This window comes from Mesorhizobium sp. P2_F5 (genome assembly GCF_056403715.1).
In genome coordinates, this window is sequence record NZ_JBFUEY010000027.1 from 1 (window position 1) to 104,081 (window position 104,081).

The 104,081-nt window shown below is 63.3% G+C and carries 90 protein-coding genes and 5 pseudogenes; 61 read left to right on the forward strand and 34 right to left on the reverse strand.

What is annotated here, in order from left to right; genetic code table 11:
* Window positions 1-166: 166 nt before the first annotated feature.
* From AC1DYO_RS27585 to glcF, 3 genes are all read left to right on the forward strand, one after another.
* The gene (locus AC1DYO_RS27585) at window positions 167-1,663 is read left to right on the forward strand and encodes an FAD-linked oxidase C-terminal domain-containing protein (protein ID WP_477267569.1); all 1,497 of its coding nucleotides are present in this window, start codon (window positions 167-169) and stop codon (window positions 1,661-1,663) included.
* A 238-nt stretch (window positions 1,664-1,901) separates the two neighbouring features.
* Window positions 1,902-3,113, forward strand: coding sequence for an FAD-binding protein (locus AC1DYO_RS27590; protein WP_477267570.1), 1,212 nt, complete (start codon window positions 1,902-1,904; stop codon window positions 3,111-3,113).
* 3 nt (window positions 3,114-3,116) lie between these two features.
* Window positions 3,117-4,442 carry a glycolate oxidase subunit GlcF gene (gene glcF, locus AC1DYO_RS27595; RefSeq protein WP_477267571.1) on the forward strand — a complete coding sequence of 442 codons (1,326 nt, stop codon included), beginning with the start codon at window positions 3,117-3,119 and terminating at the stop codon, window positions 4,440-4,442.
* Window positions 4,443-4,642: 200 nt separating this feature from the next.
* Here glcF and AC1DYO_RS27600 read toward each other — a convergent pair whose 3' ends face one another.
* Window positions 4,643-5,563: a bifunctional 5,10-methylenetetrahydrofolate dehydrogenase/5,10-methenyltetrahydrofolate cyclohydrolase gene (locus tag AC1DYO_RS27600; protein ID WP_477267572.1), complete on the reverse strand. Its 921-nt coding sequence runs from the start codon at window positions 5,561-5,563 to the stop codon at window positions 4,643-4,645.
* Between the two features lie 164 nt (window positions 5,564-5,727).
* Window positions 5,728-6,414: pseudogene (locus AC1DYO_RS27605) on the reverse strand (L,D-transpeptidase); the annotation flags it as partial.
* A 211-nt stretch (window positions 6,415-6,625) separates the two neighbouring features.
* On the opposite strand from AC1DYO_RS27605, the gene AC1DYO_RS27610 reads away from it, so the two are divergent.
* The gene (locus tag AC1DYO_RS27610) at window positions 6,626-7,264 is read left to right on the forward strand and encodes a DNA-3-methyladenine glycosylase I (RefSeq protein ID WP_477267573.1); all 639 of its coding nucleotides are present in this window, start codon (window positions 6,626-6,628) and stop codon (window positions 7,262-7,264) included.
* Window positions 7,265-7,389: 125 nt separating this feature from the next.
* Here AC1DYO_RS27610 and AC1DYO_RS27615 read toward each other — a convergent pair whose 3' ends face one another.
* Window positions 7,390-7,635: a hypothetical protein gene (locus AC1DYO_RS27615; protein ID WP_477267574.1), complete on the reverse strand. Its 246-nt coding sequence runs from the start codon at window positions 7,633-7,635 to the stop codon at window positions 7,390-7,392.
* Between the two features lie 472 nt (window positions 7,636-8,107).
* Between AC1DYO_RS27615 and hisS the strand changes: the two genes are divergently transcribed.
* From hisS to AC1DYO_RS27645, 6 genes are all read left to right on the forward strand, one after another.
* Window positions 8,108-9,607, forward strand: a complete 1,500-nt coding sequence (gene hisS, locus AC1DYO_RS27620; RefSeq protein WP_477267575.1) for a histidine--tRNA ligase — start codon at window positions 8,108-8,110, stop codon at window positions 9,605-9,607.
* A gap of 246 nt (window positions 9,608-9,853) precedes the next feature.
* Window positions 9,854-10,972, forward strand: a complete 1,119-nt coding sequence (locus AC1DYO_RS27625; protein ID WP_477267576.1) for an ATP phosphoribosyltransferase regulatory subunit — start codon at window positions 9,854-9,856, stop codon at window positions 10,970-10,972.
* The gene (hisG, locus tag AC1DYO_RS27630) at window positions 10,969-11,670 is read left to right on the forward strand and encodes an ATP phosphoribosyltransferase (RefSeq protein ID WP_477267577.1); all 702 of its coding nucleotides are present in this window, start codon (window positions 10,969-10,971) and stop codon (window positions 11,668-11,670) included. Before AC1DYO_RS27625 ends, hisG begins: the two co-directional genes overlap by 4 nt.
* 225 nt (window positions 11,671-11,895) lie before the next feature.
* On the forward strand, window positions 11,896-13,665 hold the full coding sequence (locus tag AC1DYO_RS27635) for an AMP-binding protein (protein WP_477267578.1): 1,770 nt from the start codon (window positions 11,896-11,898) through the stop codon (window positions 13,663-13,665).
* Window positions 13,666-13,766: 101 nt separating this feature from the next.
* On the forward strand, window positions 13,767-14,870 hold the full coding sequence (locus tag AC1DYO_RS27640) for a calcium:cation antiporter (protein ID WP_477267579.1): 1,104 nt from the start codon (window positions 13,767-13,769) through the stop codon (window positions 14,868-14,870).
* Between the two features lie 261 nt (window positions 14,871-15,131).
* Window positions 15,132-16,355 (forward strand): flavin-containing monooxygenase, encoded by a 1,224-nt coding sequence (locus AC1DYO_RS27645; protein WP_477267643.1) that lies wholly within the window; start codon window positions 15,132-15,134, stop codon window positions 16,353-16,355.
* Between the two features lie 28 nt (window positions 16,356-16,383).
* On the opposite strand, the gene AC1DYO_RS27650 is transcribed toward AC1DYO_RS27645, so the two are convergent.
* Both AC1DYO_RS27650 and AC1DYO_RS27655 read right to left on the reverse strand, forming a co-directional pair.
* Window positions 16,384-17,028, reverse strand: coding sequence for a glutathione S-transferase family protein (locus tag AC1DYO_RS27650; RefSeq protein ID WP_477267580.1), 645 nt, complete (start codon window positions 17,026-17,028; stop codon window positions 16,384-16,386).
* A gap of 151 nt (window positions 17,029-17,179) precedes the next feature.
* On the reverse strand, window positions 17,180-18,088 hold the full coding sequence (locus AC1DYO_RS27655) for a hydrogen peroxide-inducible genes activator (RefSeq protein ID WP_477267581.1): 909 nt from the start codon (window positions 18,086-18,088) through the stop codon (window positions 17,180-17,182).
* Between the two features lie 140 nt (window positions 18,089-18,228).
* Between AC1DYO_RS27655 and katG the strand changes: the two genes are divergently transcribed.
* A complete protein-coding gene (gene katG / locus AC1DYO_RS27660; RefSeq protein WP_477267582.1) occupies window positions 18,229-20,430 on the forward strand; it encodes a catalase/peroxidase HPI in 2,202 nt (733 codons plus the stop codon).
* An 18-nt stretch (window positions 20,431-20,448) separates the two neighbouring features.
* Here the strand turns inward: katG and AC1DYO_RS27665 are convergent.
* Window positions 20,449-21,048, reverse strand: a pseudogene (locus AC1DYO_RS27665) (aquaporin); the annotation flags it as partial.
* Between the two features lie 319 nt (window positions 21,049-21,367).
* On the opposite strand from AC1DYO_RS27665, the gene AC1DYO_RS27670 reads away from it, so the two are divergent.
* The 3 genes from AC1DYO_RS27670 to AC1DYO_RS27680 all read left to right on the forward strand — a co-directional run bounded on the left by AC1DYO_RS27670 (window position 21,368) and on the right by AC1DYO_RS27680 (window position 23,898).
* Entirely contained in the window at window positions 21,368-22,657 is a 1,290-nt protein-coding gene (locus AC1DYO_RS27670) for an RsmB/NOP family class I SAM-dependent RNA methyltransferase (protein WP_477267583.1), read from the forward strand.
* A 142-nt stretch (window positions 22,658-22,799) separates the two neighbouring features.
* Entirely contained in the window at window positions 22,800-23,258 is a 459-nt protein-coding gene (locus tag AC1DYO_RS27675) for a PaaI family thioesterase (RefSeq protein WP_023686843.1), read from the forward strand.
* 4 nt (window positions 23,259-23,262) lie between these two features.
* Window positions 23,263-23,898 carry a 5'-methylthioadenosine/S-adenosylhomocysteine nucleosidase gene (locus AC1DYO_RS27680; protein WP_477267584.1) on the forward strand — a complete coding sequence of 212 codons (636 nt, stop codon included), beginning with the start codon at window positions 23,263-23,265 and terminating at the stop codon, window positions 23,896-23,898.
* 10 nt (window positions 23,899-23,908) lie between these two features.
* Here AC1DYO_RS27680 and AC1DYO_RS27685 read toward each other — a convergent pair whose 3' ends face one another.
* Window positions 23,909-24,226 (reverse strand): hypothetical protein, encoded by a 318-nt coding sequence (locus AC1DYO_RS27685; RefSeq protein ID WP_477267585.1) that lies wholly within the window; start codon window positions 24,224-24,226, stop codon window positions 23,909-23,911.
* An 84-nt stretch (window positions 24,227-24,310) separates the two neighbouring features.
* On the opposite strand from AC1DYO_RS27685, the gene AC1DYO_RS27690 reads away from it, so the two are divergent.
* The 5 genes and pseudogenes from AC1DYO_RS27690 (at window position 24,311) to AC1DYO_RS27710 (ending at window position 29,513) form a co-directional block, all read left to right on the forward strand.
* The gene (locus AC1DYO_RS27690; RefSeq protein WP_477267586.1) at window positions 24,311-24,793 is read left to right on the forward strand and encodes a MarR family winged helix-turn-helix transcriptional regulator; all 483 of its coding nucleotides are present in this window, start codon (window positions 24,311-24,313) and stop codon (window positions 24,791-24,793) included.
* Window positions 24,794-24,848: 55 nt separating this feature from the next.
* Entirely contained in the window at window positions 24,849-26,426 is a 1,578-nt protein-coding gene (guaA, locus tag AC1DYO_RS27695) for a glutamine-hydrolyzing GMP synthase (protein WP_477267587.1), read from the forward strand.
* Window positions 26,427-26,719: 293 nt separating this feature from the next.
* Window positions 26,720-26,974 (forward strand): annotated as a pseudogene (locus AC1DYO_RS27700) (Arm DNA-binding domain-containing protein); the annotation flags it as partial.
* Window positions 26,975-27,410: 436 nt separating this feature from the next.
* Complete coding sequence (locus AC1DYO_RS27705; RefSeq protein ID WP_477267588.1) at window positions 27,411-27,965, forward strand: heme NO-binding domain-containing protein; 555 nt, start codon at window positions 27,411-27,413, stop codon at window positions 27,963-27,965.
* Window positions 27,966-29,513, forward strand: coding sequence for a putative bifunctional diguanylate cyclase/phosphodiesterase (locus tag AC1DYO_RS27710; protein WP_477267589.1), 1,548 nt, complete (start codon window positions 27,966-27,968; stop codon window positions 29,511-29,513).
* A gap of 17 nt (window positions 29,514-29,530) precedes the next feature.
* On the opposite strand, the gene AC1DYO_RS27715 is transcribed toward AC1DYO_RS27710, so the two are convergent.
* Together AC1DYO_RS27715 and AC1DYO_RS27720 are read right to left on the reverse strand one after the other, a co-directional pair.
* A complete protein-coding gene (locus AC1DYO_RS27715) occupies window positions 29,531-30,130 on the reverse strand; it encodes an NADPH-dependent F420 reductase (RefSeq protein WP_477267590.1) in 600 nt (199 codons plus the stop codon).
* Window positions 30,131-30,171: 41 nt separating this feature from the next.
* Window positions 30,172-30,906 (reverse strand): SDR family NAD(P)-dependent oxidoreductase, encoded by a 735-nt coding sequence (locus tag AC1DYO_RS27720; RefSeq protein ID WP_477267591.1) that lies wholly within the window; start codon window positions 30,904-30,906, stop codon window positions 30,172-30,174.
* Between the two features lie 275 nt (window positions 30,907-31,181).
* On the opposite strand from AC1DYO_RS27720, the gene AC1DYO_RS27725 reads away from it, so the two are divergent.
* Entirely contained in the window at window positions 31,182-32,078 is an 897-nt protein-coding gene (locus tag AC1DYO_RS27725) for a LysR family transcriptional regulator (RefSeq protein WP_477267592.1), read from the forward strand.
* A 295-nt stretch (window positions 32,079-32,373) separates the two neighbouring features.
* Here the strand turns inward: AC1DYO_RS27725 and AC1DYO_RS27730 are convergent, their stop codons facing one another.
* From AC1DYO_RS27730 to AC1DYO_RS27750, 5 genes are read right to left on the reverse strand one after another with little or no spacing between them, the layout of a single operon-like run.
* Window positions 32,374-33,669 carry an NAD(P)/FAD-dependent oxidoreductase gene (locus AC1DYO_RS27730; RefSeq protein ID WP_477267593.1) on the reverse strand — a complete coding sequence of 432 codons (1,296 nt, stop codon included), beginning with the start codon at window positions 33,667-33,669 and terminating at the stop codon, window positions 32,374-32,376.
* On the reverse strand, window positions 33,666-34,646 hold the full coding sequence (locus AC1DYO_RS27735; RefSeq protein WP_477267644.1) for a branched-chain amino acid ABC transporter permease: 981 nt from the start codon (window positions 34,644-34,646) through the stop codon (window positions 33,666-33,668). The genes AC1DYO_RS27730 and AC1DYO_RS27735 overlap by 4 nt, the downstream gene beginning before the upstream one ends.
* The gene (locus tag AC1DYO_RS27740; protein ID WP_477267594.1) at window positions 34,643-35,551 is read right to left on the reverse strand and encodes a branched-chain amino acid ABC transporter permease; all 909 of its coding nucleotides are present in this window, start codon (window positions 35,549-35,551) and stop codon (window positions 34,643-34,645) included. The genes AC1DYO_RS27735 and AC1DYO_RS27740 overlap by 4 nt, the downstream gene beginning before the upstream one ends.
* Window positions 35,548-36,297: a branched-chain amino acid ABC transporter ATP-binding protein gene (locus AC1DYO_RS27745; RefSeq protein ID WP_477267595.1), complete on the reverse strand. Its 750-nt coding sequence runs from the start codon at window positions 36,295-36,297 to the stop codon at window positions 35,548-35,550. Before AC1DYO_RS27745 ends, AC1DYO_RS27740 begins: the two co-directional genes overlap by 4 nt.
* Window positions 36,294-37,091, reverse strand: coding sequence for an ABC transporter ATP-binding protein (locus AC1DYO_RS27750; protein ID WP_477267596.1), 798 nt, complete (start codon window positions 37,089-37,091; stop codon window positions 36,294-36,296). Before AC1DYO_RS27750 ends, AC1DYO_RS27745 begins: the two co-directional genes overlap by 4 nt.
* Before the next feature lie 126 nt (window positions 37,092-37,217).
* Between AC1DYO_RS27750 and AC1DYO_RS27755 the strand changes: the two genes are divergently transcribed.
* From AC1DYO_RS27755 to AC1DYO_RS27780, 6 genes and pseudogenes are all read left to right on the forward strand, one after another.
* A complete protein-coding gene (locus tag AC1DYO_RS27755) occupies window positions 37,218-37,952 on the forward strand; it encodes a GntR family transcriptional regulator (RefSeq protein WP_477267597.1) in 735 nt (244 codons plus the stop codon).
* Window positions 37,949-38,431 carry a DUF3830 family protein gene (locus AC1DYO_RS27760; RefSeq protein WP_477267598.1) on the forward strand — a complete coding sequence of 161 codons (483 nt, stop codon included), beginning with the start codon at window positions 37,949-37,951 and terminating at the stop codon, window positions 38,429-38,431. Before AC1DYO_RS27755 ends, AC1DYO_RS27760 begins: the two co-directional genes overlap by 4 nt.
* A complete protein-coding gene (locus AC1DYO_RS27765; protein WP_181060063.1) occupies window positions 38,432-38,785 on the forward strand; it encodes a TIGR04076 family protein in 354 nt (117 codons plus the stop codon).
* Window positions 38,782-39,828: pseudogene (locus AC1DYO_RS27770) on the forward strand (aldo/keto reductase); the annotation flags it as partial. The gene AC1DYO_RS27765 and the pseudogene AC1DYO_RS27770, both read left to right, overlap by 4 nt.
* 6 nt (window positions 39,829-39,834) lie before the next feature.
* Window positions 39,835-40,263 (forward strand): hypothetical protein, encoded by a 429-nt coding sequence (locus AC1DYO_RS27775; protein WP_477267645.1) that lies wholly within the window; start codon window positions 39,835-39,837, stop codon window positions 40,261-40,263.
* A gap of 49 nt (window positions 40,264-40,312) precedes the next feature.
* The gene (locus tag AC1DYO_RS27780) at window positions 40,313-41,572 is read left to right on the forward strand and encodes an ABC transporter substrate-binding protein (RefSeq protein ID WP_477267599.1); all 1,260 of its coding nucleotides are present in this window, start codon (window positions 40,313-40,315) and stop codon (window positions 41,570-41,572) included.
* A 209-nt stretch (window positions 41,573-41,781) separates the two neighbouring features.
* On the opposite strand, the gene AC1DYO_RS27785 is transcribed toward AC1DYO_RS27780, so the two are convergent.
* The 5 genes from AC1DYO_RS27785 to AC1DYO_RS27805 all read right to left on the reverse strand — a co-directional run bounded on the left by AC1DYO_RS27785 (window position 41,782) and on the right by AC1DYO_RS27805 (window position 48,703).
* Window positions 41,782-43,368 (reverse strand): indolepyruvate oxidoreductase subunit beta family protein, encoded by a 1,587-nt coding sequence (locus AC1DYO_RS27785; RefSeq protein WP_477267600.1) that lies wholly within the window; start codon window positions 43,366-43,368, stop codon window positions 41,782-41,784.
* Window positions 43,361-45,514 carry a thiamine pyrophosphate-dependent enzyme gene (locus AC1DYO_RS27790; protein WP_477267601.1) on the reverse strand — a complete coding sequence of 718 codons (2,154 nt, stop codon included), beginning with the start codon at window positions 45,512-45,514 and terminating at the stop codon, window positions 43,361-43,363. Before AC1DYO_RS27790 ends, AC1DYO_RS27785 begins: the two co-directional genes overlap by 8 nt.
* Before the next feature lie 44 nt (window positions 45,515-45,558).
* Window positions 45,559-46,041, reverse strand: a complete 483-nt coding sequence (locus AC1DYO_RS27795) for a MarR family transcriptional regulator (protein WP_112395825.1) — start codon at window positions 46,039-46,041, stop codon at window positions 45,559-45,561.
* The gene (locus tag AC1DYO_RS27800) at window positions 46,041-47,612 is read right to left on the reverse strand and encodes a phytoene desaturase family protein (protein WP_477267602.1); all 1,572 of its coding nucleotides are present in this window, start codon (window positions 47,610-47,612) and stop codon (window positions 46,041-46,043) included. Before AC1DYO_RS27800 ends, AC1DYO_RS27795 begins: the two co-directional genes overlap by 1 nt.
* Before the next feature lie 299 nt (window positions 47,613-47,911).
* On the reverse strand, window positions 47,912-48,703 hold the full coding sequence (locus AC1DYO_RS27805; protein WP_477267603.1) for a cyclase family protein: 792 nt from the start codon (window positions 48,701-48,703) through the stop codon (window positions 47,912-47,914).
* Window positions 48,704-48,822: 119 nt separating this feature from the next.
* On the opposite strand from AC1DYO_RS27805, the gene AC1DYO_RS27810 reads away from it, so the two are divergent.
* The 13 genes from AC1DYO_RS27810 to AC1DYO_RS27870 all read left to right on the forward strand — a co-directional run bounded on the left by AC1DYO_RS27810 (window position 48,823) and on the right by AC1DYO_RS27870 (window position 62,439).
* Window positions 48,823-50,397 (forward strand): phytoene desaturase family protein, encoded by a 1,575-nt coding sequence (locus AC1DYO_RS27810; protein ID WP_477267604.1) that lies wholly within the window; start codon window positions 48,823-48,825, stop codon window positions 50,395-50,397.
* A gap of 110 nt (window positions 50,398-50,507) precedes the next feature.
* Entirely contained in the window at window positions 50,508-52,037 is a 1,530-nt protein-coding gene (locus AC1DYO_RS27815; RefSeq protein WP_477267605.1) for an ABC transporter substrate-binding protein, read from the forward strand.
* An 87-nt stretch (window positions 52,038-52,124) separates the two neighbouring features.
* The gene (locus AC1DYO_RS27820; protein ID WP_477267606.1) at window positions 52,125-53,132 is read left to right on the forward strand and encodes an ABC transporter permease; all 1,008 of its coding nucleotides are present in this window, start codon (window positions 52,125-52,127) and stop codon (window positions 53,130-53,132) included.
* A complete protein-coding gene (locus tag AC1DYO_RS27825) occupies window positions 53,125-53,973 on the forward strand; it encodes an ABC transporter permease (RefSeq protein ID WP_477267607.1) in 849 nt (282 codons plus the stop codon). The genes AC1DYO_RS27820 and AC1DYO_RS27825 overlap by 8 nt, the downstream gene beginning before the upstream one ends.
* Window positions 53,970-54,848 (forward strand): ABC transporter ATP-binding protein, encoded by an 879-nt coding sequence (locus AC1DYO_RS27830; RefSeq protein ID WP_477267608.1) that lies wholly within the window; start codon window positions 53,970-53,972, stop codon window positions 54,846-54,848. The genes AC1DYO_RS27825 and AC1DYO_RS27830 overlap by 4 nt, the downstream gene beginning before the upstream one ends.
* On the forward strand, window positions 54,841-55,671 hold the full coding sequence (locus AC1DYO_RS27835) for an ATP-binding cassette domain-containing protein (RefSeq protein ID WP_477267609.1): 831 nt from the start codon (window positions 54,841-54,843) through the stop codon (window positions 55,669-55,671). Before AC1DYO_RS27830 ends, AC1DYO_RS27835 begins: the two co-directional genes overlap by 8 nt.
* Window positions 55,672-55,750: 79 nt before the next feature.
* Window positions 55,751-56,350, forward strand: coding sequence for a VOC family protein (locus tag AC1DYO_RS27840; RefSeq protein WP_477267610.1), 600 nt, complete (start codon window positions 55,751-55,753; stop codon window positions 56,348-56,350).
* 142 nt (window positions 56,351-56,492) lie between these two features.
* A complete protein-coding gene (locus AC1DYO_RS27845; protein WP_477267611.1) occupies window positions 56,493-58,787 on the forward strand; it encodes a bifunctional salicylyl-CoA 5-hydroxylase/oxidoreductase in 2,295 nt (764 codons plus the stop codon).
* On the forward strand, window positions 58,784-59,557 hold the full coding sequence (locus AC1DYO_RS27850) for an SDR family NAD(P)-dependent oxidoreductase (protein WP_477267612.1): 774 nt from the start codon (window positions 58,784-58,786) through the stop codon (window positions 59,555-59,557). The genes AC1DYO_RS27845 and AC1DYO_RS27850 overlap by 4 nt, the downstream gene beginning before the upstream one ends.
* The gene (locus AC1DYO_RS27855; protein ID WP_112395816.1) at window positions 59,551-60,021 is read left to right on the forward strand and encodes a MarR family winged helix-turn-helix transcriptional regulator; all 471 of its coding nucleotides are present in this window, start codon (window positions 59,551-59,553) and stop codon (window positions 60,019-60,021) included. The genes AC1DYO_RS27850 and AC1DYO_RS27855 overlap by 7 nt, the downstream gene beginning before the upstream one ends.
* Window positions 60,018-60,830, forward strand: coding sequence for an enoyl-CoA hydratase family protein (locus tag AC1DYO_RS27860; protein WP_477267613.1), 813 nt, complete (start codon window positions 60,018-60,020; stop codon window positions 60,828-60,830). The genes AC1DYO_RS27855 and AC1DYO_RS27860 overlap by 4 nt, the downstream gene beginning before the upstream one ends.
* Window positions 60,830-61,978: an acyl-CoA dehydrogenase family protein gene (locus AC1DYO_RS27865; protein WP_477267614.1), complete on the forward strand. Its 1,149-nt coding sequence runs from the start codon at window positions 60,830-60,832 to the stop codon at window positions 61,976-61,978. The genes AC1DYO_RS27860 and AC1DYO_RS27865 overlap by 1 nt, the downstream gene beginning before the upstream one ends.
* 65 nt (window positions 61,979-62,043) lie before the next feature.
* On the forward strand, window positions 62,044-62,439 hold the full coding sequence (locus AC1DYO_RS27870) for a RidA family protein (RefSeq protein WP_477267615.1): 396 nt from the start codon (window positions 62,044-62,046) through the stop codon (window positions 62,437-62,439).
* A 321-nt stretch (window positions 62,440-62,760) separates the two neighbouring features.
* Here the strand turns inward: AC1DYO_RS27870 and AC1DYO_RS27875 are convergent, their stop codons facing one another.
* Window positions 62,761-63,852 carry an LLM class flavin-dependent oxidoreductase gene (locus tag AC1DYO_RS27875; RefSeq protein WP_477267616.1) on the reverse strand — a complete coding sequence of 364 codons (1,092 nt, stop codon included), beginning with the start codon at window positions 63,850-63,852 and terminating at the stop codon, window positions 62,761-62,763.
* A gap of 124 nt (window positions 63,853-63,976) precedes the next feature.
* Between AC1DYO_RS27875 and AC1DYO_RS27880 the strand changes: the two genes are divergently transcribed.
* The 5 genes from AC1DYO_RS27880 (at window position 63,977) to AC1DYO_RS27900 (ending at window position 69,133) form a co-directional block, all read left to right on the forward strand.
* Window positions 63,977-64,768: an HpcH/HpaI aldolase family protein gene (locus AC1DYO_RS27880; RefSeq protein WP_477267617.1), complete on the forward strand. Its 792-nt coding sequence runs from the start codon at window positions 63,977-63,979 to the stop codon at window positions 64,766-64,768.
* A gap of 126 nt (window positions 64,769-64,894) precedes the next feature.
* Window positions 64,895-66,094 carry a pyridoxal phosphate-dependent aminotransferase gene (locus AC1DYO_RS27885; RefSeq protein ID WP_477267618.1) on the forward strand — a complete coding sequence of 400 codons (1,200 nt, stop codon included), beginning with the start codon at window positions 64,895-64,897 and terminating at the stop codon, window positions 66,092-66,094.
* A gap of 77 nt (window positions 66,095-66,171) precedes the next feature.
* Window positions 66,172-66,969: an ABC transporter substrate-binding protein gene (locus tag AC1DYO_RS27890; RefSeq protein ID WP_477267619.1), complete on the forward strand. Its 798-nt coding sequence runs from the start codon at window positions 66,172-66,174 to the stop codon at window positions 66,967-66,969.
* Between the two features lie 151 nt (window positions 66,970-67,120).
* Window positions 67,121-67,795, forward strand: a complete 675-nt coding sequence (locus AC1DYO_RS27895) for an amino acid ABC transporter permease (protein ID WP_477267620.1) — start codon at window positions 67,121-67,123, stop codon at window positions 67,793-67,795.
* Window positions 67,796-67,843: 48 nt separating this feature from the next.
* Entirely contained in the window at window positions 67,844-69,133 is a 1,290-nt protein-coding gene (locus AC1DYO_RS27900; protein ID WP_477267621.1) for a cysteine desulfurase-like protein, read from the forward strand.
* Between the two features lie 7 nt (window positions 69,134-69,140).
* Here the strand turns inward: AC1DYO_RS27900 and AC1DYO_RS27905 are convergent, their stop codons facing one another.
* Window positions 69,141-71,102, reverse strand: coding sequence for a 3-hydroxyacyl-CoA dehydrogenase NAD-binding domain-containing protein (locus AC1DYO_RS27905; protein ID WP_477267622.1), 1,962 nt, complete (start codon window positions 71,100-71,102; stop codon window positions 69,141-69,143).
* A 222-nt stretch (window positions 71,103-71,324) separates the two neighbouring features.
* Here AC1DYO_RS27905 and AC1DYO_RS27910 point away from each other — a divergent pair, with 222 nt between their 5' ends.
* The 8 genes and pseudogenes from AC1DYO_RS27910 to AC1DYO_RS27945 all read left to right on the forward strand — a co-directional run bounded on the left by AC1DYO_RS27910 (window position 71,325) and on the right by AC1DYO_RS27945 (window position 82,161).
* Window positions 71,325-71,927: an ANTAR domain-containing response regulator gene (locus AC1DYO_RS27910; RefSeq protein ID WP_181060025.1), complete on the forward strand. Its 603-nt coding sequence runs from the start codon at window positions 71,325-71,327 to the stop codon at window positions 71,925-71,927.
* Window positions 71,928-71,929: 2 nt separating this feature from the next.
* The gene (locus tag AC1DYO_RS27915) at window positions 71,930-73,168 is read left to right on the forward strand and encodes a CmpA/NrtA family ABC transporter substrate-binding protein (protein ID WP_477267646.1); all 1,239 of its coding nucleotides are present in this window, start codon (window positions 71,930-71,932) and stop codon (window positions 73,166-73,168) included.
* A 343-nt stretch (window positions 73,169-73,511) separates the two neighbouring features.
* The gene (locus tag AC1DYO_RS27920) at window positions 73,512-74,840 is read left to right on the forward strand and encodes a CmpA/NrtA family ABC transporter substrate-binding protein (RefSeq protein WP_477267623.1); all 1,329 of its coding nucleotides are present in this window, start codon (window positions 73,512-73,514) and stop codon (window positions 74,838-74,840) included.
* A gap of 138 nt (window positions 74,841-74,978) precedes the next feature.
* A complete protein-coding gene (gene ntrB / locus AC1DYO_RS27925) occupies window positions 74,979-75,875 on the forward strand; it encodes a nitrate ABC transporter permease (RefSeq protein ID WP_477267624.1) in 897 nt (298 codons plus the stop codon).
* A gap of 10 nt (window positions 75,876-75,885) precedes the next feature.
* Entirely contained in the window at window positions 75,886-76,683 is a 798-nt protein-coding gene (locus tag AC1DYO_RS27930; RefSeq protein ID WP_477267625.1) for an ABC transporter ATP-binding protein, read from the forward strand.
* A gap of 4 nt (window positions 76,684-76,687) precedes the next feature.
* Complete coding sequence (gene nirB, locus AC1DYO_RS27935) at window positions 76,688-79,138, forward strand: nitrite reductase large subunit NirB (protein WP_477267626.1); 2,451 nt, start codon at window positions 76,688-76,690, stop codon at window positions 79,136-79,138.
* Window positions 79,139-79,349: 211 nt separating this feature from the next.
* Window positions 79,350-79,679, forward strand: a complete 330-nt coding sequence (gene nirD, locus AC1DYO_RS27940) for a nitrite reductase small subunit NirD (protein WP_477267627.1) — start codon at window positions 79,350-79,352, stop codon at window positions 79,677-79,679.
* A 3-nt stretch (window positions 79,680-79,682) separates the two neighbouring features.
* Window positions 79,683-82,161, forward strand: a pseudogene (locus AC1DYO_RS27945) (nitrate reductase).
* A 36-nt stretch (window positions 82,162-82,197) separates the two neighbouring features.
* On the opposite strand, the gene AC1DYO_RS27950 reads toward AC1DYO_RS27945, so the two are convergent.
* From AC1DYO_RS27950 to AC1DYO_RS27965, 4 genes are read right to left on the reverse strand one after another with little or no spacing between them, the layout of a single operon-like run.
* Window positions 82,198-82,371, reverse strand: a complete 174-nt coding sequence (locus AC1DYO_RS27950) for a hypothetical protein (RefSeq protein ID WP_167434275.1) — start codon at window positions 82,369-82,371, stop codon at window positions 82,198-82,200.
* Window positions 82,372-82,403: 32 nt separating this feature from the next.
* On the reverse strand, window positions 82,404-83,531 hold the full coding sequence (locus AC1DYO_RS27955; RefSeq protein WP_477267628.1) for a WD40 repeat domain-containing protein: 1,128 nt from the start codon (window positions 83,529-83,531) through the stop codon (window positions 82,404-82,406).
* Window positions 83,532-83,544: 13 nt separating this feature from the next.
* On the reverse strand, window positions 83,545-83,868 hold the full coding sequence (locus tag AC1DYO_RS27960) for a hypothetical protein (RefSeq protein WP_477267629.1): 324 nt from the start codon (window positions 83,866-83,868) through the stop codon (window positions 83,545-83,547).
* The gene (locus tag AC1DYO_RS27965) at window positions 83,865-84,338 is read right to left on the reverse strand and encodes a hypothetical protein (RefSeq protein ID WP_477267630.1); all 474 of its coding nucleotides are present in this window, start codon (window positions 84,336-84,338) and stop codon (window positions 83,865-83,867) included. Before AC1DYO_RS27965 ends, AC1DYO_RS27960 begins: the two co-directional genes overlap by 4 nt.
* A gap of 553 nt (window positions 84,339-84,891) precedes the next feature.
* Between AC1DYO_RS27965 and AC1DYO_RS27970 the strand changes: the two genes are divergently transcribed.
* The 9 genes from AC1DYO_RS27970 (at window position 84,892) to AC1DYO_RS28010 (ending at window position 94,506) form a co-directional block, all read left to right on the forward strand.
* Complete coding sequence (locus tag AC1DYO_RS27970; RefSeq protein WP_210285037.1) at window positions 84,892-86,565, forward strand: aromatic/alkene/methane monooxygenase hydroxylase/oxygenase subunit alpha; 1,674 nt, start codon at window positions 84,892-84,894, stop codon at window positions 86,563-86,565.
* Between the two features lie 55 nt (window positions 86,566-86,620).
* On the forward strand, window positions 86,621-87,682 hold the full coding sequence (locus AC1DYO_RS27975; protein WP_477267631.1) for a 2Fe-2S iron-sulfur cluster-binding protein: 1,062 nt from the start codon (window positions 86,621-86,623) through the stop codon (window positions 87,680-87,682).
* Between the two features lie 48 nt (window positions 87,683-87,730).
* On the forward strand, window positions 87,731-88,789 hold the full coding sequence (locus AC1DYO_RS27980; RefSeq protein WP_477267632.1) for an aromatic/alkene monooxygenase hydroxylase subunit beta: 1,059 nt from the start codon (window positions 87,731-87,733) through the stop codon (window positions 88,787-88,789).
* Between the two features lie 17 nt (window positions 88,790-88,806).
* Window positions 88,807-89,178: an MmoB/DmpM family protein gene (locus tag AC1DYO_RS27985; protein ID WP_096455128.1), complete on the forward strand. Its 372-nt coding sequence runs from the start codon at window positions 88,807-88,809 to the stop codon at window positions 89,176-89,178.
* Window positions 89,179-89,249: 71 nt separating this feature from the next.
* Window positions 89,250-90,272 carry an amidohydrolase family protein gene (locus tag AC1DYO_RS27990; RefSeq protein ID WP_477267633.1) on the forward strand — a complete coding sequence of 341 codons (1,023 nt, stop codon included), beginning with the start codon at window positions 89,250-89,252 and terminating at the stop codon, window positions 90,270-90,272.
* 5 nt (window positions 90,273-90,277) lie between these two features.
* Complete coding sequence (locus AC1DYO_RS27995) at window positions 90,278-91,075, forward strand: iron-sulfur cluster assembly protein (RefSeq protein ID WP_477267634.1); 798 nt, start codon at window positions 90,278-90,280, stop codon at window positions 91,073-91,075.
* A 77-nt stretch (window positions 91,076-91,152) separates the two neighbouring features.
* Entirely contained in the window at window positions 91,153-92,784 is a 1,632-nt protein-coding gene (gene groEL / locus AC1DYO_RS28000; protein ID WP_477267635.1) for a chaperonin GroEL, read from the forward strand.
* Window positions 92,785-92,822: 38 nt separating this feature from the next.
* The gene (locus tag AC1DYO_RS28005; RefSeq protein WP_181060009.1) at window positions 92,823-93,866 is read left to right on the forward strand and encodes an NAD(P)-dependent alcohol dehydrogenase; all 1,044 of its coding nucleotides are present in this window, start codon (window positions 92,823-92,825) and stop codon (window positions 93,864-93,866) included.
* Window positions 93,867-94,008: 142 nt separating this feature from the next.
* Window positions 94,009-94,506: a DUF1097 domain-containing protein gene (locus AC1DYO_RS28010; protein ID WP_477267636.1), complete on the forward strand. Its 498-nt coding sequence runs from the start codon at window positions 94,009-94,011 to the stop codon at window positions 94,504-94,506.
* A 96-nt stretch (window positions 94,507-94,602) separates the two neighbouring features.
* Here the strand turns inward: AC1DYO_RS28010 and AC1DYO_RS28015 are convergent, their stop codons facing one another.
* The 9 genes from AC1DYO_RS28015 to AC1DYO_RS28055 form a co-directional block, all read right to left on the reverse strand.
* Window positions 94,603-96,675 (reverse strand): sigma-54-dependent Fis family transcriptional regulator, encoded by a 2,073-nt coding sequence (locus AC1DYO_RS28015; protein WP_477267637.1) that lies wholly within the window; start codon window positions 96,673-96,675, stop codon window positions 94,603-94,605.
* 86 nt (window positions 96,676-96,761) lie between these two features.
* On the reverse strand, window positions 96,762-97,283 hold the full coding sequence (locus AC1DYO_RS28020; protein WP_477267638.1) for a hypothetical protein: 522 nt from the start codon (window positions 97,281-97,283) through the stop codon (window positions 96,762-96,764).
* A 306-nt stretch (window positions 97,284-97,589) separates the two neighbouring features.
* A complete protein-coding gene (locus AC1DYO_RS28025) occupies window positions 97,590-98,339 on the reverse strand; it encodes a GGDEF domain-containing protein (protein WP_477267639.1) in 750 nt (249 codons plus the stop codon).
* Between the two features lie 166 nt (window positions 98,340-98,505).
* Window positions 98,506-99,183: a thermonuclease family protein gene (locus tag AC1DYO_RS28030; protein WP_477267647.1), complete on the reverse strand. Its 678-nt coding sequence runs from the start codon at window positions 99,181-99,183 to the stop codon at window positions 98,506-98,508.
* Between the two features lie 59 nt (window positions 99,184-99,242).
* Entirely contained in the window at window positions 99,243-100,442 is a 1,200-nt protein-coding gene (locus tag AC1DYO_RS28035) for an ABC transporter substrate-binding protein (RefSeq protein ID WP_477267640.1), read from the reverse strand.
* A gap of 98 nt (window positions 100,443-100,540) precedes the next feature.
* Window positions 100,541-101,281: a lytic transglycosylase domain-containing protein gene (locus tag AC1DYO_RS28040; protein WP_477267641.1), complete on the reverse strand. Its 741-nt coding sequence runs from the start codon at window positions 101,279-101,281 to the stop codon at window positions 100,541-100,543.
* A gap of 50 nt (window positions 101,282-101,331) precedes the next feature.
* A complete protein-coding gene (locus AC1DYO_RS28045) occupies window positions 101,332-101,700 on the reverse strand; it encodes a hypothetical protein (protein WP_142868946.1) in 369 nt (122 codons plus the stop codon).
* 72 nt (window positions 101,701-101,772) lie between these two features.
* On the reverse strand, window positions 101,773-103,134 hold the full coding sequence (locus tag AC1DYO_RS28050; protein WP_477267648.1) for a calcium-binding protein: 1,362 nt from the start codon (window positions 103,132-103,134) through the stop codon (window positions 101,773-101,775).
* A 97-nt stretch (window positions 103,135-103,231) separates the two neighbouring features.
* Window positions 103,232-104,081, reverse strand: an 850-nt coding sequence (locus tag AC1DYO_RS28055; protein WP_477267642.1) for an Ig-like domain-containing protein, incomplete at its 5' end; no start/stop codon positions are given.

Sequence of the window (104,081 nt, forward strand, 5' to 3'; positions counted from 1 at the left end):
CCCTCCGGCCGCTTCGCGGCCACCTCCCCCTCAAGGGGGGAGGGTAGGCCAGCGTCAGATTGCCGCTGCGGAAGGTTGGCAGTACGCTCTTTGCCCAACGCGGTGTTTGCAACACCCGAATGTAACTGGTAAAAGATTTTTACCAGTCAAGCAGAGGACGCGGCCCATGTCCGGCCTTGCCATGCCCAAGCCAGACGACGTCACGATGCGCCGGCGTAGCGAGATTGTCACCGACATGCGGATCATCGTGCCGGGCGAGGGTGTTGTCGACGCCACCAACGAAATGCGAGCCTTCGAAAGCGATGGCCTCACCGCCTACCGGCAATTGCCGCTGGTCGTGGTGCTGCCGGAAACGGTGGCGCAGGTGTCGCGGGTGCTGAAATACTGCAACGACCACAACATCCGCGTCGTGCCGCGCGGCTCCGGCACCTCGCTTTCCGGCGGTGCGCTGCCGCTCGAAGACGCGGTGCTGTTGGTCATGAGCCGCTTCAACCGCATCCTCGCGATCGACTATCCCGACCGCGTTGTCGTCGCCCAGCCCGGCGTCACCAATCTCGGCATCACCACTGCCGTCGAGCAGGAGGGCTTTTATTATGCGCCTGATCCATCCTCCCAGATCGCCTGCTCGATCGGCGGCAATGTCGCGGAAAATTCCGGCGGCGTGCACTGCCTGAAATACGGCCTGACCGCCAACAATGTGCTCGGCATCGAGATGGTGCTGATGAATGGCGAGGTGGTGCGCCTCGGCGGCAATCACCTCGACAGTGAAGGCTACGACCTGCTCGGTGTCATGACCGGCTCCGAAGGCCTGCTCGGCGTCGTCACCGAAGTCACAGTGCGCATCCTGAAGAAGCCGGAGACGGCACGCGCTTTGCTGATTGGCTTTCCGACCAGCGAGCAGGGCGGCCAGTGCGTCGCCGACATCATCGGCGCCGGCATCATTCCCGGCGGCATGGAGATGATGGACCGCCCGGCGATCCACGCCGCGGAGGATTTCGTCCATGCCGGCTACCCCCTCGATGTCGAGGCGCTGCTGATCGTCGAGCTCGACGGGCCGGGCGTCGAGGTCGATCACCTGATCGGTCTCGTCGAGGCGATCGCCTACAGGAACGGCTCCACCACCTGCCGCATCTCGCAGTCCGAACAGGAGCGGCTGAGCTTCTGGGCCGGCCGCAAGGCTGCCTTCCCGGCGGTCGGCCGCATCTCGCCCGACTATTACTGCATGGACGGCACCATCCCGCGCAAGGAACTGCCCAGGGTGCTGGCCGGCATGCGCGAACTGTCGGAGAAATATGGGCTCGGCGTCGCCAATGTCTTCCACGCCGGCGACGGCAATCTGCATCCGCTGATCCTCTACGACGCCAATGTGCCGGGCGAACTCGATAAGGCCGAAAGCTTCGGCGCCGACATATTGCGGCTCTGCGTCAAGGTCGGCGGCGTCTTGACCGGCGAGCACGGTGTTGGTGTCGAAAAGCGCGATTTGATGCCGGAGATGTTCAACCAGATCGACCTCGACCAGCAAATGCGCGTCAAATGCGCCTTCGACCCCAACCATCTGCTCAACCCGGGAAAAGTGTTTCCGCAATTGCGCCGCTGCGCCGAGCTTGGGCGTATGCATGTGCACCGTGGGCGGGTGGCCTTTCCGGACATTCCGAGGTTTTGATGGGAGCTCCGTTTCATACCTTAGCGATCCTTCGCGCCCCCCTCTGTCCTGCCGGACATCTCCCCCACAGGGGGGGAGATCAGCTATCATCGCGGCTTTCGCCAACCTTCGACATTGAAAGTGAGGCGCGGTCGCAGAAGCCGCCAATCTCCCCCCAAGTGGGGGAGATGTCCGGCAGGACAGAGGGGGGCGCGAAGGAACGCGACCTATCTGCACTCGCAAGAGGCGCGTCACGCCCTTGACCACCTTCACCCCCACCACATCAGCCGAGGTTCTCTCCACCGTCCAATGGGCTACGGCGGAGGAGTCGCCGCTGGAAACCATCGGCCACGGCTCCAAGCGCGGCATTGGCCGCCCGCAGCAGAGCGAGCACACGCTCGACCTGTCGAAGCTCACCGGTGTCACCCTCTACGAGCCGGCTGAACTGGTGCTGTCGGCGAAAGCCGGCACGCCGCTTTCCGAGATCGAAAGCCTGCTCGCCGAAAACGGCCAGCAGCTTGCCTTCGAGCCGATGGATTACGGTCCGCTGCTCGGCGGAGAGCTTGGCAAGGGCACTATCGGCGGCGTGCTTGCGGCGAACCTGTCCGGCCCGCGCCGGCTGAAGGCGGGTGCCGCGCGCGACCATATCCTCGGTATCAACGCCGTTGCCGGCCGCGGCGAGGCCTTCAAGTCCGGCGGCCGCGTGGTCAAGAATGTCACCGGCTACGACCTGTCGAAGCTGATGGCCAACAGCTGGGGAACGCTCGCCGTGTTCACCGACGTCACCTTCAAGGTGCTGCCGGCGGCCGAGACCGAAGTCACGCTAGCCGTGCGTGGCCTGCTCGACGATGCGGCGGCGGCCGCCATGGCGCTGGCGCTCGGCTCCAGCGCCGAAGTGTCGAGCGCTGCACATCTGCCCGAGCGCATCGCCGCGCGTGTCGCCGGCGGCGCGCTCGGCGCCGATGCCGCGACGCTGCTGCGCGTCGAAGGCTTTGGGCCATCGGTCGCCTACCGCATCGCCGCGCTGAAAACCCTTATGAAAAATGCCGGCCCGCTGCAGGAAATTTCGGGCGAAGCCTCGCATGCGCTCTGGCGCGACATCAGGGATTGCGCGCCCTTCGCCGACGGCAGCGAGAAGCCGGTTTGGCGCGTCTCCATGGCGCCGTCCCAGGCCCACCAGATGGTGCTGACGCTGCGCATGCAGATCGGCGTCAGCGCCTTTTACGACTGGCAGGGTGGGCTGGTCTGGCTGCGCATGGAGGAAGGCGACCCCGAGGCGGGCCTGCTGCGCGGGCTGATCCGAAAGCATGGCGGCGGCCACGCGACGCTGGTGCGCGCCGCCCCTGCCTATCGCGCCGCCGTGCCGGTGTTCGAGCCGCAGGCGCCGCATCTGGCGGCGCTGTCGGCGCGGCTCAAGGCAGAGTTCGATCCCAAGGCTATCCTCAATCCTGGCCGCATTGCCCAGAGCTAAATCATGCAAACCAATTTCTCCCTTGCCCAGCTTGCCGATCCCCATGTCGCGGAATCGGAGAAGATCCTGCGCAAATGCGTGCATTGCGGCTTCTGCACCGCCACCTGCCCGACCTATGTCACGCTCGGCAACGAGCTGGATTCGCCGCGCGGGCGCATTTACTTGATCAAGGACATGCTGGAGAACGGCCGTCCGGCCGACAAGGAGATCGTCACCCATATCGACCGCTGCCTGTCCTGCCTCGCCTGCATGACGACCTGTCCGTCGGGCGTCAATTACATGCATCTGGTCGACCATGCCCGCGCCCATATCGAGGAAACTTACAAACGGCCGCTGCTCGATCGGCTGACCCGCGCCATGCTGTCCCTGGTGCTGCCCTATCCCGCACGCTTTCGCGCCGCGCTGAAGCTGGCGAGACTGGGCAAGCCGTTCATTGGCCTGTTCGAAAAGGTCCCGGCCCTGAAGCCGCTCGGTGCGATGCTGAAGCTGGCGCCGGCCTCGATCCCGGCGGCCTCGCCGATGGCGTCTCCTGGCGTCCATGCCGGGCAGGGGACGAAAAGAGGCCGCGTCGCCATCCTCACCGGCTGCGCGCAATCGGTGCTCGATCCCGCCATCAACGAGACGACGATTGCGCTGCTGACCAGGCTTGGCGTCGAGGTCGTGGTGCCGCAGGGCGAAGCCTGCTGCGGCGCGCTGGTCCATCACATGGGTCGCGAAGCAGCAGCCCTTGCGTCCGCGAAGCAGAATGTCGATGCTTGGACGCGCGCCATCGACCAGGGTGGGCTCGACGCCATCGTCATCACCGCGTCCGGTTGCGGCACCACCATCAAGGATTACGGCTTCATGCTGCGCCTCGACCCGGCCTATGCCGACAAGGCTGCAAAGGTCTCGGCGCTGGCCAAGGACATTACCGAATATCTCTCAAGCCTCGACCTGCCGGAGCCAGTGCGCACGCCCGGCACCATCGTGGCCTACCACTCAGCCTGCTCGATGCAGCACGGCCAGAAGATCACCCGCCAGCCGAAGGAACTGCTCGCCAAAGCCGGCTTCATCGTGCGCGAACCGCGCGAGGGCCATCTGTGCTGCGGCTCCGCCGGCACCTACAACATCCTGCAGCCGGAGATTTCGGCCAAGCTGCGCGATCGCAAGGTGAAAAACATCGAGGCGACCGGCGCGCAGATCGTCGCCACCGGCAACATCGGCTGCATCACCCAGATCGCATCGGCCGCGAAGCTGCCGGTGGTGCACACGATCAAGCTGCTCGACTGGGCCTATGGCGGTCCGAAGCCGGAAGGGGTCTCCGAACCCGGTCTCGTTGCCGCGGAGTGACAAGACGGTCGTGGGCGCCAGCCCCCTCATCCGGCCGCTTCGCGGCCACCTTCTCCCCGCTGGGGAGAAGGGGTGGGCGCCGGCGTTGGAAATCTCCTCTCCCCTCGGGGGTCCGAAGGACGGGCGAGACACGAGGCTCGCCCCGGAATGGTCAGCCGAGCGAAGCGGAGGCTGGGTGAGGGGGCTGGCGCCACCCTATCTTACTCCGCCGCCAGCCTGTCCACCACGCCATAGGTCGCCTGGTAGCGCGCCCGCTGGCGGCTGAGCGCCACCATCGTGTTGCGTAAGAGGATCGCCACGGTGATTGGGCCGACGCCGCCCGGCACCGGCGTGATCCAGGACGCGACTTCCTTCACACTCTCGGTATCGACGTCGCCGACGATGCGGCTTTGCCCGTCAGGCCCGATCTCGGAATTAATGCCGATATCGATGACGGCCGCGCCCGGCTTCACCATATCGGCCTTGATCAGCCGCGGCTTGCCGACGGCGACGAACAGCGCGTCGGCGCGGCGTGCGTGCGCGGCCACCGAACGGGTCATGTGATGGCACACCGTCACCGTCGCGCCCTCGCTCATCAGCAGGAAGGCGATCGGCTTGCCGACGATTTCGGAATGGCCGACGACGACGACTTCCAGCCCCTTGAGGTCGAGGCCAGTTTCCTTCAGCAGTTCGACCGAGGCCGCCGCCGTGCAGGGCGCGAGATCGAGCTGATTGTAGACGATGTTGCCGATCGAGGCCGGATGCATGCCTTCGACATCCTTCAGCGGATGCACCGCCGCCTGCAGCGTCTTGATCGGGATATGCGCCGGCACCGGCCGCTGGATGATGATGCCGGTGACGCGTGGGTCGGCATTCAGCCCATGGATCGCGGCTTCCAACTCGCCGGCGGCTATATCGGCGGGGAACCGCCGCTCCTCGAAGGAGATGCCGGCAAGCGCGGCCTTGGCGCGCTGGTTGCGCACATAGACATCGACCGCATCGGTATCGCCGACGGTGATCGACACCAGCTTGGGTGGAAAACCCTCGGCGGTGGCGATCGCGGCATCCTCGCGCACGGCGGTGATGATGCGCTGGGCGACCGGGCCGCCCCGGAGATAGCGGCTGTCGTCTGGCTGAGACATGACTGGACCTTCGTAGGGAGTTTGGCCGCCCCTATAGAGCAATTCCAGGAAAAGTGTGAGCGGTTTTCCGTCCGGAATTGCGTCAGGATCAAGAGATAGGGGAAATGTGGCAAGGGCAGCGTGAAAGCGAACCGCCATCCCCCGGCGCGACGTTCTGGCGCAGCGTCTCGGCCTCGGCCGCAAAGAGAAAGGGCAGCGCGGTTTCCCGCCGTCCATGGCTGGTTGGTGCCGTGAATGCGGTATTCCGTCGTGCCGAGATAGAGCGCGCGGGCGCCGAGCGGGTTCTCTTCGCCGCCGGCCAGATAGGTCGGCAGATAGCGGCCCTTGGCGGCCTCGCGCCTGATCATCTCCGCCGGCGGGCGCCAGTCCGGCCAGACGCGCTTGTTGGTGATCTTGTGCGTGCCCGACCATTCGAAGCCCGGCTTGCCGGTGCCGACGCCATAGCGCCGCGCCTTGCCGTTGTTCTCGACCAGGAACAGGAAATTCTGCGTCGTATCGATGACGATCGTGCCCGGCTTCTGCGGGCCGTCATAGGCGACTTCCTGCGGCAAATAGAGCGGGTTGATCTGCGGCCGCATCACCATGCGCTTGGCCGGCGCCTGCACGGATGCGGTGCGCACCCGGTCCGGTCGCGCCGGCTGCGCATAGCGCAGGCGCGGCTGTTGGACCACCTGTCGGCTCTGCCGTACGATGCCGGGCGCGCGGCCAAGCTGCAGCACCCAGGGTGCCGAAAGGTCGGGGCTCACCATCACCGGTGGCCTGTCGGCATAGCGGTCGCCCGCGGCAGACGAGGTGGCGCCGGCGGCCAGAATGGCCACGGCGCCGAGCACGGAACGCAAAAAGATCTTCATCGGAACGCACCTTGATCGTCGAACGGACGGAGGCGGAACTTGCCCCCGGTTGCGCGATCCTTGGCGTGAAGCCACAACCGAAACATGAATCGGAATGCGTAAAATGCGGAACTGTCAGTAAACCTTTTGGTGTGGTTACCGCCGCGTTCAGGAATCTGGTAAAGCCGCGGTAAATGCAGCGCAAAGCGCATTAACAAACGGACTTTTGGTGATGGCACAAGAAAACACCGGCCTGCTCACGGGCTCCGACGGGATCACGCGATGCTTCTGGCACGGCAATCTGCCGGACTATCTGCACTACCACGACCATGAATGGGGCCGGCCGGTGGCCGACGACCGCAGGCTGTTCGAAAAGATCTGCCTCGAGGGCTTTCAGTCCGGCCTATCTTGGCTGACCATCCTGCGCAAGCGAGAGAACTTTCGCGAGGCTTTTGCCGGTTTCGACTTCGACAAGGTCGCCGCCTTCACCGATGAGGATGTCGAGCGCCTGCTCAGCAATGCCGGCATCATCCGCCACCGCGGCAAGATCGTCTCGACCATCAACAATGCCAAACGCGCGAGAGAGATGGCGGATGAATTCGGATCGCTGGCCGCCTGGTTTTGGAAATTCGAGCCGGGCAAGGAGGAGCGGCCCGAAATCGTCGATCTCGCCCATCTGCGCGCCAATCCCACGACAGCGGTCTCGACCAGGATCTCGAAGGAACTGAAGAAGCGCGGCTGGAGCTTTGTCGGCCCGACGACGGTCTATGCCTTCATGCAGGCAATGGGCTTGGTCAACGACCACCTCGAAGGCTGTGTGTGCCGGGAACAGGTGGAGGAGGACAGGAAGGCGTTCAAAAGGCCGAAGTAGCGCACTGTCCCCGACCTCCCCCTTGTGGGGAGGTCGCGCCGAAGGCGCGGGTGGGGGATCTTGGCGCCGCACCCCCACCCCGACGCTGCGCGTCGACCCTCCCCACAAGGGGGAGGGTAAGAAACTCAAGTCCCACTGGCGCCGGTCAGAAACAGCCCGGCGACAATCGCCGCCAGCGCCGCAAACGCCGGATAGATCACCAGCAGGCCGGTCATCAGCGCCTCGCGCATCGTCGAGCCCTTGTGCTCGTCGGCAGAGACCTCGAACGGCCCAGCCAGGCTCGCCGTCACTGGCGCACGGCTCTCGGCCGGCCGCAGCCGGACTTCATGCAAGCCGTCGTCTCTGGTATCGAATTTCTGTGCCGTGGTCATGACCCCAACCCCTTGTTTCGGCGCGCTTATCGGCTCCGATTGTGTCGGCACAATGCCGCGCCGATGGCGGAATTGTTTCCTTTTTGGTGCGGTTTGTTTCGGAGACGGATTCGCAGACGGGTATGCTTTGACCGTTTGCGCTGCCCCTCATTGCCCTGCCGGGCATTTCTCCCCGTATAGAGACGGGGAGAAAGATCGCTTGCGCGCATGGTTTCGCCAATCACCAGCGGAGCAGGAAGAGCACCGAGGACACGGCCAGCCACCTTCTCCCCGTCCCTATACGGGGAGAAGGTGCCGGCAGGCGGATGAGGGGCGGCGCGGCGTTGGCAAATATCGAACCGTTCCAGGCGACTTCGCGAGCGGGGTTGCAAACCCTTGCCGCACCAAGCTGCATCGGTTAGGACACGCGCGCTGTGTCGATAGGTAGTTCTACCGACGCACAAAGCACTACGAAACGCCGAGTACCCATCCCATGGCCGACAAATCGGAAAAGACGAAAGCGCGGCTGCCGCGCGGCTTTGCCGACCGCAGTGCGGAGGATATCCGCGCCGTCGAGAAGATGATGGCGACCATCCGCTCGGTCTATGAACTCTACGGCTTCGAGCCGGCCGACCAGCCGTTGATCGAATACACCGACGCGCTGGGCAAATTCCTGCCCGACCAGGACCGGCCGAACGAGGGCGTGTTCTCGTTCCAGGACGATGATGAGCAGTGGCTGTCGCTGCGCTACGATCTGACCGCGCCGACGGCGCGTTACGTCGCCGAGAATTTTGAGCGGTTGCCAAAGCCCTATCGCAGCTACCGCTCCGGCTGGGTGTTCCGCAACGAAAAGCCCGGCCCCGGCCGCTTCCGCCAGTTCATGCAGTTCGACGCCGACACGATCGGTACGCCGGGCGTCGCCGCCGACGCCGAGATGGCGATGATGATGGCCGACGTCATGGAAGCGCTCGGCATCAAGCGCGGCGACTACGTCATTCGCGTCAACAACCGCAAGGTGCTCGACGGCGTGCTGGAGGCGATCGGCCTTGGCGGCGATGAGAATGCCGGCCGCCGGTTGACGGTGCTGCGCGCCATCGACAAGCTGGACAAGCTCGGGCCGGAAGGCGTGAGATTGCTGCTTGGTCCGGGGCGCTGGGATGGCGGCAAGGAAGGCGAGGGTGACTTTGCCAAGGGTGCCGGACTGAACGAGGTGCAAGCCGAGGCCGTCCTTCTCGCGACAGCGAGGGAACAGGCCCGCCAGGATTCCAATGTCAGTGCGAACGCGATGTATCAGGAAGGCGTTGGCGAACTCTCGACCATTGAAGCCTTGGTCAGGGCGGCAGGGTACGGCGAAGATCGTATCGCCATGGACCGCTCGGTCGTGCGTGGTCTCGAATATTACACCGGCCCGGTCTTCGAGGCCGAGCTGCTCGCCGAGATCCCCAACGACGAAGGCCAGATCGTGCGCTTCGGCTCGGTCGGCGGCGGCGGCCGTTATGACGGGCTGGTCTCGCGCTTTCGCGGCGAACCGGTGCCGGCGACCGGCTTTTCCATCGGCGTCTCCCGCCTGATGACGGCGCTGAAGAACCTCGGCAAGCTGGACAGCACCGACGTGATCGCGCCGGTCGTCGTCCTGGTGATGGACAAGGACACGGAAAGCCTCGGCCGCTACCAGAAAATGGTGGCCGAGCTGCGCGCCGCCGGCATCCGTTCCGAAATGTATCTCGGCGGCGCCGGCATGAAGGCGCAGCTGAAATATTCCGACCGCCGCGGCAGCCCGGTCGCCATCATCCAGGGCGGCGACGAGCGCGCCAAGGGCGAGCTGCAGATCAAGGATCTGATCGAAGGCGCCCGCATGTCGGCCGAAATCACCGACAACGCCGAATGGCGCGCCGCGCGGCCGGCGCAGGTGACGGTGGCGGAGGGCGAGCTGGTCGCCGAGGTCAGGAAGATTTTGGCGGCGCAGGCCGAAGAGAGGGCGCGTGGCAAGTAGAGGTCGCGTTCTGTCGCGCCCCCCTCTGTCCTGCCGGACATCTCCCCCACAAGGGGGGAGATTGGCTGCTTCATCCGCGTCGCTTTTCTTGCAACGTGGACGATTGGCGAAGGCCGTCGCGATATCCGATCTCCCCCCTCGTGGGGGAGATGTCTGGCAGGACAGAGGGGGGCGCCGTGGAGCGCCGACCTCCTGTAGACCCGCTGGTTCCAAACCAGAGGGTTGTGCGACAAGGAGGTCAGCAAATTGACCTCCCGCCCCGCCATCGCATCCGAAATCACCAACCTCTTCGCCACCCGCAACACCCATGCGGTGGAAGTCGCCGTGCTGCAGCCGGCCGATCCGTTCCTCGACATGGCCGGCGAGGATTTGCGCCGCCGCATCTTTCTCACCGAAAGTGAGACCGGCAAGACACTGTGCCTGCGGCCCGAATTCACCATCCCCGTCTGCCTCGACCACATAGCCAGCCAGGCCGGCACGCCGCGCCGCTATTCCTATCTCGGCGAAGTGTTTCGCCAGCGCCGCGAGGGCGGCAACGAGTTTTTCCAGGCCGGCATCGAGGATCTCGGCGACCGCGATACCGCTGAGGCCGATGCTCGTTCGCTGGCCGATGCGCATGCGCTGCTTGAGCTGGTGTTGCCGGGCCAGACGCTGGCGATCACGCTCGGCGACCAGACCATCTTCGAGGCGGTGTTGGCCGCGCTCGGCCTGCCGCGTGGCTGGCGCATGCGGCTGGCCCGCGCCTTCGGCTCGGCGCCGATGTTGCAGGCGGCGCTCGCCGATCTTGCCAACCCACCGCGCAACGGCCAGCTTGACGGCGATGTCGCCGCCCTTGTGCTCGACGGCGATCTCGAGGCGCTGTCCGCCCACATTGCCGGCGGCATGGAAGAGGCCGGTCTGTCGGCATCGGGCGGACGCGCGCCGGCGGACATTGCGCGGCGGCTGATCGAGAATGCGGAACTGCGCAGCGTGCGGCTGTCGAACGAGGCGTTCGCCGCGCTGAAGGATTTTCTGGCCATCGACGTGCCGCTCGATGGTGCAAGTGCTGCGCTCGAAAGCTTCGCGGCCTCTGCCGGGCTGTCACTGGGCGCGGCACTCGAAAAATTTGCGGCCCGCGCCAAGGCGATCGAAACCCACGGCCTGCCCGTCGAAAAAGTCCGTTATGACGCCGCTTTCGGCCGTCCGCTCGATTACTACACCGGCATCGTCTTCGAGATCGCGGCGCAAGGCGGCGAGCGGCCGCTGGCCGGCGGCGGCCGTTATGACCGGCTGCTGACGCTGCTCGGCGCGAAAACGCCGATCCCCGGTGTCGGCTTCTCCGTCTGGCTCGACCGCATCGAAGCGTTGCGGGGAGAGCCCAAATGATCACGCTGGCAATCCCGTCGAAAGGCCGGCTCAAGGAGCAAGCGCTGGAGGTTCTGGCTAGAGCCGGTCTCGCCGTCAGCCTGCCCGGCGACGAGCGCCAGTACCGCGCCCGCATCGACGGCACTGAGGGCATCGAGGTGGCGTTCCTGTCGGCGTCCGAAATCGCCGGCGAGATCGGCCAAGGCTCGGTCGACCTCGGCATTACCGGCGAGGATCTGCTGCACGAAAACCTCGCCGACTGGGAAGCGCGCGCCGAAATCGTCGCCCGTCTCGGTTTCGGCCATGCCGATGTCGTGGTCGCGGTGCCCGGCATCTGGCTCGACGTCGACACCATGGCCGATCTCGACGATGTCGCCGCCGATTTCCGCCAGCGCCACGGCAGGCGGCTCAGGATCGCCACCAAATACTGGCGGCTGACGCAGCAATTCTTCTCGCAAAAGCACGGCATCCAGGTCTACCGCATCGTCGAGAGCCTCGGCGCTACCGAAGGCGCGCCGGCGGCGGGCCTTGCCGACGTCATCGTCGACATCACCACCACCGGCTCGACCCTGCGCGCCAACCATCTCAAGGTGCTGGCCGACGGCGTGGTGCTGAAGTCGCAGGCCTGCCTGGTGGCGTCGCGGAAAGATCGTGTGGTAGCGGATGAAGCCGTGCTGCGCGACATCGCCGTCAGGATGAGTGCCCTCCCTCCCCCTTGAGGGGAGGGTGGACAGCCGCCGAAGGCGGATGGACGGGTGGGGTCGCCACGGCAGTGCTCCCTCTCCTCAGTCAAAGCCAACAGGTCGAGGCAGTTGAGGCGACCCCACCCGCCTCGCTTCGCTCGGCACCCTCCCTCAAGGGGGAGGGGAACCCCAAGACCATCGACGGGATTTCCACCGCCCCATCAGGCTGATAGGCTCGCCACATCCCGGGAGGAGACGGCGATGGCGATCAATCTCGACGAACTCAAGAACGCCACCAATCTGCGCGGGCGCGGCGGCAAGGGCGCGACCTTCATCGCTCCGATCGACGGCCGGGCGCATGTCTCCGGCGAGCGCACCCCGCCGCTCCTCGACAAGACGATACCTGAGCTGTTTTCCGACACGGTCAGCAAATACGCTACGCAGGATGCTGCCGTCTTCGTCGGGCAGGACAAGCGCTTCACTTGGAGCGAGCTGTCGGACACGGTCGATACGCTGGCCGCCGGCTTCCTGGCGCTTGGCCTCGAAAAGGGCGACCGCGTCGGCATCTGGTCACCCAACCGCTGGGAATGGCTGGTGACGCAGTTCGCCACCGCCCGCATCGGCCTGATCCTGGTAAACATCAACCCGGCCTACCGGCTGACCGAGCTGGAATATGCCCTCAACAAGGTCGGCTGCAAGGCGCTTGTGACGGCCGCCAGTTTCAAGACCTCCGACTATCTCGGCATGATCGAGACGCTGGCGCCGGAGCTTGCCAAGGCCACCCCCGGCAAACTCAAGGCGCAGAAATTGCTGACGCTGAAGATCGTCATCCGCATGGGCGACGACAATTCTCCCGGCATGTTCAATTTCGCCGATGTGCTGTCGATGGCCGGCCGCGACGAGCATGACAGCCTCGACCGCATCTCCGAAGGGCTGAAGCCGGGCGAGGCCATCAACATCCAGTTCACCTCGGGCACGACCGGCGCGCCCAAGGGCGCGACGCTGACCCACACCAACATCGTCAACAACGGCAATTTCGTCACCGCGGCGATCAAGCTCACCGTTGACGACCGGCTCTGCATTCCGGTGCCGCTTTATCACTGTTTCGGCATGTCGATGGGCACGATGGGCTGCGTCTCCAAGGGCGCGACCATGGTCTTCCCAGGCGAGGGTTTTGATGCTGGCGCCACACTGAAAGCCGTGGCGCAGGAAGGCTGCACCGGCCTCTACGGCGTGCCGACCATGTTCGTCGCCATGCTCGACCACGCGGACTTTTCCACCTTCGACCTCTCCAGCCTGCGCACCGGCATCATGGCGGGATCGCCATGCCCGATCGAGGTGATGAAGAAGGTGGTGTCGCTGATGCATATGGAAGAGGTCACCATCGCCTATGGCATGACCGAAACCAGCCCGGTCTCGTTCCAGAGCAGCGTCGACGACCCGCTGGAAAAGCGCGTCTCCACCGTCGGCCGCATCCACCCGCATGTCGACGTCAAGGCCATCGACACCGAGGGCGTTACCGTCGCCGTCGGCGCGCCAGGCGAGCTGTGCACGCGCGGCTATTCCGTGATGAAGGGCTATTGGGACGACGCGGAGAAAACCCGCGAGGCGATCGACGCCGATGGCTGGATGCACACCGGCGACCTCGCCACCATCGACGCCGAGGGCTATTGCAACATTGTCGGCCGGGTAAAGGATATGGTCATTCGCGGCGGCGAGAACGTCTATCCCAGAGAGGTCGAGGAGTTCCTCTATCGCCATCCCAAGGTCAAGGAGGTGCAGGTGTTCGGCATTCCAGACGCCAAATATGGTGAGGAGCTGTGCGCCTGGATCGTACTGAAACCCAACCAGATCGCCACCGAGCAGGAGATCAAGAACTTCTGTGCCGGCCAGATCGCCCATTACAAAATCCCCCGCTACATCCGCTTCCGCACCGAATTGCCGATGACGGTGACGGGAAAACCGCAGAAGTTTTTGATGCGCGAAGCGATGGTGGAGGAACTGGGACTGGTGGTGCAGAAGACGGCTTGAGGGGCGGAACGCCGGGTGATGGGGATTGCCGGCTTCGCAATAATATTGGGGTGCTCCCCACAGGCTTTCCGCAAGGTTCGCAGAAATGCATGGGGGCTTGAATGGCTGGTTTCGTACGATCGGTGACTTCCTATGCGATGCCTTTGGCCGCCTTGGCAATGGCCTTCGCGGTCAGAGCCAGCGGGCTGTCGGTGGACGAAGGTTCGCAGAGCGTCAGGATCCTTATCGGAGCGCTTTCGACTGCGATCATGTTCATCACCATTTTCGTGGTGCTCGATCACGCCGAGGCGGTGGCCCACCGTGTGGGGGAGCCCTACGGCACATTGGTGCTGACTTTTGCCGTGACGGCAATCGAAGTGTCGATCATCGTTTCCATGATGCTGCATGGAGCGAATAACCCCACGCTTGCACGTGAGTCCGTCTTCTCGACGGTGATGATTGCTTCCACCGGCGTTGTCGGAATGTGTCTCACCTTTGGCGGCTGGCGCCATCGCAAGCAGGCAATTGTCCGGCAAGGGACCAGCGCATATCTGGCGGTTCTGGTCGCACTGACCGTCATGACACTTATCCTGCCGACCTACACGCGGACCACCGATCCCGGCACATTTTCGGCGGCTCAGCTTGGCCTTGTGAGCGTTCTTTCTGTGCTGCTCTATGCAAGTTTTGTGTTCGCGCAGACAGTCCGGCACCGGGACGATTTCATCGAAGGACTGGCACATGACGTTTCGGCGCGAACCGCCCCTCACAAAAGCATCTTGTCCAGCGCTCTGCTCCTGGTCATAGGACTGATCGGAATTGTCATGCTCGCCGAGCAGGTCGCCGCAAGTGTTGAAGATGCGCTCGTTGCCTATCAGGTGACCCAGGCTGACAGCATTGTGGGGGCAATGATCGCGGGTCTGGTTTTGATGCCGGAGGCAATTTCGGCGATTCGCGCTTCACTCAACAATGAGCTGCAGCGCGGCCTGAATGTCGCAATGGGTTCGGCTTGCGCCACGATTGGTTTGACAATACCGGCGGTCGCAGCAGCCAGCCTGCTGACGGGACGAGGCTTAACCCTGGGGCTCCCGGAGGCCGACGCAGTACTTTTGGTTTTAGCGTTTTTCATATGCGGCGTAAGTTTTAGTAACGAAAGGACGACGTTCTTGACCGGAATGGTCCATGTTGTTGTATTTTTTACTTATGTATTTCTGATATTTATACCTTGAAGCTTGGTGCGATCTGGCGATCAGAGGCAGGGATGAGGCGGCCGCCGGCTGGCAAACCGCGATAGGCAGCCGACAAGAGAACGCTTCCGCGAAGTAGGGATGGCCTCCATCCCTGGGACTGTCAGAAACAGGCTCCTTGCAGTACACTGCCCTGGTTCAAGGGCGGCACGAAATGCCTCGCCTCATCGCAAGGGTGAGCGCTCTCTTACGTCCGCTCCCCGCACAATATTATGTTCGAAGTGCATCTTTGTTGGGGGCACGGTGGGGGAAATACTTGATGCCGTTGTCATAGGCGCCGGTTCGGCCGGGCTCGGCGCGAGCTATTTTCTGAAACAACAGGGGCTCAAGCATTGCGTGCTTGAACGAAGCCGCGTCGGCGAGACATGGCGAACACAGCGATGGGATTCCTTCCTGTTGAATTCGCCCAACATACGCTCGATCCTGCCCGGCGATGCCTACGACGGGCCGGATCCTTGGGGTGCAATCACACACCACGAATTCGTCGCCTATCTGGAGAGCTACATCGAGCGGCACCGATTGCTCGTGAGAACCGGGAGTCCGGTGCAGAAGCTGACAAGAGACGATGGTCACTACCGGGTGACGACGCCGGATGGCGCTGTTCATGCGCGCAACGTGGTGATCGCGACTGGCAATCTGAATTGTCCGGTCCGCCCGCCCTGGTCCGCCGACCTGCCACCGTCACTTCGCCAGATCGATTCCTCCGCATATCGCAATGCGGCCGCACTTGACGACGGTGCGGTGCTGGTTGTCGGCAGCGGCCAATCGGGCGGCCAGATTGCCGAAGACCTGGTTCTGGCTGGGCGCTCCGTCTTTCTGGCGACATGCCGCAATGGCCGCTGGGTGCGACACTATCGCGGCGGCAGCATGCTCAACTGGCTGACCTTGAGTGGTCATCTCGATCTCCCGCGCCGGGAACTAATCCTGCCATCCGGCAAATTGCCACCGCGCCCGCTACTCGGCGCGGCGCACACCATCAGCCTGCAGTCGCTCAGCGCGCAGGGCGTCGTTCTGCTTGGTCGATTCTTGGGGATGGACAACGAGAGCTTCGTCTTCGGCGATGAGCTTGACGACCATATTCGCTTTGCCGACGAGGTCTCCGCAAATGCCAAGCGCCTGGTCGACCAGTATATCGAGCACACGGGCCTTAACGTGCCGCCAGCCGAGGATGACCCGGCCGAAACGGTTGAGCCGCGACTGCCGCGCCCACCCGTGCGCTCGATCGACCTCGCGGCCAGCAGGATCTCTTCGGTAATCTGGTCTACCGGCTTTACTGGCGATTTCGGATGGGTTCGGCTGCCCGGCGCGCTCGATGCGGCTGGTCAGCCCTTGCACGAGGATGGCATCGGCGTCGATCCCGGCATCTATTTCGCCGGCCTCGATTTCGCATCAACGCGGAAATCGGGCACGGTACCCGGCGTCGCCGAGGAGGCCGCCCGTCTGGTGGACCATCTCGCAAAGAGATGACCCGTGCCAGTTTCTCAATCCCTGGCCGTCATCGCCGCGCCAGCTCGGCTGCCCACTTCCTTGTGCTGTGACAGGTCTCCATGGCGCGCTGGTAGCCTTCGCGTGCAGTCGTGCGAGCGACATAGGCGCGTTCCACGTCGCCCAGGGTGAAGCAACCGGTTCTCTGGGCGAACTCCAGGGCATAGGTCACCGAAATGTCGGCCGCCGTGAATCGCTCACCTGCCATATAGGACGCGCGCGAGAGTTGCCGGGTCACCAGGCTCAGCCGGCTTTCGAAAACGTCCATTGCCTTGCGGGCGCCCCAATTGTCCCGCTCGTTCTCTGGCGCGAGATTGCGGCTGACAACGACGAAATACATGGAGGCGGCAAGGCCGGCTTCGCCGAGGTGCAGGAACTGCTGGTAGGGGGCGAACGCGGGATCGTGCGGGTCCGGCGCCAGCTGCGTCGGGCCGTAGCGAGCGATCAGATACTCCATGATCGCAATCGACTCGACCATATTGACTTCGCCGTCCTGGATCGCCGGGATGAACCCTGCGGGGTTGATCGCGAGATACTCCGGATCGTGGTCAACCCCCGCGATCAGGTCCACCGGCCGTAGCCGGTACGGCAACCCAATCTCCTCCAGCAGCCAGACGACCCGGAAGCCTCGGCCCTCGCCGAATACCGTGATCATCTCGCGCAATCCTCCCACGGCTGGCAACCGGCAATCAATCAAGGATTAGCCAAACCGATTGCACATTGCAAGCGGTAAGCTTGGTTATGGCTCTGCCAGGCGCGCCGACAAGTGGCTGCGCCACGTGGCGGGATGATCTATACTTTGGCTCTCACACCCCCAGCACCGCCCCACCCAGCCCCCGAATAATCTTGGCCAGCTCGACGCACTCATCATGCCGCACCTTGTTGCGGCGCCAGGCCAGGCAGATCGTACGTTGCGGCATCGGCTCCTGGAACGGCACGATTTTCAGGTCCGGCATGGCGCTGGCCGGCCTTGCCGCCATTTCTGGGATCAGCGTGACGCCGAGACCATGCGCCACCATTTGCAAGAGCGTCGTCAGGCTGGTGGCGCCGTAGCTTGCCATCGCCACCGGCCGCACGCTGCCGCACAGCGCGAGCGCCTGTTCGCGCAGGCAATGGCCTTCCTCCAAAAGCATCAGCCGCTCCAGCGCCGGGCTTTCCGGTGGCACCGGCGGCGAGGCGAAGGCCGGGTCGCCTGATGGTACGGCAAGGAAGAAGCGGTCGGCGAACAGTTCTTCGGTGACCAGGCCCGGCTGGTCGAGTGGCAAGGCGGCGATGAAGGCGTCGAGCCGTCCCGTTGCCGTGTCCTCGACCAGCGATGCCGTCACCGCTTCGCGCAGTTCGAGCTGCAGGAAAGGAAAATGCCGTTTCAGCTCCGGCAATACATGCGGCAACAGATAGGGCGCCACCGTCGGGATGATGCCCAGCCGGAAGCGGCCTTCCATCGCCGGGCGGCCTCGCCTGGCCGATGTCTCGACTTCGCTGATATCACGCAGGATGCGCTCGATGCGCGGCAGCAGGGCCAGCGCCTCCTCGGTCATCCGCACCGTCTTGCCGCCGCGTTCGAACAGCCGGCAGTTCAGCCTTTGCTCCATCTCGGCGATCTGTGTGGACAGCGCCGGCTGGCTGACGCCGGCCAGTTTAGCGGCGCGGCCGAAATGCAGCGTTTGCGCCAAAGCCTCGAAATATTGCATCTGCCGGACGGTGAGACCAATCATAAGAAAAACCTATCGCAACAAACAGGAAAGGCAATTTGTTTTTATCGAAGAGACGGCCTAGTCTGGAATTGTTCCAGAGTGGCGCGGCTCCCGGCCGGCCCGGAAAACCAACACAGAAAATCAGCAATTCGGAGGCTAAAATGGATGCGAACACCGACGACAACAGTGCCGGCAAATGCCCGGTCGCGCATGGAACCTCCGGCAGGACCAACCGCGACTGGTGGCCGAACCAGCTCGATATCAGCGTTCTCCATCAGCAGTCGAACCTTTCCGACCCGATGGGCGAGGCGTTCGACTATGCCGAGGAATTCAAAAGCCTCGACCTCGATGCTGTGATCAAGGACCTGCACAAGGTGATGACGGATTCGCAGGATTGGTGGCCGGCCGATTTCGGCCATTACGGCCCGCTGTTCATCCGCATGGCCTGGCACAGCGCCGGCACCTATCGCATCGGCGACGGCCGTGGTGGCGCCGGCGCCGGCCAGCAGCGTTTCGCGCCGCTGAACAGCTGGCCGGACAACGCCAATCTCGACAAGGCGCGCCGGCTGTTGTGGCCGATCAAGCAGAAGTATGGCCGCAAGATTTCCTGGGCCGATTTGTTGATCCTCACCGGCAACGTCGCGCTGGAATCGATGGGCTTCAAAACCTTCGGCTTCGCCGGCGGCCGCGCCGACGTCTGGGAGCCCGAACAGGACGTCAACTGGGGTTCGGAAACCAAGTGGCTCGACGACAAGCGCTATTCCGGCGACCGTGAGTTGCACGGCCATCTCGGCGCCGTGCAGATGGGCCTGATCTACGTCAATCCGGAAGGGCCGAACGGCAAGCCCGATCCGCTGGCATCGGCGCGTGATATCAGAGAGACCTTCGGCCGTATGGCCATGAACGACGAGGAAACCGTGGCGCTGATCGCCGGCGGCCACACCTTTGGCAAGACCCATGGCGCCGGCGATGCGGCCCTGGTCGGTGCCGAGCCGGAAGGCGCGGGCATCGAGGCACAGGGCCTCGGCTGGTCGAGCAAGCATGCATCAGGCATTGCCGGCGATGCGATCACATCCGGCCTCGAAGTCACATGGACGACGACGCCGACCAAGTGGAGCAACAGCTTCTTCGACAATCTGTTCAACTTCGAATGGGAGCTGACCAAGAGCCCGGCCGGCGCCCATCAGTGGACGCCAAAGGGCGGCTCCGGCGCGGTTACGGTGCCGGACGCGCACAATCCAGGCAAGCGTCATGCGCCGGCCATGCTCACCACCGACCTCGCGCTTCGCGCCGACCCGGCCTATGAGAAGATCTCGCGCCGCTTCCACCAGCATCCCGCTGAGTTCGCCGACGCCTTTGCCCGCGCCTGGTACAAGCTGACCCACCGCGACATGGGTCCGGTCGTTCGCTATCTCGGCCCGTTGGTGCCGAAGGAAGAGCTGATCTGGCAGGATCCGGTTCCGGCCGTCGACCACGAGCTGGTCAGCGAGCAGGATGTCGCATCGCTGAAGGCCAAGATCCTGGCCTCCGGCCTCACCGTTTCGCAGCTGGTCTCGACCGCCTGGGCCTCGGCCTCTACCTTCCGCAACTCCGACAAGCGCGGCGGCGCCAATGGCGCGCGCATCCGTCTGGCGCCGCAGAAGGACTGGGAGGTCAACCAGCCGGCCGAACTGGCCAAGGTGCTGGCGAAGCTCGAAGCCATCCAGAAGGAGTTCAACGCCGGCGGCAAGAAGGTTTCGCTGGCCGACCTCATCGTGCTCGGCGGCGTCGCCGCGGTCGAGAAGGCGGCGAAGGATGGCGGCAACGCAGTGAAGGTGCCGTTCACGCCAGGCCGCACCGACGCTTCGCAGGCGCAGACCGACGCTCATTCCTTCGCCGCGCTCGAGCCAAAAGTCGATGGTTTCCGCAATTATGTCGGCGGCAAGCTGCCGATGTCGGTCGAAGCGTTGCTAGTCGACCGCGCGCAACTGCTCAACCTGACGGCGCCGGAGATGTCGGTGCTGGTCGCCGGCCTGCGCGCGCTTGGCGCCAATGCCGGCGGCTCAAAGCATGGCGTGCTCACCGACAGGCCGGGCACGCTGACGAACGACTTCTTCGTCAACCTGCTCTCGATGGCGACCGTCTGGGATCCGGCCGCCGGATCCGAGCCGGGGTCGCATGAGGTCTACGAAGCGCGCGACCGCAAGACCAAGGCGGTCAAATGGACCGCCACCCGTGCCGACCTGATCTTCGGCTCGCATGCGCAGCTGCGGGCGCTGGCCGAGGTCTACGGCTCGGCGGATGCCGGGCCGAAATTCGTCGGCGATTTCATCAAGGCGTGGACCAAGGTGATGAACGCCGACCGTTTCGACATCGCCGCCTGATCGCAGTGCCTCCCAAGCAAAAAGGCGCGGGAGCGCGGCACCGCCGGTAAACAGCGCCGGGCCGATCGAACGCGCCGGATTGACCGAGGTGCCGGTGACCGGGATCATGGCGAAGTGCAGCCCCGCCAGGGTCAGGCCGATGACCAGCCCTGCGAACGCCGTCGAGTGCTTTTCAGCGGTGACGCCGAGGATGACGGTGACGAAGGTGAAGGTGCCGATCAGCTCCCACAGGAAGGCCGAACTCATCCCCCATTTCGCCACGTCCCAGCCATTGGCGCCGAAGCCGGTGGTGTGGCCGCCGGTCTGGCCGGAGACGATGATCCACAGCGCCAGAGAAGCGAGGATGGCGCCGATGATCTGCGCGATCCAGTAGGGGATGACATCCTTGGCCTGCATCCGGCCGGCAAGGAAAACGCCGAGTGTCACAGCCGGATTGAGATGCGCGCCCGAGATCGGGCCGACCGCATAGGCGGCCGCGATCAGGCCGATGCCGAACGCCAGGCCGATGGCTTCCTGGCCGAGCGGCAGGTCGGCCAGGAAGCCGCCCGTCGCCACCGACGCCGTGCCGATGAACACCAATAGAAATGTCCCTAGAACTTCCGCAAGATACGTTTTCATTGCCCTCTCCTCGTATCGATCCGCGGGTCCGCGTTTTCTGCGCCGCGAATCATGACGCAAAGAGTATTCCCAACGGAAAAGCTTGGAAAGCAGAGCGGTTACGCCACAAGCCATGCCTATACTCGCCAGTAGCGAACATTAGAAACCTTTCATCTATTGATCGATCTGTTGTTGCCGAACCAAAGACATTTGCTGGCCGGCGGATTCACCGGGCCCTTGGCCAGGATTGCCTCGTCGGATGGAAGCGGGGTTCAATCCCGCCGCGAAAGGCTCTAAGAGCAGGCCGGAAGATCACGTGCTCTTTTTGATGGAATGACGAATGCGACTGGGCGGACGGCTGGCGGCGGCCATCGAAGTGCTGGAAGACATCGGCCGGCGTCACCGGCCGGTGGCCGACGCGCTGAAGGATTGGGGCCTGTCGCATCGCTTCGCCGGCGGCGGCGACCGCGCCGCGATCGGCAACATCGTCTACGACGCGCTGCGCCACAAGCGCTCCGCCGGCTGGCTGCTGGGTGAAGACACGCCGCGCGCCATCGGCTTCGGCGCGCTGCTGCTCGAATGGCACCAGACGGCGCAGTCGCTCAACGATGCGCTCGACGGCGACAAGTTCGCGCCGCCGCTGCTCAGCGCCGCCGAACTTCAGGTGCTCGCAGACCACCGGCTGGCCGAGGCGCCGCCGGCGGTGCGGGCCGACATTCCCGACTGGTGCGAACCGCTTTTCGAAAGGGCCTTTGGTACAGGCTGGGTCGAGGAAGGTGCAGCGCTCGCGACCCGCCCGCCGCTCGATATCAGGGTCAACACGCTGCAGGCCAACCGTGACAAGGTGCTGGCGGAGCTCGCCGATACCGGTGCGAAACCGGCCCGGATCGCGCCGAACGGTATCCGCATCCCGCCGATCGATGGCGACGGCAGGCACCCGAACGTGCAGGCCGAGCCGGCCTTCCAGAAAGGCTGGTTCGAGGTCCAGGACGAAGGGTCGCAGATCGCTGCCGCCCTTGCCGGTGCGCAAGCCGGCATGCAGGTGCTCGACTTCTGCGCCGGCGCCGGCGGCAAGACGCTGGCGCTATCGGCGGCGATGGACAATAAAGGCCAGGTCTTCGCCCACGACGCGGAAAAGGCACGGCTGGCGCCGATCTTCGATCGCATCCGCCGTTCGGAAAACCGCAACGTCCAGATCGTCACCAAGCCCGCCGAACTGTCCCCACTCACCAATCACATGGACATCGTGCTCGTCGATGCGCCCTGCACCGGCAGCGGCACCTGGCGGCGCCGTCCCGACGCCAAATGGCGGCTGACGCAAAGACAGCTCGATGCCCGCAAGGGCGAGCAGTCGGCAATCCTCGATGCAGCAAAAGCCTATGTCAAACCCGGCGGCCTGCTGGTCTACATCACCTGTTCGGTGTTCGACGAGGAGAATGGCGAGCAGATCGCCGCCTTCAGCGAGCGCCACAAAGGCTTTGTCCCGGTCGATCATCGCGCTCTCTGGGACGTCCATTTCCCCGGCCATGCGGCCGCCGCTCGGATCGGCAAAAACGGCGACATCTCCCTGTCGCCGGCGCTCAGCGGCACCGATGGGTTCTACTTCTGCGCGCTGCGCCGGACGGCCTGAGCCTTGCCGCAAAATCGGCAGTCTTCAGCCGGCTCTTACCCCTTGATGGCAGGCAGCGCTGATTGCTGCAGTGCAGCAAAAGCATTTGCGTGGCGTTCGGGCCTCTGCAATAAGCTTTTGTAGATCAATCAGGGCGACAGCCATGGCAGCAAAGATCGTACCCGCTCCCGATTATGAGGATCGCGTCAGGGCGTCGTTCGCCCGCCAGCAGGCCATGGCGACGATCGGCGCCGAACTGACGCTGGTGACGCCTGGCATCATCGAGATCGAAATGCCTTATTCGGCCGCACTCACCCAGCAGCATGGTTTCCTGCACGCCGGCGTGATCTCGACGGCGCTGGACTCGGCCTGCGGCTATGCCGCGTTTTCGCTGATGCCGGAAAATTCCGGCGTGCTGACCATCGAGTTCAAGGTCAATCTGCTGGCGCCCGGCCGGGGCGAGCGCTTCCTGTTTCGTGGCTCGGTGACCAAGCCCGGCCGCACCATCATTGTCGCCGACGGTCAGGCCTATGCCTTTGCCGCCGATGGCGAGGCAAAGCTGATCGCCACCATGACCGGGACGATGATGACCGTGGTTGGGCGGGATGGCATTGCGGGCTGATACGATGGTCAAAGTTACGCGCATTGGCGGCAAGGACGTCCTCTTCGTCATGGCGGCGCAGGCCGAATACGGGCCGCATTTGCAAAAACTGTTCACCCCGCTGATGACGGGCGTCGGTCCGGTCGAGGCAGGCGTTCGCCTCGGCGCCGAACTGTCCTGGTTGAAGTCGCAGAAGACACTGCCGGATCTCGTCGTTTCGCTCGGCTCCGCCGGCAGCCGCACGCTCGAGCAGACGGAAATCTACCAGGCGGTCTCGGTCAGCTATCGCGACATCGACGCCTCGCCGCTGGGCTTCGAGAAAGGCGCGACGCCGTTTCTCGACCTGCCGGTGACCGTGCCGCTGCCGTTGCGGATTCCTGATATCAAGCAAGCCAGCCTGTCGACCGGTGGCGCCATCATCACGGGTGGCGCCTATGACGCTATCGCAGCCGACATGGTCGACATGGAGACCTTCGCCTGCCTGCGCGCCTGCCAGCTGTTCGATATCCCGCTGATCGGCCTGCGCGGCATTTCCGATGGCGCGGCCGATCTCAGGCATGTCGGCGACTGGGCCGAATATCTCCATGTCATCGACGAGAAGCTGGCCGATGCGGTCGGGCGGCTCGAACAGGCGCTGAGCAACGGCCTGCTCGACGCCTGAACGCAACGGGTCAGGCTGCCAGGCTCGCGGGATCGCCGAAATCGATGCGCGAAATGCGCCCGCGCACGGCGCCGGTTGCATCGACATAGTCGATCACGCCGGTCGTGTGGTCGAGTTTCCAGGCGCCGGCGGGGCCATCGGTCCATTCGACCTTGTAGCCATCGTCCAGCAGGTCCCATCGACCATGGAAGCGGGTGCCGTCCGGCAGCAGCATGTGTGCCCTGTCAGCGGTTTCGTAGTGGATGAAGGCGCTTTTGCCGCCCATGTCGATGACATGCGTGGTGCCGATCATGATAATGGCCAGCGTGTCCCTGTTCAGAATTGTCATGGTCCGGTTCCCAGGTTTTGAGTTTGAAAGCGCTCGACGCAATCGAAGTCGTCAAGTATCTTGACTATATGGAGCGCCAGCAAAATGGTCAAGGAGCTTGACGAAAAAACCGAGGCGCTGCCCGATCACATCGGTTGGCGCCTGTGGCAGGCAAGCCGCGCCTGGCAGGCCGAGTTCGCCGCCGCTATGCGCGACGCCGGCCATGGCTGGTTCACCGAGGCGCGCGCCGGGTTGCTCGGGCATATCTCCCGCGACGGTATTCGCCAGTCCGCGCTGATCGACCGCTCGGCGATCTCCAAGCAGGCGGTCCAGCAATTGCTCGACGGGCTGGAGGCGGAAGGCGTGGTACAGCGCCTGCCCGATCCGCTGGACGGGCGCGGCAAGCTTATTGTCTACACACGCAAGGGCCTGGACGCCTTGCGCGACGGCGATCGCATCAAGCTGCAGATAGAACGGCGCTATGTCGACCGTATCGGCCAGCAGCGCTTCGCGGCGCTGATGGACGCTTTGCGGACCCTTGATGCGGGAGCCCCGGATGCCACCGACAAAGACACCGAAGTTCAGTAACGGTGCGGCCTTGCAACCCATTGCGCCGACTCGTTTCTTTCTCTAAAGGCTCGCCATGACGACAGCCAATCATCCCGACACCGTCCTGGCCGACACCGTTCTCATCATCGATTTCGGCAGCCAGTTTACGCAGCTCATCGCCCGCCGCATCCGCGAGGCCGGCGTGTTTTCCGAGATCGTGCCGTTCCAATCGGCCGAAGCTGCCTTCAAGCGCATCAATCCCAAAGCCGTGATCCTATCGGGCGGTCCCGCCTCGACATCAGACATAGGCAGCCCGCGCGCGCCGCAGATCGTTTTCGACGCTGGCGTGCCGGTGCTCGGCATCTGCTACGGCCAGATGGCGCTCTGCGTGCAGATGGGCGGCGTCGCTGAAAGCTCCAACCATCGCGAATTCGGCCGCGCCTTCGTCGAGATCGAAAAGGACAGCCCGCTGTTCGAGGGCCTGTGGGCGCCTGGCCAGCGTCATCAGGTGTGGATGAGCCATGGCGACCGCGTCATCTCGCTGCCCAAGGGATTCGAGGTCTTCGGCAAGTCGGAAGGCTCGCCCTTCGCCATCTTCGGCAATGTCGCGCGCAAGATGTACGGCATCATGTTCCACCCCGAAGTGGTGCATACGCCGGATGGCGCCAGGCTGCTCAGGAACTTCGTCCACAACATCGCCGGCATCGAAGGCGACTGGACGATGCGCGCCTACCGCGAGCATGCGGTGGAGACCATCCGCAAGCAGGTCGGCAAGGGCAAGGTCATCTGCGCGCTGTCGGGCGGTGTGGATTCTTCGGTCGCCGCGCTGTTGATCCATGAGGCGGTCGGCGACCAGCTCACCTGCATCCTCGTCGACCATGGCCTGATGCGCAAGGACGAGGCGGCCGGCGTGGTAGCGATGTTCCGCCAGCATTACAATCTGCCGCTGATCCTGGTCGACGCGTCGGAAAAATTCATCTCCGCACTGGAAGGCGAGTCCGACCCCGAGAAGAAGCGCAAGACCATCGGCCGGCTATTCATCGAAGTGTTCGAGGAAGAGGCCAAGAAACTCGGCGGCGCCGATTTCCTGGCCCAGGGCACACTCTACCCCGATGTCATCGAAAGCGTCTCCTTCACCGGCGGCCCGTCGGTGACTATCAAGTCGCACCACAATGTCGGCGGCCTGCCGGCGCGCATGAACATGCAACTGGTCGAGCCGCTGCGCGAACTGTTCAAGGACGAGGTGAGGGCGCTCGGCAAGGAGCTCGGCCTGCCCGAAAGCTTCATCGGCCGCCATCCCTTCCCGGGGCCCGGCCTCGCCATCCGCTGCCCCGGCGGCATCACGCGCGAAAAGCTGGAGATCCTGCGCGAGGCCGACGCCATCTATCTCGACGAGATCCGCAAGGCCGGCCTCTACGACGCCATCTGGCAGGCCTTCGCTGTGCTTTTGCCGGTGCAGACCGTCGGCGTGATGGGCGACGGCCGCACCTACGAATTCGTCTGCGCGCTGCGCGCCGTCACCTCCGTCGACGGCATGACGGCCGACTTCTACCACTACGACATGGCCTTCCTCGGCGCTGCCGCCACCCGCATCATCAACGAGGTCAAAGGCATCAACCGCGTCGCCTACGACGTGACCTCGAAGCCGCCCGGCACAATCGAGTGGGAATGATTCAGACCCACTCAAACGCCGCCGAAAATACGCCAATCTGCGACGTAACATACTGAAAACAAAAATAAACCCTTTCAGGGACAATCAGCGACAATCGGCACGCAGAGATTGGCTTTGAGGGACCGCTTGACGGACCTTCCGCATATTGCCCACCCGAATTTATCTAAGTACCGTCGGAGCCAATGAGGCTCGTGACGGTACTTTTTTGTGCCTTAAGGCATTGAAGAAAAAAGGAATTTCCTGCCACGGAACCTCGAAAATGTACTGACGGTACTTTTCAGGAGGCAATGGGTATGTTGACGGACGCCGCCCTTAAGGCACTGAAACCAAAGGAGAAAGTCTACAAAATTGTGGACCGTGATGGCATGTATGTCCGCGTCATGCTCAGTGGCGCGATCTCGTTTCGTCTGGATTACAGGCTCAATGGGCGCCGCGAGACGGTCTACCTGGGAAGATATGGACGAGACGGAATCTCGCTTGCTTTGGCCCGAGAGAAGTGCCTCGACGCGAAGCGTGTCATTGGCGAGGGACGATCGCCGGCAATCGAGAATGCCGTGGTTGGCTACCGCGATGGCGGCGATGATCGTATCGAGCGCACGTCGAGGCGATCCCTCACTCCACCGTCTGCCATCAATTGACCTCGGTCGAGCAAGCGCGATTGAAGTCATCGCCCCATCTTGCTAACTCCCGGCCCACTGCCGCCTCGCAATGTGCTTCAATCCCGGACCTACCATTGCGAGCAAACTGGCCTCGCAAACCGTCTTTCAAAACCGTCTGATGCGCTGGATGTGAACTGCTTGCGACGAAGGCTAGTTCTTATACCTCGCGACTTACTGTACGATTTGCCGCGAAACGAACAGCGTTACGAAGAGAGACAACCTATGGGCGTTGGTTTTTTCATTCTTAATTATACCCTTAACTATACATTCTATACTGTGGCCTAGGCTCAGAAGCGGGCCGTCCATTGGGGGGAGTGAGGGCAATATGAAGGGTATGGTGTTCACCGAGTTGCTGGGCTTTGTGGAACAGACTTTTGGGGCGGATGCGGTTGATGACCTCATAGAGGCTTCCGATCTGCCGAGTGGGGGCGCCTACACCGCGGTGGGTACTTATGACCACAGGGAGATGCAATCTCTCGTCACCACATTGGCCGCGCAAAGCCACACGCCGGCAAACGAGTTGCTGGGTTTATTCGGCCAGCATTTGATCGGGCGGTTCAAGTCTTCGTTCCCGGACTTCTTCAAGACGGCGGCCACCCTCTTTGATTTCCTCGAAAGCATCGATAGGCACATCCATGTGGAGGTGCGTAAGCTCTATCCCGATGCCGAGCTGCCCGAATTTCGGGCCGAGCGCATAGGTGATGGGGCAATGAACCTTGACTATCGCAGCAGCCGTCCCTTCGAGGCGCTTGCCTCCGGCCTCATTCTTGGAGCGGCTCATATCTACGGTGAGACCGTGCGGATAGAGCGAAGCTCCCACGAAAACGGTGGCGAGAAATTCGTTCGTTTTTCGATCCAGAAGACCGGTGCGATAGCTTAAATGCTCTCGGAAACGGATCATTCCGAGGACCGCGTTGCGCGTCTCGAACGGCGTCTCCAACGCGAACGGAAAGCACGCGAAGAGGCCGAATGGCTGCTCGAGGCGAAATCGCTTGAGCTCTACCATGCCAACAGCCACCTGACTGTGCTGGCCAACGATCTCGAAATGCGAGTCCTCGACCGCACGCACGAATTGGAGGTCGCGCGCCAGCAGGCCATGTTCCTCGCGGAGCGCGATCCTTTGACTACGCTCGCCAACCGGTTCAGTTTCGCTCGCGACCTGGACGCGGCTATCCGCGCGGCCCAGCTTCAGGGCGGGTCGGTACAACTTCTGTTTGTAGATCTCGACCGGTTCAAGGAGATCAACGACAATTACGGTCACGCCGTGGGCGATGCGGTACTGCTGGGGGTTGCGGACCGGTTGCGGGCAATCTGCAAGGAGCAGGAGGTGGCCGGCCGGCTGGGTGGCGATGAGTTCGGTGTCATCTGCGTGACGCCAATTCATGGCGAACGTGCCCGCGAGATCGCAGCGAAGGTCATGGAGGCCATGAGCGGGCCTATCGATTGTGGCCGGCTGCAGTTGGTCGTCAGTTGCTCGGTCGGTTTTGCAAGCTTTCCCCGTGACGCCACGGATTCGCCAACGCTGCAGCGCTTCGCCGATATAGCTCTGTACCGCTCCAAGTCAGCGGGGCGCTCGACATGGACGGAATTTGACGAAACGATGGCGGCCGAGCTTGAGCACCGCCAGGGCCTGGAAACAGAATTGCGCAGCGCCGTAGCGGCGCGAGAGATCGAACCCTGGTATCAGCCGATTATCTCTACCCAGGGCGACAGGATCATCGGGGTGGAGGCGCTTGCACGATGGCAGCATGCCGAGCGCGGGCTCCTTCTTCCCGGCCTGTTCATCCCGTTGGCTGAGGAAAGTTCGTTGATCGTCGAACTCGGCCAGGCGATGATCGATCGCTGCTGCCAGGAGATGTATCCGCTCATTCGCGAAGGTCGTCTGGACTATGTGTCGGTCAATCTATCGACGCGCCACTTGCGTTCGCCCTCGGTGGTCGAGCAGATCGCCGCGACGTTGGCCAGTCATCGCTTTCCGCCCTCGGCGCTTCAGCTTGAAATCACGGAAAGCCTGCTGCTCATTGATTTCGAGCAGGCGGAGGAGCGGCTTTCACAATTTCGTGCGCTGGGCATCCGAATTGCCCTCGACGATTTCGGAGCGGGCTATTCAAGCCTTTCATACATCAGGCGATTGCCGTTGGATGTTATCAAGATCGATCGCTCCTTTGCCAGGGACATCAGCTCCGACGGACAGGCCGAAGCCGTGGTCAAAGCGATCGTTCAACTCGCACAGGCCCTGAACCTGGGTATCATTGCAGAAGGCATTGAAACCGAAAGCCAGGCGCTCAGGCTGACCAGTTGCGGCTGTTTCGTCCAGCAGGGATATCTGTTTGGCAGGCCGATGCCCTTGCGTGAGATCAAGCAATATCTTGAGGCCGGTTTGAATCCGATGCATACCACCCAAAGAAAGCCCGCGTCCCGGGCGTGAATACCGTCGTAGATCGATTACGGCACCTTCTTGAACAAATCCTGGAAGATGAGCTGGCCCCAGGTGCGGCCGCGTGCGTGCACCAGCGCGCCACCCTCGTTGAGCTTTCCCAGCTTGACGGGTGCGAACCCGAGTTGTTTGGCCAAGGCGGCCACGGGAACGATCGCATCCTCGTCGTCGCTCGACAGAAAGACGACCCGGTGTCCGCCCTCGACGATCGGATCGGCAGCCAGGGTGGCTGCAATCAAGTGATTGAAGCCTTTCACGAACTTGGCGCCGGTGAACGACTTCGCAACGAAGGCGGAGGACGGGAGGCCGTCCAGTTCTTCAGGGACAGGAAACGCGTTCATCGCGTCGATGACCGTCTTGCCTTCCCAGCTCGGCAGGGCTTTCGCAACCTCGCGATGCTCCCCGAAAGGGACCGCCAAGATGATCGTGTCGGCCTCGAGTGCTTCCCGTAGCGACCTGGCGACGACCGTGGGTCCAATCGCCCGAGCCTGCGGCGCCAACGTCTCCGGTGGACGGCGGCTCGCGACGGTCACGTCGATGTTTTTACGGGCGAAGGCGAGGGCGAGGGCCTGGCCTATCTTACCGAATCCTACAATCGCATAGCTCATAATACTTCTCCGATCCGTGTTGATATTGATTCCCCGGCCGTTCAGATGGCCGAGAAGCCGCCGTCGACAGACAACTCCACCCCATTCACGAAGCTCGAATCGTCTGAAGCAAGAAACAGCGCGGCCGCCGCAATTTCCTCAGGACGCCCCATCTTTCCCCGCGGGATCAGGGATTCGAACATCTGCTTCGCCTCCTCGGTGAGAACTTGGTCCTGCATCGGTGTGGCGATCGGCCCTGGGTGCAGTACGTTCACCCGGATATTCCTGCCCTTCAGTTCGTTGAGCCACCCGCGTGCGAATGCGTGCAACGCCGCCTTGCTCGCCGCATAGACGCTGTAACCAGGAAAACCTTTGATCGAAGCAACTGACCCGGTCATGAAGATCGATCCGCCATCGTTGAACAGCGGCAACGCCTTCTGAACCGTAAACAGCGTGCCGCGCGTATTCAGGCCGAAGGCCGCATCGAAATGCTGCTCGGTAATCTCGCCCAGTGGGACGGCTTCGCCCACGCCGGCGCTCGCGTACAGGACGTCGATCTTGCCCCTTTCCCGCTTGACCGTGTCGAACAGGCGGTCGAGGTCGTCGAGATTGGACGCGTCGCCGCGCACGCCGGTCACGTTCCGACCAATCAGCTTGACGGCCTCGTCGAGCGCCTCCTGCCTTCGACCCGTGATGAAAACATAGGCGCCTTCTTCAACGAACCGCTTGGCGCTCGCCAGCGCCATGCCGCTCGATCCACCCGTGATGACTGCAACCTTACCGTCTAGCTTTCCCATGACTTTTCCTTTCAGGCTCTGCTTTTTGTCGTTCGGGAAGAACCCCGAGAGCCTGGAAGTAAGTCTGCTGGGGTCAGGCTTTGAGTGCGGAAGCGCGCACATCGGTGGTGCAAAATCGATCCGGTTGGACGACTGGCGCCAGCCACGGCGATCGGTGTCCGGCGTTCGAAATTGGGCCGCGCTTGTCGACATAAGCTGTGATGACCGCCCGTACTGCTGTACGATGCGTTAGATCCGGGCTTTGGAAGGCGCACCGCGTGGTGCTGGGTTGCACCATGATCGACTGGGATGACGTTCGTTACTTTCTTGCCGTCGCGCGCGGAGGCTCAGTGCGGGCTGCGGCCGAGCGCCTCGGGGTGAATCACTCGACCGTGCTGCGACGCATCGCTCAGTTCGAGGAACGCCTCGGGGTGCAGATGTTCGAAAAGCTGCCTTCCGGCTACCGCCTGACGGCTGCGGGCGAGGAGGTTCTTGAGTTCGCGGATCAGATGGAGGCGTCGTCGCACCTGCTGGAGACGCGCGTCTTCGGGCGCGACCAGAGCGTGCGCGGGCTTCTGCGGGTGACGCTGGCGCCGCCCCTCGCGACACACCTGCTCATGCCGGACTTCACCGATTTCGCGCGTCTGCATCCGGACATCGAGATGGAAATCGTGTCGTCCGGCGAGCTGGCAAATCTGACCAACCGAGAGGCCGACGTCGCGATCCGCGTCGTCTACGACCGCAAAACCCTGCCGCTCAATCTTCACGGCCTGAAGGGGCCGGAGGTGTTCGGCGGCGTCTACATGTCCCGCGATCGACTGGCCGCGTGGCGCGCGGGCGCGCCTGATCCCACCCGGTGGATCGTCATAAGCATTCATGGAATTCCGGAATGGGCCAGCGAGGGTGAGGTTCGCACCACGGGGGTTCCATTCAGGACCACGGACGCCGAGGCGCAGATCGTTGCTGTACGGCAAGGGCTCGGGATCACGACACTGCCGTGCTTCGTCGGAGATGCCGACCCCCTACTGGTGAGGGTGCCGGGCACCGACCTGCACATGTACGGAACGCTCTGGCTTCTCACGCAGGGGGAGACACGCAAGACGAAGCGCGTGCGGCTCTTCACGGAGTTCGTATCCCGCAGGCTCGCGGCGTACGCTCCGCTTCTCGCGGGGCTGTCCATATCGCGCGACTGACGCCCGGCAGGTCGCCGGCGGGCGCCTAGAGCGTTTCGCCGTTTAACGGAAACGGCGAAACACTCTATCTCTTTGTTTTGACGCAATTCCGGACGGAAAACCGCTCACACTTTTCCTGGAATTGCTCTAGCCCCTTGCAGCCCAAGACGTTGGAGCGCACGCCGCTGGGGCCTCGATCCAGGATAGATGACAACCAACAACCCGCGCGACGGCTTATCGAAGCGCACGCTTCCGTCAGTGCAGGATCTGCGACAGGAACAGCTTTGTGCGCTCATGGCGTTAGTGGCTTGGCCGTCTAATCCAGCCGGTCGCGCAGCATGCTCCAGGGAAGCAGCACGTTCGGTGCGTAGCGGACCACTTGGTGGAACGGGATCGGCGATGGCGGCGCGAAGGGAAGCGGCAGATCGCGGGCGTCCGTTCCGCTCGCCCAGTCCGCCAGCACCTTGCCCATCGCCGTGGTCATGGCGATGCCGCGGCCATTGCAGGCGAAGCCGGCGATCAGGCCTGGGCCGAGGTCGATGAGACGCGGCAGGAAATCCGGCGCCACCGCCGCGACGCCCGTCCAGCTGTAGGCAAGCGGCGGCAGTTCAGGCAAATCGAGATGCCTGGCGAGCCGTCGCCAGACCGTTTGCGGCACGCGCGTCTCGGCGCCGGCGCCAACGACATGCATGCCGCCGCTGATCAGCCGGTTCTGGCTGTCGAAGCGGCAGGTGAAGAGGTTACGCCTGGTGTCGCCAATGCCCTGGCCACCGGGCAGCAGGCGGGCGCGTATGGAGTGCGGCAGCGGCGCGGTGGCGATCTGGAAGACTTTCAAAGGGACATAGGTCCGCGCCAGTGTCCGGTTCAGCGCTACGCCATAGGCATTGGTGGCGACCAGCACCTTGCCCGCTTGCACGGTGCCGGATGCGGTCTTCAAGGCCCAGCCATCTTTTGTCCGATCGATGGAGGCGACGCGCGTCTTCTCGAAGATGCGTGCGCCGGCTTTCTCCGCGGCGTCGGCCAGGCCGCGCGCATATTCGACCGGATTGAGGACGCCGCCAGATTTGTCCATCCAGCCGCCGGCATAGCCGCTGATACCAGTGAGCTCCGCGACCACCTTGGCATCGAGCGTTACGGTCGGTCTGCCACGTGCCGCCCACTGCTCGGCGCGCGATCTCGTCTTTTCCAGCGCGGTGGACGAATGCGCCGGTTGGATCCAGCCATTCTGCACAGCGTCGCATTCGATGCCGTGCTGCTTGATCAGGCCGAAGACGAGGTCAGCACTTCCAGCAGCGAAATCGATCAGCCTTTCGCCGCGCTCGGGTCCGAGTTCGGTGATGATGTCGTTTGGGTCGCGCTTGGCGAAATTCGGCACGACCAAACCGGCATTCCTGCCAGTCGCACCCCAGGCTATGAATTCGGCTTCGAGGACGGCGACCGAAAGCCCTTTCTCTGCTGCGTGCAGTGCCGTCGACAGGCCGGAAAAGCCGCCGCCAATAATCGCGAGGTCGACGTCGAGCCCGGCTTGCGGCGCGCCCCGGTCGCGGCGGTTGCCACTGACGGCATGCCAGAGCGAAACGCCATGCACCTCTCGCCGGATCATGGCATTCATGATCCGGCCTCGCTCTCGCCGGCCGCCTTCGTCTGTTTGCCGGGCTTCGGCCGCCGTGGCCGGTCGCCGAACAGGCCAGTCGGCCGGATCAGCAGGATGAGGCACAGCATGACGCCGATGGCGACGATCTGCAGCGAGGCGGCGCGCGCCTGCTGTTCGGGCGAAAACAGGATGCTGGTCAGCGTGCCTGACCCCGCCCATATTCCCCACACGAGGATGCTGCCGATGACGGCGCCGAGATTGCTGCCCGAGCCGCCGACGATCAGCATCACCCAGACCTGGAAGGTCAGGATCGGCAGATAGTTATCGGGCGCGATGAAGCCGGTGAAATGCGCCTGCAGCGCACCGGCCAGCGCCATGATGGCGCCGCCGACGGCAAAGGCCTGGACGCGGTAGAAACGCGCGCTCTTGCCCAGCGAGATCGCCGCCCGTTCGTCCTCGCGCAGCGCCTTCAGCACCCGGCCCCAGGGGCTGCGCGACAGGTGCTCCAGAGCGAGATAGGCGATCAGCGTCACAGCGGAGACGACGGCAAGGTTCGACAGGTTGAACAGCAGCGGCGTCTCGGCAAGGCTGCCGAAGGGACGCGGAATGAAGCCGATGCCGAACGGTCCGCCTGTCAGTTTCTGGGCGTTGAGCGCGACCAGCTGCACGACGACGGCGACGCCGAAAGTGGTGATCGCCAGATAGTCGGATCTCAGACGCAGCGTCGCCATGCCGGTAAGTGCCGCGGCGATGCCGCCGACGACCATGGCACCCGCCCAGCCGACAAGGATCGGCAGGCCAAAGCCGCCGAGCCGCGCGGCATCGTCGGGTGTGGTCAGCAGCGCCGAGGTATAGGCGCCGACGGCAACGAAGCCGGCGAGGCCGACATTGAACAGCCCGGTCAGCCCCCACTGCAGATTGAGCCCCAGCGTGACCAGCGAAAAGATCAGGGCGGTGGTCAGGAAGAAGGCGCCGTAGCCAAGCAGGTCCATCAGCGTTCCCTCACACCAAACAGGCCGATCGGCCGCACGAACAGCACCGCCATCAGGATGATGAAGGAGACGGCGGCGCGCCATTCCGCACCGATCAACTGCACCGCGCCCGCTTCGGCGAGCCCGATGATCAGGCCGCCGAGAACCGCGCCTGGAATGCTGCCGATGCCGCCGAGAATGGCGGCGGCGAACATCGGCAGCAGCATGTCGAAGCCCATGAACGGGCGGATCTGCACCAGAATGCCGATCATCACGCCGGCGACGCAGGCCAGCGCCCCGCCGATGACCCAGGTGACGCGCACCACGGAGGCTACGTCGATGCCGACGATGCGGGCCAGTGCGGCATTCTGGCTCAAGGCCTGCATGGAGCGGCCGGTCTGCGTGCGTGTCATCAGAAGATGCACGCCGAGCACCAGCACGGCGGTCAGCAGCAGAAGCGCGATCTGATCGGGCGTGATGCGGATGCCGAAGCCAACCGGCATGGCGATCTGGATTGCGCGGCTGAAATAGGTCGGGCGCGAGCTGAAGGTGAATTCGAGCAGGCTGCGCAGCGCCATCGAGGCGCCGAAGCTCGCCATCACCACGATGATGGCTTGCCCCTGCGAGCGCAGCCGCGAAAACAGCACCTTGTCGAGCAGCAGCGCCAGCAAGGCGGTGAAGGCCATGCCGACGACCAGCGCAACCAGGAGCGGCCAGCCGAAGGACAGCGGAGCGATCGGCGCTACCTTGCCGAAGGTAGCGCCGATGGCGCTGACGACCGCGAGCGTCGCATAGGTCCCCCAGGCCATGAAGTCGCCATGGGCAAAGTTCGAGAAGCGCAGGATCGAATAGGTCAGCGTCACGCCGATGGCGCCGAGGCCGATCATCGAACCGGTCAGCAACCCATCGACGACAAATTGCAGGCTCATGCCGCTCCTCCCTTGCTGGCGTGAGAAGGGCGTTGGCCGAGATAGAGTTCGGCGACGACCGGGTCGTTCCACAGTTCGGAAGCAACGCCCTCGTGCCGGTCCTTGCCTTCGACCAGCACATAGGCGCGGTCGCCGATGGCCAGTGCTGCCTTGGCATTCTGTTCGACCAGAAGGATGGTGACGCCGGATTTGCGTATGCCGGCCAGCATCTCGAACACCATCGACACGAATTTCGGCGACAGGCCGGCCGAGGGCTCGTCCAGCACCAGCACCTTGGGATGGACGATCAGCGCCCGCGCCACCGCCAGCATCTGCCGCTGTCCGCCCGACAGATTGCCGGCGGCGGTCCGCCGCTGGCGGACGAGGTCGGGAAAGGCGGCATACATTTCCCCGATTCGGCCTGGGATTTCGCGCCGCTCGAGAATGCCGCAGGCGACCTTCAGATTGTCTTCGACCGACATCAGCGGAAAGATGTTTTCGGTTTGCGGCACGAAGGCTAGGCCAAGCCTAACCATGGTGTGTGCAGGTGCGGCGGTGATGTCCTTGCCGTCAAGAAACACCGTGCCGCCGGTGATCGGGACGAGGCCGGCGATCGCCTTGATGAGGCTCGACTTGCCGGCACCGTTGGGACCGAGCACGACGACGATCTCACCCTTGCCGACGGTGATCGAGGCGCCGCGCACGATCGGTACGCCGGGCTCGTAACCGGCTTCGAGATCGCGGACGTCGAGGACGTTCTCGTTCATGTGGCGCCTCCGAGATAGGCCTCGATGACGCGCGGGTCGCGGGCGACCTCTTCCGCCGTGCCTTCGCTGAGCAGCTGACCGCTCGCCATGACGAGGACGCGGTGGCAGAGCCGCGTCACCATGTCGATGTTGTGCTCGATCAAGAGGAAGGTGATGCCGCGCGCGTTGATGTCGCGGATGCGGTCGATGATGACTTCGAGCAGCGTCGCGTTGACGCCGGCCGCCGGCTCGTCGAGCAGGATGATCGCCGGGTCGGCAATCATGACGCGCGCGAGCTCGAGCAGCTTGCGCTGGCCGCCGGAAAGCACGCGCGCCGGCTCATGCGCGAGACGGGTGAGGGTGACGAGCTCCAGTAGCTCGAGTGCCTTTGTTCTGGCCGTTCTCTCCTGCGCCGCGACGCGCCACGGCGTGACGAAATTGGCGAGCAGCTTTTCACCGGCCTGGCCCTGTGCCGCCAGCATGATGTTTTCGATCAGCGTCAGATTGGGCAGCGGACGCGGGATCTGAAAGGTGCGGCCAAGGCCGCGACCGATGCGCAGATGAGCGGCTTCACCCGAGACGCGCGTTCCGTTGAGAAGGATATCGCCACTAGTCGGCAATATGCTGCCCGCCAGCAGATCGAACATCGTCGTCTTGCCGGCGCCATTCGGTCCGATCAGGCCAAGGATTTCGCCCGCTTTGACATCAAACGAGACATCGTTGACGGCGACGAGGCCACCGAACCGCCTGACGACATTCCTCGCCGACAGAACCGGTGCGCGGATTTCGTCCTGCCGTTCAGCTGTCTCGCTCATGCACCCTCTGGCCGAGCGGTCTTTGCCGCCTTCTGATTTTTTGATTTGTGATCACACTTGCTTTGATCACGCTAATCGGCTTTAATTTTCTCCGCAAGCCGAAAACGGGCCAAGACCGGGAATGCCATGCAAAAGGCTGCCATCGAGCGAAACAACGAAACGATCGCGGCCCAGCTCACGCCCGTCGGCCGCGAGACCGTGCAGGATCGTGTTTACTCGGAGTTGCGCCGGGCCCTGATCGGCGGTCTTTTCGAACCGAGCCAGGTGCTGACCATCCGTGGTCTCGCCGATGCGCTGGTCACCTCGACCATGCCGGTGCGAGAGGCGCTCGGCCGGCTGATCACGGAGAAGGCGCTGGAGGCGCTGCCCAACCGCTCCGTGCGTGTGCCGCCGATCACGCTGGAGCGCATCGACGACCTCCTGCGCGCGCGCTCCCTCATCGAAGGCGAAGCGATCGCGCTTGCCGCCACGCGGATGGGGCCGCGCCAGATCGCCACCATCGAAGCCATGCTTGGCGAGTGGGACGAGATGCGGGCGCTGAAGCACAAGAAGGACATCGACCGCGAAGCGACGCTCAACCAGAGCTTCCATTTCGAGATCTACCGCTGTTGCGGCTCGGCTGTGCTGATCCCGATGATCGAAAGCCTCTGGCTTCAATCGGGACCATGCATACGCGTCGCCATCTACGCGTTTTCCGAAGCCGGCGAGGTCGACACTGCGCACTATCATCGTAGCATCGTGGCGGCTCTTGCCAGGCAGGATGCGCAAGCGGCGCGCGAAGCGCTGGTGGCGGACATCAGCCGGCCGTTTGCATTCCTGCGCGACAAGCTTCAATCCGCCGCCGCGAAGGACCGGACATGACCGGCATCAGGATCATCGAGCCGCGCTCGAAGCTTGCCGTCACGGCGCTGCTGCTGCCCGAAAAGGCGCCGGAAAACGCGGCTTTTCTCCAAGCATACCTCGCCGCCCCGCGCGTCGTCCCGGGTATCCATGCGATGTGGACGGGACCGGAAATCTCGTGCCCGGTTCCGTCAGCCGATCTCGAGGGCCAGGCCTATGCCCAGCCCTTGCCGCCAGAGAATGCGACGCTGACGCCGCAGCCGGGCGATATCGTGCTGTCCTATGTGCCGCCACGCATGTGGGGCGGCAATCCCAATGCCATCTTCGATATCGGCCTGTACTACGGGCAGGGGGCGCGGCTGCTGTTCCCGATCGGCTGGCTGGCCGGCAGCGTGGTGGCGCAAGTGCTTGCCGGAGAGCGCGATCAGTTCGCCGCCGCCTGCGGCGTCATCCGCCGCAACGGCGCCTGTGACATCACCTTCAGCCTGGTGGAGGCCTGAATGGCCGACGACAGTTTCGAGCTTTTCGATCTTCGCGTCGAGGCGGTCATTCCCGAGGGCAAGCCGATCTATTGCGGCGCCCGGGCGGGCGACTATTTCGAGCTCAAGGGTGAGATGCTGTCGCTGCCGCCTGGGCAGGGCTTCTCGATCTATTCGATTGCGGCTGTGTTGCCGCTGCTGGCGGCAAAGCAGCGCCCGACGCACGCAAATGACTGGATGACCTCGGATGCCGAGATCGCCTGTCCCGATCCCAATTGCGCCAGCCGGCTGCGGATCGTCAGGTTGGCCAAGCGGCGCTTCAGCCATGCCGAAACCACGGCTGTGCCGCTGCCGAAGGAGACCGACAAGGGATGAGCGCCAGGACCATCGAACTCAGCCCCGGCTATGCGATCTCGCGCGTCATCCGCGGTGGCTGGCAGCTCGCCGGTGGCCATGGGGCCATCGATCGCAACCAAGCGGTGGCCGACCTGATCGCCACTTTCGATGCCGGCATCTGGACCTATGACTGCGCCGACATCTACACCGGCGTCGAGGAACTGATCGGCGCCGCGCGCCTGCGGCTGGGCAGCGAGCGCGGCCTCGATGTCGCGGCCAGAATGAAGGTGCACACCAAGCTGGTGCCTGACCTCGAACGGCTGGCCGGTATCAACCGCGACTACATCAGGGGCATCGTCGATCAGTCGCTTCGCAGGCTGAAGACCGAGCGGATCGATCTCGTGCAGTTTCACTGGTGGGATTATGACCAGCCTCGCTACGTTGATGCGATGGTTTGGCTCGACGAGCTTCGGCTGGAAGGCAAGGTGCGCAATCTCGGCACCACCAATTTCGATACGCCGCGGCTCACCGAAATCCTCGCCGCAGGGATTCCGCTGGTCAGCCAGCAGCTGCAATATTCAGTGCTCGACCAGCGGCCGGCAAACAGCCTGGCGAGCCTCGCCGCGAAAAATGGTGTCAGCTTCCTCTGCTACGGCTCGGTGGCCGGCGGCTTCCTCAGCGACAAATGGCTTGGCGCGGCCGAGCCAGCCACACCGCTCGAAAACCGCTCGCTGGTCAAATACAAGCTGATTATCGACGACTTCGGCGGCTGGGATCTGTTCCAGTCGCTGCTCAAGACACTGAAAGGCGTCGGCGATCGCCACGGCGTCGACATCGCCACCATCGCCTCGGCCTGGGTGCTGGAGCAGCCACACGTGGCGGCCGTCATTGTCGGCGCGCGCAACCAGGCGCATGCGCTGGCCAATGCTAAAATCATGGACGTCGCACTCGACGCCGACGATCGCGCGCGGATTGCTGCTGTCATCGCACAAGGCACAGGCCTCGAGGGCGATGTCTACACGCTGGAGCGCGACCGTCATGGCCGCCATGGCTCGATCATGCATTACAACCTCAATGCGGGGGAAGAAATGAGCGGCGAGCCTTCCCTTTTTTCGCGTGCCAGCGCCGAGGTCGTCGACCTGCATCGCTTCTTCGTAGACTGGTTTGTCGCCGCGCGAGCCAACTCTGTGGAGTTCGGCCGCTTCGAAGCTGTCATGGGCGAAGGCTTCGCCATGGTCGCGCCGAATGGCCAAATCCTCGATCGCGACGCGGTCGTCGATCATGTCCGAACAAGTCGCGCCACTTGCGACGACGGTTTTGCCATATCGATCGAGGATATCAGGCCGGGTTGGCAGGACGCCGACACCATCGTCGTCTTCTACGTCGAAGCGCAGTTGCGCGCAGGCAAGCACAGCCGCCGCCAGTCGAGCGCTGTCTTCACCACCAGTTCATCGGCGCCTAACGGCGTCGAATGGCGGCACCTGCATGAAACCTGGCTGCAGGTGCCGGAAAGCTGAACAGGGCTCCAGAGATCAAATACAGTCGAGTAACTCAAGGGGAACAACAATGAGAAACACGATACTTCAACTCACCACCGCACTGGCCCTCGTCACGATGGCGGGTGCCGCGCAGGCCGCCGATTGCAAGATCACCGTCGGCCTGGTCATGGAACTGACCGGCCCGGCCGGCGAATACGGCCAGGCCGGCGCGAAGTCGGTCGAAATGGCCTTCCGTGACATCAACGAAGCCGGCGGCGTGCGCGGCTGCGATCTCGTGACCGACACACGCGACAGCCAGAGCCAGGGCAATATCGCCGTCGACGCCGCGACCCAGCTGGTGCAGGTCAAGAAGGTACCGGTGATCATCGGCGGCATCATCTCCTCGGTGTCGATCCCGATCCTGACCTCGGTCACCGGCCCGGCCAAGATCGTCCAGGTGTCGCCGGCTTCGTCCTCGCCGACGCTGACCACGCTCGGCCGCGACGGCAAGACCAACGGCATCTTCTTCCGCACCATCACGTCGGATGCGTTGCAGGGCGTGGCGGCGGCCAAATACGCCATCGACAAGGGCTTCAAGAAGCTGTCGATCATCCACGTCAACAACGACTTCGGCGTCAACATGGCGGCGGAGTTCTCGCGTGCCTACAAAGCGCTCGGCGGCACCATCGTTTCCGACACGCCCTACAACGAAAAGCAGTCGAGCTACGCCTCGGAAGTGACAGCGGCAATGGGCGGCGAACCGGACGGGCTCTATCTCGTCAGCACGCCGGTCGACGGCGCAACGGTTGCCCGCACCTGGATTTCGCAGGGCGGCGTGCAGAAATTCCTGCTCAATGACGGCATGAACAGCCCGGACTTCATCGAATCCGTCGGCGCCGACTACCTCAAGGATGCCTACGGCACCTCTTCCGGCACCAGCCCGACGGCCTCCACCGAGTACTTCATGAAGAACTACAAGGAATTCTCCGGCATCGAACCGTCGAACCCGGCGGCCGACCGTTCCTACGATGCCGGCGCCATAGTCGGCCTCGCCATCGCCATTGCCGGTTCCGAGGATCCAGCCAAGATCAAGGACGCGATGTACAAGGCGGTCGACCCGGCCGGTGCGCCCATCTATGCCGGCAAGGACGAGTTCGCCAAGGCGCTCGGCCTGATCAAGGACGGCAAGCCGATCCGCTATGAAGGCGTCATCGGTCCGGTCGCCTTCGACAAATATGGCGACATCACCGGACCGTTCCGGCTGTGGAAGATCGTCGACGGCAAGGTGACGACCGACGGTGAAATGACGACCGACGACGTCAATGCGCTGCAGGCAAAATTGCAGTAGGCGCTGATACGTTTGTCCGGCATCGATCCCATTCGCTCACTGGGATCGATGCCGGACAAGCAACGGCCACCGAGTCTGCCGTGCACGCGAGCACGCCGGCCCGCGTCGAACCGGTGATCGTGACCATGTCGACATACGCGAGATCGCCTCGCCGACTTCGGCGCCATCGCCATTGATGAGGTCGTCATACGCACGATAGAGGTACGGTCCTAAGGTCGACCTCCGCCTCCCACACTAGGATCAGACAACGACGCCACCGTCTTCAGCGCGCCGTCAAGCATGTCGCCTTTCTCGTCTTTCAGCGCGGCCTCGCGCAACCGCCTGATCCAGTCGGCAGCGTCGGCGCGGCCCTTGACCAGATCGAGCGCCGACAGGACGCGGTCGAATTTCGACTGGGCGCGGACGTGGGTGTCGCTGTAGCCCTTGATCAGCCGGCGGCAGTTAAGGATTTCGACGGCCAGCGCGTAGTCCTGGGGCACGTGGCTGAGCGCCAGTGCATACCAGCGCTCCAGATGTGCCGTCTCGACCTTGTGACGCAGCAGGCGGCGGCGCCATCGGCGCAGGCCGCCGATGAACCAGAGGGCCGCAAAGCCGGCAAGGCTGTCGGTGCGGATGTGGCGCCCATGGTTGATGCGGCGATCGAGGAAAGCGGAGAGCTTCGGCCGGTTCTCGATATAGCTGCCGAGCCCCGCCGGCAACGTGCCGCAGAATTCCTGGATGCGCGGATGGAAGTATTCGGTCACCTGCAGGACGGAGCCGTCCTTGACGCCCACCTCCTTGCGCACCCGCCGGTCACGCGTCGAGCGCGTCTTGAGATCGGCGACGCGGATCATGTCGTCGTAGCATAGAGCGTTGGCGAGATGCTTGGCGGCCGCGATGGACAGCGCATGGGCATGGTCGGCGCCATCCAGCGCGACGGCCTTGTCCAGCCGGTCTAGATAGTCGCGCCCATAGGCGATGTCCTGATAGTCGACGACCTTTCTCAAACCTCGAAGCGCCATATCGCGCACCGCCACGGGCATCAGATCGATGCGGGCGGCCAGCGTCTGCCAGCCCTGCAGCAGGTTTTGCGGGCCGCTTACTTGGCCTGCGCCTGAGGCAGATTCGGCAATCGCTGGTTCGGGCCCCGGCGCTCCTGTGCCGCGCGCGCGGTCAAACGCAGCGCCGAAGGCAGCGAGGCTGGCTTTCACGCCCCGGCCGCCGGCACCGATCGCCTGCTCGTAGCTTTCACGCGTGAACGGCAATGCGTCGGAGCCGGCCAGCGCGCCAAGCAGGCTGGCGGAAATCATCGAGCCATTGTCGGCGGCGATCTTTTCCATGTCGAAGGCGATGAAGCGTTTCGATGCGGCCTCGGCTGTCGCGTGCACCTTTGAGGATGAGGCCCGGCCGTCGCCCGGCTCGATCTTTTCCGACACGGCGGCAATGCGATGCGAAGAAGCAATGAGCGTGGTGCGATCGGGCGTGACAAAGCCACGGATGATGGCGCGGCCGGCCTCCATCAATTCCGCAGCGATCAATATGTCGACGTCGCCCTGCGAAGGCGACAGGGCAAAGACCGGCAGCCGGCCGGTATCGCGGGCCATCTCGACATAGTAGATCGTAGCGCCAGTGCGCTGGGCGACGCCAGCGACCGAGGTCGATTGCGCGACATAGGCATTGCGCTCGGCGACATCGGTGATCCAGTCGGCCAGCACGCCGCCACCCTGGCCGCCGACCGCCAGCACGGCGAGCTTGATGACGCGCTCGTCGTCCTGTGCGCCGCTCCGGGCGCTGAATGGCGGGACAGCGTCAAGCATCGGCAAAGGTCAGGCGCCGGCTCTCGCGGCGGCGTTGCATCAGGCCGATCACGACGCGGCGGGCGCTCTCCAAAAAGCGATCCCATCGGCTCGGATTGTGCACGACATCGGCGCGGTAGAAGGATGGGCACAGCACGGCGGCGTCCGCCACCTCGCCGCAATTGCCGCAGCCGACGCAGCTCTGGTCGATCGATGCCACCGGATCGTCGCGCAAGGGATCGTCGAGCGACTTCACCGACAGCGACGGGCAGCCGGACAGCCGCATGCAGGCGTGGTCGCCGGTGCAGATGTCCTCATCGACGCCGAACTTTGGCTTGACGACACGGGTCCCGCCCTTGATCGCCTGGTCGACCAGCGGCTTTTCGCGGCGCTGGCGATTGAGCATGCATTCGGACGAGGCGACGATAACCTTGGGACCTTTCTCCTCCGTTGTCAGTGCCTCGCGCAGCGTGTCCTGCATCTTGCCGACATCATAGGTGCGGTCGATGTGGCGCAGCCATTTGACGCCCATGCCTTTCACTGCCTCGGTGATCGGATGCTTGGTCGACTTGGTCTTGTTGCCCGCGCGCGACGACAGAATGTCCTGCCCGCCAGTGGCGGCCGAGTAAAAATTATCGACGATGACGATGACGCCATCATTCTTGTTGAACACGGCGTTGCCGATCGAGGAGGTCAGGCCGTTGTGCCAGAAGCCGCCATCGCCGACGAAGGAGATCGATCGGCGCTTGGCGTCGGGCGAATTGAAGGCCGAGGCCGAGGCCGGCCCGAGCCCATAGCCCATGGTGGTGGCGCCAAGCTCGAAGGGCGGCATGATCGAGAACAAATGGCAGCCAATGTCGGATGCGATGTGGTGCTTGCCGAGTTCCTGCTCGACCAGCTTGGTCGCGGCAAAGATCGGCCGCTCCGGGCAACCGATGCAGAAGCCCGGCGGACGGCCCGGCACGACGTTGATCAGATCAGCAGTGTCGACGCCGTCGCCGACCTTGTTGGGCGCGCGCACTTCACTCGGCAAGAGATGCGGGGCCTCGGCGCGCAGGAAGGAGCCGATGCCGTCGAGCATCACCTGGCCGGTATATTCCCCGGCCATCGGCAGATACTCCTTGCCGACCAGCCTGGTGCCGCGCCCGGCCTTGTGCAGCATGGCGGCAAAGGCCTGCTCGATGTAGTTGGGCTGGCCTTCCTCGACCACGAGCACCGCCTGCTTGCCTTCGCAGAAGGACAGGAATTCATCGTCGATCAGCGGATAGACGGCGTTGAGCACATAGAGCGGCACATCCGTCTCGCCATAGGTGTCGGCGAGGCCGAGACGCTGTAGGGCGCGGATGACCGAATTGTACATGCCGCCCTGCATGACGATGCCGACGGAGCCGTTGTCCGAGCCGAAAAATTCGTTGATCTTGTTATTGCGAATGAAGTCCACGGCCGCCGGCCAGCGTTTTTGCACCTTCTCCTTCTCATGCAGAAAGGAAGCGGGCGGCAGCACAATGCGGCCGGTGTCGCGACGCGGCGCGTCAAGCGCGTCGGCCACCGTCATCGGCGGGCGCTTATTGTCCTTGGCGATGAAATGGCCATGCACATGGCAGCAGCGTATCCGCACCTGCAGCATCACCGGCGTGTTGGAAATCTCTGACAGCTCGAAACCGTCCTCCACCGCCTTGACGATCGACGGCAGGTTCGGGCGTGGGTCGAGCAACCAGACCTGGCTCTTCATGGCGAAGGCATGGCTGCGCTCCTGCATGATCGAGGAGCCCTCGCCATAATCCTCGCCGACGATGATCAGCGCGCCGCCGGTGACTCCGCCGGAGGCAAGGTTGGCGAGCGCATCGGAAGCGACATTGGTACCGACGGTCGACTTGAAGGTGGCGGCACCGCGAATGGGGTAGTGCACCGAGGCGGCCAGCATCGCGGTGGCGGTGGCTTCCGAGGCGCTGGCCTCGAAATGCACGCCGAGCTCGCCCAGAATGTCCTGCGCGTCGGCCAACACATCCATCAGATGGCTGATCGGCGCGCCCTGATAGCCGCCGACATAACCGACGCCGCATTGCAGCAGCGCCTTGGTGATGGCGAGGATGCCTTCGCCGGCAAACTCCTCGCCGGCGCCGAGCCTCAGCTTTTCGACTTCCTTGGCAAAAGACCGTTCGGCCATTTTTCCAACCTTCCGTTGCCGGCCGATGCGGCCGGCGCGTACGTCTAGATGTCGTGCTTGCGAATGTTCTTGAGCATCTTCAAAAGCGTGGCGATCAGGGCTGCGTATTCGGCGTCGTCGATATCGTCGAACATTGCCTCGAAGGCGTCATGCATGGCCGGCCAGGCGCGGGTGAACTCGGCACGGCCCTCGTCGGTCAGGAAGACATGGCGGATGCGGCTGTCGGTAACACCCTGCTCGCGCCGCACGAAGCCTTGCCCCTCCAGCGTGTCGAGCGTGCGGCTCAAGGTCGACTGCTCGATGACGGTGTAGACCGAGAGGTCGTTGACGGTGACGCCGTCGGTCACCGACAGCACGGCAAGCGTGCGGACCTGCGGAATGGTCAGGCCCTGCTTGCGGAAATCGTCGCGCAAGGTGGCGTTATAGCGGCCCATGATGCGGTTCATCAGATAGGGCGCGAATTGCTGCAGGCCGATCTGGCCTAGGGTCGAAATGCGCTGGCGTTTTTCCGGAACCTTCTGCTCCATCAGAGCCTCCCCGCCAGAAGAAAGCCGGAGCCGCCGCCAAGACCCGCGCCCGGATGGGTGGAGGCGCCGATATGGTAGAGGCCCTTGATGCCGGTCTGGTGATTGCGGCTGGTCTTGAACGGCCGCCAGAGGAAAGACTGGTCGATGGTGGACGAACCACCATAGGGGTCGCCGCCGACCAGATTGATGTTCATCGCTTCGAGATCGGCCGGCGAATAGGCGCGCCGGGCAATCACGCTGTCCTTGAAACCATCGATATGGCTGGCGAGGATGGCTTCGACACGATCCGCATAGGCTTCGCGCAACGCGTCGGTCCATTGTCCGTCCGCGGGCGTCTGCAGCTTGCCGGCGGCATCGCCCTTGATGTGCCGGGGCGCCTCGGGCAGTTGCAGCCACAAAATCGCCTTGCCCTCCGGACAGCGCGACGGGTCGAGCGCATGCGGCTGGCCGACACAGATGGTCGGCACTTCCGGCAGCATGCCACGCGCCGCCTCGTTGCAGGCTTTTGAGACACCATCCAGCCCCGGCGTCAGGTGCAGCAGCGCCACCTTGTCCAGGCCATCGCCGCGCCATGCCGGCGGCTTGTGCAGCGCATAGTGAATCTGGAAATTGCCTTTGCCGTAGCGATATTTCTGTGTCGCCTCGACATCGGCTTTGGGAGCATCCGCACCGAGCAGCCGGTCATAGAGTTGCGTCGGCGTAACCGAACAGATGACGCTCTTGTTCGCCGTGATGGTTTCGCCTGAGGCCAGCCGTACGCCAGTTGCTCGGCCACCGCTCTGGACGATCGAGGCGACATCGGCGCCGGTGCGGATGTCGCCACGACGCTCCCGGATCAGGGCTTCGAAGGCGGCGAGCAGGGTCTTCGCTCCACCCTTGACGATCGGCGCTCCAGCCGCCTCCAGCGCGAAGGCAATGACCTTGGCGATCTGGCCGGAGAAGGCATCTTCCGGTCCAAGCCCGGCATGCAGCACCCAGGGTGCCCACAGCGCGCGGATGGTCTCGGACTGGTAGGTGCCTTCCAGCCAGCCGCGCGCCGGCACCAGGGCCTCACCGAGAAAGGCGGCAAGACCGCGCGCGCCGCGCCGCCAGGCGTCGCCGGCCAGCAGCTTGGCTGTCGGATAAGACCAAAGGCTGCCGCCGAGCAGACCGAACAGCAGGCCGGCATTGCGCTCGATGCTGCCGACATCGCCCGCATGCCGGTCGCCGTCGGCGGCGGCAATCGCATTGATTGCCGCGACATTGGCGGTGCGATCGGTGGTGAGCACCGCATGGCTGCCATCGGGCAAGAGCACGCCGGTCGGCGTGCCGGTGTGGCAGAACTCCAGCCCGTGCCGGGCGAGGTCGCCGCCCAATGCTGCAAAGGCCGGCGAGGTGATGAACAGCACGAAGGTCGTCGCCATCACGTCATGGATGAAGCCGGGCGCGGTGATCTCCTCGGTGCGCATGCAGCCGCCGATGCGGTCGTTGCGCTCGAGGACGAGCACCTTCGCGCCCTTGCCGCCAAGCATCGCCGCGCAGACCAGCGCGTTGATGCCGCTGCCGACGATGATATGATCGGGGGCTTTCATCAATGATTGCTCCCTGTCAGCGAGAATAAGAGGTCTGGCGCTCTACGGCGCCCCCCTCTGTCCTGCCGGACATCTCCCCCTCTTGGGGGGAGATTGGCAGCTTCGGCGCTCTGCTCATTCCTGCGAATTTGGAGATTGGCGAAAACCATTGTGGAGGCCAATCTCCCCCCTTGAGGGGGAGATGTCCGGCAGGACAGAGGGGGGCGCCGTAGAGCGCCGGCGTTGCAAAGCCGGCTCTCCCAAATCGCCACCACTGCATTGCCAGATAGCATGATCTTCTCCCGAAGACCCATCTCGCTCTATTTTCCCGACACCAGCGCCAGCGCGCGGATTGGGCTGCCGGTGCCATGCTCGATCTTGAGCGGTGCCGCGATCAGGATCGCACCCTTTGGCGGCAGCTGGTCAAGGTTGCAGAGGCTGGCCAGCCCGTAGCGGTTGGCCTTGTGCATCAGTGTGTGCGCCGGGAATGGCGGCTCCATGCCGCCGGCCTTGCCGGCATCGGTGCCGATCGTCTCCGAGCCCCAACCCTTGATGTTCTTGCTGATCAGGAACTGGATGGCTTCGGCCGTCGGGCCAGGCGTGTGCGGGCCGGTCTCGTTGGCGTTAAGGAACTCGGCTTCCGAGCCGTTGCGCTTGTACCAGTCGGTGCGCATCACCACCCATTCGCCGGCGTTGATCGCGCCATGCTTGGCTTCCCACGCCTTGATGTGGTCGACGGTGAGCAGGAAATCGTGGTCGGCGGCGGCTTCCTTCGAGCAGTCGATGACATTGACCGGACCGACGAAGTTCTGCGCCGGAATGGTGTCGGTGGCGCCGTCCGGATAGTCCTTGCCGCTGATCCAATGCTGCGGCGCGTCGAAATGCGTGCCCGAATGCTCGCCGAGCTTCAGCCAGTTCCAGGCCCACCACGGGCCGTTCTTGTCGTAGCGGGAGATGTTGTGGATCTCGACCTTCGGCGTGTCCACGGCGAGCTCCGGCGGCAGCTTGATCAGCGGCGTGTCCGGCCCGAGCGGCGCCGACAGGTCGACCACCCTGATGGCGCCTGAGAGCAGCTGGCCGGCGACTTCGCCGAGGAGTTTTTGGGTGTCCATGGTCTGAAGTTCCCTCTTTCTGGTGATGATCAAGGCTCGTCTCGGCTCTTAATATCCTACTAGACGAAAACATATGCATCTGCAATTATCTTTAAGCATAAAGGAAATGGGAACGGGGCGTGAGCGAGTTCGACGCCATCTTTGTCGGGGCGGGCCACAACAGTCTGGCATGCGCCGCGCATCTGGCGCTCAAAGGCTGGAAAACCGCGATCTTCGAGCGCAGCGCAACAATCGGCGGCGCTGTGCAGACCCGAGAATTCACCCTTCCAGGCTTCCGTCACGATTTCGGCGCGATGAATCTGAGCCTGTTTGCTGGCTCCGCCTTCCACCGGAAATATGCAAATGAATTGAAAGCTCAGGGGCTGGAGTTGGCGCCGGTCGCCGACTGTTTCGCCAGCGCCTTCCCGGACGGGCGCTGGTTCGGCGTCAGCAACGATCTGGAAAAGACCGCGACGCGCATGGCCACATTCTCCGCCGCCGATGCAACGACATGGCGCAAGCTGGTCGCTGCCTTCCCGGGGGAGGCCGAGCATCTGTTCCGGCTGCTGGGATCGCCGATGAATGCGCGTGCGCTTGCCGGAACCGCCTGGAACCTGTGGCGCAAGAAGGGCATGTCCGGCGCGCTCGACACCGGTCGGCTTTTGCTGTCATCGCCTCGCGCCTGGCTGGAAGAAAACTTCGAGTCCGCGCATGTGCGGGCAACGCTCGCCATTTGGGGCATGCATCTCGACTTTGCACCCGACATCGCCGGCGGCGCTGTGTTCCCCTATCTGGAATCGATGGCCAATCAGAGCTTTGGCATGGTGCTGGGCAAGGGCGGCGCCGACACCATCATCCGGGCGCTGTCGGGTATGGTCACCTCGGCGGGCGGGAAGATCGTCACGGGGGCGGAGGTCGCCGAGATCACCGTTTCCGCCGGTATGGCGACCGGCGTGCGGCTCGCGTCCGGTGAGACGCATACGGCAACCAAGGCGGTCATTGCCGGCGTGGCGCCCAGGGCGCTGACCGGCAAGTTGCTGCCCAAAGGTTCCGGCGACGCTGGCTTCGACACGGCGATGCAGAAGTTTCGGCACGCGCCGGGCACGATGATGATCCATCTGGCGCTCGACGATCTGCCCGACTGGCGCGCCGGCGCGGAGCTGCGGCAGTTCGCCTACGTGCATCTTTCGCCGTCGCTCGACGCGATGTCGCGCACCTACCAGCAGGCGATGGCGGGCATGCTGCCGGACGAGCCGGTGCTTGTTGTTGGCCAGCCGACCGCGATCGATCCGTCGCGCGCGCCTGAGGGCAAACATGTGCTGTGGGTGCAAGTGCGCATGCTGCCTGCCGAAATCGCTGGCGATGCCGCGGGCAAGATTGCGCCTGCTCATTGGGATCAGGTCAAGGATGCCTACGCTGAGCGTGTGCTCGACATCATCGAGACCTATGCGCCCGGGCTGCGTGCGAAAGTCCTTGGCCGTGCAGTGTTTTCGCCCATCGACCTCGAGCGCGAGAATCCGAACCTCGTCGGTGGCGACCAGGTCTGCGGCAGCCACCAGCTGGCGCAGAACTTTTTGTTCCGCCCGGCGCGCGGCTATGCCGGCTGGAACACGCCGGTCGCCAATCTGCATCTCACGGGCGCCGCGACATGGCCGGGCGCCGGCACCGGCGCGGCCTCGGGCTTCATGCTCGCGCAACAGCTTGGCGGGAGGTAACTCGGAAGATTTCATGAAGGCGACGAGAGGCAAGGCGCTGCTGCCCACGAAGCCTGAAGCTATGAACTGATAGTGCCGCGCAAGGACAACAAACAACAAGGGGAACGACCATGACAATCAACAGACGCGAATTGCTGGGATACAGTGCCGCAGCACTTGGGGTGGCCGCAGTCGGCCTGCCCCATATCGCCAAGGCGGCCGCCGGCGAACTGACCATCGCCTACAATGTCAATTTGCCGTCCTGGGACCCGACCACCGGACCCTCGGCGGTCAACCCGACCATTCAGGGTCTCTACCAGTCCGTGTTCGACCAGTTCATTCCGCAAAAGCCGGACCTCTCCTTCGCGCCAGGCCTGCTGACCGAATGGGGCTGGAACGACGACCGCACCAAGGTGACGATGACGGTGCGCGAAGGCGTGACCTGGCATGACGGCTCGCCCTTCACGCCCGAGGATGTCGTCTGGTCGCTGCAGCGGGCGGGCGAGGAGAAGACCGGCAACCCGATCCAGTTCGTCTGGAAGAACGTCAGCAATTTCAAGATCGACGGCAACAAGATCACCGGCGACGTCGTGCAGTTCGATCCGGTCTATTTCAAATGGATGTCGTTCCTGACCGGCTACATCCTGCCGAAGGCCTATTACGAGAAGGTCGGCGCCGAAGGCTTCGAGAAGGCGCCGATCGGCACCGGCCCCTACATGGTGGAAAAATTCGAACGCAACGCCTTCCTGCGGCTCAAGGCCAACCCGACCTATTGGGGTGGCAAGCCGGCCTTCGAGAATGTGACGATCAAGTTCGTCACCGACGCGGCAAGCCGCGTGGCCGAGATCGAATCCGGCTCCTCGCAGGTGACGCTCGAAATTCCTTATGAGGAGTATGACCGGCTGATCGCCAAGGACGGGCTTGCCGGGTCGTGCAAGCCCGTTTCTGACATCGGCATGATCTTCTTCAATGACATCGAAGCGATGCTGGACAAGAACGTTCGCCAGGCCGCCGTGATGGCAGTGGACAAGGAGCTCCTGGTCAAGCGGCTGCTGCGCGGCTACGGCCAACCGATCGCCACGCTGGAGACCCCAGAGTACGAGGCCTTCGATGCCTCGATCAAGGTCGAGCACAATCCGGAAAAGGCCAAGGAGCTGCTCGCGGCTTCCGGCTATTCACCCGAAAAACCGGTCAAGTTCACCATCCAGACGACCAAAGGCTTCAAGCCGAAGGACTATGAGATGATCCAGGCGATCGTCGGCATGTGGCGCAAGGTCGGCATCGAGGCGACGATCGAGGTCTACGAGATCGCCAAGCACTATGAGCTGCGCGCCGCTGACAAGCTGGCGCCGGCCGCCTTCTACAATTGGGGCAATGCCATCGGCGATCCGACGACGTCGACCGGCTTTGCCATGTACGGCCCGAGCCCGCACTCGGTGTGGGACAGCCAGGACCTGATCGACATGATCAACCCGCTCTGGGGCGAGAAAGACGAGGCCAAGCGCATTGCCGGCTGGAAGGCGGTCGACAAATACATCGCCGAGCAGGCCTATGTGCTGCCGCTGATGCAGTATGCGCAGCCGATCGTGCATGCCAAGGGCGTCAACGTGGTGCAGCATGTGTCCGGCGCGCTGCTGCCGGCGCTGATGACCCCGGCCTGATACCGGCCTGGACTTGCCGCGCGCCGTCCATAGCGACGGCGCGCATTCATACAGGCATACGAGCCTGCGGCTCCTGCAAAGATTTACATGCTTCTGCAAAGATTCCTGATCCGTCTGCTGACGATGCTGATCACCCTGTTCGGCGTGGCTGTCGTCGTCTTCGTCGTGATCCGCGTCGCGCCGGGCGACCCGATCGCCATGATGCTGCCGCCCGGTGCTACCGATGCCGACATCGACCGGCTGCGTGCACTTTACGGGCTCGACAAGACCATCGTGCAGCAATTCTTCATCTGGCTGTCCGGTGTTGTCAGGGGCGATTTCGGCACCTCGATTTCGCTCAGGCAAGATGTGCTCAGCCTCGTCTTCAACCGGCTGCCGGCAACGCTGGAACTCGCCATCGTCGCGCTTGTTATGGCGGTGGCGCTCGGCGGCACGACGGCGGTCCTCGGCGCACGCGAGCGCGGCACTGTGGTCGAGGCCGGCATCGATATCGCCAGCGGTGCCGCACTCTCCATTCCCGATTTCCTGTGGGGCCTCGTGCTGATCCTTTTGTTCGGCGTGCTGGTGCCGATCTTCGACATTTCCGGCCGGGTGTCGCCGCAACTCGACCTGCCCTTCGTCACCCAGTTCTATTTCTTCGAGAGCATTTTGCGACTGCGCCTCGACCTGACCTGGGACCTTCTGAAGCACATGCTGATGCCGGCGATCGCGCTGGCTCTGCCGCTGGCGGCAATCATCTCGCAGTTGCTGAAACAGTCGCTGAAGGAAGTGCTCGACCTCGACTATGTCGTGCTGGCGCGGGTGAAGGGGTTTTCGGAAACGCAGGTCATCCTGCGCGAGGCGCTGAAGAACGCCGCCTTGCCGACGCTGACCCTGGTCGGCGTGCAGTTCACCTTCCTTATCGGCGGCACGGTCATCGTCGAGCGGCTGTTTTCCTACGAGGGGCTCGGCAACATGGCGATCGACGCCGTCATCAACCGCGACCTGCCGCTGATCCAGGGCATCGTGCTGGTCTTCGCGCTGCTGTTTGTGCTGATCAATCTTGCGGTCGACATGATGTACGCGCTGCTCAATCCGAGGCTGCGCCGTGGATGAGGCGCGCATCGCCCGACGCGGATTGAGCCCGAGGCTGTGGCTGGCCGGCGGCTGGCTGCTGCTGGCGCTGCTTGCCGCGATCTTCGCGCCGCTGGTGGCGCCGCAGGACCCGCTGGCGCAGGATCTGATGCTGGAGCGGCTGCCGCCTTTCTGGCTCGACGGCGCCGAGCCCGGCTACTGGCTGGGCACCGACAGCCTCGGCCGCGACCTTCTCTCTCGCCTGATCTTCGGCGGCCGCATTGCCTTCATCGTCGCTTTTGGGGCGGCGATTGCCGCCTGCCTTGTTGGCTCGACACTCGGACTGATCGCAGGTTATTTCGGCGGCTGGGCTGACCGCATCATTTCGCGCATCGTCGATGTCTGGATGGCGTTTCCGCCGGTGCTGTTCGCAATCCTGCTGGTCGCGGTGCTAGGCACCGGCCTGAGCTCTGTCATTCTTGCCATCGCCATTATCGACTGGACGCGCTTTTGCCGGGTGATCCGTGCCGAAGCGATGGGCCAGTCGCGCATGGACTATGTCGAGAACGCCCGCATCGCCGGCTATGGCCGCATCGGCATCATGCTGCGCGAAGTGCTGCCCAATGTGGTGCCGTCGATCGTGGCGCTGCTGTCGCTGGAAATGGGCATCGCCGTCATCGTCGAGGCTATCCTGTCCTTCGTCAATCTGTCGATCTCGACCGACGATCCGACCTGGGGTGGCATCATCGCCGAGGGCCGGCTGTCGATCCACCAAGCCTGGTGGGTGCTGGTGTTTCCGCTGATCACGCTGATCCTCACCGTACTGTCGTTTAGCCAGTTCGGCGAGGCGCTGAAGACGCGCTTCGATCCGGTGCTGCGATGAGCGCATGTCTCGACATCCGCGATTTGAGCGCCGTGCTGCCGAACGGCCAGCGCGTGCTGCGCTCGGTGTCGCTCTCCGTTCAACCGGGGGAGGTGCGAGCACTGGTCGGCGAGAGCGGCGCCGGCAAGACGATGATCGGCAAGGCGGTGCTTGGTGTGCTGCCATCAAGCGTGCGCATCGTCGAAGGCACTATGAAGCTCGAAGGCGAGGACCTCGGCAGACTGCAGCCCAAGGCAAGGCGCACGCTGATCGGCGCCCGCACGGCGCTGATCCCGCAAGATCCGTTGACTGCGCTCAACCCGTCGCGCCGCATCGGTCCGCAGATGACTGACCGACTGGTGCGCATTCTCGGCTGGAGCGGAGAAAAGGCTGATACGCGCATCCGGCAACTGCTGGACGAAGTGCAGATCCGCGACCCCGACCGGGTGCTGAAGAGCTATCCGCACGAACTGTCCGGCGGTATGCGCCAGCGTGTGCTGATCGCCGCCGCCTTCGCCGCCGAACCAAGGCTGATCGTTGCCGATGAGCCGACCACCGCGCTCGACGTTACCGTGCAAAAGCAGATCTTGCGCCTGATCGCCGAGCTGCAGCGTGAGCATGGCACCGCGATCCTGTTCGTCACGCACGATCTCGGCGTCGTTGCCAAGATCAGCCAAAAAGTGTCGGTGCTCTATGCCGGCAAGGTGGTGGAAGAGGCTGACACGGCCGCTCTCTTCGCCGGGCCTGAGCATCCCTACACACGAGCATTGATGGCCGCCACGCCACGCTACACCGATCCTTTCGCCTCGCTGATGCCGGTGGACGAGACCGTGTTGGCCGGGCTTGCCGCCGAGATCGATGCGGCAGACCAGGCGTGGAGGCGGCCGCATGGTTGAGCCGCTGTTTTCCGTGCGCGGGCTAAAGGTGGCGTTGCCCGACATGACCCGCAAGCGGCTGATCGGCCGCGCGCCGCTGGCTGAGATTCTGAAAGGCCTGGACTTCGATCTGCCGAGCGGTTCGGTGACCGGCATCGTCGGCGAATCCGGGTCCGGAAAATCGACGCTTGGCCGCACACTGGTCAGATTGCTGGAGCCGAGCGCCGGCAGCGTCAGCTTCGAGGGCCGCGATATCACCCATCTGCCGGAGGGGGAACTGCGCCCTCTGCGCCGCGACCTCCAGATGATCTTCCAGGACCCGATGTCGTCGCTCAACCCGCGTCGCACCATCGCCAGCATCATCGCCGCGCCGCTCAAGCAGAATGGGCTTGGCGACAGGCTCAAGGAACGCGTCTCCGAAGCGCTGCATCGCGTCGGCCTGCCGCAAAGTTTCGCCGGCCGCTATCGTCATGAACTGTCGGGCGGCCAGCGCCAGCGCGTCGGCATTGCGCGTGCGCTGGCGCTGTCGCCAAAATTCGTGCTGGCCGACGAGATCGTCTCCGGCCTCGACGTGTCGACGCAGGCGCAGATCCTCACCCTTTTGGAGAGACTTGCGACGGAGATGGGGCTGACCGTCGCCTTCATCAGCCATGACCTGTCGGTCATCAGGCGGCTCTGCCAACAAGTCATCGTCATGCGCGAGGGCAGGATCGTCGAGGCGAGCGCCACCGATGTGTTGTTCGACAATCCCAGGGAGGCCTATACGCGCGACCTGCTTGCCGCCATTCCACTGCCCGAGATCGACGCGGACTGGCTGCGGCCAGCGACGAAAGCGCCGGCATAGGACTGTTCATCCCCTCACGCCGAACAGCGGGCTTCGGACGTGCATGATGGGCAAAATCAGCCCGCGAACGGAGGGTAACATGAACTATGCAACCGGCGTCACGATGCTTGCCGCGATCCTGTTCGGCTCTGTGGGAGCGGCCTCGGCCGATTCAATCCCCGGCATGCGCGGCCACGACCACACCGGCATCACCGTTCCCGACATGAAGCAGGCGGTTGACTTCTTCACCGAAGTGGTCGGCTGCAAGAAGGCGATGTCGTTCGGTCCGTTCGCTGACGACAAGGGCACCTTCATGCAGGATCTTCTGGGTGTCGATCCGAAGGCTGTCATCGAGCAGGTCACCATGGTGCGTTGCGGTTATGGATCGAACATCGAGCTGTTCAAATACACCGCGCCCGACCAGAAGGATTTGTCGCCGAAGAACAGCGATATCGGCGGCTTCCACATTGCCTTGTATGTCGATGATGTCGCCGCGGCGAAAGCCTATCTCGATGGCAAGGGTGTGAAGACGCGGATGGGGCCGCTGCCGGTCAAGGAAGGTCCGGCCGCCGGCCAGACCATCCTCTATTTCCAAGCGCCATGGGGGCTGCAACTGGAGGCGATCAGCTATCCCGATGGGATGGCCTATGAGAAGAGCGCCGAGACCGTTCTGTGGAGCCCGAAGAACCCGGAGAAGTGATTTCCAGAGCGCGCTTGCGGGACTGGCTCGCAAGCGCGTCACTCGGTGCCCAGACAATCATTCAACACGAAACTTTAAGCTTGAAATATTTTATCTCCGGCGCGATACTTGGACTGCAGCAAGCGAAGAGGAGATCGCACGGATGAAGGTTGCGGTTCTCGGCGGCGGACCAGCTGGCCTCTACTTTGCCATTTCGATGAAGCTGAGAGACGCCGCGCATGAGGTCACGGTGTTCGAGCGCAACCGCGCCGACGATACGTTCGGCTGGGGCGTCGTGCTGTCGGCCGAAACACTCGACAACCTTGCCAAGAACGACCCGGTCAGCGCTGTCTGGATCAAGAAGCATTTCGCCTATTGGGACGACATCGCCGTCATCCATGACGGCGTGCGAACGGTCTCGTCGGGCCATGGTTTCTGCGGCATCGGCCGCAAACGGCTTYTGATCCTGCTGCAGCGGCGCGCGCGCGAACTCGGCGTCAAGCTGATGTTCGAGAGCGATATCGCCGACCCTCAGCCCTATATGGCGACGCATGATCTGGTCGTCGCCGCCGACGGGCTGAACTCAAGGGCGCGCAACACCTTCGTCGATGTCTTCAAGCCCGACATCGACACCCGCAAATGCAAATTCGTCTGGCTTGGCACCAACCAGAAATTCGACGACGCCTTCACCTTCATCTTCGAGAAGACCGAGCATGGCTGGGTGTGGGCGCACGCCTATCAGTTCGACAGCGAGACGGCGACTTTCATCGTCGAGTGCAGCGAACAGACCTGGGCTGCCTTCGGCTTCGGTGCGATGTCGCAGCAGCAATCCATCGCCGTCTGCGAGCGCATCTTTGAGAAACATCTCGGCGGCCACGCGCTGATGACCAATGCCAATCACATCAGAGGTTCGGCCTGGATCAATTTCCCGCGCGTGCTGTGCGAACGCTGGTCCTACAAGAACCTGGCGCTGATGGGCGACGCGGCGGCCTCGGCGCATTTCTCGATCGGCTCCGGCACCAAGCTTGCATTGGAAAGCGCGGTGGCGCTGGCCGAGTATGTCAAAACCGAACCGGACCTCGACGCCGCCTTTCGCAAATATGAGGATGCCCGCCGCACCGAGGTGTTGAAGCTGCAGTCGGCGGCGCGCAATTCGCTGGAGTGGTTCGAGGAGGTCGAGCGCTATCTCGGCCTCGATCCGGTGCAGTTCAACTATTCGCTGCTGACCCGCTCGCAGCGCATCAGCCATGAGAATTTGCGGCTGCGCGATGCCAAATGGCTTGAAAGCGCCGAGGAATGGTTCCAGCACCAGGCGGGGGCAGGCGGCAACAGGCAGCGCCGGGCGCCGATGTTCGCGCCGTTCAAGCTGCGCGACATGCAGCTCAACAACCGCATCGTCGTTTCGCCGATGGCGCAGTACAAAGCCATCGACGGCTGCCCGACCGACTGGCATTTCGCCCACTATGCCGAGCGTGCCAAGGGCGGCGCCGGGCTTGTCTATATCGAGATGACCTGCGTCAGCCCGGAAGGACGCATCACGCCCGGCTGTCCAGGCTTTTATGCGCCCGAACATGAGGTGGCGTGGAAGCGGCTTGTCGACTTCGTCCACACCGAGACAGAGGCGAAAATCTGCGCCCAGGTCGGCCATTCCGGGGCCAAGGGCTCGACCCGTATCGGTTGGGAAGGCACCGACGTGCCGCTCGCCTCCGGCAATTGGCCGGTCATGGCGGCCTCGGCGATTGCATGGTCGCCTGAGAATCAGGTGCCGAAAGCCATGGACCGCGCCGACATGGACAGCGTGCGCGACGAGTTCGTGGCTTCCACCGAGATGGCAGATCGCTGCGGTTTCGACATGCTGGAGATCCATGCCGCGCATGGCTACCTGCTGTCGTCCTTCATCACGCCGGTTACCAACCAGCGCATGGATGAGTATGGCGGTTCTTTGGAAAATCGCATGCGCTATCCCCTGGAAATCTTCCATGCGGTGCGCGCCGCCTGGCCGTCGCGAAAGCCGATCTCGGTGCGCATTTCGGCCAATGACTGGGTCGGCATCGAGGGTGTGACGCCGGCCGATGCGGTGGAGATCGCGCGGATGCTGCACGGGGCAGGCGTCGACATATGCGACGTCTCTGCAGGCCAAACCTCGATTGCCGCCAAGCCTGTCTATGGCCGCATGTTCCAGACGCCGTTCTCGGACCGCATCCGCAACGAGGTCGGCATGGCGACGATGGCGGTCGGCAACATCTACGAGCCGGACCATGTCAATTCGATCCTGATGGCCGGCCGCGCCGACCTGGTGGCACTGGCACGGCCGCATCTCGCCGATCCCTACTGGACGCTGCATGCGGCCGTGACTCTTGGCGACCGTGGCGTCAAATGGCCGGATCCCTATCTGCCCGGACGTGACCAGATCTACCGGCTGGCCGAGCGCGATGCAGCGGCGGGGCTGAAAGTATGACGACGGCCTCGGCGATTTCAGGCAAACATGCGCTGGTCACCGGCGGCGGTTCCGGCGTCGGTCGAGCCATCGCACTCATTCTGGCCGAGGCCGGCGTCGAGGTGACCATATGCGGACGGCGCGACGCCGAGCTTGCCAAGGTGGCCGGCGAGAACGACCGCATCCACGCCATGTCCGCCGATGTTACCAACGAGGCGGCGATGACGTCGCTCTACGTGCAGGCGGAAGCCGTGCGCGGCCCGTTCGACATCGTCGTCGCCAATGCCGGCATGGCCGGCAGCACGCCGGCGCACAGGACCTCGCTTGCCGACTGGCAGCGGACGCTCGACGTCAATCTGACCGGCGCTTTCCTGACGGTGAAGCCGGCGCTGGCCGGCATGGCCGCGCGCAAGGCAGGCCGGATCGTCTTCGTCGCGTCGACCGCGGGACTGAAAGGCTACGCCTATGTCGCGCCCTATGTAGCGGCCAAGCATGGCGTGGTCGGGCTGATGCGGGCGCTGGCGGCCGAGACGGCGAAATCCGGCATCACCGTCAACGCCGTGTGCCCGGGTTTCGTCGAGACCGACATGCTGGAAGCATCCGTCCAGCGCATTGTCGAAAAGACCGGCCGCTCGGCTGGCGAGGCGCGGGCGAGCCTTGCCTCGACCAACCCGCAAGGCCGCTTCATCCAGCCGCAAGAAGTTGCCGCGGCGGTGCTTTGGCTGTGCGGCGATGCGGCGGCGTCGATCACCGGACAAGCAATTTCGATCTCAGGAGGCGAAACATGGTAGCCGGCCCATTGCCCGCGCCGTCGGGACCCGGCAAGGACCGGCTGCGTCTTTGGATCAGGCTGCTGCGCGCCTCGCGCACGATCGAGGCCGAGCTGCGCGAGCGCCTGAAGAAAGAATTCGATACGACGCTGCCGCGTTTCGACGTCATGGCCGCCCTCTACCGCGCGCCGGAAGGCATGCTGATGAGCGATCTGTCGCGCTTCCTGCTGGTATCCAACGGCAATGTCACCGGCATTGTCGACCGGCTGGTTTCGGAAGGGGTGGTCGCGCGTGCGCGCCGCAATGGCGATCGCCGCACATCCATGGTGCGACTGACCGACGAGGGTTCCAAATCCTTTGCCGCAATGGCCGCGGCGCATGAGGGGTGGATCGGCGAATTGCTGGGTAAGGTCAGCGAGGAGGATGCCCGCCGGCTGACCGGCATGCTGACCTCGTTCCGCAGCAACTGGGAGGGACGCGAATGACTGCGATGGCCGGCCTCAAGCCGAAGCACTTCCTCTGGGAGGTCGAAGGCAGGATCGCCAGGGTGCGGCTCGACCGGCCGGAGCGCAAGAACCCGCTGACCTTCGACAGCTATGCCGAACTGCGCGATACGTTCCGCGACCTCGTCTATGCCGACGACGTCGACGCCGTGGTGTTCCTCTCCAATGGCGGCAATTTCTGCTCGGGCGGCGATGTCCACGACATTATCGGTCCACTGGTCAAGATGGACATGAAGGAATTGCTCGCCTTCACCCGCATGACCGGCGATTTCGTCAAGGCGATGCTCAACTGCGGCAAGCCGATCATCGCGGCGGTCGACGGTGTCGCGGTCGGCGCCGGCGCCATCATCGCCATGAGCGCCGACATCCGCATCGCCACGCTGGAGGCCAAGACCGCTTTCCTGTTCACCCGTGTCGGCCTTGCCGGCTGCGACATGGGCGCCTGCGCGATCCTGCCGCGCATCATCGGCCAGGGCCGTGCCGCGGAACTGCTCTACACCGGCCGCACGATGACAGCTGCGGAAGGCGAGCGCTGGGGCTTCTACAACAGGCTGGTCGATGCGGTGGCGCTCGAGGCCGACGCGCTCGAGATGGCGGCGCGCATCGTCTCTGGCCCGACCTTCGCGCACGGCATCACCAAGACGCAGCTCAACCAGGAATGGTCGATGAGCCTCGACCAGGCGATCGAAGCGGAAGCGCAGGCGCAGGCGATCTGCATGCAGACGCGTGACTTCGAGCGCGCCTACAAGGCTTTCGTGGCCAAGGAAAAACCGGTGTTCGAGGGCAATTGATGGCTGACAAGAGTTTCCTCAACTGGCCGTTCTTTGAAGATCGCCACCGCGAATTGGCCGAAAGGCTGGAAGCATGGTGCGTGAAAAACCTGCCCGTCGATCACCATGAGGTCGATGCCGCCTGCCGCGAGCTGGTGGCCAAGCTTGGCCGCGACGGCTGGCTGAAGCCGACCGCGCTCGATACCGACAATCCGGGACCGCTCGATGTCCGCACTTTGTGCATCACGCGCGAGACGCTGGCGCGCCATGACGGGTTGGCCGACTTCGCCTTCGCCATGCAGGGGCTCGGCACCGGTGCGCTCAGCCTGTTCGGCACGCCCGACCAGCAGCAATGGCTGGCAAAGACCAGGGCCGGCAAGACGATCTCGGCCTTCGCGCTGTCGGAGCCACGCTCCGGGTCGGATGTCGCCAACACCGAAATGACGGCAAGCCGCGATGGCGACTTCTATATCCTCACGGGCGAGAAGACCTGGATTTCCAATGGCGGTATCGCCGATCTCTATGTCGTCTTTGCCCGCACCGGGGAGGCGCCGGGCGCCCGGGGTCTCTCCGCCTTTCTCGTGCCTGCTGACGCCAAGGGGCTTGGCATTGCCGAGCGCCTTGAAGTGATAGCGCCGCATCCGCTGGCGCGGCTTTCCTTCGACAAGGTCCGGGTGCCGGCTTCGGCGTTGATCGGCAAGCCCGGCGACGGCTTCCGCATCGCCATGTCGGTGCTTGACGTGTTCCGCTCGACGGTCGGCGCGGCGGCACTTGGCTTTGCCCGCCGGGCGCTTGACGAAAGCATCCGCAGGGTGGCCGAGCGCAAACTGTTTGGCGCGCCGATGGCAGAACTGCAGATGGTGCAAGGCCATGTCGCCGACATGGCGCTGGACGTCGATGCGGCAGCGCTGTTGGTCTACCGCGCTGCCTGGACCAAGGACATGGGCGCCGCGCGGGTCACCCGTGAGGCGGCGATGGCCAAGCTGTTCGCCACCGACAAGGCGCAAGAGGTGATCGACAAGGCTGTGCAGCTGCATGGCGGCGACGGCGTCCGCAAGGGCCATATCGTCGAGAGCCTGTATCGCGAAATCCGTGCCCTGCGCATCTACGAGGGCGCTTCCGACGTGCAGAAGGTGGTGATCGCACGGCAGGTGATGGGCGCGGCCTGACGGCGAGACATCGTGGGCATTCGATCTTGAGACTTGGTTTTTAGGACTACCGGGGAGGCTTGAAAATGCACGAGATCCTGCAGCCGGAAGGCTGGGCGAAACCGGTTGGCTACGCCAACGGCATTGCTGCGCGCGGCAGGCTGGTCTTCGTCGGTGGGCAGGTCGGCTGGAACGGGCAGTGCCAGTTCGAGACCGACGATTTCGCCGGCCAGGTTCGGCAGACGCTACAAAACATCGTCGCCGTGCTGGCAGAGGCCGGCGCGGAGCCACGGCACATCACCGCGATGACCTGGTATTTCACCGACAAGGCCGAATATCTCGGCAACCTCAAGGGTATCGGCGAGGCCTATCGCGAGGTGATCGGTCGGCATTTTCCGGCGATGGCGGCCATGCAGGTGGTGGCGCTGGTGGAAGATCGCGCCAAGATCGAGATTCAGGCCACCGCCATTATTCCGGATTAACGAAGTCGTTCGTCCGGAATAGACGCCCATCGCTTCGTCATCCACGGGCGGAGCAAGGAGCCAAGCGACGCGGCGCAGACCCGAGGATCCATGCCGGGACTCCGAAGCGTCACTATGGTCCAGAATTCTCCACCGCTGCACTGGACGTCTAAGGTCGCGGCATGGATCCCAGGGTCTCCGCGACGGAGCTGCGCTCCTGCTTCGCCCTAGGATGACGAAGGCGAGGGGCTTCGGCTAATTCCGAATGCTCACAATGGTCGCCGAAACCGACGATGACATCCCGGCTGCCAGCAGACAACCCGATCACTTCCCCGAACAACGCTACCCGCGCAGTCCTGCCTTCCTCAAAATCGGCAGCAGATGGTCGCAGAAATAGGGCAGCTCCTGCGTGTAGTTGACGAAGGACAGGGCGATGCCCTGGTAGCCATGCCCGGCAATGGTGGCCATCTCGGCGGCAATCGTCTCCGGCGTTCCAACCAGCGGGTAGGTACCGGCGCCGCCGGCGAAACGCTGCCGGTAGCGGTCATAGGCATGCGGGTCATGCGACTGCGAGAACTCCTTCTTGCCTGCCATATGGCCATCGACAGCGTCGTGGTCGGCCAGATCAACGGCATAGCGTGTGTAATAGGCCTGCGCCTCCTCCATGGTTGGACGGCAGACGACATGCGCCACCGTGTAGACGCCAACATCGCGGCCGACCTTGTCGGCCCTCTCGCTGATGTCGGCGACATGCTTGCCGGCATCGCCCATCTCGGAAAAGGTAGTGAACAGATAGTCGCATCGGGCGGCGGCGAAATCGCGGCCCGGGCCACCGAAAGCGGCGTTCATCGTCACCGGGCGCGGAACCTGCAGGCTGGCCGGCCGGCTGACCGCTTCCTTCAGGCGATAATAGATGCCTTCGTAGTCGAGTGGCTCGCTCGACGCGTAGAGCCGCTCCAGAACTTCGATCCATTCCGCGGCCTGCTCATAGCCCTTTTCGACCAGCGGTGTGCCGAACATGCCGAATTCCTTCGGGTTCCAGCCGCAGACGATGTTGAGGCCGGCGCGGCCCTGGCTGATATGGTCGACCGTTGCCAGTGCCTTGGCGGCATAGAGCGGATGCACCAGCGGCACATGCACGGTCATGAACAGACCGATCTGCTCGGTGGCCACCGCCAGAGCTGCCGCCCAGGTGAAGGTCTCGAACGACCATTCGCGCACCTTGTTGCGGCCGCCAAAGCCACGCCAGCGCGCGATGGGCAGGATAAATTCCAGCCCGGCGCGGTCGGCGATCTGCGCCGCCGTCAGATTGTCCTGCCAGCTTGCCGTCCAGCGTTCCGGCACATCGGTGATGGCCAGACCGCCATCGGCATTGGTCGAGAAGACGCCGAGCTTCAGTTTGTTCGGGCCGTGCAGGGGATGCGTTTTGATCATAGTGGGAACTCGCGGCGGGAGACCCACACGCTAGGCTCGCCCAAAAATATTTCAAGCCTGAAATAGCTTCGCCTCCCCGTCGTTTGCGGATATGGATTTGCCAGAACATGGAAAGGGGATGGAGATGAGCGAGTTCCGTCAGAAGTGCATCGGCAAGACCAATCTCGTCGGCTCCTTCGCCGCCATTCCGCATCCCGTTGCGGTCGAGGTGATGGCGCTCGCCGGTCTCGATTTCCTCTGCGTCGACTGGGAGCATGCCCAGATCGCGCGCGATACGATCGAAACCATGGTGCGCGCGGCCGACGTCCATCGCGTGCCGGCCATGGTTCGTGTTCCCGGCCATGCGCCGGAAGCGATCCAGGCGGCACTCGACAGCGGCGCGCAAGGCGTGCTCGTGCCGCGCGTCTCGACCGCCGCTCAGGCCGAGGCGGCGGTGAAAGCCTCGCGCTATCCGCCACAGGGGGAACGCGGCGTCGGACCAGGTCGCGCCGCCGGCTACGGCTATCGCATTCCCGAATATCTGGCCGCCGCCAACGACAGGATCGTCGTCGCGGTTCAGGTCGAGACATCGGAGGGGCTTGCCAACATCGAGGCGATCGCTGCCGTCGATGGCGTCGATGTGATCTTCGTCGGCCCGGGCGATCTCTCCGTGTCGATCGACGCGGTCGGGGCTAAAGGCGCGGACAAGCTCAACGAGGCGATCGGGACAATCATCCGCGCGACGATCACGCACAACAAGGTAGCCGGCATATTTTGCGCCAGCCCGCAGGCGATCAGCCGGTGGGCAGCGATCGGCGCAAGCTTCTTCATGCTGGCCAGCGACACGATGTTTCTTGGCGCCGGCACAGCGGCCAACTGCACCGCCGCGCGCGCCGAGCTGGGGCGAGAAGGGCGGGACCAGGTAAAAACTTTTTAAGCTTAAAACTTTTTCCTTGAAAAGCGCCGCACTTTGGATAGCATCCAAAGTCGATGGCGACTGTCGTGCCGGTGGGGCTTGCCGGGCAGTCCGTCGTGGTGCTCCGGGTGGGAGGGGTTTCAGTCCTTGTCGTTCATACTGCCCCAGTCATCGTCCAGCGCGCGCTATGCTTTCGACGGCGTGCGGGCTCAGATACGTGACCTGCACACCGAAAACATCGCCAACCTTGCCGTGCGCGCCCGCGAACTGGGCGACGTGATCGCGCTCTGGTACGGCGAAGGCGACATGGTGACGCCGGCCTTCATCCGAGACGCCGCCAAGGCTGCCTTCGACGAAGGCCAGACCTTCTACGTTCCCAACATGCGCGGGCACGGCGCGCTGAACGAGGCGCTGTCGGAATACCAGACGCGCATTCACGGCCGCTCGATCCCGATCGCTCGCACCACCGTCACTCCAGGCGGCATGCAGGCGCTGTACCTGGCGCTGGAGCTGCTGGTCGATACCGGCACCAATGTCGTCTATGTCGCGCCGCAATGGCCCAACATTCATAACGCCATCCATTTGATCGGCGGCGAGCCGCGGCCGGTTTCGCTCGACTTCAAGGGGGACTGGAACCTCGATCTCGACCGGCTGTTCGCCACTTGCGATGCGCGTACCCGCGCGATCTTCCTGTCGACGCCGTCCAACCCGACCGGCTGGACCGCGTCGCGCGAGGAGGTGCAGGCGCTGCTCGATTTCAGCCGGCGCACCGGCGTCTGGATTATTTCCGACGAGGTCTATGGCCGGCTCTATTTCGACGGCGACGTTGCCCCTTCCATCCTGCAGATCGCTGAGGACGGCGACCGGGTGCTGTCGGTCAACAGTTTTTCGAAAGCGTGGGCGATGACCGGCTGGCGCATCGGCTGGCTGACGCATCCGTCGGGGGTGGCCGACCAGCTTGGCGCCATGACGCAGTATATCAACAGCGGCACCGCCGCGCCGATTCAGGCCGGCGCTGTCGCCGCCATCCGCCAAGGCGAGCCGTTGGTCGAGGAGATCAGGCAGCGGATCAAAACAGGCCTCGACCTTGCCTATGACAGGCTGGCCCAAATTCCCGGCATCATCCTGCCGACAAAACCGCGCGGCGGCATGTATGCCTTCTTTGCCATGGACGGCGAAAGCGACGCCCGGCAGGCCTGCGCCAGGATACTGGAGACGGCGCACGTCGGGCTGGCTCCCGGCCACCTCTTTGGAAATTCGGCAGCGGCCTTCCTGCGGATGTGCGTGTGCCGTGAACGCGACCAGATAGCGACCGCGCTCGAGCGCATGGTCGCCGCCATGAATTGACGCCCCGCTGGGAGGTGGGACGGCAACAAACCGTGCGGGAGCAAACCCGCCCGATCAACAACCAGAGGGAACAAAAAATGAGCTTCACTCGTCGCAACCTGCTTCTTCTCGCCGCCACGATAGGCATCGCTGCCGGCCCGGCCACCGCCTTTGCCGCCGACGTGCTCAATGTCGGCGCCTATCCGACCAATCCACCCTTCGAATACAAGAACGAGAGCGGCACCTTCGAAGGCTTCGAAGTCGACATCGTCAACGAGGCGGCCAAGCGCATCGGCATGACCACCGACATTGCCGACCTCGGCTTCCAGGCGCTGTTTGCCGCCACCACCTCGAAGCGCATCGACGTTGCCATATCCTCGATCACCATCACGGCCGAGCGACTGAAATCGCAGTCCTTCACGCAGCCCTATTACGATTCCGATATGGGCATCGCCACCAAGACTGACAGTGCGATCAACACCGAGGCCGACCTCAAGGGCAAGATCGTCGGCGTGCTGTCGGGCTCGACCGGCGAAAACTGGGTCAAGGAGCACCAGGCGGTCGACGGCTTCAGCGATGTGAAGGGCTATGACACGCAGCAGAACCTGCTGCTCGACCTCAGCGCCGGCCGCGTCGACGCCGCCGTCAGCGACATTCCGGGCATGGAGTATTCCTTCACCAAGATGAAGGACCTCACCGTGAAGGAGCGCATCAAGACCGGCGAACAGTACGGCCTGATGATGACCAAGGACCACCCGCTGCTCGGCAAGCTGAACGACGCGCTGACGGCGATGAAGAAGGACGGCACGATCGCCGCGATCCACAAGAAGTGGTTCGGCAGCGACGCTCCGGCCGATTCCTCGACCGTGAAGGAAATGCCGCTGCCCAAGGCCTGAGCGGCAATGCACTTAAATCGTGCCGGCTTTCCAGGCCGGCACGATTCATTTCACGCTCCAGCGCCTGCTGCCGCACGGACAGCCTCATCGTAGGCGAGGTCGATTGGTTTTAACTTGAGCATCCTTTGCTCTGGGGTTCGGGAACGCTCCCATGTCGCTGATCGACACCTTCTTCAATCCTGACGTGATCATGTCCAGCCTGCCGGCGCTGCTGCGCGGCTTCCTGAACACGCTGCTGCTCGGCATTTTGAGCATCGGCATCGGCATCCCCATCGGCCTGGTCATCAGCCTGCTGCGGCTCTATGCGCCGAAGCCGGTACGCTGGCTCGCCGTCGGCTACACCGACATCTTCCGCGCGCTGCCGGTGCTGGTCGTCCTGATCCTGATCTACTACGCGCTGCCCTTCCTCGGCATCCGTCTGTCCTCCTGGGCCTCCGCCGTGACGGCGTTTGCCTTCATCATGTCGGCCTACTCGGCCGAAGTGTTCCGCTCCGGCATAGAGAGCATTCCGAAAGGCCAATTCGAGGCGTCGCAGGCGCTTGGCCTGCCGTTCCTTTTAACCTTGCGCAAGGTAGTGCTGCCGCAGGCGATCCGCATCGTCATCCCGCCGATGACCAGCAACTGCGTCTCGATGTTCAAGGACACGTCGCTCGCCTCAACCGTGGCGCTGCCCGAACTCTTGAAGGAAGCGACCAACGCGCAGTCGCTCTACGCCAACCCCTCGCCGTTGATCGGCGCGGCGCTGGTTTATCTCATCTTCCTCTGGCCGATGGTCCGCCTCGTCAGCCTGCTCGAAGACCGCTTCAAGACCGAGAAGACGCGCTGACCTCGCCAACCGATCTCCACCCGCCAAATTCTTCGCAGGAGCGTACCCGTGAACAAACACCAAACCGACAATGCGAATGCCGCCGCGTTCCCCGTCGACACCATCCGCGCCATGTTTCCCGCCTTGCAGCAGGCCGGCGATTTCATCTTCATGGACAATGCCGCCGGCGCGCAGATCCCGCAGAGCGTGCTCGACGCGGTGACCAACCATCTGGTCTCGCACAACGTGCAGCGCGGCGGCCGCTATGGCCGCTCCGTCACGGTCGACCAATCGGTTGCGGATGCTCGGACGAGCGTGGCGCTGCTGATCAACGCCTACAGTCCGTCGGAAATCTGCTTCGGCATGAACGCCACTTCGTTCATCCGCCTGGTCAGCCTCGGCATCGGCCAGATGCTCGCCAATGACACCGATAGGGAGCGCGACGAGATCGTCATCACCGACATGGACCACGATGCCAACATCGCGACATGGTTGGCGCTGGAATCGGCCGGCGCCAAGTTCAAATGGTGGCGCATGCGCGAAGACGGCAATCTGCATGTCGACGACCTCAAGCCGCTGGTTTCGGAGCGCACCCGCCTCGTCGCCTGCACGGTGACCGCGCATTCGATCGGCTCGATCGTCGACGTCGCTTCCGTAGCTAGGATCGCGCATGCGGCCGGCGCCGAAGTGTTCCTCGATTGCGTGCATTACGGACCGCACGGGCTGATCGACGTACAGGCCTGGGACTGCGACTATCTCGTCTGCTCAGGCTACAAGAATTTCTCGCCACATATGGGCTTTCTGTGGGGCCGCTTCGAAACGCTGAAGCGGCTGCCGACCTTCCGCGAGGATTTCATCCCCGACGAGCCGCCCTACAAGGTCGAGGCCGGCACCTTCATCTACGAGAACGTCTCGGGTATGGATGCCGCCGTGCAGTACCTGGAACTGATCGGCCGCAATCTGGCGCCCTCCAACAATCGTTCGCGGCGTGACAACATCGTTGCCGGCATGGGTGCCATCCGCGACTACGAAATGCTCTTGGCGCGCGAGATGCTCGCCGTGCTCGAGGGCTGCAATGCCACTATCTACGGGGTCGCCGAGGAAGCCCGCATCAACGAGCGCGTACCGACCTTCTGCTTCAACATCGGCAAGCTGTCGCCGCAGCGGATCGTCGAGGAAATGGCAGACATGCAGATCGGCATCCGCGACGGCCACATGTACGCGCCACGCCTGATGAAGCGTCTCAACCTGGCGATGGACAGCGGCGCTATCCGCGCCTCGCTGGTCCATTACAACACGGTCGACGAGGTCAGGCGTTTCGGCGAGGCGTTGCGCGCCGTCATCGCCAAGCTGTCGTAGCTGATCTTTAAACTTCTCCGGCGTGGAACATCGGCCCGCCCTTGTGGGCCGGGAAGCCATAGCCGTTGATCATCACCAGATCGATGTCGGAGGCACGCGCCGCGATGCCTTCGGCGAGCAACGCCTTGCCTTCGCCAGCCATTGCCGCAAGCAAGCGCGAGACGATCTCGTCAGCCGAAAGGTGGCGCGGCACGATGCCCTTGGCCGCCCGAACGGCCTCGATCAGCGCCGTCACCTGCGGGTCGGTCCTGCGCTCGCCGTCCGAATAATCGTACCAGCCGCGCCCGGTCTTGCGGCCGAAGCGGCCGGTCTCGCACAGCCGGTCGGCGATCTCGACATAACGCGCTTTTGGATCGCGCATGGGCGCTTGCCGCTTGCGCCGCGCCCAGGCTATCTCCAGTCCAGCCATATCGTTGACGGCGAAGATCCCCATCGGGAAGCCCCAGGCCTCCAGCGCGGCATCCACCTCTTGCGGTGCTGCGCCATCCTCCACCATGAACTCCGCTTCGCGGCGGTAGGCCGAATAGATGCGGTTGCCGATGAAACCCTCGGTAACGCCGCAAACGACAGGCAGCTTGCCGAGCTTTCTGACGAAGGCGATCGCCGAGGCGAGCACGTCGGGCGCCGTCGCCGCGCAATCCACCACTTCGGTGAGCCGCATGATGTTGGCCGGGGAGAAAAAATGCAGGCCGACGATCCGTTCGGGCCTGGCGGTTGCCGACGCGATCTCGTCGGGGTTGAGGTAGCTGGTGTTGGTCGCAAGGATGGCGTCGGGGCGGACGATACGATCAAGCTTCCGGAAGAGTTCGGTTTTTACTGTGAGGTCGTCGAACACCGCCTCGATGACCAGATCGGCCTGCGCCAGCCTGCCGGCGTCGCTGGCCGCTTCAAACCGGCTCAGCGCCTCCCTGCGCACATAATCGGTGAGACGGCCGGATTGAACCGACTTGTCGAGAAGGCCGGCGATACGTTCGTGTCCTTTTGCCGCCGCCTCGTCGGTGTGCTCGATGCCGATCACGCGATAGCCCGCATTCAAGGCCGAGACCGCGATGCCTGCACCCATCAGGCCGGTTCCGACGATACCAACGGTCTCCACCTTGCGAGGCGTGACACCCTCCAGCCTGTCAACTTTGCTGGCTTGCCTCTCGGCAAAGAAGACGTGGCGCAACGCTGCCGCCTCGCGGGAATCCCGGAGCCGCAGGAAGGTAGCGCGTTCGTCCGCGAGACCGTCCTCCAGCCTGGCCGTGGACGCAGCCCTGACCAGTCTCACGGCTTCTGCGGGCGCGATCTGTCCACGGCTGCGAGAAAGCACCTTCTTTGCGGCTGCCGCGTCGGCCTCGGGTTGCGAGCGCGGCACGGGAAGCGCGCCCGTGCGCCGCAACGGTTGGTCAACGAGACGGCGGGCGGCATCGAGCGCGCCTTTAGGGAGATCGTCTGCAATGGCATCGATCAGGCCGAGAGTGAGGGCCTCGTCGGATGTCGCGATGCGACCCGTGCCGATCAGGTCAATTGCGGCGACCGTGCCGATGAGGCGGGGCAGGCGTTGGGTTCCGCCGGCTCCGGGCACGATCCCGAGCTTGACCTCGGGCAGGCCGAAGCTGGCCGCCTTGCCGGCCACGCGGTAGTGGCAGGCCAGCGCAATCTCGCAGCCGCCGCCGAGTGCCGCACCGCCGACTGCCGCGACGACCGGTTTCGCGAAGCTCTCGATCGCTTTGATCACGTCAGGCAGTGTAGGCTCGATGGCGGGCTTGCCGAATTCCTTGATATCGGCGCCACCGACAAAAGTGCGTCCGGCGCCGGTCAGCACCACGGCAGACACTTCGTCCGACGCCGCACGCCCGAGCGCGGCCATCAGCCCGGCCCTGACATGGAAGGAGAGTGCGTTGACCGGTGGATTTTCGATCGTGACGATGAGCGCGCCATCGACGATCTCGCCTGTTACACTCTCGGAAAATCGTGCTGTGTTCATGGAGTTTTATCCCGGAACGACGGCAAATCTTCCTCCTCCTGCTCTCCCGCCAAATGCCGCGGTGTCTCGGCACTGATGAATGAAGCGCCATGGATTCTTTAAAAACTTCAAGCTTAAAGTAATTGGAATTCAAGAAACTTCAAGCCTACAATAAGTGGTTTGATCCAACTGACCCGCCATGCCGCATTGCACAATTTTTTCTGCTTAAGCAGAATGCCGGGCATGGTCCGATCTTCCCTAGCCGTCCTGGTGATCGACGAAAACCGCATCCGCGCCGCGATCATCGAGGCCGGTTTGCGCGAGGCCGGCCATGAGCGGGTCACCGTCGTCCACGACGTGACTGGCATTGCGCGGCGCATCGCTGAGATAGAGCCCGACGTCATCGTCATCGATCTCGAGAACCCGAACCGAGACATGCTGGAAAACATGTTCCAGTTGTCGCGCGCGGTGAAGCGGCCGATCGCCATGTTCGTCGACCGTTCGGACCAGGCCTCGATCGAGGCGGCGGTCGATGCCGGCGTTTCGGCCTATGTCGTCGACGGTCTCAGACAGGAGCGCGTCAAGCCGATCCTCGATATGGCGGTCAGCCGCTTCAACGCTTTCTCGCGTATGGCGCGTGAGCTGGAAGAGGTTCGCGGCGAGCTCGAGAACCGCAAAGTCATCGACCGCGCCAAGGGCATATTGATGAAGTCGCGCGGCCTGACGGAAGAGGCTGCCTACACGCTGCTGCGCAAGACGGCGATGAACCAGAACCGCAAGATCAGCGACATTGCCCACAGCCTGGTGACCGCCGCCGGATTGCTCGGGCCGTCGGAGGACGAATGAGCATGGACGCCGAGCACCAGATCACCGCCGGCTTTATGCCGCTGTTCGACAGTGCCGTGCTGGTTGCGGCGGGCGAGCTTGGCTTTGCTACACGCGAAGGCATCGATCTGACGCTGCACCGCGAGACCTCCTGGGCCAACATCCGCGACCGCATCGCCATCGGTCATTTCCACCTTGCGCATATGCTGGGGCCGATGCCTCTCGCCTGCAATCTCGGGCTGACGCCACTCGCTTCAGAGACAATCGTGCCATTTTCGCTCGGCCTCGGCGGCAATTGCGTCACCATCTCCAACGCGGTCTGGGCCGGAATAGTGGCACATGGCGCAGCGCCCGATCTCGATCCGGCGCGCGCCGGTGCCGCCCTTCGTGCGTTCATTCGCGAGCGCGCCGGGGCCGGTGGCGACCCGCTGCGCTTTGCCGTGGTGCACCCGCATTCGGGGCACAATTACGAACTGCGCTACTGGCTCGCCGGGTGCGGCATCGATCCCGAGCGTGAGATCGAGATCGTCATCGTGCCGCCGCCCTTCATGGCCGACGCGCTGGCCGCCGGTCGGATCGACGGCTACTGCGTCGGCGAGCCCTGGAACAGCGCCTCGGTCGCTGCCGGCACCGGCCATATCGTCACCGTCAAGGCGTTGTTATGGCGCAATAGCCCGGAGAAGGTGATCGGCGTGCGCAAGGCTTGGGCCGAGCAGTCCCCCGAGGCGCTGGCGGCGCTCTTGCGCGCGCTGCATCACTCGGCGCGCTGGTGCCAGGATCCGGCAAACCACGCCGAATTGGCTGGTGTGATGGCTCAAGCTGGCTTCCTCGGTCTGCCGCCCGCTGTCCAGATGCCGATCCTGACCGGCCATCTCCAATTGGGCGGCGGCGCCGAGCTGGATGTCGACGACTTCTTCCTGCCCTTCGACAAGGCGGCAAATTTTCCGTGGAAGAGCCACGCGCTATGGTTCTACACGCAGATGGTGCGCTGGGGGCATGTGGCGCACACACCGGAAAACCTAGCTATTGCCCGTGACTGCTACCGTCCCGACCTCTACCGCTCGGCGCTAAAGCCGCTTGGTGTTGCGCTTCCCGGTGCCAATGCGAAGGTCGAGGGCGCGCTGAAGATCGCGACGGCGGTCGGTGCGACCGGGGCAGGCCTGGTGCTCGGGCCGGACGGCTTCTTCGACGGCCAGATATTCGACCCCGATGAGATCGATGCCTATATCGCCAGTCAGAAATCAGGCCTGATCCGAGCCTGATCATTTTCGCGCCATTCTTGTGCGTTGCACAAAAAATGTGCGTGCGATTGCTCTAATGAACAATCTTTGACCTGCTTGCCATATGGCCTGGCACCTCGGTAGCTGGCGTATTATGCTGATTTAATTGATGTTTTTCATATTCTCACAAACTGGCACGGTTCCTGCTTTGAAATAGCCAGGCCCTTCGCGGGTCACGGAACAGGCGTCCAATGGCGGGCGCCACAGGCAAAGCTGCCGCTCAGGTCAAAACGCGATCCCGGATGTACGGACGCGCGAGGCCTGAACGGCGGCTTTTTTGTTTTGGGCCAATCGATGGCGCCCTCGCGTTCAACCGGAGACGACGATGAAAGAAACGATAAAGAAATGGATCGGGACGGGAACATCGCTCAAGGATGTGACGCGTCGCGATTTTCTTGTCAGCAGTGCGATGACCGCAGGCCTGTTCATAGCGGCTCGCAAGCTCTTCCCCTCGGGTGCGTATGCCGCCTCGGCCGCTCCGGAAATCACCGGCGCCAAGCTCGGCTTCATCGCGCTGACCGATGCGGCACCGCTGATGATCGCCAAGGAGAAGGGGCTGTTCGCCAAATACGGCATGCCCGATGTCGAGGTGCTCAAGCAGGCTTCCTGGGGCGCGACGCGTGACAATCTGATGCTCGGCGGCGCGGCCAACGGCATTGACGGTGCCCACATCCTGACGCCGCTGCCTTACCTGATGCACACCGGCAAGGTGACGCAGAACAACCAGCCGATGCCGATGGCGATCGTGGCGCGGCTCAACTACGACTGCCAGGGCATCTCGGTCGCGCAGGAATACGCCGGCACTGGTGTCGGCCTCGATGCCTCCAAGCTGAAGGACGCCTTCGCCGCCAAGAAAGCGGCCGGCAAGGAGATCAAGGCCGCCATGACTTTTCCGGGCGGCACCCACGATTTGTGGTTGCGCTACTGGCTGGCCGCCGGCGGCATCGATCCCGACAAGGACGTCTCGACCATCGTCGTGCCGCCGCCGCAGATGGTGGCCAACATGAAGGTCGGCAACATGGATGTCTTCTGTGTCGGCGAGCCATGGAACGAGCAACTCGTCCACCAGGGCGTCGGTTTCACTGCCGCCACCACCGGCGAACTGTGGAAGGGCCATCCCGAAAAGGCGCTCGGCCTGCGCGCCGAATTCATCGACAAATATCCGAACGCCACCAAGGCGATCCTTATGGCCGTCATGGAAGCGCAGCAATGGTGCGAAGCCATGGAGAACAAGGACGAGATGGCCGCCATCATCGGCAAGCGGCAATGGATGAACGTGCCTGTCGCTGACATCATCGGCCGCCTCAAGGGCGACATCAACTACGGCAACGGCCGCGTCGCCTCCGGCACCGATCTCTACATGAAATTCTGGAAGGGTGGCGTCTCCTATCCCTACAAGAGCCACGACAGCTGGTTCCTCGCTGAAAACATCCGTTGGGGAAAATTCGCGCCGACCACCGACATCAAGGCGCTGGTCGATCAGGTCAACCGCGAGGACCTGTGGCGCGAAGCGGCGAAGGATCTCGGCGTTGCGGCGGCCGATATTCCGGCGTCTCCATCACGCGGTGTCGAGACCTTCTTCGACGGCAAGATCTTCGATCCGGCCAACCCATCGGCGTATCTCGACAGCCTGAAGATCAAGGCGTTGGCCTAAGCCGGCGCAAACGGTGCCAAGGCGCCGTTTGTCGCCCTCGCAACGGCGCCTTCGCGCCGTTGTCGCTCTCAACTCCGACCCCGGCGCAAGCGGCGTCGGCCGCTTGTCGCCAGAGCTACCCAAGGAGCTTCCCCAGACATGTCGATCCAGACTATCGAGGACACCAAGGTGAAGGCATTTCCCACGCCCGCCAAGCCGGCCGCGGTGATTGCTTTCACCGCCAAGGCGCGGCGCCGCTTCGACCCGATCGCGATCGCCGGCAGTCTGGCCACCGCCCTGGTACCGCCGGTCATCGTCATCGCCTTCATGCTTGTCGTCTGGCAGATCGCCTGCTCGTCGCCGACCGCCAGCCTGCCGCCGCCGAGCCAGGTGTGGAACGAGGCCTATGACCTGATCGCACATCCGTTCTTCAACAATGGCCCGCAGGATATCGGCCTTGCCTGGCGGGTGCTGATCTCGCTGCAGCGCGTCGCCATCGGCTTTGGCCTGGCGGCGATCGTCGGCGTTGCACTCGGCGCGCTGGTCGGCCAGTCGATCTGGGCGATGCGTGGCCTCGATCCGGTGTTCCAGATCCTGCGCACCGTGCCGCCGCTGGCCTGGCTGCCGCTGTCGCTGGCGGCTTTCCGCGATTCCAGCCCATCGGCGCTGTTCGTTATCTTCATCACCTCGATCTGGCCGATCATCATCAACACCGCCGTCGGTGTGCGCAACATCCCGCAGGATTACCGCAACGTCTCGCGCATCCTGCGGCTCAACCAGTTCGAATTCTTCGTCAAGATCATGGTGCCGGCCGCCGCGCCCTACATCTTCACCGGCTTGAGGATCGGCATTGGCCTGTCCTGGCTCGCCATCGTCGCCGCCGAAATGCTGACCGGCGGAGTCGGCATCGGCTTCTTCATCTGGGACGCCTGGAACTCGTCGCGGCTGCCCGACATCATCGTTGCGCTCGCCTATATCGGCGTCACCGGCTTCTGCCTCGACCGCCTGGTGGCGGCAGTCGGCGCCTTCGTCACCCGCGGCACAACGGCAAAGTGAGGAGAGGGTGATGACCGCCTATCTGAAACTCGACCATATCGATAAATCCTTTGCCCGCGGCAGCCAGGTCAGCGAGGTACTGAAGGACATCAGGCTGACCATCGACAAGGGCGAATTCGTCTCGATCATCGGTCATTCCGGCTGCGGCAAGTCGACCTTGCTCAACCTGATCGCCGGGCTGACCAGGGTCTCCGCCGGTGCCGTGCTGCTCGAAAACAAGGAGGTCGACAGCCCTGGACCCGAGCGTGCTGTGGTGTTCCAGAACCATTCGCTGCTGCCGTGGCTCACTGTCTACGAGAACATCAGCCTGGCGGTGTCGAAAGTCTTTGGTCGTACGAAGAGCAGAGCCGAACGGCATGAATGGATCATGCGCAATCTCGACCTCGTGCAGATGGCGCATGCCCGGGACAAGCGGCCGGCCGAAATATCGGGCGGCATGAAGCAGCGCGTCGGCATTGCCCGGGCGCTCGCCATGGAGCCGAAGATCCTGTTGCTCGACGAGCCGTTTGGCGCGCTCGACGCGCTGACCCGCGCCCATCTGCAGGACGCGGTGATGGACATCCATTCCAGGCTCGGCTCGACGACGATCATGATCACCCATGATGTCGACGAGGCGGTGCTGTTGTCCGACCGCATCGTCATGATGACCAACGGTCCGGCGGCGACCATCGGCGAGGTGCTTGCGGTGCCGCTGGCGCGCCCGCGCCGACGCGTCGAGCTCTCCTCCGATCGCACCTTCCTGCGCTGCCGCGAGGCGGTGCTGAAGTTCCTCTACGAACGCCACCGCTTCGTCGAAGCCGCGGAGTAGCCTCATGAGCGAAAAACTCGTCATCATCGGCAACGGCATGGCCCCCGGGCGCATGCTGGAGCATCTGCTGGAACAGGCGCCGGGCCGCTACACCGTCACCATCTTCAACGCCGAGCCCAGGGTCAACTACGACCGCATCATGCTGTCGCCGGTGCTGTCGGGCGAAAAGGCTTTTGAGGAAATCATCATCCACGGCGACGGCTGGTACATCGCCAACAGCATCACCCTCTACAAGGGTCACAAGATCGTCGCTATCGACCGCGAGGCGAAGACGGTCAGCTCCGATCACGGCGTCACCGAGCCCTACGACAAGCTCGTCATCGCCACCGGCTCGGTGCCGTTCATCATTCCGGTTCCCGGCCATGATCTGCCGGGCGTGTTGACCTATCGCGACCTCGACGACGTGCAGGCGATGATGCTCGCCGCCCAATCGCGGGCCAAGGCCGTGGTCATCGGTGGTGGCCTGCTCGGGCTGGAGGCGGCGGCCGGCCTCAATTCGCAAGGCATGGACGTCACCGTGCTGCATGTCATGCCGACGCTGATGGAGCGTCAGCTCGATCCGGCGGCCGGCTATCTCCTGCAGCGCGCGGTGGAACAGCGCGGCATCAAGGTCATCACCAAGGCCAACACAAAGGCGATCACAGGCAACGGCAAGGTCGGGCAGGTCGAGCTTGCCGATGGCGCCATCATTCCGGCGACGCTGGTGGTCATGGCGGTGGGCATCCGGCCGAATTCGGCGTTGGCCAAAGAGGCAGGCATAGCCGTCAATCGTGGCATCGTGGTTGACGCCGGCATGCGCAGCAACGATCCCGACATCTACGCACTCGGCGAATGCGCCGAGGTCAACGGACAGGTCTACGGCCTGGTCGCGCCGCTCTACGAGATGGCGCGCGTTGCCGCCCATCAGCTCGCCGGAAACGAGGCGGCGGCTTTCGTCCACATGGACACGCCGACCAAGCTCAAGGTCACCGGCATCGACCTGTTCTCGCTCGGCGACTTCGCCGAGGGCGAGGATCGTCAGGAGATCGTGCTGCGCGACGCCGCCGCCGGCGTCTACAAGCGCCTGGTGCTCAAGGACGACCGTATCATCGGCACCGTGCTCTACGGCGAGACGGCGGACGGCGCCTGGTTCAACGACCTGAAGAAGAAGCAGACCGACATATCCGAAATGCGCGACACGCTCATCTTCGGCCAGTCCTACCAGGGGGGTGCCCCGCTGGACCCTATGGCGGCCGTTGCAGCCTTGCCGGATGATGCGGAAATCTGCGGCTGCAACGGCGTCTGCAAGGGCAAGATCACAGGTGCGATCACGGCCAAGGGACTGGCCTCACTCGACGATGTGCGCGCTCACACCAAGGCGTCCGCCTCCTGTGGTTCCTGCACCGGGCTGGTCGAGAAGCTGATGGTGCTGACCATCGGCGACAAATACAATCCGGCCGCCGTACAGCCGATGTGCGGCTGCACCACGCTTGGCCATGACGAGGTGCGCCGGCTGATCATCGCCAAGAGCCTGAAGACCATTCCGGCCGTCATGCAAGAGCTGGAATGGACGACCTCCTGCGGCTGCGCCAAATGCCGGCCGGCGCTCAACTACTACCTCGTCTGCGACTGGCCGGATGACTATGCCGACGACTACCAGTCACGCTTCATCAACGAGCGCGTCCACGCCAACATCCAGAAGGACGGCACCTATTCGGTGGTGCCGCGCATGTGGGGCGGCGTCACCAATGCCGCCGAACTGCGCGCCATCGCCGACGTCGTCGACAAGTTCGAAATACCGATGGTCAAGGTCACCGGCGGACAGCGCATCGACATGCTGGGCATCCGCAAGGAAGACCTGCCGGCGGTGTGGGCCGATCTCGGCCAGGCCGGCTTCGTCTCCGGTCATGCCTACGCCAAGGGCCTGCGCACGGTGAAGACTTGCGTCGGTTCGGACTGGTGCCGTTTCGGCACGCAGGATTCGACTGGCTTGGGCATCCGTATCGAGAAATTCATGTGGGGCTCGTGGACCCCGGCCAAGGTCAAGATGGCGGTGTCGGGCTGCCCGAGAAACTGCGCCGAGGCGACCTGCAAGGATGTCGGCGTCATCTGCGTCGATAGTGGCTACGAGATCCACTTCGCCGGCGCTGCCGGCCTCGACATCAAGGGCACCGAAGTGCTCGGCCTGGTCAAGACCGAGGACGAGGCGCTGGAGCATATCGTGGCACTGACGCAGATGTACCGCGAGCAGGGCCGCTATCTCGAGCGCATCTACAAATGGGCCAAGCGCATCGGCATCCCGGAGATCAAGCGCCAGATCATGGACGATGCCGAGAAGCGCCAGGCCTATTACGAGCGCTTCGTCTTTTCCCAGAAATTCGCCCAGGTCGACCCATGGTCGGAACGCGTGTCCGGCAAGGACAAGCACGAGTTCAGGCCGATGGCTTCGGTCGGGTTTGCGCAGGCGGCGGAGTGATGGAGATGTTGGCGCCATTCACCCCCCTCTGGCCTGCCGGCCATCTCCCCCTCAAGGGGGGAGATCAGCCTTCACGGCGGTCTTCGCTAATCGTCAACATTGCTGAACAGGCGATGGACCCGAAGCTGCCAATCTCCCCCCTTGAGGGGGAGATGTCCGGCAGGACAGAGGGGGGTGCCTGGGCGCATTCCTGTCAAGCAAAGGCAGCCACATGAACTGGGTATCGATTGGCTCGCTCTCCGACATCCCGCGCCGTGGTGCGCGCTGCGTCGCCACGCCGGAAGGCAAGGTTGCCGTCTTCCGTACGCAGGACGATCAGGTCTACGCCATTGATGACCATTGCCCGCACAGAGGCGGGCCGCTCAGCCAGGGCATCGTCCATGGCACGGCGGTGACCTGTCCCTTGCACAACTGGGTGATCTCGCTGGAGACGGGCAAGGCGCTCGGCGCTGACGAGGGCGCGGTGCGCACCATTCCTGTACGGATTGAGGGCGAGCAGCTGTTCATTGCGCTAGAAGCGCTGGCGAGCCGCGCGGCCTGAATCATGGAAATCGACGCAGCGCGCGAGGTGAGGACCACCTGCCCTTATTGCGGGGTGGGTTGCGGCGTGCTGGCGAAGGTCGCCGCGGACGGTGAAGTCAGCGTCCGCGGTGACCGAGGACTACTATGTCGCCAACAAGCTGATGAAGGGCTTCATCGGCTCGGCCAACATCGACACCAATTCGCGCCTCTGCATGGCTTCATCGGTGGCCGGCCACCGTCGCGCCTTCGGCTCCGACACCGTGCCGGGAACCTACGAGGATCTTGAGCTCGCCGACCTGATCGTGCTGGTCGGCTCCAATCTCGCCTGGTGCCATCCCGTGCTTTACCAGCGCATCGCCGCGGCACGGGAGAAGCGGCCCGACATGAAGATCGTGCTGATCGACCCGCGCCGTACCATGACCGCTGACATCGCCGATATGCATCTGGCGATCGCGCCGGACGGCGACGTCGCTTTGTTCACGGGCCTGCTCGCTTACCTCGGCCAGCACAACGCGCTCGACCGCGGCTACATCTCGGCGCACACCGCCGGTTTCGGCCAAGCCCTTTTTGCCGCTTCGAAACTCGACCTTGCCGGTGTCGCCGCCGCCACCGGCCTGAGCGCGGACGATCTCACCCGTTTCTACAGCCTGTTCGCGGGCACGGCGAAGACCGTGACCGTCTACAGCCAGGGCGTCAACCAGTCGACGCAAGGCACCGACAAGGTCAACGCCATCATCAACTGCCATCTCGCCACCGGCCGCATCGGCAAGCCAGGGGCAGGGCCGTTTTCGGTGACCGGCCAGCCCAACGCCATGGGCGGCCGCGAGGTCGGCGGCATGGCCAATACGCTCGCCGCTCATATGGAGATCGAAAACCCTGAGCACCGTGGCCGCGTCCAGCGCTTCTGGAACGCGCCGGCCGTTGCGCAAAAGCCCGGCCTGAAGGCAGTGGAGATGTTTCAGGCCATAGCCGACGGGCGCATCAAGGCGCTGTGGATCATGGCCACCAACCCCGTCGATTCGATGCCGGACGCCGACGCCGTCGAGGCGGCGATCAAGGCTTGCCCCTTCGTCGTGGTGTCGGACGTGCTGGCCAAGACCGACACGGTCCGCCACGCCCATGTCCGGCTGCCCGCCGCCGCCTGGGGCGAGAAGGACGGCACCGTCACCAATTCAGAGCGCCGCATCTCGCGCCAGCGTGCGTTTCTGAACCTGCCCGGAGACGCGCGACCCGACTGGTGGATTGTCGCCGAGGTCGGCAAACGGATGGGTTTTGGCGAGGCGTTTTCATATTCGTCGCTGGCGGAAATCTTCGCAGAACATGCCGAGCTATCGGGTTTCGAGAATGATGGCGCGCGTGATTTCGATATAGGAGCTTATGCACGGATCGATGCGGCGGGGTATAGAGAATTGGCCCCGTTCCAGTGGCCGGCGCCGAGTCGACAAGAAAGGGACACTCTGGCTGGATGTAACCCTTCCAGCATCCGCTTCTTCGCCGACGGCGATTTCTACACACCCGACCGCAAGGCGCGCTTCATCGCTATCCGCCCCACCGTCGAAACCCGAACCAACCCGGACTATCCGCTGATCCTCAACACCGGCCGTGTCCGCGACCATTGGCACACCATGACCCGGACCGGCAAAAGTTCGCGGCTGTCCCAGCACATCGCCGAGCCTTTCGTCGAAATCCACCCGGCTGATGCCGGGCATCATGGCATCGGTGATGCCGACATCGTGCGCGTTTCCAGCCCGCGCGGCGATGTGCTGGTGCGCGCGCTGGTCACGGCACGCCAGCGCCGGGGCAGCCTGTTTGTGCCGATGCACTGGACCGACCAGTTTGCGGCAAAGGGCCGCCTCGACACGCTGACCGCTCCGCTGACCGACCCGATTTCTGGCCAGCCGGCGCTGAAACATGTCGCCGCCCACATCGAGAAATTCTCCGCAAAGGCTTTCGGTTTCGCGGTAATGCAACAGCTGCCAGTGGCGATTGCCGCAAGCTACTGGGCCGTGGCCAAATGCCGGAGCGGTTGGCGGGTAGAGCTGGCCTTTGCCGATGACGACATCGACTGGGCCGCATTCGCCGGTTCGTTGTTCGGCACGCCACCCGGGGCCGATATTCTTGCCTACCACGATCGCGACGCCGGCCAGCATCGCATCGCTGCCTTCGACGCTGATCGCTTATCGGGAGCGCTGTTCGTCGCGCCCGGTCCGGTCGCTGTGTCGCGCGGATGGGCGGCGGAACAGCTTGAGGAGACCCACCATGGCCAGCGCGAGCGCTTCCGCATCGTCGCCGGCCGCGCTGGAGCCGAACGGCCGGATGCCGGCGCGATCGTCTGCTCCTGCTTCGGCGTCGGGGCCAACCAGATCGCGACGGCTGCGGCGGCCGGCTGCACGACAGTAGATGCTATCGGCGGCGCCCTGAAAGCGGGCACCAATTGCGGTTCCTGCCGGGCTGAGATCAGGGCTATCATCCAGGTCAATCGGGTTCAGGCTGCAGAATAGCTGCGGGCCGCCCAAGGGACGGACCTTCTCGCCGATCTAGTTGGTCTTCAGCTTGCCAACGCGATTTTCAGCGATCCAGCGGGCGGCAAGTACCAGCGCGCCCATACTGAAATCCTTGCCATGCTTGGCCACCATTTCTTCCGAAAGCTCGGCCAGTCGTTCGAAAAATTCGTCCTTGCTCTTGTCCTCGGCGGTGAGTTCGGTCTGCATTTCATCCTCCTGTATCGTGCGGACAGCGTCCGCTATTTGAACATCTGCGCGGGGAAGGTGACGATCGCGGCGGTGCCGTCGACGGCGCCCACCGCCAGGTGTCGTCCGTCGCCGGACCATGCAAGCGCGGTGACCGCGCTGCCCAGCGGCCTGACGAGGAGCTCGTCCCGCGCGCCGGTCTGGGCGACTATGATGCGGCCGTTGGCATAGCCCGCCGCAATCAGCTTCTTTTCGGGGTGTGCCGCGACCGCCTCGACAAGAACCAGTCCGGCGCGGCCTGTCTCCAGCGCGCCGGAGGTTTCGCCGCCAACCGGCGGCGCCGTCATCGACCAGCCAGCGATCCGGAAGGCGCCCGAGGCAAACAGCGCATTTGCCGGCTGGCTCCAGCACATTGTCCGGACTGGCGATGGAAATCCCGCGACGATGTCCGCTCGGCCATCGGCCAGGCTGACCAGCGCAAACCCTCCTGTTTCGAGCCCGCAGGCCAACCATGTGCCATCGCTGCTCCAGCGGATCGACACCGGTCGCGCTGGAAGGGAGATATCGCGTATCAAGGCAGCTTCGCCTTCGACCGACCAGATCGACAATCCTTCACCAAGGCCGCAGGCGAGGCGCCGCCCGCCTGGCGAGAAGGCGAGGGTCCCTGTCGACGATGCCTCACCGTGTCCCAGCTGCATTGCGCCGCTGTGGCCGCGCGCGAGGAAGACATCATGCCCATTGCTGACGGCTGTCCTGTCCGCCCGTATGCTGTGGTCGATGGCCACGATCGGTCCATCGATCTTGACCAGGGAGGCCTCGATTTCACCGCTGGCGGTCAGATCCAGCACGTCGCCGCTGGCCGCGCCGACCAGAAAACCGGAATCCGCATAGGCGGCGATCGGAACATCGCCATCTCCGAATGCCGCTGTGGCGATCAGCGGCACGGGTGGCTTCTCTCTGGGGCGGATCGTCGTCTGCCCGAGATCATGGCTCACCCTGAGCCGCGATTCCGGCGGCTCGTGATCCGCGACCGTGGCTATGGCGACGGTTCCGTCCACCGAGGTGAAGGCGACAGCCGTACAGTCGGTGCTGAAGCGCAGATCGGCGATCGCCGACGGTCGCTGCCAGCTGCGGGCCAGGAGGTCGAACAAGGTCAGGCTCTGCATCGTCTGCTGGTTCATGTTCTCTCTCCCGTCAGTTCTTGTTCGCCGTTGCGACAAGCCGGCGATCAAGCTCCTCGATGTCGGCTTCGACAGCTATGATGCGATCCTCACAAGCCGCACATGCCTGCAAGATTGCCGTCATGCTCTCCTCGGCCTCATGCAAGTCCCGCACCAGTTGCTCGCTGGCACCGCTCCTGCCGATTTCCAGCTCCAGGCGCAGCACGTCCATTTCGATACCGGCGCGTTTCTGGTTGAGCCGCAGTGCTTCCGCGGTGTGGGCGGAGACGCTGGCGACGAGGTCGAGCCGGCGAGCAAGCAGCGCGTCACGCCTGGCCGTTTCGGATCCTTCGGTCATTTTTCGCTTCCCAAAGGCCCAGGCGGTTTTTCAAAAGCGGACAGCAGTTTGGGCAATGTGCCGGCCTGCGACTGGAATTGTTTTTCGGCTGTTTCGATGTGACTTTTGAGCTGGTCCCAGATGTCGACACGGATCATCGATGTCGTGTCGCCGGTCAGCCGCTCGATCTCGTCGACACGGAACTGACGCGTCAGTGAAACGCCGGAAAACACGAAGTCGCGCAACAGGATCGCGTGGCTTTCGATGAACAGATGGATCATCGGATGCGTCTCCGTGGTGACGCCGCCGGCGGCAAGCTCGGCCCGGATGAAGTCCTGGAAATGGCTCTGCAGGCGGTGCTGGCTCTCGCCCATGAAGCGCATGACAAACACCAGATCGCGGGGCATCAGCTTGACCAGATCGCCGGTAACGCCATCGGCATGGCTGGACATTGGTCCGGTCGGCTCGCTTGCGCCCCTGTCGTTCGGCATTGTCTTTCTCCAGTGCCAGGCCGGCCCCAAGGGCCGTCGCCTTCAAATAGTAGAGAAAGACAAAGAGTTAAATAGATAATATGGTTTTTGGCATTTGCTGCAGTTGCTAACTAGATATATTGCAGATGCGAATATATGATAAATATTACAGGCGTAAGTTACAATTGTAAAAGAACGTTACAGTTAGATGCTGGCTTGCCTGCCTGAGCAGCGACGATCTTGTTTTGAATGCCGGCCACAGGCACTGTTTTCAAACTGGCACGACGCTTGCTTTGTTCATTTCCATAAGAAGCCCATCGCGCTTGACGCGGTGCCAAAAGAACGAAGGAACGGAGGAAGCAGAACCGCTTCGATAGCCCATCGCACATGCGGTAGGCGTCGCGGATCCCTGCCAGACGCCTCGAAACCTTTGCCCCGATCCACTTGAACGGCCGGACCTTGGGTCGCGCCTCGACGCGCAACGCTTTGTCATGCCGATCGCATTCTCACTGGCGGTGCTTTGCCGCTTCATGCCGGGGTCAAGGGACCTGCGGCTCAAACCTGGTGGAGGCTTATGACCATGACGTCTCTGACGCTCAACAAGATTACCTCGCAACGCGGAATTTCCGTGGGCGAGGCAACCAAGAAGATCGCCGATCTCGGCTGGAATCCTTCCTACGTGCAGGAAGCGATGACATTCCCTACCGACTACAAGATCAACAAGACGCCGCGCGATCCGATGAAGCAGGTCCTGCGGTCCTATTTCCCGATGCAGGAAGAGAAGGACAACCGTGTCTACGGCGCACTCGATGCGGCATTGCGCGGTGACATGTTCCGCAACGTCGAGCCGCGTTGGGTCGAGTGGATGAAGCTCTTCCTGGCCATCATTCCGTTCCCGGAAATCTCCGCCGCCCGCTCGATGGCGATGGTCGCCCGCATCGCGCCCGGTGAGGAACTCCGGACCGGCTTCACCATGCAGATGATCGACGAGTTCCGTCACTCGACGATCCAGATGAATCTGAAGAAGTGGTACATGGAGAACTACATCGATCCGGCCGGCTTCGACATCACCGAGGAAGCCTTCGGAAAATGCTACGCCACCACCATCGGCCGGCAGTTCGCGGAAGGTTTCATCACCGGCGATACGATGACCGCCGCCTGCATGTACCTGACCGTGGTCGCCGAGACCGCCTTCACCAACACACTGTTCGTCGCCATGCCTTCGGAAGCCGCCCGCAACGGCGACTATGCGCTGCCGACCGTCTTCCTGTCGGTGCAATCCGACGAGAGCCGGCATATCGGCAATGGCCACTCGCTGCTGATGGCGGCGCTCAAGGAGCCGGAGAACCATCTCTTGCTCGAGCGCGACCTGCGCTACGCCTTCTGGCAGAACCACGCCATCGTCGATGCGGCCATCGGCACCTTCATCGAATACGGCACCACCAACCGCGACAAGAACAAGGAGTCCTACGCGGAAATGTGGCACCGCTGGATCTATGAGGACTACTACCGCACCTACATGCTGCCGCTCGAGAAATACGGCATCAAGGTCCATCATGACGATGTCCAGGCAGCCTGGGAGCGCATCACCAAGAAGAATTACGTCCACAAGGTCGGGCAGTTCTTCGCGGTCGGCTGGCCGGTCAATTTCTGGCGCATCGAAGCCCAGACCGACAAGGACTTCGAGTGGTTCGAGCACAAATATCCGGGCTGGTATGCAGAGTTCGGCGAGTTCTGGAAATGGTACGCCAAGCTCAGCCACAAGGGCGAGAAGGTGCTGCTGTTCAACAGCGACGTCGGCTACGTCTATCCACACCGCTGCTGGTCGTGCCTCGTTCCCTGCCTGATCCGCGAGGACATGGTGGTCGGCGAGATCAACGGCGAACTCTACACCTTCGCCCACGAACTCGACCGCTGGACCACGATGGTCGCCTTCAACGACGAGTATGAGGGCCGTCCGACACCCGCCATGGGCCGCTTCAGCGGCAAGCGCGAGTGGGAGACGCTCTATGACGGCTGGGATCTGGCCGATGCCATCAAGGACCTGAACTTCGTCCGCTCCGACGGCAAGACACTGGTTCCGCAGCCGCATCTGCGCTTCGACGACAAGGAGATGTGGACGCTCGACGATGTGCGCGGCAACACGCTCGGATCGCCGCTCAACGCGCTGCGTGGCATGTCGCCCGCGGACCGCGAGAAGCACCTGGCGGAGTACCGGGCCGGCTTCACCATCAACCCCTGCAACTGATCAGGCCAAAAGGGGGGCGGGTTCGTCCCGCCCCTTCCTTTCACTGGAGGTCCGTATGTCGGAAACCCACACGGTCAGGCTCAGCCCGGTCGGCGTCGAATTCGAGGTCGAGAATGGCGAAACGGTGCTCAACGCCGCATTTCGCCAGGGCATCGCCCTGCCGCACGGCTGCAAGGAGGGGCAATGCTCGGCCTGCAAAAGCGTGTTGCTCGAAGGCGAAGTCGACATGCTGAAATACTCGACCTTCGCACTGAACGACATGGAGAAGGAAAGCGGCCACGTCCTGTTGTGCCGTTGCATCGCCTACTCCGACCTGGAAGTCGAGCTTCTCAACTACGACGAGGAGATTCTGGCGAAAGCGATCGCCGTGAAAACGTACAAGGGCCGGATTGCTCGCATCGAGCAGCTGACCCATGACATTCGCGGCATCGAGATCGAACTCGGCTCCCCAATGAAGTTCTGGGCGGGGCAATATGTCGACATCACGGTTACCACGCAAAAAGGGGAGACGATTACGCGCTCGTTCTCCATGGCAAATACGCCGGACCAAACCCAAAAACTCTCCTTCATCATCAAAAAATACCCTGAAGGAAAGTTCTCAGGCGAACTCGATTCCGGAGGCATCAGGGCCGGAGCCGAAGTCACCGTCGTCGGACCCTACGGAACCTGTTTCCGCCGCGACGAACGGCAAGGACCTCTGATCCTGGTCGGGGCCGGATCGGGCATGTCGCCGATCTGGTCGATCCTCAACGATCACCTGAAGAGCGGTGAGAAACGTCCGGTGTATTTCTTCTACGGCGCCCGCACCCGCAACGACCTGTTCTACCTCGACAGGATCGCCGAGCTGGTCGGCAATCATTCCGACGTCACCTTCATTCCCGTGCTGTCGCACGCCAATGACGACGCCGAATGGCAAGGCGAACGCGGCTTCGTTCACCAGAGCGTCGACGCCATGCTCAAGCAACTCGCGGTCGACGGGCAGGGCGATGTCCATGCCTGTGGTCCGCCGCCGATGATCGATGCGCTGCAGCCGGTGCTGTTCATGAACGGCTTCGAAACGGAGCGGATCTTCTTCGACAAGTTCACCACATCGGCAGGTGCAACGCCCGCCCATTGAGGGCGGCAACGCGCAAGCCAACCACAACTGCAACAAGGGAGAGAGACTATGCCTGCAACCTCGAGTTCAGTCGGATCCGGAGCCGCCGGTGCTGCGATCTTCGCCGACTCCGACAGCCGGAAATACCGGTATTTCGAGCCGAAAGGCCAGCGTGCCACCCACTATGAGGACATGACGGTCGACGTTCAGCCCGATCCGGAACGCTATTTGATCCAGAACTGGATCATCTCCTTCGCCGACGGCAAGGGCGCCTATGTCAAGCAGAATACTGCCGCGCAGAGCTCCAACTGGCATGCCTTCCGCGCCCCCGACCAGGAATGGGAGCGCACGCATTATCAGCGCCAGTCGAAGATCGAGACGATGGTGCAGAGCGTCATCAACAATGCGCGCAAGTCCGGGGCGCCGAAGACCTTCGACAAGGCCTGGGTCAAGATCCTGCAGACCCAGCTCGGCGCCTGGAAGCATGCCGAGTTCGGCCTCGGTACTTCGCTGATGCAGGCGCAGCGTTACGGCTACACCCAGATGATCAACAACGCGACGCTGACCAACTCGTCCTACAAGCTGAGGCTTGCCCAGGACATCACGCTCTATCTTGCCGAGATCGGCATGGACCTTCCCGGCTGGGACGACGAGCTCGGCAAGAAGGCCTGGCTCGACGACAAGAACTGGCAAGGCACGCGCGAAGCGGTCGAAACCATCATGGGCGCGACCGATTATCTCGAGCAGTATTTCGCCATCAACATCGTCTTCGAACCGCTGGTCGGCGAGGTGTTCCGCTCCGGCTTCCTGATGCAGATCGCCGCCGCCAACCACGACTTCATCACGCCGGCGGTGATCTCGGCCGCCGAGGCCGACTACGAGCGCAACCTCGCCAACACCATCGACCTCATCCACATGCTCGCCAACGACGAGAAGTACGGCGCGGCGAACAAGAAGCTCTTCCAGGGCTGGGTCAAGAAACACGGCGCGCTCGCCGACAAGGCAGCCACCGGCCTGCAGCCGATCTGGTCGATGCCGCATTCCAAGCCGGTCGCATTCGCGGACGTCCGCGCCAAATCCGAGGAACGGATTGGCCAGATCCTCGGCGAACTCGGCCTCAAGCGCTGAAACAGGGAGAAATCGTCATGTCACTAGCAGCACGCGACGCAACGCATTCCAACATCTTCAAGGCGATGAAGGACATCACCTTCGAGCAGACGATCTCGCATCAGTGCGGCGTCACCATGAACGACTCGGTCGAGGCTCGCGCCATTGCCGAATTCATGGGCCAGAAGCCCGGTGTCACCATCACCTACCAGCCGGCGCTGATCCGCATCGACGGCGACGGCAAGCTGATCTTCAAGATGGACGCGATCGGCGAATATCTCGGCCGTGAGATTTCGGCCGAGACCTTCGAGGTCAACACCTCCACCCATTACGGCCGCATGGTCCGCGTCGACGACAACACCGTGATCCTGTTCGGCAACATGGATGAGATGTTCGAATACATCGAATAGCCGCCAAGGAAACTGGCGCGCCGCAGGTGCGGCGCGCCGAACCGATCAATGCGATTGCTGCGGAGGCAACCATGTACAGAACACCGGAAGGCAAGGACATTTTCGTGGTCGACGGCCACACCCATTTCTGGGACGGCAGCCCGGAAAACCAGAAGAACATCCACGGCAAGCAGTTCATCGAATGCTTCTATGCCTACCACACGGGCTTGAGCCCGAAGGAACAGCTGTGGGAGAAGAGCAAGTTCGAGAAATACAGCGCCGACGATCTCTATCGCGACCTGTTCATCGACGGGCCCGATGATGTGGCGATCGTCCAGTCGACCTACCTCAAGGATTTCTACAAGAACGGCTTCAACACGATCGAGCGCAACGCCGAGGTCGCCAAGCGCTATCCCGAGCGTTTCATCGTCAACGGCGCCTTCGATCCCCGCGACGGCGAGAAGGCGCTGGAATACATCCACTTCCTCCAGGAGACCTACAACGTCAAGGGCGTGAAGATGTACACGGCCGAGTGGAACGGCGCGTCCAAGGGCTGGAAGCTCACCGATCCCGATGCCTACAAATGCTTCGAACTCTGCGACAAGCTCGGCATCAAGAACATCCACGTCCACAAGGGGCCGACGATCATCCCGCTTAGTAAGGATGCGTTCGACGTTCATGACGTCGACCACGCCGCGACGGATTTTCAAAACCTCAATTGGATTGTCGAGCATTGCGGCCTGCCGCGTCTCGACGATTTCTGCTGGATCGCGACGCAGGAAACCAATGTCTATGGCGGTCTGGCGGTGGCGCTGCCATTCATCCACGCACGCCCGCGCTATTTCGGCGAGGTGATCGCCGAGCTTTTGTTCTGGCTCGGACCGGAGAAGATCCTGTTCGGTTCCGACTACGCGATCTGGACGCCGCGCTGGCTGGTCGAGAAATTCTGGGCCTACCAGATCCCTGAGGATATCGCCGCCGAACGCGGCGTGCAGCTGACCGACGAGATCAAGGAGAAGATCCTCGGCCTCAACGCCGCGCGTCTCTACAACATCGACGTCGAAGCCAAGAAGAAGGCGCTCGCCAGTTCGCCCTTCAGCATCGCGGCGGAGTAGGAGCCATGGCAACCGCCTGTGTTTCCGGCGACTGCCAGAAGGAACTCTGGCGGCGCCTCGGTGAGGTCAACGACCCGGAACTCGACGAGCCCATCACCGAGATGGGCTTCGTCGAGCGGGCTGATGTGACGGGCGATGGCAGCGTGGAGATAGATTTCCGCCTGCCGACCTACTGGTGCTCGCCCAACTTCGCGTTCCTGATGCTGGACGGCGTCCGCAAGGCGCTCGACCAGCTCTCCTGGGCGCCGGCCTATCGCGTCAAGCTGCACGACCACATGTTCGCCGAGGAGGTCAATCGCGGCATGGCTGAGGGCAAGACCTTCGGCGACATTTTCGCCGTGCTTGCCGAGGATCAGGATCTCGGCGCCTTGCGCGAAACCTTCGCAATGAAGGCATTCAAGCGGCGCCAGGAAGCGGTTCTGCGCGGCCTCAAGGCGCACGGCCTGACCGATCGCGAAATCCTCGGCATGGATTTGCCGGCCTATGACATCGCTCGGTTCGAGGCCGGTGAAGCCGCCAAACAGAAGCCGCGATACCGGGCGGCTCTGCTCGAGCGTTTTCCCGACCGCCGGGCGGATGATCCTGTCCTCGTGACCTGGGAAGGGCAGCGCATACCGCCTGGCGCACTCAGTGCCCATCTCGCCGAACTGCGCGGAGTGCGCATCAACATGGAGTTCAACGGCGCGCTGTGCCGGGGGCTCAAGCAGACGAGATACAAGCAACTGGATGTAGTCGACGGCGAGCCGACGCTGGTCGATTTCATTCTGGATCGCGTGCCGGCACGAACCGCGCCGACCGCCTGAAGCAGAGCTGACAGCAACGGCCTCCCTTGCACGAGGCCCCTAACCAACAACCCGCCCGTAAGGCGGAAGGAGGAATCATGCCCAAGATAATGCTTCACAATTCGCAGGCCCGCCGTGCGCTCGCCCGCGGTGTCTTCCGGCTTGCCGCCGCCGTCGAGCCGACGCTCGGCCCCAAAGGCATGAACGCCATGATCGACCGGCCGATCGGCACGCCGATGGTGACCCGCGACGGTGTCAGCATCGCTTCCGAGATCGAGCTGCACGACCGTTTCGAAAACATGGGTGCGCAGGTCGTCCGCGAAGTGTCGATGCAGACCAACGAGGTGGCCGGTGACGGCACCACGACGGCCATCGTGCTCGCCAACGCGCTCATCCAGGGTGGCGTCGAGGCGAATGAGCGCGGGGTGAAATCCGTTGATCTGTGCAAAGGCATCGACCTTGCCGTGGCGGCGGTGGTGGCCGCGCTCAAGGCATCGGCCAAACCGGCAAAGGGCAACGGCATCCTGGCGTCGGTCGCCAACATCGCGGCGACCAACACCACACTTGGCGCCCTCGTGGCTGAGGCCCATCAGCGCGTTGGGGCCGAAGGCGTCATCACCACCGACTTCAGCGTCACCACGGAAACCACGCTCGATGTCGTCGAAGGCATGTCGTTCGAACGCGGCTATCTCTCGCATCACATGGTGACCGACCAGGAGAAGATGGAGGCTGTGCTCGAACGGCCCTACATCCTGATGACCGATCTCAAGATCAAGGAGCCCGGGCAGCTCGATGCGGTTCGCCGCATCGCCGACGAGGATGGCCGGCCGCTGCTGATCGTATCCGAGGAGATGTCGCCGGAAGTGGTGGTGACGTTGCTCGGCAAGCAGGGACCAGGAAAATACCTTGTCGTCCATCCGCCGGAATATGGCCATTGGCGCAAGGCGATGATGGAGGATCTGGCCATCATCACCGGCGGCAGGGTGATCGCGCGCGATCTCGGCGGCCGGCTCGAGGATATCACCGCGGACGATCTCGGTACGGCCGACCGGGTGAAGACCAGTTCGTCCTACACGTCGATCATTCGCGGTGGCGGCGACCATGCCGCAATCGCCTCGCGCCGCGCCCAGGTGCAGCGGCAGTACGAAGCCTCGCAGCCGAACATTGATCAGGACAAGCTGCGCGAACGCCTGGCCAAGCTCTCCGGCGGCACCGCGATCCTCTATGCCGGCGGTGTCACGCCGGTCGAGCAGAAACGGACCATCCAGCTGATCGAGGATTCCTTGAATGCGGTGCGTGCCGCATCCGAGGAGGGCGTCGTTGCCGGCGGCGGTTCGGCGCTGGCCCAGATCGCGCCGCTACTCGACAAGGTGGCGGCCGGCGTCGACGGCGACGTCGCCGAGGGCGTGCGCCTGGTGCGCTCGGTTCTGTCGCGGCCGCTGTGGCGCATCGCCGCCAATGCCGGCGCCGATCCCGAAGCTGTGGTGACCGAGGTCACCCGCATCAATGGCGGCTACGGCTACAACGCGTCGACCGGCGCATACCAGAACATGTTCGAAGCAGGGATCATCGATCCGGTCCGCGTCACTTACACCGCACTTGCCAACGCAGCCTCCGTGGCGACGCTGATCCTGACCACCGAAACGCTCATTGGCGACCTTGCCGAGGATGAGGATCCGACGGCCGGGCCGGCGCGTGGCGGCGGTTCCGAAAAGCTCGGCCGCGCCTGAAGCAATCCAGACAATCTCGACGTTGAAAGGATACGACGATGAAAGCTGCCAGACTCTACGAATACGATCCGAAGATGAACGTCCGGCTCAAGATCGAGGAGGTCAAGGCGCCGACGATCACCGCGCCCGACGAGGTGATCGTTCGGGTTGGAGCCGCCGGCCTCTGCCGCACCGACCTGCACATCATCGAAGGCGTGTGGAAGCCGACCATGGATCCCGAGGGCACGCTGTTGCCCTACATCATGGGTCACGAAAATGCCGGTTGGGTCGAGGAGGTCGGCAGCGGCGTCAGATCGGTCAAGCGCGGCGATGCGGTGATCTGCCATCCCTTCCGTTCCTGCGGAATCTGCCTCAACTGCCGCCATGGCGAGGATATGTACTGCGACAACGGCCAGTTCCCCGGCCTTGGCATGAATGGCGGCTTCGCCGAATACTTCATCACCAGCGAGCGTTCGCTGATCAAGCTCAATGCCAACATCACGCCGATCGAGGTGGCGCCGCTGGCCGATGCCGGCATCACCGCCTACCGTGCCGCCAAACGCGCCGCCAAACTGCTGCGACCAGGCAGCTATTGCGTGCTGCTCGGCATTGGCGGGCTCGGTCACATCGCGCTGCAGTCGCTGCACGCGATCTCGGGCTGCCGCATCATTGCTGTCGACCGCGAGCCGGCAGCACGGGTGCTGGCCAAGGATCTGGGCGCCGACTTTATCCTCGATGGCGGGCCTAACGTTGTCGAGGAGGTCAGCCAGATCACCGGCGGCGGCGCCCATGTGGTGATCGACTTCGTTGGTGAACTCGGTGTCGAGAACATCTGCTGGAAGATGGTTCGCAAGGGCGGGCAACTGTTCGTCGTCGGCTATGGCGGCAACATCAACGTACCGACCGCGCATCTCGTCATCGAGGAGATCAACATCGGCGGCAGCCTGGTCGGCAACTTCACCGAGCTTGTCGAACTGATGGAGCTCAACGCCGATGGCAAGGTGAAGATGCACTACACCGAGTACAACCTCGCCAGCATCAACACCGCGCTCGACGATTTCAAGAACCGCCGTTTCACCGGCCGCGGCGTCATCGTGCCCTGAAAAGCTTCTGGACTGAACGCGGCACAAACGGGCGTGCCGCGTCATGGCCGATGCCATGGCGTTTGCAGATCGGGAACGTCGGCGAAGCGCGATCCCCATACGAGTTTCCTTGCTTCGTGGTGTTTAAAAACGGGAGGACAACATGGATCTTGTTACGGGACTGGCCGTCGTCATCGGCATTATGGGTGGCATTGCAACATGGGCGGCGATCACGATCGGCAACCCTTATGTGCTGATCTGGGCGGTGTTCGTCGGCTGGGGAAGTTTCTATCACTGCGGCGGCAAGGAGGCCGGGTTCAAGAACTCGGCGGTGGCAAACCTGTGGGGCGCGATCTGTGCGGCCGGTGCCTTGATTGCGCTGACATCTATCGGCGTTACCGCGATCATGGCCGGCATTTGCGTCGGCATCTCAATCATTGTCCTGATCCTCGCGGCCAAGCTGCCATTGTTGAGCGCCATTCCATCGGCGGTCTACGGCTACGCAACGACCGCAGCGCTTTTTCTGCTTGGTGCCGCCGCCTATGGCGAAGGTGCTGCAGGCATCGTCAAGGTCGCGACGGCCGTGGTGATTTCGCTGATCATCGGCAACACCCTCGGCTACGCCTCGGAGAAAGTGACCGGTGCTGTCGTGAAGAGCTGATCATGCCCACGACGGTTGCCTGAAGGCAATTTCGGTCGACGATTTTTCCCCAACCCGCGGCGCGAATGCCGCGGGTTTTTGTGCCACTGATTGAGTCTAGAGGAAGCCGCGCCGGATGCCGTATTGGCCGAGCTTGCGATAGAGTGTCGGCCGCGAAATGCCGAGCCGCAGCGCAACCTTGCTGAGATTGCCGCCCTCCGCGACAAGCGCATTCTTGATCGCCTGGCGTTCCGCATCCTCGAAAGAGTACACCGGTGCTTCCAGCATGGCTGTGGGATGGTCGCTGGGCATGCTGTCGCGATTGCCAGCACGGATTTCCCCGGGAAGATCCTGGAGTTCGATCGTGCCGCCGCGCGCCAATATATGCAGCCGCTCAACCAGGTTCTTCAGTTCGCGCACATTTCCTGGCCAGCGATAGGCCAGCAGCGCGTCGAGTGCTTCGTTTGAGAACTCCAGCGGATCGTTGCCTCCGAGCTTCGCTATCTGCCGGTTGAAATGATCGATCAGCAGCAGCACGTCGTCGCCGCGCTCGCGCAAAGGCGGGACATGGATCGAGACCGCACCGATGCGGTAGTAGAGATCGCTGCGGAAACGCCCGGCCGCGACCTCCTGCTTGAGGTCGCGATTGGTCGAGGCGACCAGTCGCACATCCACCGGCCGACCTCTGGAGTCACCGATGCGGTGGACCACGCGCTCCTCCAGGACACGCAACAGGAAGGGCTGGATTTCGAGTGGCAGCTCGCCGATCTCGTCAAGACTGAGCACGCCGCCATTGGCAAGTTCGAAGATGCCCGGCTTGCCGTCACGCGAAGCGCCGGTAAAGGCACCGCCCACATGGCCGAACAATTCGCTGCCGAACAGTTCCTTGGTGATCGCGCCACAGTTCATGGCGATGAACGGGTCGTTTTCGGTGCGCCGGCTGCCGGCATGGACCAGCCGCGCAAACAGCTCTTTTCCAACGCCGGTTTCGCCTTCGATCAGCAATGAGCTGACACCGTTCGACCCAGCCACCCGGGAGGCGACATCGACGGCAGCCAGCAATTTCTCACTCTCGCCGACGATCATTGCCGCGGCTGCGCGCAGGTGTTTGTTCTCCTCGCGGCGTATCACCGTCATGCTCGAGACGGCCGGGACCGACGGGAACACCAAAGCCGCGCCACGAAGATCGCCGTCAAGCTTCAGTGGCGTGACATGGCAGGATCGCAGATGTACCGGCAGCGCGTTGGCGAGGTCGGTGTCGGAGCCGGAGGCCGGCAGGTTCATGAGCCAACGACCACGCCCCGGTTCCATCGGGCCGTCCATCATCTCTGTCGTGTCGCCATTGGGGACATTGTTGCAGAAGATCGCCCGGCCACGATGGTCGACGATCACCAACCCGTCCTTTCGGCGGTAGTTGGGAGCCGAGGAAATAAAGGCCTCTAGCAGGCGCGTGCGTTGCTCCTGCTGCTGCTCGGCCAGTGCCTTCTCGATCTGTCTGGCGGTGGCGGCGACGAGCGCCGTGTTGTGCGGCCGGAAGATCGGCGAATAGCCCGACAGGTCGACAACGCCGATGATCTTGCCATCCAGGGGATCGCGGATCGGCGCGCCGGCGCAGGTCCAGGATTTGATGCCGGCGCAGAAATGTTCAGCCGCGTGGACGAAGATCGGCTCACCAGTCCATAGTGCTGTGCCGATGCCGTTGGTTCCGACGGCGTCTTCGTTCCATTTGCCGCCGATGCCCAGATGAATGTCCATGCCGTCATGCAGGGTCTTCTTGTCACCAATGGCATCGATCAACACGCCGTCGCCGTCGGCTAGCACCAGCATCGCGCCTGTCCCGTCCAGCAACTGACCAAGGGAGGCGAACGACCGGCGTGCCGCCGAAAGCAGCTCCGCATTGGCGCGGGTCAGATATTCGATCTCGTCGCGATCACTGCTCAGCGGCGCTTCGATGCCTTGCGCATCGATGCCGCCGGTGGCGCTGCGATACCAGGAGTCATGGATCAGCGAGCGAACGTGGACCGGATCGCGGGCGGATGTCGGCTCGTCGGAAAGAAAACTCTCCCAGGCGCGCATGGTGGCGCGCTCATCATAGTCGATCCTGTCCAGAACCAACTGTCCGGTGGCCATCGACGCATGCGTCGCAAGAGCATCGGTTTTCATCGGATTGGGGCCGCTCGCGTGTCTCATTCAGTCATCACAGTACCTTTTGAGGTATGCCATTTCTGTATGCCGTCGCGGATTGGACGTGCAGAGCAACGCCCAACAGCCTGCCGTCAATCGATGCCAAGTTTCGCGCCGATATCGGCGGCAAGCTGTTCTTCGGTATAAGTCGCGGTCAACCGGGAACCGTCCAGTCCGGCCAGCGCCTCGCCGATGCTTTCATCGACCGGAGAGAAAAAGCCGTTCTGCTTTGTTGCCAGGACGAAGATCTGCTCGCCATTCCGGTTGCGGACATCGCCGATATGATGAAGCTGGCGGCCGGTGTTCTGATCCTTGGAGATCACACGGCCATTCATGGTGACACGGATGGATGGGCTCGCTTCGGCGGCGGTCGCCGCGCTGCCGCCAACATGGATGATCAGCCCTTCAGCCTTCGGTTGCTGGCGTGGCTTCCTGGAGGCGGAATAGCCACCGCCGCTGATTTGGTCGGCAAGGCGAACGATGGTCGAGCGGTTCTGTTCGATCAGCCGCTTGACCTGAACATCCTCGCGCCGCGGGCCGTCCCGCTTGGAGATGATCTCGACCATGAATCCTCCCAGATTCGTTGGCTTGGCGGTGCCCGGGGTACGGGTCATTCTTATTTGCAGCGAACCCTACACTGCCATCGCCAGCTTCGCCATTCACAATAGGTAGCGCTGAAATTCATCTCGGTGGTAGCAGGTGGCTGCTACACGGGATTTCCGGCGCTCCATAGCTGGACCTTGTGACGGTACTTTCCAACCATACCGCCGATCGCCGTGCATGCGTCGAGACGTGTTCTTCTCGGATCGGCTCTATCGCGAATTGAGCAGCAGTACGGATGAGGCAAACGTGCTGGCCAAGGCTCTGGGCAATTGGACCGACCTGCACATTATCGACCGGATATAGGCGGCGCTTCAGAGTTAGTGCAGGTGCGACAATTGAAACCCAGGCTTGTGTTCGACGCCGGATAACAGCGATTCCGCCGACCGGAACATCTCTTCGAATTCCAGTTCGTTTTCAAACACCACGCCGCCGACGCTGATGGCCAGGGTATCCTCGGTTCCTTTCGGCGCGAAATAGGCTTGCGCCACGCGGGTCCGGATACGCTCGCCGATTTCCTTGGCGTCGTCTTCTGTCGCACCGGGCAGAAAGACCCCGAACATGGAGGTTCCGATGCGGCCCACCAGATCTTCCTTGCGCACCGATGACTGGATGGTCGACGCTATGAGCCGCAAGGCCTCGTCACCCCAGCCGAGCCCGAAGCGCAGATTGATGGACCTGATGTGTTCGGGATGAATGACCAGGAAGGCGCCAGATCTTGGACCGGACGATCCCTGCTTGGTTGCTCTCCTGTCGACCATCGACGTGAAGACTGTCCGGTTCAGGCAGCCTGTCAGGCTGTCAAAGGTCGCCGACTTGTTGAGTTCTTTTCGATAATGGCCGAGCTCGATCCGCTGCAGGCCAATGAACAGGAGAAGCGGGCCACCTATGATGACTGGCAACAGGATCGCGGTGACCATGCTGCGGCCGAACGGCGTCAATGCTACCGAGAACAGAAGCAGATAATTGAGGCCAACTGAGAGCAGCAAAATTCCCGCCGATCCCAAGGCGGTCAGCCATGCGACGTTTTTCCATTGCTGGGGCGAGCTATTCGCCGTCGGTGTCATCATTCGTCAATCTCCCGCCTGATCGAACTGTCATAGGCCAGGGGTGCTGCAGATTCAGTTTCGAGGAATCATACAATTTGAGTAATGGCGCAATCGCTTACCATCGGCCCGAAACCTGGCCTTCAAAGCAAGGGCTGCGCTGGCAACGGTAGCGACATCGAATTGTCGGCTATTGTGGCGGGCCGAATATGCCCATCTCAGCATCCTTGGCCACTGCCTCCGCCTTGCCGTAGATGTCACTCGCCAAGGCCGTCGCCCAGCCGTTGGAAACAAGCCAGGCACCGACATCCTGTTTGCCCAAATTGCACGGTGCGGCAATGGCGAAACGATCGATCTCCGGCGGCACGACGCATCTAAGCGCCCGACCGCGCAGCCAGGAATTGAAAGCTGCCCGTGCACGCTGGCCGCAAGGCCAGGCGACGTCGCGAAACAAACAGGTCTTGTCCAGGTCGATGCCCTGGACCCCGCTGATGGCTACTGTGCGTCCCATGGATTCGAAGGTTGCCGACGAGGTGGCAACCGGTTGGTACAGCAGGACTTCTGGCCAATCCTTTGGCATCTGCATCCCCGCAGGCACAGCCAGACCAAGATCGCTGAGCGGCGGGCGCGGCTCTACCCGTTCGATTTGCGCCGGATCAAGCGGCGGCGGCGCGATAAGGTCCTGGGCAATCTTGCGTGCCCGTCCTCGCCATGGCGTATTGGCGACGGTCGCAGCCGGTCGCATTGGCTGGCTATCGTCGATGGATTGACGTGGCGCTGATATCGGTCGGTCGATGGAAAGCAGATCGGCGGCTCGGATGATCAACAAGACCCCGGTAAGAAGCAGCAGGCTTCCGAGCAACACCACCAAGCGATTGCGCCTCAGCCAGCCCATAAGCTCAAGCAGACCCCAAGGCTTCTTGCCCCTTAGTACCCCGACGTCGATTTGGCGACCAGTTTGAGCGCACCTTTTTGAACCTGATAAAAGGGCATGGATCGTTCACTGGAGCCATCCGCCCGAAATCGGAACAAGCCGGTCGATCCGCGAAATCCACTCCGGTTTTCGAGCACCTGCTTGTTGAAGCCTTCGGGGCCGACCGAACTTGCAATCCCCGCTGTCAGGGCGACCATATCATAGGCGTAGGCGACATTGGCGTCGGCCGGATAATTGTAGGTCGTCTTGAAGCGGTCGGCGATTGGACCGGTTTCGCTTGGGTCGAGCGTGGCGATGTAGGATCCTTCAAACAGCGGTTCCATCGGATGTTCCAGCCAGCGGTTGGTTCCAACGACGGCGACTGTTTTTCCGGGAATGCCTTTCGATTTGAGCGCCGCAAGAATCTGCGACGGACTATCGTCGCCGCTGGCGATGACGATGGCATCGGGAGCATCGACCAGTGAGCCCATGTCATTGACCGCTTTTGTGCCGCCGTCACCGACCGAATATGGAATGGTGACGGCGAGCGTCGCGCCATAGATGCTGAGGCTGTTGGCGACCCGCTTTTCAACCGCGCTGGCATTCGCGCCGGCCGCGACGAGCAGCACGAACTTCTTTCTGCCTTTGGCCGCCAGGCCGGCGGCGCCCGCGGCCGCGCTGTCGGCTTCGTTGAGACGCACCGCATAGACGCCTGGACCGCCGGCGAAATTGTCGGCCAGCGCCAGCACCGGCGGGCGCTGCGATCCCGACAGCTTGGCTATGTGCTGAGCGGCGGCGAGCTCGACCGGACCGATGACGATCTTGGTTCCAGTGGTGATCGCCTTCACCGCCAATTCGCTGGCGTTCGCGCTGTCGCCCTTGGTGTCCTCGACCGTGACTGTGAGCAATGCATTGCCAAGATCGGCCATCGCCAGCTTGGTCGCGTCGAGCATCTTCCTGCCGTTTTCGCCGGCGGCTCCCGGGGCCGACAAAGGCAGCAGCATGGTAACCTTCGTCGGCCCGGTGCCGAGCGATTGCGTGGCTTGAGCCGGACTGGCAGCGGCGCCGGCGGCCGGCGCTCCAGGTGCGGCGATCGCCGCCGGATCGAGCGCGTCCGAGACGCTGCCTTTCGACTGGCAGCCCGACACTATGCCCGCGAACGCAAAGACGATCACCCACGTCCACGAACGGTGGCGCTGCCGGCCAGATTCCATGATGCCTCCCCAAATCCCGCCGGGTGTTTGTTCCGATCTCATCCCATTCATCTTACGGCAGACTTGCCTCGCCGTCTTTGTAATTGCTGGACCTTGGTTTAGCTGTTGAAGAGTCTTGCCCGGAGCGCCTTGATCACCTTGGCTTGCCCGGCGCTTCGATAGTCGGCGCATTTCATGTATCGCGGCCCAGGCACGAACAGCCGGCGCACGCAAATCCGCTTCCCCTGGGCAGGGGCGCCGTAATCTCCCGCTGTCGGGAATGCGGAGAACCCGAACGTCGCCACCGGCAGCGGACCGGCAACAGTGACGCCTTCCCTTGCCAATATTGCACGCGCACGCCGGCAGTAGCGGACCGAAAGTTCGGAGAACCGGGTTTCACCGTGCCCGGCGCGATACTTCATGACGGTGGTGCAGAGATCGCCTGCGGCAAGGCTGTTTGCCTGCGCCAGATATCTGACGCCGAGCGCGATGTTGGTCGCCGGCGCGCCGAGTTCCTCGAGCGAACCGCGAAAGCCAAGCATTCGCGCTGTTCCCGGCATCACCTGCATCAAGCCGACTTCGCCATCGGCACCGTGCACGTCGGGATCGAAACCGCTTTCGATCTCCATCACCGCGTGCGCCAGCACCGGCTCGAGGCCGTAGAGCGATGCCTGGCATGCCGCGAACGCCTTGAATGTCTCGCGAGTCCATTCCGGGGCGGCGTCGCAGCGGGCCGGCCGCGTCAAGCCGAACGGTGCCGGTCTCTCCAGGCTAGGTCGTTCCAGCCAGTTGGCGTGGGCTTGCGTGGCACCCTGGCCAAAACCGGTCAACGCGATCGCCACAGCGATCGCCTTCGTCAATCGTGCGCCGACCATCGGTCAGCAAACCGGCACGGCCGTATCCCTTTCGGTCAGTTCATGTACTCGACCATGCGGTCGTGGAAGCACTCGCACTTGTTGAGGGTGTCTTCGTCCTTGTAGTTCGTCTTGAGATAGCCATAGGCCATGCCGCAGGCGACCTTGGCTTCCGATGCCCAGACGAAGGCGGGGCGCGAAGAATTGATCCATTCCGAGCTGTTGGCGACGGCCACCGACTCGTCCATCAGCTTCACCACCTCGGACTTGAGATCGACGATGTTGTCGTTCAGCACCAGGTTCGACGTGCCGACCGTTCGGCAATAGTCGGCCACCGGCCCTTCGATGATGTCGGCGGCGAAGCCCGTCGATCCAGCCAACAGCAGCGCCGCGGCCGAAGCCAGCAATCTTGCACAACGCTTCATTTAAGTCCCTCTCCAAACTGCGGTTTTATGTTTCGCTAATATGTAGCATGAGAGCACGGCCTCGCATAAGTGCTAAATCGTGGCCGTGTGCTGTACGTGGGCCGTGTCGTCGTAAATCAGATTGATGGTGCCGGCGACAGGTGCGTTCTGCAAGACGGCGACGTCGACGAAATTGGCGCCGCCGGTTGTACCATTGGTATCGACGCTGAGCGTGTGTGAGGCCGAATCGTATTTCACGAAGTCGGCGATGTTGGCCCCTGGTCCTGTTTCAAACAGGGATGACAGGTCGATCTTGTCGCCTTGTGCACCACTGTAGTCGGCGATCAGGTCCTTGATGTCCAACCCGTCGAGCTTGAATGTGTCGGCGCCCGTGCCGCCGGTCATGGTGTCCTGGCCGGCGCCGCCGATCAGAAGGTCGTTGCCGGCGTTGCCGTTGATCGTATCGTTGCCGGCGCCGCCATAGAGCACGTTGTTGGCGCCGTCGCCGTTCAGCGTGTCGTTGAAGTCCGACCCGATGATATGAGGCGCCGCCAGCGTCGAAGTATACAAGTGAGAGTCACCGGCCAGATCTGATGAGTGATTCTGGATGTTTTCTCCCGTCGGGCTCAGCGTGATGCCGATCGTGCCGCCGGCGATGTCGCCATCGCCGTCAACGACGCTGACCGGAAGATCGAAGCTCACCGGCGTATGTGACGCGACCGCTGCGCCGAAATCTCCGACCTTGAAAGTATCGCCCGAAACATAGGTGTATTCGAGGCTGTTGTAGCCGTCGTTGGTGAAGATCGCGATCTCAGTGCCGATCGCACCGGCGCCGGAGGTGCCAAAGACGCCACCGACATTGACGCTGCCATCCGCGTTCAGCTGTACCGTATAGGTATGGCCGTTGATGGTGTAGCTCTCGAGGACAGCGGTAGCTGTTATGGTCTGGAAAACGCCATTGTAGCCGATGACGACCGAATTGATGTGGTCCTTGATGCCATCACCGACGACGTTGTTGCCGTCCGTATCGTCGGATGCCGTGATCCTGATCGTTGACCCGTTGGTGGCCGTGAACGTCGCGGTCGAACCGTTGACCGTGTAGTGGCCATCGAACACGTGATCGCGGTTGGTGGCGTCGCTGTAGCCGCCCGACCCTGCCGGATCCCCGCGCAGGTCGGTCACGAAATCCACTCTCATGCTTTCCGGAAGGCCACCGTCCAAACCGACGGAACTGCCAGAGCCGATACCGCCCGAAATCGCACTCGAATTGATCGTGCTGGTGCGTGCTCCATTGACCTCGGGGGTTATAAGCAGGTCGGGGCTGTCGTTATTGATCGGTGAGCCGACGCTTTCTGTGCTCGGAATGAATCCGGCCCAGGCACCGTTTCCGCCGACGAAGTTGTATCCCCCCGAGCTGAAGTCGACTTGGGTTACGCTGTCCACGGTTCCGTTCATGTCAACGGAGTAGGAAGCGGTCGCCGGGTCGAGCGTTACGACGAACACAGCAATGGCCCCGGCCAAGCCGGTAAGCGTGTGGCCGTCCGGGGAGACGTCATACACAATCGAAATGCCGTTGGAGGTCAGTCCGCTTGCCGTGCCGTCGAGCGACGACGGGAAGATAACGGTTCCGCCGTCGGCGCCGTAGTTGTTGGAAAGTATCCCGTCGATATCGAGGTCGAACGAGACGGCCGCTCCTGCCCCGTTTGCCACAACCGCGGAGGCCGGGATTATCGCCGTCGGCACGTCGTCGATGACGTCGATGGTGATGGTGTTGGTGATCGTGTTGCCGTTGGCGTCGGTGGCCTGGTAGGTGAAGGTCTCGACGTTGTTGACGGTGTTGGCGCCGTTGTTGGCGTCGACGCCGTCGACCGGCGAGGTCCGTCAGGTCGTCGTTGGAGGCGGCAAGGCCGCTGTCCGACAGGTTGATGGTCAGGGTCGTCGTCGACAGGTCGCCGTCGCCATCCATGATGGTGTAGACGAAGGTGTCCGTCGCGCCTGCCGGCGGAACCACGTTGGGCAGGCCGTCATAGCTGTAGGTGCCGTTGGCGTTCAGCGTCAGCGTGCCGAAGCTGCCGGCAATGCCCGCTCCGCCAAGCCCGCCGCTCACCGGCACTGCGGTGTTGCTGCCGGCGGCCACGCCGACAACCCCGCCGCCCGCCGCCGCACCGTCGGCGCCGAACACGTCGTCCGTGGCATCCGTCAGCACGTTGCCCGTCACGATGGCGCCCTCGACACCGCTGTTGGTGTTCGGGTTCGCCGTCGGCACGTCGTCGATGACGTCGATGGTGATGGTGTTGGTGATCGTGTTGCCGTTGGCGTCGGTGGCCTGGTAGGTGAAGGTCTCGACGTTGTTGACGGTGTTGGCGCCGTTGTTGGCGTCGACGCCGTCGACCGGCGAGGTC

Bases quoted from the DNA above. Each gene is read 5' to 3' on its own strand.
- AC1DYO_RS27585 (WP_477267569.1), top strand. From the start codon at position 167: ATGTCCGGCCTTGCCATGCCCAAGCCAGACGACGTCACGATGCGCCGG.
- glcF (WP_477267571.1), top strand. From the start codon at position 3,117: ATGCAAACCAATTTCTCCCTTGCCCAGCTTGCCGATCCCCATGTCGCG.
- AC1DYO_RS27600 (WP_477267572.1), bottom strand. From the start codon at position 5,563: ATGTCTCAGCCAGACGACAGCCGCTATCTCCGGGGCGGCCCGGTCGCC.
- AC1DYO_RS27610 (WP_477267573.1), top strand. From the start codon at position 6,626: ATGGCACAAGAAAACACCGGCCTGCTCACGGGCTCCGACGGGATCACG.
- AC1DYO_RS27615 (WP_477267574.1), bottom strand. From the start codon at position 7,635: ATGACCACGGCACAGAAATTCGATACCAGAGACGACGGCTTGCATGAA.
- hisS (WP_477267575.1), top strand. From the start codon at position 8,108: ATGGCCGACAAATCGGAAAAGACGAAAGCGCGGCTGCCGCGCGGCTTT.
- hisG (WP_477267577.1), top strand. From the start codon at position 10,969: ATGATCACGCTGGCAATCCCGTCGAAAGGCCGGCTCAAGGAGCAAGCG.
- AC1DYO_RS27635 (WP_477267578.1), top strand. From the start codon at position 11,896: ATGGCGATCAATCTCGACGAACTCAAGAACGCCACCAATCTGCGCGGG.
- AC1DYO_RS27640 (WP_477267579.1), top strand. From the start codon at position 13,767: ATGGCTGGTTTCGTACGATCGGTGACTTCCTATGCGATGCCTTTGGCC.
- AC1DYO_RS27650 (WP_477267580.1), bottom strand. From the start codon at position 17,028: ATGATCACGGTATTCGGCGAGGGCCGAGGCTTCCGGGTCGTCTGGCTG.
- AC1DYO_RS27655 (WP_477267581.1), bottom strand. From the start codon at position 18,088: ATGATTGGTCTCACCGTCCGGCAGATGCAATATTTCGAGGCTTTGGCG.
- katG (WP_477267582.1), top strand. From the start codon at position 18,229: ATGGATGCGAACACCGACGACAACAGTGCCGGCAAATGCCCGGTCGCG.
- AC1DYO_RS27670 (WP_477267583.1), top strand. From the start codon at position 21,368: ATGCGACTGGGCGGACGGCTGGCGGCGGCCATCGAAGTGCTGGAAGAC.
- AC1DYO_RS27675 (WP_023686843.1), top strand. From the start codon at position 22,800: ATGGCAGCAAAGATCGTACCCGCTCCCGATTATGAGGATCGCGTCAGG.
- AC1DYO_RS27680 (WP_477267584.1), top strand. From the start codon at position 23,263: ATGGTCAAAGTTACGCGCATTGGCGGCAAGGACGTCCTCTTCGTCATG.
- AC1DYO_RS27685 (WP_477267585.1), bottom strand. From the start codon at position 24,226: ATGACAATTCTGAACAGGGACACGCTGGCCATTATCATGATCGGCACC.
- AC1DYO_RS27690 (WP_477267586.1), top strand. From the start codon at position 24,311: ATGGTCAAGGAGCTTGACGAAAAAACCGAGGCGCTGCCCGATCACATC.
- guaA (WP_477267587.1), top strand. From the start codon at position 24,849: ATGACGACAGCCAATCATCCCGACACCGTCCTGGCCGACACCGTTCTC.
- AC1DYO_RS27705 (WP_477267588.1), top strand. From the start codon at position 27,411: ATGAAGGGTATGGTGTTCACCGAGTTGCTGGGCTTTGTGGAACAGACT.
- AC1DYO_RS27710 (WP_477267589.1), top strand. From the start codon at position 27,966: ATGCTCTCGGAAACGGATCATTCCGAGGACCGCGTTGCGCGTCTCGAA.
- AC1DYO_RS27715 (WP_477267590.1), bottom strand. From the start codon at position 30,130: ATGAGCTATGCGATTGTAGGATTCGGTAAGATAGGCCAGGCCCTCGCC.
- AC1DYO_RS27720 (WP_477267591.1), bottom strand. From the start codon at position 30,906: ATGGGAAAGCTAGACGGTAAGGTTGCAGTCATCACGGGTGGATCGAGC.
- AC1DYO_RS27725 (WP_477267592.1), top strand. From the start codon at position 31,182: ATGATCGACTGGGATGACGTTCGTTACTTTCTTGCCGTCGCGCGCGGA.
- AC1DYO_RS27730 (WP_477267593.1), bottom strand. From the start codon at position 33,669: ATGAATGCCATGATCCGGCGAGAGGTGCATGGCGTTTCGCTCTGGCAT.
- AC1DYO_RS27740 (WP_477267594.1), bottom strand. From the start codon at position 35,551: ATGAGCCTGCAATTTGTCGTCGATGGGTTGCTGACCGGTTCGATGATC.
- AC1DYO_RS27745 (WP_477267595.1), bottom strand. From the start codon at position 36,297: ATGAACGAGAACGTCCTCGACGTCCGCGATCTCGAAGCCGGTTACGAG.
- AC1DYO_RS27750 (WP_477267596.1), bottom strand. From the start codon at position 37,091: ATGAGCGAGACAGCTGAACGGCAGGACGAAATCCGCGCACCGGTTCTG.
- AC1DYO_RS27755 (WP_477267597.1), top strand. From the start codon at position 37,218: ATGCAAAAGGCTGCCATCGAGCGAAACAACGAAACGATCGCGGCCCAG.
- AC1DYO_RS27760 (WP_477267598.1), top strand. From the start codon at position 37,949: ATGACCGGCATCAGGATCATCGAGCCGCGCTCGAAGCTTGCCGTCACG.
- AC1DYO_RS27765 (WP_181060063.1), top strand. From the start codon at position 38,432: ATGGCCGACGACAGTTTCGAGCTTTTCGATCTTCGCGTCGAGGCGGTC.
- AC1DYO_RS27775 (WP_477267645.1), top strand. From the start codon at position 39,835: ATGAGCGGCGAGCCTTCCCTTTTTTCGCGTGCCAGCGCCGAGGTCGTC.
- AC1DYO_RS27780 (WP_477267599.1), top strand. From the start codon at position 40,313: ATGAGAAACACGATACTTCAACTCACCACCGCACTGGCCCTCGTCACG.
- AC1DYO_RS27785 (WP_477267600.1), bottom strand. From the start codon at position 43,368: ATGCTTGACGCTGTCCCGCCATTCAGCGCCCGGAGCGGCGCACAGGAC.
- AC1DYO_RS27790 (WP_477267601.1), bottom strand. From the start codon at position 45,514: ATGGCCGAACGGTCTTTTGCCAAGGAAGTCGAAAAGCTGAGGCTCGGC.
- AC1DYO_RS27795 (WP_112395825.1), bottom strand. From the start codon at position 46,041: ATGGAGCAGAAGGTTCCGGAAAAACGCCAGCGCATTTCGACCCTAGGC.
- AC1DYO_RS27800 (WP_477267602.1), bottom strand. From the start codon at position 47,612: ATGAAAGCCCCCGATCATATCATCGTCGGCAGCGGCATCAACGCGCTG.
- AC1DYO_RS27805 (WP_477267603.1), bottom strand. From the start codon at position 48,703: ATGGACACCCAAAAACTCCTCGGCGAAGTCGCCGGCCAGCTGCTCTCA.
- AC1DYO_RS27815 (WP_477267605.1), top strand. From the start codon at position 50,508: ATGACAATCAACAGACGCGAATTGCTGGGATACAGTGCCGCAGCACTT.
- AC1DYO_RS27820 (WP_477267606.1), top strand. From the start codon at position 52,125: ATGCTTCTGCAAAGATTCCTGATCCGTCTGCTGACGATGCTGATCACC.
- AC1DYO_RS27830 (WP_477267608.1), top strand. From the start codon at position 53,970: ATGAGCGCATGTCTCGACATCCGCGATTTGAGCGCCGTGCTGCCGAAC.
- AC1DYO_RS27835 (WP_477267609.1), top strand. From the start codon at position 54,841: ATGGTTGAGCCGCTGTTTTCCGTGCGCGGGCTAAAGGTGGCGTTGCCC.
- AC1DYO_RS27840 (WP_477267610.1), top strand. From the start codon at position 55,751: ATGAACTATGCAACCGGCGTCACGATGCTTGCCGCGATCCTGTTCGGC.
- AC1DYO_RS27850 (WP_477267612.1), top strand. From the start codon at position 58,784: ATGACGACGGCCTCGGCGATTTCAGGCAAACATGCGCTGGTCACCGGC.
- AC1DYO_RS27855 (WP_112395816.1), top strand. From the start codon at position 59,551: ATGGTAGCCGGCCCATTGCCCGCGCCGTCGGGACCCGGCAAGGACCGG.
- AC1DYO_RS27860 (WP_477267613.1), top strand. From the start codon at position 60,018: ATGACTGCGATGGCCGGCCTCAAGCCGAAGCACTTCCTCTGGGAGGTC.
- AC1DYO_RS27865 (WP_477267614.1), top strand. From the start codon at position 60,830: ATGGCTGACAAGAGTTTCCTCAACTGGCCGTTCTTTGAAGATCGCCAC.
- AC1DYO_RS27870 (WP_477267615.1), top strand. From the start codon at position 62,044: ATGCACGAGATCCTGCAGCCGGAAGGCTGGGCGAAACCGGTTGGCTAC.
- AC1DYO_RS27875 (WP_477267616.1), bottom strand. From the start codon at position 63,852: ATGATCAAAACGCATCCCCTGCACGGCCCGAACAAACTGAAGCTCGGC.
- AC1DYO_RS27880 (WP_477267617.1), top strand. From the start codon at position 63,977: ATGAGCGAGTTCCGTCAGAAGTGCATCGGCAAGACCAATCTCGTCGGC.
- AC1DYO_RS27890 (WP_477267619.1), top strand. From the start codon at position 66,172: ATGAGCTTCACTCGTCGCAACCTGCTTCTTCTCGCCGCCACGATAGGC.
- AC1DYO_RS27895 (WP_477267620.1), top strand. From the start codon at position 67,121: ATGTCGCTGATCGACACCTTCTTCAATCCTGACGTGATCATGTCCAGC.
- AC1DYO_RS27905 (WP_477267622.1), bottom strand. From the start codon at position 71,102: ATGAACACAGCACGATTTTCCGAGAGTGTAACAGGCGAGATCGTCGAT.
- AC1DYO_RS27910 (WP_181060025.1), top strand. From the start codon at position 71,325: ATGGTCCGATCTTCCCTAGCCGTCCTGGTGATCGACGAAAACCGCATC.
- AC1DYO_RS27915 (WP_477267646.1), top strand. From the start codon at position 71,930: ATGGACGCCGAGCACCAGATCACCGCCGGCTTTATGCCGCTGTTCGAC.
- AC1DYO_RS27920 (WP_477267623.1), top strand. From the start codon at position 73,512: ATGAAAGAAACGATAAAGAAATGGATCGGGACGGGAACATCGCTCAAG.
- ntrB (WP_477267624.1), top strand. From the start codon at position 74,979: ATGTCGATCCAGACTATCGAGGACACCAAGGTGAAGGCATTTCCCACG.
- AC1DYO_RS27930 (WP_477267625.1), top strand. From the start codon at position 75,886: ATGACCGCCTATCTGAAACTCGACCATATCGATAAATCCTTTGCCCGC.
- nirB (WP_477267626.1), top strand. From the start codon at position 76,688: ATGAGCGAAAAACTCGTCATCATCGGCAACGGCATGGCCCCCGGGCGC.
- nirD (WP_477267627.1), top strand. From the start codon at position 79,350: ATGAACTGGGTATCGATTGGCTCGCTCTCCGACATCCCGCGCCGTGGT.
- AC1DYO_RS27950 (WP_167434275.1), bottom strand. From the start codon at position 82,371: ATGCAGACCGAACTCACCGCCGAGGACAAGAGCAAGGACGAATTTTTC.
- AC1DYO_RS27955 (WP_477267628.1), bottom strand. From the start codon at position 83,531: ATGAACCAGCAGACGATGCAGAGCCTGACCTTGTTCGACCTCCTGGCC.
- AC1DYO_RS27960 (WP_477267629.1), bottom strand. From the start codon at position 83,868: ATGACCGAAGGATCCGAAACGGCCAGGCGTGACGCGCTGCTTGCTCGC.
- AC1DYO_RS27965 (WP_477267630.1), bottom strand. From the start codon at position 84,338: ATGCCGAACGACAGGGGCGCAAGCGAGCCGACCGGACCAATGTCCAGC.
- AC1DYO_RS27970 (WP_210285037.1), top strand. From the start codon at position 84,892: ATGACCATGACGTCTCTGACGCTCAACAAGATTACCTCGCAACGCGGA.
- AC1DYO_RS27975 (WP_477267631.1), top strand. From the start codon at position 86,621: ATGTCGGAAACCCACACGGTCAGGCTCAGCCCGGTCGGCGTCGAATTC.
- AC1DYO_RS27980 (WP_477267632.1), top strand. From the start codon at position 87,731: ATGCCTGCAACCTCGAGTTCAGTCGGATCCGGAGCCGCCGGTGCTGCG.
- AC1DYO_RS27985 (WP_096455128.1), top strand. From the start codon at position 88,807: ATGTCACTAGCAGCACGCGACGCAACGCATTCCAACATCTTCAAGGCG.
- AC1DYO_RS27990 (WP_477267633.1), top strand. From the start codon at position 89,250: ATGTACAGAACACCGGAAGGCAAGGACATTTTCGTGGTCGACGGCCAC.
- AC1DYO_RS27995 (WP_477267634.1), top strand. From the start codon at position 90,278: ATGGCAACCGCCTGTGTTTCCGGCGACTGCCAGAAGGAACTCTGGCGG.
- groEL (WP_477267635.1), top strand. From the start codon at position 91,153: ATGCCCAAGATAATGCTTCACAATTCGCAGGCCCGCCGTGCGCTCGCC.
- AC1DYO_RS28005 (WP_181060009.1), top strand. From the start codon at position 92,823: ATGAAAGCTGCCAGACTCTACGAATACGATCCGAAGATGAACGTCCGG.
- AC1DYO_RS28010 (WP_477267636.1), top strand. From the start codon at position 94,009: ATGGATCTTGTTACGGGACTGGCCGTCGTCATCGGCATTATGGGTGGC.
- AC1DYO_RS28015 (WP_477267637.1), bottom strand. From the start codon at position 96,675: ATGAGACACGCGAGCGGCCCCAATCCGATGAAAACCGATGCTCTTGCG.
- AC1DYO_RS28020 (WP_477267638.1), bottom strand. From the start codon at position 97,283: ATGACCCGTACCCCGGGCACCGCCAAGCCAACGAATCTGGGAGGATTC.
- AC1DYO_RS28025 (WP_477267639.1), bottom strand. From the start codon at position 98,339: ATGATGACACCGACGGCGAATAGCTCGCCCCAGCAATGGAAAAACGTC.
- AC1DYO_RS28035 (WP_477267640.1), bottom strand. From the start codon at position 100,442: ATGGAATCTGGCCGGCAGCGCCACCGTTCGTGGACGTGGGTGATCGTC.
- AC1DYO_RS28045 (WP_142868946.1), bottom strand. From the start codon at position 101,700: ATGAAGCGTTGTGCAAGATTGCTGGCTTCGGCCGCGGCGCTGCTGTTG.
- AC1DYO_RS28050 (WP_477267648.1), bottom strand. From the start codon at position 103,134: ATGAACGGAACCGTGGACAGCGTAACCCAAGTCGACTTCAGCTCGGGG.